This window comes from Mesorhizobium temperatum (genome assembly GCF_002284575.1).
GTDB lineage: Bacteria > Pseudomonadota > Alphaproteobacteria > Rhizobiales > Rhizobiaceae > Mesorhizobium > Mesorhizobium temperatum.
Genome location: NZ_NPKJ01000077.1, coordinates 1 through 98,313, shown reverse-complemented (window position 1 = coordinate 98,313; position 98,313 = coordinate 1). Strand labels below are relative to the sequence as shown.

General features: G+C 61.7%; 101 protein-coding genes, 1 tRNA gene and 3 pseudogenes. 46 read left to right on the top strand and 59 right to left on the bottom strand.

The genetic code is table 11. From position 1 onward, the window contains the following. Positions 1-138 precede the first annotated feature (138 nt). The 6 genes from CIT26_RS35475 to CIT26_RS35450 form a co-directional block, all read right to left on the bottom strand. Entirely contained in the window at positions 139-1,983 is a 1,845-nt protein-coding gene (locus tag CIT26_RS35475) for a coiled-coil domain-containing protein (RefSeq protein ID WP_095496904.1), read from the bottom strand. Continuing rightward, complete coding sequence (locus tag CIT26_RS35470; protein ID WP_206072851.1) at positions 1,984-2,505, bottom strand: ABC-three component system middle component 2; 522 nt, start codon at positions 2,503-2,505, stop codon at positions 1,984-1,986. Next, positions 2,490-3,272, bottom strand: a complete 783-nt coding sequence (locus CIT26_RS35465) for an ABC-three component system protein (RefSeq protein WP_245319678.1) — start codon at positions 3,270-3,272, stop codon at positions 2,490-2,492. Before CIT26_RS35465 ends, CIT26_RS35470 begins: the two co-directional genes overlap by 16 nt. A 640-nt stretch (positions 3,273-3,912) precedes the next feature. Beyond that, on the bottom strand, positions 3,913-4,671 hold the full coding sequence (locus CIT26_RS35460) for an apurinic/apyrimidinic endonuclease family protein (RefSeq protein ID WP_095496903.1): 759 nt from the start codon (positions 4,669-4,671) through the stop codon (positions 3,913-3,915). Beyond that, positions 4,671-5,075, bottom strand: a complete 405-nt coding sequence (locus CIT26_RS35455; RefSeq protein ID WP_095496902.1) for a hypothetical protein — start codon at positions 5,073-5,075, stop codon at positions 4,671-4,673. Before CIT26_RS35455 ends, CIT26_RS35460 begins: the two co-directional genes overlap by 1 nt. A 31-nt stretch (positions 5,076-5,106) precedes the next feature. Beyond that, a complete protein-coding gene (locus CIT26_RS35450; protein ID WP_095496901.1) occupies positions 5,107-5,727 on the bottom strand; it encodes a DUF294 nucleotidyltransferase-like domain-containing protein in 621 nt (206 codons plus the stop codon). Positions 5,728-6,123: 396 nt separating this feature from the next. Here CIT26_RS35450 and CIT26_RS35445 point away from each other — a divergent pair. Next, a pseudogene (locus CIT26_RS35445) lies at positions 6,124-6,757 on the top strand (tyrosine-type recombinase/integrase). 218 nt (positions 6,758-6,975) lie between these two features. Here the strand turns inward: CIT26_RS35445 and CIT26_RS35440 are convergent. Both CIT26_RS35440 and CIT26_RS35435 read right to left on the bottom strand, forming a co-directional pair. Beyond that, positions 6,976-8,718, bottom strand: a complete 1,743-nt coding sequence (locus CIT26_RS35440) for a hypothetical protein (RefSeq protein ID WP_143747982.1) — start codon at positions 8,716-8,718, stop codon at positions 6,976-6,978. Positions 8,719-9,080: 362 nt separating this feature from the next. Next, positions 9,081-10,130, bottom strand: a complete 1,050-nt coding sequence (locus tag CIT26_RS35435; protein WP_095496898.1) for a LacI family transcriptional regulator — start codon at positions 10,128-10,130, stop codon at positions 9,081-9,083. 419 nt (positions 10,131-10,549) lie between these two features. Here CIT26_RS35435 and CIT26_RS35430 point away from each other — a divergent pair, with 419 nt between their 5' ends. From CIT26_RS35430 to CIT26_RS35395, 8 genes are all read left to right on the top strand, one after another. Continuing rightward, positions 10,550-11,788, top strand: a complete 1,239-nt coding sequence (locus CIT26_RS35430; protein WP_095496897.1) for an ABC transporter substrate-binding protein — start codon at positions 10,550-10,552, stop codon at positions 11,786-11,788. A gap of 102 nt (positions 11,789-11,890) precedes the next feature. Then, on the top strand, positions 11,891-12,784 hold the full coding sequence (locus CIT26_RS35425) for a carbohydrate ABC transporter permease (RefSeq protein WP_095496896.1): 894 nt from the start codon (positions 11,891-11,893) through the stop codon (positions 12,782-12,784). Continuing rightward, positions 12,777-13,712, top strand: coding sequence for a carbohydrate ABC transporter permease (locus CIT26_RS35420; protein ID WP_095496895.1), 936 nt, complete (start codon positions 12,777-12,779; stop codon positions 13,710-13,712). Before CIT26_RS35425 ends, CIT26_RS35420 begins: the two co-directional genes overlap by 8 nt. Positions 13,713-13,714: 2 nt before the next feature. Beyond that, a complete protein-coding gene (locus CIT26_RS35415; RefSeq protein ID WP_095496912.1) occupies positions 13,715-14,812 on the top strand; it encodes an ABC transporter ATP-binding protein in 1,098 nt (365 codons plus the stop codon). Positions 14,813-14,865: 53 nt separating this feature from the next. After that, entirely contained in the window at positions 14,866-15,612 is a 747-nt protein-coding gene (locus CIT26_RS35410; RefSeq protein ID WP_095496894.1) for a sugar phosphate isomerase/epimerase family protein, read from the top strand. Positions 15,613-15,624: 12 nt separating this feature from the next. Continuing rightward, the gene (locus CIT26_RS35405) at positions 15,625-16,782 is read left to right on the top strand and encodes a Gfo/Idh/MocA family protein (protein WP_095496893.1); all 1,158 of its coding nucleotides are present in this window, start codon (positions 15,625-15,627) and stop codon (positions 16,780-16,782) included. Between the two features lie 148 nt (positions 16,783-16,930). Beyond that, a complete protein-coding gene (gene mgrA / locus CIT26_RS35400) occupies positions 16,931-17,977 on the top strand; it encodes an L-glyceraldehyde 3-phosphate reductase (RefSeq protein ID WP_095496892.1) in 1,047 nt (348 codons plus the stop codon). A 249-nt stretch (positions 17,978-18,226) separates the two neighbouring features. Then, a complete protein-coding gene (locus CIT26_RS35395; protein ID WP_023675234.1) occupies positions 18,227-18,631 on the top strand; it encodes a Fur family transcriptional regulator in 405 nt (134 codons plus the stop codon). Positions 18,632-18,785: 154 nt separating this feature from the next. Here CIT26_RS35395 and polA read toward each other — a convergent pair whose 3' ends face one another. Next, a complete protein-coding gene (gene polA / locus CIT26_RS35390) occupies positions 18,786-21,752 on the bottom strand; it encodes a DNA polymerase I (protein ID WP_095496891.1) in 2,967 nt (988 codons plus the stop codon). A gap of 404 nt (positions 21,753-22,156) precedes the next feature. Between polA and CIT26_RS35385 the strand changes: the two genes are divergently transcribed. From CIT26_RS35385 to CIT26_RS35360, 6 genes are all read left to right on the top strand, one after another. Continuing rightward, a complete protein-coding gene (locus CIT26_RS35385) occupies positions 22,157-23,542 on the top strand; it encodes a M20/M25/M40 family metallo-hydrolase (RefSeq protein ID WP_095496890.1) in 1,386 nt (461 codons plus the stop codon). Positions 23,543-23,635: 93 nt separating this feature from the next. Further along, positions 23,636-24,256 carry a ribonuclease D gene (locus CIT26_RS35380; RefSeq protein WP_095496889.1) on the top strand — a complete coding sequence of 207 codons (621 nt, stop codon included), beginning with the start codon at positions 23,636-23,638 and terminating at the stop codon, positions 24,254-24,256. A gap of 50 nt (positions 24,257-24,306) precedes the next feature. Continuing rightward, positions 24,307-24,555 carry a hypothetical protein gene (locus CIT26_RS35375; protein WP_095496888.1) on the top strand — a complete coding sequence of 83 codons (249 nt, stop codon included), beginning with the start codon at positions 24,307-24,309 and terminating at the stop codon, positions 24,553-24,555. A 106-nt stretch (positions 24,556-24,661) separates the two neighbouring features. Next, entirely contained in the window at positions 24,662-24,916 is a 255-nt protein-coding gene (locus CIT26_RS35370; protein ID WP_095496887.1) for a GlsB/YeaQ/YmgE family stress response membrane protein, read from the top strand. Positions 24,917-24,941: 25 nt separating this feature from the next. Then, complete coding sequence (locus CIT26_RS35365; protein ID WP_029348215.1) at positions 24,942-25,088, top strand: hypothetical protein; 147 nt, start codon at positions 24,942-24,944, stop codon at positions 25,086-25,088. Positions 25,089-25,293: 205 nt separating this feature from the next. Continuing rightward, positions 25,294-25,683, top strand: coding sequence for a hypothetical protein (locus CIT26_RS35360; protein ID WP_095496886.1), 390 nt, complete (start codon positions 25,294-25,296; stop codon positions 25,681-25,683). A gap of 469 nt (positions 25,684-26,152) precedes the next feature. Here the strand turns inward: CIT26_RS35360 and CIT26_RS35355 are convergent, their stop codons facing one another. Together CIT26_RS35355 and CIT26_RS35350 are read right to left on the bottom strand one after the other, a co-directional pair. Then, positions 26,153-26,656 (bottom strand): hypothetical protein, encoded by a 504-nt coding sequence (locus CIT26_RS35355; RefSeq protein ID WP_095496885.1) that lies wholly within the window; start codon positions 26,654-26,656, stop codon positions 26,153-26,155. Between the two features lie 384 nt (positions 26,657-27,040). Beyond that, positions 27,041-27,424, bottom strand: coding sequence for a hypothetical protein (locus tag CIT26_RS35350; protein WP_095496884.1), 384 nt, complete (start codon positions 27,422-27,424; stop codon positions 27,041-27,043). Between the two features lie 106 nt (positions 27,425-27,530). On the opposite strand from CIT26_RS35350, the gene CIT26_RS36305 reads away from it, so the two are divergent. After that, on the top strand, positions 27,531-27,734 hold the full coding sequence (locus tag CIT26_RS36305; RefSeq protein ID WP_143747981.1) for a hypothetical protein: 204 nt from the start codon (positions 27,531-27,533) through the stop codon (positions 27,732-27,734). 230 nt (positions 27,735-27,964) lie between these two features. Here the strand turns inward: CIT26_RS36305 and CIT26_RS36955 are convergent, their stop codons facing one another. Beyond that, complete coding sequence (locus CIT26_RS36955) at positions 27,965-28,324, bottom strand: hypothetical protein (RefSeq protein WP_167391650.1); 360 nt, start codon at positions 28,322-28,324, stop codon at positions 27,965-27,967. 450 nt (positions 28,325-28,774) lie between these two features. On the opposite strand from CIT26_RS36955, the gene CIT26_RS35335 reads away from it, so the two are divergent. Together CIT26_RS35335 and CIT26_RS35325 are read left to right on the top strand one after the other, a co-directional pair. Beyond that, positions 28,775-28,945, top strand: coding sequence for a hypothetical protein (locus tag CIT26_RS35335; protein WP_245319677.1), 171 nt, complete (start codon positions 28,775-28,777; stop codon positions 28,943-28,945). Positions 28,946-29,137: 192 nt separating this feature from the next. Next, positions 29,138-29,371, top strand: a complete 234-nt coding sequence (locus tag CIT26_RS35325; protein ID WP_095496880.1) for a hypothetical protein — start codon at positions 29,138-29,140, stop codon at positions 29,369-29,371. Between the two features lie 450 nt (positions 29,372-29,821). Here the strand turns inward: CIT26_RS35325 and CIT26_RS35315 are convergent, their stop codons facing one another. After that, positions 29,822-30,028: a hypothetical protein gene (locus tag CIT26_RS35315; protein WP_095496879.1), complete on the bottom strand. Its 207-nt coding sequence runs from the start codon at positions 30,026-30,028 to the stop codon at positions 29,822-29,824. A 101-nt stretch (positions 30,029-30,129) separates the two neighbouring features. Here CIT26_RS35315 and CIT26_RS35310 point away from each other — a divergent pair, with 101 nt between their 5' ends. The 3 genes from CIT26_RS35310 to CIT26_RS35300 all read left to right on the top strand — a co-directional run bounded on the left by CIT26_RS35310 (position 30,130) and on the right by CIT26_RS35300 (position 34,695). Then, a complete protein-coding gene (locus CIT26_RS35310; RefSeq protein WP_095496878.1) occupies positions 30,130-31,365 on the top strand; it encodes a site-specific integrase in 1,236 nt (411 codons plus the stop codon). Positions 31,366-31,583: 218 nt separating this feature from the next. Further along, complete coding sequence (locus CIT26_RS35305; RefSeq protein ID WP_095496877.1) at positions 31,584-33,839, top strand: transglycosylase domain-containing protein; 2,256 nt, start codon at positions 31,584-31,586, stop codon at positions 33,837-33,839. A 103-nt stretch (positions 33,840-33,942) separates the two neighbouring features. Beyond that, positions 33,943-34,695, top strand: coding sequence for an SDR family NAD(P)-dependent oxidoreductase (locus tag CIT26_RS35300; protein ID WP_095496876.1), 753 nt, complete (start codon positions 33,943-33,945; stop codon positions 34,693-34,695). Between the two features lie 25 nt (positions 34,696-34,720). Here the strand turns inward: CIT26_RS35300 and ybaL are convergent, their stop codons facing one another. Then, complete coding sequence (ybaL, locus tag CIT26_RS35295; protein ID WP_095496875.1) at positions 34,721-36,520, bottom strand: YbaL family putative K(+) efflux transporter; 1,800 nt, start codon at positions 36,518-36,520, stop codon at positions 34,721-34,723. A 204-nt stretch (positions 36,521-36,724) separates the two neighbouring features. Then, positions 36,725-37,174 carry a baeRF12 domain-containing protein gene (locus CIT26_RS35285; protein WP_095488474.1) on the bottom strand — a complete coding sequence of 150 codons (450 nt, stop codon included), beginning with the start codon at positions 37,172-37,174 and terminating at the stop codon, positions 36,725-36,727. Positions 37,175-37,557: 383 nt separating this feature from the next. Between CIT26_RS35285 and cysG the strand changes: the two genes are divergently transcribed. From cysG to CIT26_RS35255, 6 genes are all read left to right on the top strand, one after another. Beyond that, positions 37,558-39,009: a siroheme synthase CysG gene (cysG, locus tag CIT26_RS35280; protein ID WP_095496910.1), complete on the top strand. Its 1,452-nt coding sequence runs from the start codon at positions 37,558-37,560 to the stop codon at positions 39,007-39,009. After that, complete coding sequence (locus tag CIT26_RS35275; RefSeq protein WP_095496873.1) at positions 39,006-39,311, top strand: DUF2849 domain-containing protein; 306 nt, start codon at positions 39,006-39,008, stop codon at positions 39,309-39,311. The genes cysG and CIT26_RS35275 overlap by 4 nt, the downstream gene beginning before the upstream one ends. A 46-nt stretch (positions 39,312-39,357) precedes the next feature. Next, on the top strand, positions 39,358-41,028 hold the full coding sequence (locus tag CIT26_RS35270) for a nitrite/sulfite reductase (protein ID WP_095496872.1): 1,671 nt from the start codon (positions 39,358-39,360) through the stop codon (positions 41,026-41,028). Beyond that, the gene (locus tag CIT26_RS35265; protein WP_095496871.1) at positions 41,003-41,767 is read left to right on the top strand and encodes a phosphoadenylyl-sulfate reductase; all 765 of its coding nucleotides are present in this window, start codon (positions 41,003-41,005) and stop codon (positions 41,765-41,767) included. Before CIT26_RS35270 ends, CIT26_RS35265 begins: the two co-directional genes overlap by 26 nt. 28 nt (positions 41,768-41,795) lie before the next feature. Further along, positions 41,796-42,332 carry a DUF934 domain-containing protein gene (locus CIT26_RS35260; RefSeq protein ID WP_095496870.1) on the top strand — a complete coding sequence of 179 codons (537 nt, stop codon included), beginning with the start codon at positions 41,796-41,798 and terminating at the stop codon, positions 42,330-42,332. A gap of 136 nt (positions 42,333-42,468) precedes the next feature. After that, the gene (locus CIT26_RS35255; protein WP_095496869.1) at positions 42,469-43,089 is read left to right on the top strand and encodes a DJ-1/PfpI family protein; all 621 of its coding nucleotides are present in this window, start codon (positions 42,469-42,471) and stop codon (positions 43,087-43,089) included. A 76-nt stretch (positions 43,090-43,165) separates the two neighbouring features. On the opposite strand, the gene CIT26_RS35250 is transcribed toward CIT26_RS35255, so the two are convergent. Continuing rightward, on the bottom strand, positions 43,166-44,188 hold the full coding sequence (locus tag CIT26_RS35250; protein WP_095496909.1) for a fatty acid desaturase: 1,023 nt from the start codon (positions 44,186-44,188) through the stop codon (positions 43,166-43,168). A gap of 134 nt (positions 44,189-44,322) precedes the next feature. After that, the gene (locus tag CIT26_RS35245) at positions 44,323-44,553 is read right to left on the bottom strand and encodes a hypothetical protein (RefSeq protein ID WP_095496868.1); all 231 of its coding nucleotides are present in this window, start codon (positions 44,551-44,553) and stop codon (positions 44,323-44,325) included. Between the two features lie 237 nt (positions 44,554-44,790). Here CIT26_RS35245 and grpE point away from each other — a divergent pair, with 237 nt between their 5' ends. Next, positions 44,791-45,426: a nucleotide exchange factor GrpE gene (gene grpE, locus CIT26_RS35240; RefSeq protein ID WP_095496867.1), complete on the top strand. Its 636-nt coding sequence runs from the start codon at positions 44,791-44,793 to the stop codon at positions 45,424-45,426. Positions 45,427-45,577: 151 nt separating this feature from the next. On the opposite strand, the gene olsB is transcribed toward grpE, so the two are convergent. The 11 genes from olsB to sppA all read right to left on the bottom strand — a co-directional run bounded on the left by olsB (position 45,578) and on the right by sppA (position 56,077). Next, positions 45,578-46,453: a l-ornithine N(alpha)-acyltransferase gene (gene olsB, locus CIT26_RS35235; protein WP_167391653.1), complete on the bottom strand. Its 876-nt coding sequence runs from the start codon at positions 46,451-46,453 to the stop codon at positions 45,578-45,580. Positions 46,454-46,629: 176 nt separating this feature from the next. Next, entirely contained in the window at positions 46,630-48,918 is a 2,289-nt protein-coding gene (locus tag CIT26_RS35230; protein WP_095496865.1) for a hybrid sensor histidine kinase/response regulator, read from the bottom strand. Positions 48,919-49,029: 111 nt separating this feature from the next. Continuing rightward, positions 49,030-50,019, bottom strand: coding sequence for an acrylyl-CoA reductase (NADPH) (acuI, locus tag CIT26_RS35225; protein WP_095496864.1), 990 nt, complete (start codon positions 50,017-50,019; stop codon positions 49,030-49,032). A 52-nt stretch (positions 50,020-50,071) separates the two neighbouring features. Next, the gene (gene lspA, locus CIT26_RS35220) at positions 50,072-50,572 is read right to left on the bottom strand and encodes a signal peptidase II (protein WP_095496863.1); all 501 of its coding nucleotides are present in this window, start codon (positions 50,570-50,572) and stop codon (positions 50,072-50,074) included. Between the two features lie 8 nt (positions 50,573-50,580). Further along, entirely contained in the window at positions 50,581-51,438 is an 858-nt protein-coding gene (locus CIT26_RS35215; protein ID WP_095496862.1) for a TrmH family RNA methyltransferase, read from the bottom strand. Next, entirely contained in the window at positions 51,439-52,485 is a 1,047-nt protein-coding gene (locus tag CIT26_RS35210; protein WP_095496908.1) for an RsmD family RNA methyltransferase, read from the bottom strand. Between the two features lie 89 nt (positions 52,486-52,574). Further along, the gene (locus CIT26_RS35205; protein WP_095496861.1) at positions 52,575-53,060 is read right to left on the bottom strand and encodes a hypothetical protein; all 486 of its coding nucleotides are present in this window, start codon (positions 53,058-53,060) and stop codon (positions 52,575-52,577) included. 177 nt (positions 53,061-53,237) lie between these two features. After that, entirely contained in the window at positions 53,238-54,218 is a 981-nt protein-coding gene (lhpI, locus tag CIT26_RS35200) for a bifunctional Delta(1)-pyrroline-2-carboxylate/Delta(1)-piperideine-2-carboxylate reductase (RefSeq protein WP_095496860.1), read from the bottom strand. Positions 54,219-54,353: 135 nt separating this feature from the next. Then, entirely contained in the window at positions 54,354-54,686 is a 333-nt protein-coding gene (locus tag CIT26_RS35195; protein WP_095496859.1) for a LapA family protein, read from the bottom strand. 82 nt (positions 54,687-54,768) lie between these two features. Beyond that, complete coding sequence (locus tag CIT26_RS35190) at positions 54,769-55,053, bottom strand: integration host factor subunit beta (RefSeq protein ID WP_006200394.1); 285 nt, start codon at positions 55,051-55,053, stop codon at positions 54,769-54,771. 70 nt (positions 55,054-55,123) lie between these two features. Beyond that, positions 55,124-56,077 carry a signal peptide peptidase SppA gene (sppA, locus tag CIT26_RS35185; RefSeq protein WP_095496858.1) on the bottom strand — a complete coding sequence of 318 codons (954 nt, stop codon included), beginning with the start codon at positions 56,075-56,077 and terminating at the stop codon, positions 55,124-55,126. A 320-nt stretch (positions 56,078-56,397) separates the two neighbouring features. Here sppA and lptC point away from each other — a divergent pair, with 320 nt between their 5' ends. The 6 genes from lptC (at position 56,398) to ptsN (ending at position 61,656) form a co-directional block, all read left to right on the top strand. Continuing rightward, positions 56,398-57,111, top strand: a complete 714-nt coding sequence (gene lptC, locus CIT26_RS35180) for an LPS export ABC transporter periplasmic protein LptC (protein WP_095496857.1) — start codon at positions 56,398-56,400, stop codon at positions 57,109-57,111. Continuing rightward, the gene (locus tag CIT26_RS35175) at positions 57,098-57,721 is read left to right on the top strand and encodes an LptA/OstA family protein (RefSeq protein ID WP_095496856.1); all 624 of its coding nucleotides are present in this window, start codon (positions 57,098-57,100) and stop codon (positions 57,719-57,721) included. The genes lptC and CIT26_RS35175 overlap by 14 nt, the downstream gene beginning before the upstream one ends. Further along, positions 57,721-58,539, top strand: a complete 819-nt coding sequence (gene lptB, locus CIT26_RS35170; RefSeq protein WP_095496855.1) for an LPS export ABC transporter ATP-binding protein — start codon at positions 57,721-57,723, stop codon at positions 58,537-58,539. The genes CIT26_RS35175 and lptB overlap by 1 nt, the downstream gene beginning before the upstream one ends. A gap of 190 nt (positions 58,540-58,729) precedes the next feature. After that, entirely contained in the window at positions 58,730-60,256 is a 1,527-nt protein-coding gene (rpoN, locus tag CIT26_RS35165; RefSeq protein ID WP_095496854.1) for an RNA polymerase factor sigma-54, read from the top strand. A 267-nt stretch (positions 60,257-60,523) separates the two neighbouring features. Then, positions 60,524-61,108 carry a ribosome hibernation-promoting factor, HPF/YfiA family gene (hpf, locus tag CIT26_RS35160; RefSeq protein WP_095496853.1) on the top strand — a complete coding sequence of 195 codons (585 nt, stop codon included), beginning with the start codon at positions 60,524-60,526 and terminating at the stop codon, positions 61,106-61,108. Positions 61,109-61,191: 83 nt separating this feature from the next. Next, a complete protein-coding gene (gene ptsN / locus CIT26_RS35155) occupies positions 61,192-61,656 on the top strand; it encodes a PTS IIA-like nitrogen regulatory protein PtsN (RefSeq protein ID WP_095488401.1) in 465 nt (154 codons plus the stop codon). A gap of 76 nt (positions 61,657-61,732) precedes the next feature. On the opposite strand, the gene CIT26_RS35150 is transcribed toward ptsN, so the two are convergent. Continuing rightward, positions 61,733-61,990 carry a BQ00720 family protein gene (locus tag CIT26_RS35150; RefSeq protein ID WP_095496852.1) on the bottom strand — a complete coding sequence of 86 codons (258 nt, stop codon included), beginning with the start codon at positions 61,988-61,990 and terminating at the stop codon, positions 61,733-61,735. Positions 61,991-62,053: 63 nt separating this feature from the next. Next, the gene (locus CIT26_RS35145; RefSeq protein WP_095496851.1) at positions 62,054-62,479 is read right to left on the bottom strand and encodes an Hsp20 family protein; all 426 of its coding nucleotides are present in this window, start codon (positions 62,477-62,479) and stop codon (positions 62,054-62,056) included. Positions 62,480-62,622: 143 nt separating this feature from the next. Here CIT26_RS35145 and CIT26_RS35140 point away from each other — a divergent pair, with 143 nt between their 5' ends. Then, complete coding sequence (locus tag CIT26_RS35140) at positions 62,623-63,564, top strand: nucleoside hydrolase (protein ID WP_095496850.1); 942 nt, start codon at positions 62,623-62,625, stop codon at positions 63,562-63,564. A gap of 180 nt (positions 63,565-63,744) precedes the next feature. Here the strand turns inward: CIT26_RS35140 and CIT26_RS35135 are convergent, their stop codons facing one another. The 5 genes from CIT26_RS35135 to CIT26_RS35110 all read right to left on the bottom strand — a co-directional run bounded on the left by CIT26_RS35135 (position 63,745) and on the right by CIT26_RS35110 (position 68,674). Beyond that, positions 63,745-64,359 carry a LysE family translocator gene (locus CIT26_RS35135; RefSeq protein ID WP_095496849.1) on the bottom strand — a complete coding sequence of 205 codons (615 nt, stop codon included), beginning with the start codon at positions 64,357-64,359 and terminating at the stop codon, positions 63,745-63,747. A gap of 110 nt (positions 64,360-64,469) precedes the next feature. Further along, positions 64,470-65,921 carry an amidase gene (locus CIT26_RS35130; RefSeq protein ID WP_095496848.1) on the bottom strand — a complete coding sequence of 484 codons (1,452 nt, stop codon included), beginning with the start codon at positions 65,919-65,921 and terminating at the stop codon, positions 64,470-64,472. A gap of 5 nt (positions 65,922-65,926) precedes the next feature. Further along, complete coding sequence (locus CIT26_RS35125) at positions 65,927-66,838, bottom strand: ribokinase (RefSeq protein WP_095496847.1); 912 nt, start codon at positions 66,836-66,838, stop codon at positions 65,927-65,929. A 213-nt stretch (positions 66,839-67,051) separates the two neighbouring features. After that, positions 67,052-67,930, bottom strand: coding sequence for a methylated-DNA--[protein]-cysteine S-methyltransferase (locus tag CIT26_RS35120; protein WP_095496846.1), 879 nt, complete (start codon positions 67,928-67,930; stop codon positions 67,052-67,054). Between the two features lie 249 nt (positions 67,931-68,179). Then, positions 68,180-68,674 (bottom strand): DUF2244 domain-containing protein, encoded by a 495-nt coding sequence (locus CIT26_RS35110; protein ID WP_095496845.1) that lies wholly within the window; start codon positions 68,672-68,674, stop codon positions 68,180-68,182. A 22-nt stretch (positions 68,675-68,696) separates the two neighbouring features. Here CIT26_RS35110 and nth point away from each other — a divergent pair, with 22 nt between their 5' ends. Continuing rightward, the gene (gene nth, locus CIT26_RS35105) at positions 68,697-69,500 is read left to right on the top strand and encodes an endonuclease III (protein WP_095496844.1); all 804 of its coding nucleotides are present in this window, start codon (positions 68,697-68,699) and stop codon (positions 69,498-69,500) included. On the opposite strand, the gene CIT26_RS35100 is transcribed toward nth, so the two are convergent. Then, entirely contained in the window at positions 69,494-69,949 is a 456-nt protein-coding gene (locus CIT26_RS35100; RefSeq protein ID WP_095496843.1) for a DUF2214 family protein, read from the bottom strand. The genes nth and CIT26_RS35100 overlap by 7 nt on opposite strands. Before the next feature lie 152 nt (positions 69,950-70,101). Between CIT26_RS35100 and CIT26_RS35095 the strand changes: the two genes are divergently transcribed. Together CIT26_RS35095 and CIT26_RS35090 are read left to right on the top strand one after the other, a co-directional pair. Further along, positions 70,102-70,332, top strand: a complete 231-nt coding sequence (locus CIT26_RS35095; protein ID WP_095496842.1) for a YdeI/OmpD-associated family protein — start codon at positions 70,102-70,104, stop codon at positions 70,330-70,332. A gap of 202 nt (positions 70,333-70,534) precedes the next feature. Beyond that, the gene (locus CIT26_RS35090) at positions 70,535-71,074 is read left to right on the top strand and encodes a GNAT family N-acetyltransferase (protein ID WP_095496907.1); all 540 of its coding nucleotides are present in this window, start codon (positions 70,535-70,537) and stop codon (positions 71,072-71,074) included. 50 nt (positions 71,075-71,124) lie between these two features. Here CIT26_RS35090 and CIT26_RS35085 read toward each other — a convergent pair whose 3' ends face one another. After that, positions 71,125-71,898: an IclR family transcriptional regulator gene (locus CIT26_RS35085; RefSeq protein WP_095496906.1), complete on the bottom strand. Its 774-nt coding sequence runs from the start codon at positions 71,896-71,898 to the stop codon at positions 71,125-71,127. A gap of 204 nt (positions 71,899-72,102) precedes the next feature. Here CIT26_RS35085 and CIT26_RS35080 point away from each other — a divergent pair, with 204 nt between their 5' ends. The 5 genes from CIT26_RS35080 (at position 72,103) to CIT26_RS35060 (ending at position 77,340) form a co-directional block, all read left to right on the top strand. After that, positions 72,103-73,080, top strand: a complete 978-nt coding sequence (locus CIT26_RS35080; protein WP_095496841.1) for a Bug family tripartite tricarboxylate transporter substrate binding protein — start codon at positions 72,103-72,105, stop codon at positions 73,078-73,080. Between the two features lie 130 nt (positions 73,081-73,210). Then, a complete protein-coding gene (locus CIT26_RS35075; RefSeq protein WP_095496840.1) occupies positions 73,211-73,747 on the top strand; it encodes a tripartite tricarboxylate transporter TctB family protein in 537 nt (178 codons plus the stop codon). 4 nt (positions 73,748-73,751) lie between these two features. After that, positions 73,752-75,275 (top strand): tripartite tricarboxylate transporter permease, encoded by a 1,524-nt coding sequence (locus CIT26_RS35070; protein ID WP_095496839.1) that lies wholly within the window; start codon positions 73,752-73,754, stop codon positions 75,273-75,275. 15 nt (positions 75,276-75,290) lie between these two features. Beyond that, on the top strand, positions 75,291-76,475 hold the full coding sequence (locus CIT26_RS35065; RefSeq protein WP_095496838.1) for a CaiB/BaiF CoA transferase family protein: 1,185 nt from the start codon (positions 75,291-75,293) through the stop codon (positions 76,473-76,475). A 13-nt stretch (positions 76,476-76,488) separates the two neighbouring features. Beyond that, positions 76,489-77,340 (top strand): citryl-CoA lyase, encoded by an 852-nt coding sequence (locus tag CIT26_RS35060; RefSeq protein WP_095496837.1) that lies wholly within the window; start codon positions 76,489-76,491, stop codon positions 77,338-77,340. Here CIT26_RS35060 and CIT26_RS35055 read toward each other — a convergent pair. The 20 genes and pseudogenes from CIT26_RS35055 to CIT26_RS34960 form a co-directional block, all read right to left on the bottom strand. After that, positions 77,316-77,825 carry an NUDIX hydrolase gene (locus tag CIT26_RS35055; RefSeq protein WP_095496836.1) on the bottom strand — a complete coding sequence of 170 codons (510 nt, stop codon included), beginning with the start codon at positions 77,823-77,825 and terminating at the stop codon, positions 77,316-77,318. The genes CIT26_RS35060 and CIT26_RS35055 overlap by 25 nt on opposite strands. 129 nt (positions 77,826-77,954) lie before the next feature. Further along, entirely contained in the window at positions 77,955-78,251 is a 297-nt protein-coding gene (locus CIT26_RS35050) for a hypothetical protein (RefSeq protein WP_095496835.1), read from the bottom strand. After that, positions 78,252-78,578 (bottom strand): hypothetical protein, encoded by a 327-nt coding sequence (locus tag CIT26_RS38140; RefSeq protein WP_245319681.1) that lies wholly within the window; start codon positions 78,576-78,578, stop codon positions 78,252-78,254. It lies immediately after the preceding gene. Positions 78,579-78,646: 68 nt separating this feature from the next. Continuing rightward, positions 78,647-79,339 (bottom strand): response regulator transcription factor, encoded by a 693-nt coding sequence (locus CIT26_RS35040; RefSeq protein ID WP_095496834.1) that lies wholly within the window; start codon positions 79,337-79,339, stop codon positions 78,647-78,649. Positions 79,340-79,345: 6 nt separating this feature from the next. Beyond that, positions 79,346-82,048 (bottom strand): sensor histidine kinase, encoded by a 2,703-nt coding sequence (locus CIT26_RS35035; protein WP_095496833.1) that lies wholly within the window; start codon positions 82,046-82,048, stop codon positions 79,346-79,348. A gap of 52 nt (positions 82,049-82,100) precedes the next feature. Beyond that, positions 82,101-82,670: a potassium-transporting ATPase subunit KdpC gene (gene kdpC / locus CIT26_RS35030; protein ID WP_095496832.1), complete on the bottom strand. Its 570-nt coding sequence runs from the start codon at positions 82,668-82,670 to the stop codon at positions 82,101-82,103. 12 nt (positions 82,671-82,682) lie between these two features. Continuing rightward, complete coding sequence (gene kdpB, locus CIT26_RS35025) at positions 82,683-84,776, bottom strand: potassium-transporting ATPase subunit KdpB (protein ID WP_095496831.1); 2,094 nt, start codon at positions 84,774-84,776, stop codon at positions 82,683-82,685. Beyond that, entirely contained in the window at positions 84,773-84,985 is a 213-nt protein-coding gene (locus CIT26_RS35020) for a hypothetical protein (protein ID WP_095496830.1), read from the bottom strand. The genes kdpB and CIT26_RS35020 overlap by 4 nt, the downstream gene beginning before the upstream one ends. Before the next feature lie 25 nt (positions 84,986-85,010). After that, on the bottom strand, positions 85,011-86,714 hold the full coding sequence (kdpA, locus tag CIT26_RS35015) for a potassium-transporting ATPase subunit KdpA (protein WP_095496829.1): 1,704 nt from the start codon (positions 86,712-86,714) through the stop codon (positions 85,011-85,013). A gap of 32 nt (positions 86,715-86,746) precedes the next feature. Beyond that, complete coding sequence (locus tag CIT26_RS35010; RefSeq protein ID WP_036266998.1) at positions 86,747-86,836, bottom strand: K(+)-transporting ATPase subunit F; 90 nt, start codon at positions 86,834-86,836, stop codon at positions 86,747-86,749. A 326-nt stretch (positions 86,837-87,162) separates the two neighbouring features. Continuing rightward, positions 87,163-88,662, bottom strand: a complete 1,500-nt coding sequence (locus CIT26_RS35005) for a hypothetical protein (RefSeq protein WP_095496828.1) — start codon at positions 88,660-88,662, stop codon at positions 87,163-87,165. 77 nt (positions 88,663-88,739) lie between these two features. Further along, positions 88,740-89,441 carry a class I SAM-dependent methyltransferase gene (locus CIT26_RS35000; RefSeq protein ID WP_095496827.1) on the bottom strand — a complete coding sequence of 234 codons (702 nt, stop codon included), beginning with the start codon at positions 89,439-89,441 and terminating at the stop codon, positions 88,740-88,742. Continuing rightward, positions 89,422-90,471, bottom strand: coding sequence for a glycosyltransferase family 2 protein (locus tag CIT26_RS34995; RefSeq protein WP_167391652.1), 1,050 nt, complete (start codon positions 90,469-90,471; stop codon positions 89,422-89,424). Before CIT26_RS34995 ends, CIT26_RS35000 begins: the two co-directional genes overlap by 20 nt. 173 nt (positions 90,472-90,644) lie before the next feature. Then, positions 90,645-90,827, bottom strand: a complete 183-nt coding sequence (locus CIT26_RS34990) for a hypothetical protein (RefSeq protein WP_167391651.1) — start codon at positions 90,825-90,827, stop codon at positions 90,645-90,647. After that, entirely contained in the window at positions 90,827-91,015 is a 189-nt protein-coding gene (locus tag CIT26_RS34985; RefSeq protein WP_095496825.1) for a DUF3606 domain-containing protein, read from the bottom strand. The genes CIT26_RS34990 and CIT26_RS34985 overlap by 1 nt, the downstream gene beginning before the upstream one ends. Before the next feature lie 213 nt (positions 91,016-91,228). Then, positions 91,229-91,489, bottom strand: coding sequence for a DUF982 domain-containing protein (locus CIT26_RS34980; protein ID WP_165848838.1), 261 nt, complete (start codon positions 91,487-91,489; stop codon positions 91,229-91,231). A 166-nt stretch (positions 91,490-91,655) separates the two neighbouring features. Further along, entirely contained in the window at positions 91,656-91,886 is a 231-nt protein-coding gene (locus tag CIT26_RS34975; RefSeq protein ID WP_095496823.1) for a hypothetical protein, read from the bottom strand. 124 nt (positions 91,887-92,010) lie between these two features. Then, positions 92,011-92,765: pseudogene (locus CIT26_RS34970) on the bottom strand (NYN domain-containing protein). Positions 92,766-92,834: 69 nt separating this feature from the next. Further along, positions 92,835-93,107 (bottom strand): Atu4866 domain-containing protein, encoded by a 273-nt coding sequence (locus CIT26_RS34965; protein ID WP_245319679.1) that lies wholly within the window; start codon positions 93,105-93,107, stop codon positions 92,835-92,837. Positions 93,108-93,346: 239 nt separating this feature from the next. Continuing rightward, positions 93,347-94,072, bottom strand: a complete 726-nt coding sequence (locus CIT26_RS34960; protein ID WP_095496821.1) for an SDR family oxidoreductase — start codon at positions 94,070-94,072, stop codon at positions 93,347-93,349. Between the two features lie 121 nt (positions 94,073-94,193). Between CIT26_RS34960 and CIT26_RS34955 the strand changes: the two genes are divergently transcribed. Next, complete coding sequence (locus CIT26_RS34955) at positions 94,194-95,084, top strand: LysR family transcriptional regulator (RefSeq protein WP_095496820.1); 891 nt, start codon at positions 94,194-94,196, stop codon at positions 95,082-95,084. 139 nt (positions 95,085-95,223) lie between these two features. Beyond that, a pseudogene (locus CIT26_RS34950) lies at positions 95,224-95,624 on the top strand (hypothetical protein). Positions 95,625-95,701: 77 nt separating this feature from the next. Here CIT26_RS34950 and CIT26_RS34945 read toward each other — a convergent pair. Continuing rightward, positions 95,702-95,890, bottom strand: a complete 189-nt coding sequence (locus CIT26_RS34945; protein WP_095496819.1) for a DUF3606 domain-containing protein — start codon at positions 95,888-95,890, stop codon at positions 95,702-95,704. Between the two features lie 137 nt (positions 95,891-96,027). Between CIT26_RS34945 and CIT26_RS34940 the strand changes: the two genes are divergently transcribed. Beyond that, positions 96,028-96,858 carry an ATP-dependent DNA ligase gene (locus CIT26_RS34940; RefSeq protein WP_245319676.1) on the top strand — a complete coding sequence of 277 codons (831 nt, stop codon included), beginning with the start codon at positions 96,028-96,030 and terminating at the stop codon, positions 96,856-96,858. A gap of 1,083 nt (positions 96,859-97,941) precedes the next feature. Here CIT26_RS34940 and CIT26_RS34935 read toward each other — a convergent pair. Then, positions 97,942-98,031, bottom strand: a tRNA-Ser gene (locus CIT26_RS34935). Positions 98,032-98,313: the final 282 nt, after the last annotated feature.

The window sequence follows — 98,313 nt, the reverse complement described above, 5'->3', positions numbered from 1 at the left end:
GCAAATCCTGCAATTCCAAAGCCGACCTCCGCCCTAATCAGGATGCCAGATCAACGGTTTGCGGATAGTTCACGGCCGACTGCGTCCCCTAGGCACCGAACGCCGTGGATGTCCGGCTGTCCGCTCCTGCCAAGGAGGCTATTGCGGTATGAAACCCACCCGCTCTCCGGGCTCAGCCTCTTTTCCAGCGAACCGTTCGTAATGCACCGCATGCGCCACGTCCGGTGGTGGCTCCTTGTTCTCAATTACGATGATTTGGATGCCGCTTTTCACGTTGCGCAGGGATTCCCAGAATGCGGCTTCGATACCTGCATTGATGCGCTCATCCTCACTGACCGCCTTGCCCTTTTTCTTATAGCTCGTCAGGGGTGAATCAATGATCACAGTGCCTAGGTGTGGGCGGCCGTTGTCTTGGCAATAGCGCAGCAGAGCTATCACAAATGCGGCGTAAAGGATCGCCCGAACCCCTTTGCCGTGGGACTGCCGGGCCTGTCCGTCAACCTTGATGTCGAATGCAGCTTCATCGAACTCAACGCGACCCTCGCCTTCCCAATTCCACTCCTTGAGAACCGCTTCCACCTCTCGGCTAAATTTCAGGAGGGCAGCGGAAGGAAGAGCTTCCCACTTTTGCGTAGAAGCGCCCGCTTCGCCGCCAGTGGCAGTTTCGATCTGCTCTCTCAATTGCCGCAGATAAGTGGCCTGAGTATCGTCGTTCTGCATGGCCTCAAGCTGCACGCGGCGAGCAACCAAGCGGTCCAATCGCGAGCTGCCATCCTGGACAGTGGGTGCCAGGATCGTTCCAATCCTCGTGTCGGCTCTTCTTATCTCGTTCTGGGCGTCCGTCTGCTCTCCAACCCGCGTTTCGCGGAGCTGCGTGACAGTTTCGATCGTCTCTTTTAAATCTTGGCGGTGGGCGAGAATTTTTGCAGCTTCGGCGCGTGCTGCTAAGTAAATAGCGGTGCTTTGCTCGGATGCTTTGTGAACGTGACCAGGTGACATCAGTTGGTCACACAACGGACAGCGGACCTCTTGCAGACCGTCGAAAAAATAAGCGCCTTCCGCAATAAAGTCTAAGCGCTCCAGATCGGTCCTGTAGCGCTCATCCAAGAGCCCATACTGTTTTATCAGTTCGTCAATCGCGACCACTTGCGATTCCGCTCGCTGAGCAGACGTGAATGCGGTACGGCGTTGCTCCTCAAGCTCTTTTCTCTCGGTCGAATGTTCGGAAAGAGACCTAGACAACGACGAGATAGCTTCATCAACCTTCTCTATCCCCTCATCAGCTTCATCGGACGGCCTCTTTTGAATCCGTTGTTCGATGGGCTTCAGCAAGTCCGAGATGAGCGATAGCTGAGCCGTGAGCTTCGCGTTCACGATTTCCTTCTTCTCTCTTGCTATGATCCCTTCATCATCCTTGCCTGTAAGCAGATAGGCGAAAGCGCGTTTTCGGGGAGTCGTATCGAATCCACCGCGGCCGAGCACTGGCGATCGCTCGTCGATCATAGAGACCTCATCGACGAGAAAGAGAGGCAGCAAAGTTCTTATCGTCAGTCGGTTTGTGTTTCCGGCTTCGTTGCGACGGAGCCGCGCCTCGGCAATCCCAGCGAAGTTGAATAGAACCTCGGTTACGTCCTTCGCCTTGCTCGTTCCCGACCGCTTAGGTGCAATAATCTCACCTTTATCTTCCTCTCTATCGGCAAACTTGCCGGAGTGAAGCATGAGGTTGCCGCCAGAAAGGTGTCGCTCTAGGGTAATGAATTTGCCTTCCGTGTTTTCGAACTCGACGAAGAGTTGCGCGTACGGCTCGGCTTCATCAATGCGTTTGTTAAGCTCATCGGCTCCAAACACATAGTCAAGCAAATGCACGAGGTAGCTCTTGCCGGTGTCTGAATCGCCCGCGAGTATGTTTGCCTTGTCGTGGAATTCGACAACCGCGTCACCGACTCCTTTTCCCGTCAATCTGATGGATCGAACCCGCAGCATCTAAAGCTCCAAGTCTTTGATTGCGGCCAAGCGCTCAAATTCAGCACCCCACCGGCCGACATTGGAAGACATAAAAGAATCCAGCTCGGCATCCGGCATGCCGCCGAACTTATCGATCACCCAAGTCGATCGTTGGCGCAGGTCATTCGCGTAGCGCGTTTTCAGCAGCGCAATGAAAGCAGACGTCAGCTCAGTTGCAACATAGAGGATGCCCGAAATATCGAATGTCTTCGCAATGAGCTCCCGCGCAAACATCTGATTGAGTCCCGCGCTCAGCACCTCGCGCTTAACGAGCAGCTCGGAGCCTCTGTACGGGACAGACGGGTGTAGGCTCTCCGGGCCGCCTGCGACATCGCCGGAATGCACCAGCAGGTAGTCGTAGGAAATGAGGCGTTGCAAATCAGCTGGCCTCCCGCTGCTTGCCTCCAGGACAAACAGCATACGAAGGCCGCATTCCATCGGCGAATTGAACGGGCGGCTGGGCCTAGAGCCTTCAACATGAGGATTCACGACTGAGACCATGTCACCCGCCTCTCATTTGCAAGCTGATGACACATCCCCTCTCGGTCATTGGCGACGACATGAGGCGCAAGCACATGTCCACCAAGCTGCAGTTGTTGAGCAGCCTTAACGGTCGCCGAGAGCCGCTGAAGTCCCGTCAGTCCAGCGGCATTGTAATCGTGATAGAGACCGTTTGAAAACTCATCCAGAAGTGTTTCAAAAAATGCGACGTCCGCCATCTGGTCACGTGCCAATTCCTTGAGATTCTCCGCGCAATAAAATGTCACTCTGGAGCGGTCAAACAGCTTCGCGTGAACGGACAGATGCGCAAATTCCGACCTGTCGGCAACCTCTTTTCCCACCGCCTCACCGATCGCAAGAAAAAGCTGCTGCACGTATTCCGCTTCCCCGGCTGCAACAGCCGAGGGAGGCTTTGGAGGCGGCGGCCTCTCAATTAGAGGCGCTCCAAAAACGGTCAGATGATAGCGCGTTTTCTCGTGCTCGTTGAGCAAATCAAGAGGCTGCTTCGCCCTGAAGGTTGAGAAATCAAACGTCCCGATATGGGCCTTCATCGCAGCATCGAGCGGCACTGTTCCCTTGATGATTTTCGTAGCGCACCGTTGATCCCATTCGGCGAGTATGTAGGCGCGCAAGGCTTCTGGGTTATCCAAGAGGTCCTGGAAGTCTGAGGTAACACCGGCGTGGGTGACAAACCAATATTCCTCTGGAGCAGAATAGTCGCCCTTTATGGTGTAGTGGAGAACCTTCCCGATTTCCGCAGCGGCCACACCCTCTCCAAGACGGGCACCGTAGTGCTTGCATTGATACAGTCTCCACCGGCGAGGTTTTGCGGATGGCGAGTCGAACCAAACGATTACGTCCCGGCCCTTATCTCCCGAGCCCCCTCGCTGTTGAACCTCGTATACCCCGACCAGTTTGTTCGCGATGTAGTCAGACGCCCATTCCAGGGTAAATCGTTCGAAATCCGATGGGCTGAACTGAGCTAGGCGGTCCAAGGGATGCACTGGTAGACCGACACCCAAACCCAGAAGCCGCGCGTTAGCATTCGGCCAAGGCGTTGGCACGCTCAAAGGTTCAAAGCTGGTGGTACCACTGTTGTGCACGTCTCCCCCGCGGCTGAGTTCTAGCGAATATGGATCATTGAGGGAAGAAGGGCTTTGAATCAGCCAAGGGTTGTACGTTTCTTAAAGTGAAGAATCTTCATAAAGGAGAGGCGCGCTTTTTTTCCGCGCTATCAGTTTGGCCAAGTCTGCAAAGCGCGCGAATGTTGACCCGGTTCCTTTCGACTCCGGCAGACCCTAAGAGCTTCAGGCATCCGTCCTGCAAAGGAGCCGTATAGGCGCACAAGCTATGGCAAAGTGGGCTCATGCCACTAAAGGCTAAAACGCGCAGATAGCTAACCCCAATCTATTCTGGGCGATGAACGGAGCCGACCATGCGCCCCGCCGTTATGGAGCCATGCACAGTTAGACGACGCTCGAAGTTCAACACCTTCTCCGTTTCAGAAATTTCGTGCACAATCTCTTCCCGCTCGACCATTGACTCAATGATCACTGGTACCCGCGACAGCCGAGCGGCAAGGGGTTCGTAAGCGCGCTTGGCGGCGAACGACATCGCAAAGTGACGTCCCTTGCTGTTGACCTCACTGATATGCACCTGAGCCAAGCGGTCGTCGAAGCGTTGCAGAATACGGACCGCCTCCGTCATGGAGGAGTCGACCTGTCGAGCATGTGCGACGTCGAAGCACAATCTCGCTTCTGGAAGTTGGTCGAAGTAGTGCTGAAGTTCGTCGGCCGTGCGGCCCGTTGGTTTGCGCGAGTCCATGTTTTCGATACAAAGGCGCGCGCCAAGCGACCTCCAAGCAGAGGTGTCGTGGATCGTATCGGGATGCACGACGATGTTCAGCCCCATGTCCGCAATGATCTTCAGCTGATCGACCAGGTCGTTTTCTTGATTGAAGTTCGTTGGTGCATGAAAACTAATGTACTCGTAGCGGTGTCGCAGCTCCACGAGGCGAACTGGAAGCGCCGCCAAGAGCGCCGGTAGTTCGGCTGCGCGCAATGCCGACAATTCCACTGCCTTAGCCCGCGTAGGAGCGAGCAGCTGCAAAGCGGTCGCGAAATCATCCAACGCGATCGCGCCGGTCGAAAACCCGATTACAGCCATCAGAACACTCCGTACTTTTTAACCAACTGCGTAACGCTATCATCGGAATCGAACATGAGCTCGGTCAGAGCCGCATCGAATTTGACGGCCACGTTTCGCGCTTCAAGGAATACAGCATCTTCATAGGCCTCGTCCGGCGACAATTTTTCGAGCCCCTTTCGCTTCTCATCGTTGTTGAGCAGGGCGAGAAAGGTGTCGTAGTTGTTGAATATGTCGGGAGCGAGAGACGGCGCATATCGAGAGACCACCGTCGCCAAAGACTCAAGTGGCGTCGTTTCCGTCCAATCCTTCAAGTGATCAACTAGGTTCTGCGTGACGAAGGATTCATCCTCACCACCTTGCTCCCTGAGTGCCCAAGAGATGCACATGAAGAAACCGGACACGAACAGAAGCTTGCGCGACATGCGGAGCTTGATGTTCCGGAGGGCCCATTTATCACCGGCCCTGGCACGATATTTTGTTGGCGTAATCGACTGCCATAGTGCGCCAGAAACGCACAACATCGTTTAGTAGGAAACGAGGTATCCTGTCGGCACGCGTATTAGACCCGATGAAGCTGGCATCTTCCTGGACGTAGCGGCTCAAGATGGCGTTTACGATCCGGCTGCGCACTTCGCGGCTACCCGGGGCGTCCACTGCGGCCGACTCCAGCAGGAGGAGGAGCCGTCGTGTCATGTTCTTGTTTGTATCCTCATCCCCGCCGACCGCGTGAACCAGATCGTGGCTGAAGATTAGGCCCCCAAATACTTCTGTGGGGCCCGGCACTTTGAACTTAGCCTCTTCCAGCCTTTTCCGCAGTTGGTGAACCAACTGAAGGTGCAGAGAGTCTGCGCGCCCATCGATAAGGATTGTCCAGTCGAGATCGCTGTCGAGTGTGAACTCCCGTCGGGCCATCGACCCGAACACGACGAAACTGCCTTCGTCGGTCGGAAGCAAATCTCCGATCATGTTGGCCAACTCTTGCAGCTTCTCAGCGGAGCGCAATTCGGCGGCGGCGATGTTGGTCCAGCGAGTGGCATCGCCATTTCTGAGTTTGCCTAGCGCTGAGTCCCGCATTGCGATCTGCCTTACCTTAATGAATCGTTGTCAAGGTCAACTGTAACCCGTCACACGAAGTTTGTCTTTGAAATGGTCGCTTTCGACACACCTGAAAGCGTACGTCTCATCGATAACAGAAGACGCATCGATCGATCACCCTAGGGTCGCGTCAGCAAAAGGCCGCCTACCAGATAAAGGCGAGGGTTATGTTGTTCTGGATGGACGGGGCAACTGACCGTCGGCCAGCATGAGTGCCATTCCTGGCCAGCGCTTAGGCGCCTACTCAAGTGGCGGCGAACCGAATGGTCTCCTTTCAGCAATCTGCTGCTGCAAAGCAGACCGGCAGTTCCCGGCCCCCCTTCTGCCTTGATCTCTCGTTTCTCGAGTGGCCAATCAAGGCCGAGGAGAAACACGATGGGTTACTCTCGATTTGATCCCGCCACACACGGTCGCGCACCATGGAATATAGGAAAGACGGTAGGGACGAAGCGGCCACTCACCCAGAAACAGATATGGGCGATTCGCTTCTTTCTAGATCGCGAAGGACGGCTTCGCGACCGAGCGCTGTTCGACTTGGCGATCGACGGCAAGCTGCGCGGATGCGATCTGGTGAAGATCAAGATTGGTGACCTGGTCGCTGGCCCGGAAATCCGCACGCGTGCGATCGTCGTGCAGCAAAAGACAGGCCGACCGGTGCAGTTCGAACCTTACAAGTGACGTACGCGCGAGCTTGCTCGCTTGGCTCGAACGCCGCGGCGGCACGATCAACGACCATGCGTTCCCGAGCCGGGTTGTTCAGGCAAACCACATGAGTACAAGACAGTATGCTCGCCTTGTCGATGAATGGGTCAGCGCGATTGGACTGCGGCGCCAGGAATATGGAACGCATTCGCTGCGACGCACGAAGGCGTCGATGATTTACAAAGCCACCGGCAACCTGCGCGCTGTGCAGATCCTGCTTGGACACACCAAGATCGAGAACACTGTCCGTTATCTTGGCGTCGATATCGAGGACGCGCTTGTGCTTGCCGAGCGGACTGAGATCTGACGTTGGGGGCGGTCGTTCGGCAGTGCTGAATGACCGCTTCCAGCCGGAGCAGTTCTCTACCCTCGATCCGACTTTGGTGGAAAGCGGAATGGCAGCTATTGATCGACACTGAAAACGATCCGGACATTCAGACCGCGCGACACCAACGGGCCAGCCCATCATCCATCCTGTCGCCGGACGTAGCTCTTTCCCCGAAGATTCTTCTTCCGTTTCGGCGATCAATCCCGGCGCGGATCGTAAGGCCTGGCGGCCCGTTGAGCGACGCGCTCGCGGTACCTCGCGTCGGTTCCACGTCGGTTTTCCGGCTTGGTAAGCGTTTCGACAGGCTTCCCGAGGACGACCAGCAGCGTGTCCCATTCTTCCTGGCCGAGCGTCTTGTAGCGGTACTCCAGACCCGGCGAAGCCAGGAGCTGCTCGATCTCAGGCCGCGCGAAAGAGGCCGCAGGGCCAATGCGGCGAAAGCCGCTTCGCACGGCATCGGTAGCCGCGGTCAGGTCGCTGAAGCCATACTTGCCCGGATCGTAGACGGAGTACTCGCGCAGCAGCCGCAACAGGTCGGGCACGGCATCGACGCCGCGGTCGCCCTGGCGCTTGATCAGGCCGGTTGCAAAGCGGCTGACCGCCGGATCTGCGAGAATCGCGCGCTCTTCCGGCAGAGGATCGGCGTATGCACCTACAGGGAGGCCGGCCAGGGCATTGATCCAGTGGCGCGCCTCCTTCTTGTCGGTGGCCGCGAGGTAGCGGCGGGCGGCGAGCCGCCGCAGATCGGCGGAGTCGCCATCGACCTGTTTGATGATCGCCCACAGCCCGTCTGAGGATCGCACCCGCGGGTCCTCCAAGATGCGAACCAGCAGACGCCGGTCGCTCTCGCCGAGCGGCTGGTCGTTCGCGCGGAACGAGTCCATCCACTGATTGGCGAGCGCGAACACGGGATCGTTCACCGGCTTACGCGGATCGTCGAGCGCTCTGGCAAGTTCCTCGCGCGTTCTCGTTTTCGCCACTTCCATATTCACGCCGCGCGAAACGCTGGTGTGGTCGAGTAGCAGCCGGTTGACCGGAACCTCGGCGTACATCCTTCCGTCACCGAGCCGCCGACGCGCCCAGCCGAACCGGAAGTTCTCGATCCCGCCCGAAGTCCCGATCAGCAACGGCGCCGCCGGGGCAAAGATCGACAGGATCGACTGCCGCAGCAGCACCTGTTCACCGGCGTCGGTGATGGTGAGCGCCTTGCGGTGGGGTGCGGAGGGTTCGAGCGACCAATCCACCCGTCCCGATCGGGGCTTGGAATCGGGCACGGCAGGGCCGTCCTCGATCGCGATGGTGAAGCCGGGTTCGGGGGCGTCGTCGCTTTGCAGCAGCGCCTTTCCCTCTGACATCATCAGGTTCCATTCGGCTTCCAGCGCGCGCTGAGGGGCGAGCGGATCGGAGGCATCGTAGCGCCGCTCTTCCAGCAGACCATGCCCGATGACGGTGCTTCGTTTGCCGAGCGTCGAGTCCGGCACGACGCGATAGGTATTGGAATGACCGCGAAGGGTCTGGACGCGGACCGAAGTGATGCCCGGGGTCTTGAGCAAGGCCGCGCACAATGCATCGCAACGGCCCTCGAACGGGCGGGCAAGGAGAATGTCGCCCTTGAGCGCAATCGGTGCGCTCGACTGAATGTCCGGCTCCTTCAGGCTGGCTAGCATGCCCCTCGCCCAGGTGAGGCCTGGCTGGGGGATGGTCCAGAACAGTGCCAGCGTCGCGGCGCCCGACATGACGTTCAGAGGAACCCCTGAAAGGAAACGTCCGAGCAGCAAGCGGAACAGGGCGAAGGCGACGCCATACATGAAGGCCGTTGGCATCGACGCGAGGATGAGCCCCGGGATGATCAGGAAACTGCCGATGATGACCAGCCATGGCATTGTCAGCGCCGCGAACGCGCCGACGCCGGTGATGATCAAGTAAGTCTTCAACCACATGCGCGGAACCTTACCGCGCAGGATTCAAAAAATGATAAAGCTACTGTTCTCGGGTCGGTGCCGTCTTTCGGGATCCGCCCGTTGACGAATCTCGTTACGCTCACCTCAAAAAGCTGTCGATCGTCCCCCTTTGGGGGCTCTGGGGCCTCCATCAGATGACCGACTAGGTGAAGGTTATTCAACGCGGGCCGATGTCGATCCAGCCCCAATCCTCGTGCGGCGGCCCGCATCGAAAAACCCTCACCAAGGCTGCCAGTCAGCAGCGCGCATTTGCAGCCAAGTGGAATCACTTGGCGTCGCAGAAATGCGGCTAAGACAAATAGATGGAGCGGGATGCCCAGTTCAATTTGAACGTATCCGCTCTAGTCGGGAGGGCGATAGGCCAGAACCCCGGTCGGCTTGCTCAGGCTCTGCAAGGAGCCAGGTGTTGCACCGCCGATCCAGCCCAACACTGAGCGGGCGAGCTCCGCGCCGGCCAGCCGGAAGTTCTCGTTGACCACCAGCAATTCCCTGCGGAACAGGTGCAGCAGGTCGGACGACTGCTTGGACACCACGTCGACGTCCCGGCCGAGCTTGAGGCCGGCGTCCTCGATGCCGGCGACGATGGCGAGTGTCGCGGCAGCGGCACTGCTGACGAAACCGTCCGGCCTGACGTCGCGGCGCATCAGCTGCGCGGTCCTCATCCTGATCTGCTCGATCGAATGGTCGACCGAAACGGTGTTGAACGGGATCTCGCTGGCGCCGACCTCGCTCAGCGCATCGGTGAAGCCGTTCAGCGTATGACTGTGGTAGGTCAGCTCGACTGGAGGCGCCAGCAGAGCCAGCCTGCGGCGGCCGATGCCGGCCAGGTGGCGCACAGCCTCGGTCGCGAACGCATAATTGTCGAAGTCATGATAGGGGTGGATCAGCCCCATATCGGTGCGGCCATGCGTGGCAAAGGGGATACCACGCTCCAGCATGTAACGGGCCCTGGGATCATTCGGCTGGGTGCGCGAAATGATGACGCCGTCGGCGGAGCCGGTTTCCACCAGATAGCGTATCGGGTCCAGGGGATCCTGCGAACGTGAGTAGGGCGTCACGATCAAATGATAGGGGGTATCAGCGATGACTTCCGAGACGCCGTAGATGATGTCCGAGACAAAGCTCATAATCTCGCGCTCGGTGTTGAGCACGAGGCTGATGACGTTGGTCTTGCCGGTCCGCAGGCGCACACCGGCACGGTTTGGCCGGTAGCCAATCTGTTTGGCGACGAGCTGGACGCGTCGCCTGGTCTCGGCGCCGATTTCAGGCGCGTCCTTCAACGCCCGCGACACGGTGGTGACGCCCAGCCCGGTCATGAAGGCAAGCGTCTTCAGCGTCGGCCGGCCCTGTCCCGACGCCTCGTCGTCCTTTTCCGTCTGATCTCTGTCCATTCATCCCGCCCGTCAGGCGCATAGCAGTTGCCGTGCAGGCCGGCAATCGGCGGATTGCGGCTCGCCTGCGACTCTCCGCCTGATGAACACCCTATATACTGAAACGTTACAGATTGTCACTTGCCATCGCATAGCGGTTGGTGACAGGTATCCTGCACGAGCGACGCTCCATTCGACGCAAAGTCGTTGGGACGTCGGCAAGGGATTGCCTGCGGAGCAGGATTTTGCCGGGTTTCGTTAATTGCAACCGTCATTTTTGCGGCGCAACCTACCTCGCTGCGGTGCGATGGAAGGTAGTTGCACGGGCAGATTTGTCCGCAGCTCGAAATAATGTTGAACCGCTGCTATTCGGGGTTGCGCGCCTCACGCAATTGCCTTATCGAAAATCTGTAACGTTTCAGATTCTGGGAGGAGCCGAAATGCGATACCAATTCATGACCGCTGCGTTGGCGGTGACAACCGCGCTGTCATTCGCCGGCCCGGCGGCAGCGACGGATCTGGAAGTCACCCATTGGTGGACTTCGGGCGGCGAGGCGGCGGCGGTCGCCGAATTCGCCAAGGCGTTCGACGCGACAGGTAATCATTGGGTCGACGGCGCTATCGCCGGCTCCGGCGGCACGGCGCGGCCGATCATGATCAGCCGCATCACTGGCGGCGACCCGATGGGCGCCACCCAGTTCAACCACGGCCGGCAAGCGGAAGAATTGGTGCAGGCCGGTCTGATGCGCGATTTGACCGATCTCGCCACCAGGGACAGGTGGGCGGAAATCGTACAGCCGAAGAGCCTGCTCGACGGCTGTACCCTAGACGGCAAGATCTATTGCGTGCCGGTCAACATTCACTCCTGGCAGTGGCTGTGGCTGTCGAACGCGGCCTTCGAAAAGGCCGGTGTGCCGGTGCCGAAGAATTGGAATGAATATGTCGCAGCCGCCCCTGCGCTGGAGAAGGCAGGCATCATACCGCTGGCGCTCGGCGGGCAGCCCTGGCAATCCTCGGGCGCCTTCGACGTACTGCTCACGGCGGTCGGCGGCACCGACGCTTTCTTGAAGGTCTATCGCGACAAGGATGCCGATTTCGCCGCCGGGCCCGAGGTCGCGAAGGTGTTCAAGGCCGCCGACGATGCCCGTAAGATGGCGAAGAACACCAATGTGCAGGACTGGAACCAGGCCACCAATCTCGTCATCTCCGGCAACGCCGGCGGCCAGATCATGGGCGACTGGGCGCAGGGCGAGTTCCAGGTTGCCGGGCAGACCGCCGGCAAGGACTATACGTGCCTTCCCGGCCTTGGCCTGAACGAGGTCATCGCCACCGGCGGCGACGCCTTCTACTTCCCGCTGCTGCAGGACGCTGAAAAGTCCAAGGCGCAGGAAGCGCTGGCCGAAACGCTGCTCGATCCCAACACGCAGGTCGCCTTCAACCTCAAGAAGGGCTCGCTGCCGGTGCGCGGCGATATCGACCTCAAGGCGGCGAACGACTGCATGAAGAAGGGGCTCGACATCCTGGCCAAAGGCAGCGTCATGCCCTGGACGGACCAGCTGCTGTCGCAGGACACTCAAAAGCAGAAGGAGGACCTTTTCTCCGAGTTCTTCGCCAAGCCGGACATGACCGTGGAAGAGGCGCAAAAGCGCTTCGCCGACATCGTCGCCTCAGCGGACTGACGATCGACGAACCGCTCGCTCCCGGCCCGCGACCGCGGGGCCGGGAGCTCCGGGTCAAGTCTTGACCCTCCCGCCCTTACCCGATCCAGCCCGGCTGCGCAGATGAGCAAGAGCGAACGCCCCAACCAACTCTTCCGCAACCTCAACGCCAAGGTCGCCTCTATTCCGATGGTCCTCACCGCACTGGTGATCTTCGTCGGCGGCAGCGCCTGGACGGTGCTCTATTCCTTCACCAATTCGAAGCTCCTGCCGCGGCTGAACTTCGTCGGGCTCGACCAGTATTATCGACTGTGGTCGACGCCGCGTTGGCTGGTCTCGATCGAGAACCTGCTGGTCTACGGCGTGCTGTCGCTGGTGTTCTCTCTCGTCATCGGCTTCATACTGGCGGCGCTGCTCGACCAGAAGATCCGCTTCGAGGACACGTTCCGCACCATCTTCCTCTACCCCTTCGCGCTTTCTTTCATCGTCACCGGTCTTGTCTGGCAATGGCTGCTCAACCCGGAGTTCGGAATCCAGGGGGTGGTGCGCGGCCTCGGCTGGGAAAGCTTCAGCTTCGATCCGCTCTACAATTCCGAGATCGTCATCTACGGCATCTTGATCGCCGCGCTCTGGCAAGGCACCGGGCTGATCATGTGCCTGATGCTGGCGGGCCTGCGCGGCATCGACGAGGATATCTGGAAGGCCGCGCGGGTGGACGGGATACCCACCCTAAAGACCTATCTCTTCATCATCATCCCGATGATGCGCCCGGTCTTCATCACCGCGCTTGTCATCATCGCTGCCGGTATCGTCAAGGTCTATGACCTGGTTGTCGCCCAGACCAGCGGCGGTCCCGGCATCGCCTCCGAAGTGCCGGCCAAATATGTCTATGACTACATGTTCTTCGCCCAGAACCTCGGCCAGGGCTTCGCCGCCTCGACCATGATGCTGCTGTCGGTGGTGGTCGTCATCGTGCCGTGGGCTTACCTCGAATTCGGAGGCAAGAAGCATGTCTGACCTTGCCGTTTCCCTGCCTGCCGGTACGGATTCTATCGGGTTTGAGGCATCCGGGCCGCGAGGGCCGAAGCCGCGGCATGTATTCTCGCGCCGCAACATCTTCCTCTATGGCACGCTCATCGTGGTGGCGCTCTATTATCTGCTGCCGCTCTATGTGATGGTGGTGACGTCGCTCAAGGGCATGCCGGAGATACGCCTCGGCAACATCTTTTCACCGCCGCTGGAGATCACCTTTGAGCCTTGGGTGAAGGCCTGGTCCAGCGCCTGCACCGGCCTCAACTGCGACGGGCTCTCGCGCGGCTTCTGGAATTCGGTGCGCATCACCGTTCCGTCGGTCATCCTGTCGATCGCGATCGCTTCGGTGAACGGCTACGCGCTTGCCAACTGGCGCTTTAAGGGCGCCGACACTTTCTTCGTCATCCTGATCGTCGGCGCCTTCATCCCCTATCAGGTGATGATCTATCCGATCGTCATCATCCTGCGCGAAATCGGCCTCTACGGCAGCTTAAGCGGTCTGGTGATCGTCCATTCCATCTTCGGCATGCCGATCCTGACTCTGTTGTTCCGCAACTATTTTTCTTCCATGCCTGATGAACTGTTCCGGGCGGCGCGCGTCGACGGCGCCGGCTTCTGGGGCATCTATTTCCGTATCATGCTGCCGATGTCGCTGCCGATCTTCGTCGTCGCAATCATCCTGCAGGTGACCGGCATTTGGAACGACTTCCTGTTCGGCGTCGTCTACACCCGCCCCGACACCTATCCGATGACAGTGCAGCTCAACAACATCGTCAACTCGGTGCAAGGCGTGAAGGAATACAACGTCAACATGGCCGCCACCATCCTGACCGGCCTCGTACCGCTCGTCGTCTATTTCGTTTCCGGCAAGCTTTTCGTGCGTGGCATCGCCGCCGGCGCGGTGAAAGGATGATGATGACAAGACTCGAAAATGCCAGTGTCTCAATCCAGGACCTGTCGCTGAATTTCGGCGCAATTTCGGTGCTGGAGACGCTCAACATCGATGTCGCCGAAGGCGAGTTCATCGTGCTGCTCGGGCCGTCCGGCTGCGGCAAGTCGACCTTGCTCAACTGCATCGCCGGACTGCTCGACGTTTCGGACGGCCGCATCTTCATCAAGGGCAAGAACGTCACCTGGGAGGAACCCAAGAACCGTGGCATCGGCATGGTGTTCCAGTCCTATGCGCTCTACCCGCAGATGACGGTGGAGAAGAACCTGTCTTTCGGGCTGCGCGTTGCCGGCATCGCCAAGGATGAGATCGCCAAGCGCATCGCGCGGGCCGCCGAAATCCTGCAGATCGAGCCACTGCTGCAGCGCAAGCCGTCGGCGCTTTCGGGCGGCCAGCGCCAGCGTGTCGCGATCGGGCGGGCGTTGGTGCGCGACGTCGACGTCTTCCTGTTCGATGAGCCGCTTTCCAATCTCGACGCCAAGCTTCGCGCGGAGCTGCGTGTCGAAATCAAACTGCTGCACAGCAAGCTGCAGAACACGATGATCTATGTCACCCACGACCAGATCGAGGCTATGACGCTGGCCGACCGCATCGCGGTGATGAAGGGCGGCGTCATCCAGCAGCTCGACGCACCGCAGACCATCTACAACCGCCCGGTCAACCGTTTCGTCGCTGGCTTCCTCGGCTCGCCGGCGATGAATTTCCTCGACGGCCGGCTGGAGAAAAATGATGGCAACTGGCACTTCGTCGCCGAGGATGTGCGGATCCCGCTCGCCACTTACGCTTTCGAAAAGGAGCCCGTGCCGGGAGCGGCCGTGTTCGGTATCCGGCCCGAGCATGTCGCGTTCAACAGCGGCTCCGGATGGCCGTTCACAGCCACGGCAAATGTCGTCGTCGTCGAACCCATGGGGTCCGACACGCTGGTCTGGCTGAAGCTCGGAAATCAGAATTTCACGGTTAGGGTGACATCCGAGCGCACACCAAACAATGCCGACACGGTGAGCATCGGTTTTGACCCGATGCGCGCTTCGCTGTTCGACGCCGCAACCGGCGCCCGCCTGTAACTCCCAAGAATTTCACCTCAAGCCCATCCATCCCCAGAGAACGGACAGAGACGATGAACTGGTCATTCCAACTTTACAGCGCTCGCAATTTCCAACCTTGGGAAGCGGTGCTCAAGATGCTGGGCGAGCTCGGCTACGCGCAAGTCGAAGGGTTCGGCGGCGTCTATGACGACCCCAAGGCGTTTCGCGCCGAACTCGACAAGAACGGGCTCGCCATGCCGACCGGCCATTTCTCGATCGACGCGCTCGAGAAGGATTTCGATGGCGTGCGCAAAATCGCCGACACGCTCGGCATCACGTTGCTCATCTGCCCCTATCTGGTCGCCGAGAGCAGGCCGACCGACGCGGCCGGCTGGCGCGGCTTCGGCGCACGCCTGGCCAAGGTCGGCGAGACGGCTGAGAAAGCCGGCTACGGCTTTGCCTGGCACAATCATGACTTCGAGTTCAAGAAGCTTGCCGACGGCTCGGTGCCGCAAGACCACATCCTGGCGGCAGCGCCCGACATTGGCTGGGAGATGGACGTCGCTTGGGTGGTGCGCGGCGGCGACGATCCGCTGCCCTGGATCGAGAAGTATGGCAAACGCATTGCCGCCGTCCATGTCAAGGACATTGCCAAGCCCGGCGAGGGTCTCGACGAGGACGGCTGGTCGGATGTCGGCCACGGCACGATCGACTGGGCCGGACTGATCCAGGCGCTGCGCGCCAAGGGCGCCGCCAAATACTACGTCATGGAACAGGACAACCCCAACGATATCGAGCGCTTCGCCCGCCGCTCGATCGCAGCCGCCAAGACCTATTAGGAGCAAATCAGCATGGCAAGAAAACTTGGGATCGGCGTCATCGGCTGCGGCAACATTTCGAAGGCGTATTTCTCGTTTACGCCGCTGTTTCGCGGCATCCAGATGCGCGCCTGTGCGGATATCAACATGGATGCAGCCAAGGCGCGGGCGAAGGAGTTCAAGCTGCGCGCCGAGACAGTCGAAGGGCTGCTCAAGGCTGACGATATCGACATCATCGTCAACCTCACCGTTCCGGCGGTGCACTATGAGGTGTCGAAACAGATCCTCGATGCCGGCAAGCACGTCTATTCGGAAAAGCCATTCGTGCTATCGGTCAAGGAAGGGCTCGACCTGAAGAAACTGGCGGAGAGAGAGGGACTGCGCATCGGCTCGGCGCCCGATACTTTCCTCGGTGGCGCGCACCAGCTTGTCCGCAACCTGATCGACAGTGGCAAGCTCGGCAAGATCACCAGCGGCACATGCCACGTAATGAACCATGGGATGGAGCATTGGCACCCCAATCCGGACTTCTTCTTCCAGCCTGGCGCTGGGCCGGTGCTCGACATCGGACCCTACTATATCACCAACCTGATCCAGCTGATCGGGCCGGTGAAGCAGGTGGCAGCCTTCGCTTCGATCCCGACGACGGAACGTACGATCTCGTCCAAGCCTCGCGCGGGCGAAAAAGTCCTGGTCGCCACGCCGACGACGATCCACGGCGTGATGGAGTTCGAGAATGGCGCCGTGGTGACGCTCAATACCAGCTGGGACGTGTGGAGCCATGGCCATGCGCCGATGGAACTCTACGGCGAGTTGGGCACGGTGTTTTTGCCGGATCCGAATTTCTTCGGCGGTGACGTTCGCATCACCGATGCCGCCAAGCCGGTCAAGAAGCTGCCGAAGTGGAAGCATCCGTTCGGCTTGGCCAACCAGATGCATTCGCACGGCATGATGGCCAACTACCGCACCGCCGGTCTCGCCGACATGGCGCTGGCTATCGCGGAAGGCCGGCCGCATCGCTGTTCGATGGAACTGGCGCTGCATGCCGTCGATGTGATGACCGGCATGTTGCGGTCAGGCGCGAGCGGAAAGTTCGTTGCCATGCAGACCACCTGCGAACGGCCTGCGGCACTGGGCGTCAAGGATGCGGAAGGGCTGTTGGCGAAGAAGCTCTTGGCAAAGAAGAAATAGGGTAAGCGCTTCAGTGATTGCGACACGTGCTGTTTTCCGTCGACCCCTCTCCCCATGAAAATGGGGAGAGGCTAAGGGTGAGGACAGAGCCGACTCACCCTTTTCGCGGTAGCAGCTGCCGGGCTCGCTTTTGCTTTGAGGATCTCCCATGCCCTATGTGCCCGCCGAAAACCGCTACGAGAAAATGGTCTATAATCGCTGCGGGCGATCCGGCCTGAAATTGCCGGCGATCTCGCTCGGGCTCTGGCACAATTTCGGTGACGACACGCCGCACCGGACCAAGCAGGCGATCGCGCGCAAGGCCTTCGATCTCGGCATCACGCATTTTGACCTCGCCAACAATTACGGCCCGCCGCCCGGCTCGGCGGAGACGGCTTTTGGCGAAATCCTGCGGACGGATTTCTCCTCCTATCGTGACGAGCTGATCATCTCGACCAAGGCCGGTTATGAGATGTGGGCCGGGCCCTATGGCGAGTGGGGCGGGCGTAAATATGTGCTGGCCAGTCTCGACCAGAGCCTGAAGCGGATGGGGCTCGACTATGTCGACATCTTCTATTCGCACCGCTTCGATCCTGATACTCCGCTGGAAGAAACGATGGGCGCGCTCGATCACGCGGTGCGCTCGGGTAAGGCGCTTTATGCCGGCATCTCCTCCTACAATTCGCAGCGCACGCGCGAGGCCGCCGACATTTTGAAGCAGCTCGGCACGCCTTGCATCATCCATCAGCCGAGCTATTCGATGCTCAACCGCTGGGTCGAGGACGATGGTCTGCTCGACACGCTGGAGGGGCTCGGCGTCGGCTCGATCGTGTTCACGCCGCTGGCGCAAGGCATGCTGACCGACAAATATCTCGGCGGCATCCCTGAGGGCAGCCGCGCCAGCCAAGGCAAGTCGCTGAGGCCGGCCTTCATCAACGACAAGACCATCGTCAACATCAAGGCGCTGAACGCGATTGCCGGCCGACGCGGGCAGACGCTGGCGCAGATGGCGCTGGCCTGGGTGCTGCGCAAGGGCCGGGTGACCTCGGCGCTGATCGGCGCCAGCCGGCCCGAACAGGTCGAAGATTGCGTCGGCGCGCTGAAGGCGCTCGACTTCAGCGATGCCGAGCTCGCCGAAATCGACACCTACGCGCGCGAAGCCGACATCAATCTGTGGGCCGCCTCAGCCGAACGCAAAGGTCCGCCGCGGAAGTGATCCACCACGGAAGTGATTGGCAACGCATAGCCGAACAGGTACGGCGGGAACTGCTCCGCCGTTTTTATTTACACGGCCCGCCAATGTCTGCTTCGAAATTTGAGCCTGCCCGGAGTTGGCCGGCTTCTGGGCCATGCCGGCACAGAAACAGTAGCAAAAAGGCCCGTTCGTCGCTATCTGGATGGGATCGAAGCCGCTTGCATGCGGAAATGACGTGCAACCGGCGCAATACGGGTTGGAAACAGGATCATGGCGGCAAGGGATGTGCTGACGAAAAATCAGTTGTGCGTGCTCGAGAAACTCGAGGCCGCCAGCGGTCCGCTCAGCGCCTATACATTGCTCGACCAGCTTCGCGAGCGGGGTTTTCGAGCACCGCTGCAAGTCTATCGCGCGCTCGACACGCTGGTGAAGTCCGGCTTCGTGCACAGGCTCGAAAGCCTCAATTCCTTTGTCGCCTGCGCCGAGCCGCACGACCACAGTCATTCGATGACCGCCTTTGCCATCTGCGACACATGCGGGCAGGTGACCGAATTTTCCGACCATGATGTCGGACACCGGCTCGACGAATGGGTGCGCTCGACCGGCTTCGCCGCCAAGAAGGCGGTGATCGAGTTCCGCGGGACCTGTGCCAAATGCCTGGCCGAGGCGGCTTAAGGTGTATTGATATTCAGGTGATGCCGGCCTGCAAATGGTGGCTTCCTGCGCTTCCGGTGCTCACGTACCCAAAAGTACGTTCCGCTCCGGTTCTCGGAACCCACCATTTTCGACTCGGCCTGACCTGAATCTCAACACACCTGGCTTGGGCGCATCAATGAGCCTCTTCCCAATTGTCGGCGGCGCGGGCGTCGACATGCAGTGGCACCGACATCGATACCGCCGGCATCGCGGCGTTCTCCATCACATGGCGCACGACGGGGATCGTCGCCTCGACCTCCGCTTCGGCCGTCTCGAAGACCAACTCGTCATGCACTTGCAGCAGCATGCGGGCGGAAAGCTTCGCTTTTTCCAGCGCATCGTCCATGCGTATCATAGCGCGGCGGATGATGTCGGCCGCGGTGCCCTGCAGCCGGGCATTGATCGAGGCGCGCTCGTTGAAGGCACGGACTGAAGGATTCGACGACCGTATCTCCGGATAGTGGATGCGGCGGCCGAAGACCGTTTCGACATAGCCGTATTCGCGGGCATAGGCCTTGGTCGCGTCGATATAGTCGCGGATGCCCGGGAAGCGTTCGAAATATTTCTTGATGTAGGCGCCGGCCTCTTCGCGCGGGATCGACAGCTGGTTGGCCAGGCCAAAGGCGGAAATGCCGTAGATGATGCCAAAATTGATCGCCTTGGCGCGGCGGCGTATCTCCGCGGGCATGCCCTCGACCGGCACGTTGAACATCTCCGATGCGGTGATGGCGTGGATGTCGGCGCCGTCGGCAAACGCCTGCTTGAGCTGCGGGATCTCGGCGACATGGGCGAGCACGCGTAGCTCGATCTGGCTGTAGTCGGCGGAAACCAGCTTGTTGCCCTTGTCGGCGATGAAGGCCGTCCTGATCTTCCGCCCCTCGATGGTGCGTACCGGAATGTTCTGCAGATTGGGATCGGAGGACGACAGCCGTCCCGTCGTCGTCGCGGCAAGCGCGTATGAGGTGTGGACGCGCTTCGTATCGGGATGGACGAAACCGGGCAGCGCATCGGTATAGGTCGATTTCAATTTGGTCAGCTGGCGCCAGTCGACGATCTTGCGCGGCAGTTCGTGGCCCTCGGCGGCGAGGTCTTCCAGAAGCTGCGCCGAGGTCGACCATTGGCCGGTCTTGGTCTTGGAGCCCCCGGGCAGGCCCATCCTGCCGAACAAGATGTCGCCGAGCTGTTTTGGCGAGCCGATATTGATGCGCTCGCCAACAAGCTGATAGATTTCATCCTCCAGCCGCGCGGCGCCCTGTGCCAGTTCGCCGGAGAGCCGTGACAGGATCTGCCGGTCGACGGAGATGCCGCGCTGCTCCATCCTTGCCAGAACCGGCACCAGCGGCCGTTCCAGCCGCTCGTAGACTGAGACGAGGCCCTTGGCGGCAAGCCGTGGCTTCAGCACCCGCCAGAGCCTGAGCGTCACATCGGCGTGCTCCGCGGCATAGGCTGTGGCCTTGTCGATATCGACCTGGTCGAAGCCGACGAAGCTTCTTCCAGAGCCGGCCAGCTCCTTGAGGGCAATGGTCGAGTGGCCGAGCCACTTTTCCGACAGAGCCGCCATACTGTGGCCGCCGGACGTGCCTGCGTCGAGCACGTAGGAAATCAGCATCGTGTCGTCGAAGGGGGCGACTTCGATGCCGTGGCGGCTCATGACGACGAGGTCGTATTTCAGCTCCTGAACGATTTTGAGAACCGACTTGTCCTCCAGCAACGGCTTCAGAATGCCAAGCGCCTCACGGATCGGGATCTGGTTTTCGACCACTCCGCCGCCGAGCAGGTCGCCGTTGCCGCTTTTGTGGGCGAACGGCACATAGGCGGCGCGACCGGGCGCGGTGGCCATGGACAGGCCGATCAGCTCGGCCTGCATCGGATCGGCTGACGTGGTCTCCGTGTCGAAGGCGACGATGCCGGTCTCCATCGCCTCGGCCACCCATGCCTTCAGCACGGCTGTGTCGCGGATGGAGACGTAGGCGCTGGTGTCGATCTTGCTGGCAGTGGCGTCCTCAAAGCGGAGCGCCGAGAGAAGCGAAGGGGTGTCGCCTTCCTTGGGTTCCACCTTGACGGTGGCCGGCACTGCTTCTCCGGCTTCGTCTGTCACTGTGCCTGCCGCTCTTTCGGCGGCTGCCGGCACTCCAAACCCGACATCGGGACCATGCGCGGTGTCGGCACGCTCGATAATGACGGGAACGGCCTTGACATCAGCCGCTTCCGTTCCGGTCGCTTCCGCCACGCGGCGGGTCAGCGAGGAGAATTCCATCGTCTTGAGAAAGCCGATCAGCTTTGGTCCGTCGGGCGGGTGCAATACGAAATCGTCGAGTCCGCTGATCCCCGGCACGTCGTTCTTCAGCGTCACCAGTTCACGCGAAATGCGCGCCTTGTCGGCGTTGGCAATGATCGATTCGCGCCGTTTGTCCTGCTTGATCTCGGCGGCGCGGGCGAGCAGCGTATCGAGATCGCCGAACTGTTCCAGCAATTGCGCCGCGGTCTTCGGCCCGATGCCGGGCACGCCCGGCACATTGTCGACCGAATCGCCGGTCAGCGCCTGCAGGTCGATCATTTTTTCCGGCGGCACGCCCCATTTCTCGATCACCTCGGGAACGCCGATCTGGCGGTCCTTCATCGGGTCGTACATGGCGACCGAAGGGCCGACCAGTTGCATCAGATCCTTGTCGGAGGAAATGATGGTGGTGTCGCCACCGGCTTCGCAGGCAAGCCGGCAATAGGTGGCGATCAGGTCGTCGGCCTCATAGCCTTCTGTCTCGAGGCAGGGCAGGTTGAAGGCCCTGGTCGCCTGGCGGATCAGGCCGAACTGCGGGATCAGATCTTCCGGCGGTGCCGAGCGGTTGGCCTTGTATTCGGGGTAGAGGTCGTTGCGGAAGGTTTTCGACGAATAGTCGAAGATGACGGCGAAATGCGTCGGCACGATGCCGACATCGGTGTTGCGGGCGTCCTGCGTCAGCTTCCACACCATATTGCAGAAGCCGAGCACGGCACTGGTCGGCAGCCCGTCGGATTTGCGGGTCAGCGGCGGTAGCGCGTGATAGGCACGGAAGATGTAGCCGGAGCCGTCGACAAGGAAGAGATGATCGCCTTTTTTCATGGGACGAAGGGATAGCGCGGCGCGGCGTCGTGGTCCATGCCAAAGGCGGCCTCAACCACCGGTTCCGGCAACATCCCTGACAAGTCGATCCGATCACGGGTATGTTACGAAAGTGTAATCTTCGTGCCCTTGAATCGCCACGTTCGGAGACACAGATAAACGCCATCGGCATTTTTCGCCGAGGTCCGGAGCAAGGCCCGTCCCCCGCCTATCCCGGACACTTGCGGCAGCCTATCCCCCCTCTCCGGGCTGCCGCATCGTTTCGAGTAAAGGCCGCCGTGGTTCCCCCTCCACCACGGCGGCATTTTTTTGCTCTTTGAAGCCCGTGGTCCAACGACCGCCGGCTTTTCGTTTCTGCCTCGCAGCTTTAGGGTTGCCGCTCAGAATCGAAAGGCCTGATAAAAATGTCCAGAATTTCTCCCGTCCTCGACCGCCTCGATAACAACCTCGACGAGAGCCTTGAGCGCCTGTTCGGCCTGCTCAGGATCAAGTCGATCTCGACCGACCCGACCTATGCCGCAGACTGCCGCAAGGCGGCGGAATGGCTGGTGGCGGAGCTCAAACTGATCGGCTTCGACGCCAGCGTGCGCGACACGCCAGGCCATCCGATGGTGGTGGCGCACCATGACGGGCCGGCGGGCGCACCGCATGTCCTGTTCTATGGCCATTACGACGTGCAGCCGGTCGACCCGATCGAGCTTTGGGAAAGCGATCCGTTCGCGCCTTCGGTGAAGGAGATCGAGCCCGGCCATCAGGTGATCACGGGACGTGGTTCGGCCGACGACAAGGGGCAGCTGATGACCTTCGTCGAGGCATGCCGCGCCTGGAAGCAAGTGCATGGCGGGCTGCCGTGCCGCATCACAATCCTGTTCGAAGGCGAGGAGGAGTCCGGCTCGCCATCGCTGAAGCCGTTCCTCGAGGCAAATGCGGCCGAACTCAAGGCCGACTTTGCGCTTGTCTGCGACACCGGCATGTGGGACAGCGATACGCCGTCAATCTGCGTCGCGCTGCGCGGGCTGGTCGGCGAGGAGATCACGGTGAAGGCCGCCGACCGCGACTTGCATTCCGGTCTCTATGGCGGTGCTGCCGCCAATCCAATCCGCATCCTGGCCAGGATACTGGCCGACATCCACGACCAGAACGGCCATGTCACCATTCCGGGGTTCTATGACGGCGTCGAGGAGACGCCTTCGCAGATCCTGAAGTCATGGGAGGCGCTCGGCGAGACCGCCGAGACGTTCCTTGGACCTGTCGGCCTGTCGATCCCGTCCGGCGAAAGGGACCGCTCGGTGCTCGAACTCACCTGGGCGCGGCCGACGGCCGAGTTCAACGGCATTACCGGCGGCTATACCGGCAAGGGGTTCAAGACGGTGATCGCGGCGAAAGCCTCGGCAAAAGTGTCCTTCCGCCTCGTCCACAAGCAGAATCCCCAGAAGATCCGAGCCGCTTTCCAGGCCTTCGTCAGGGAGCGCATCCCGGCCGACTGCTCAGTCGATTTCCACCCGCATGGCGGCTCGCCGGCGATCCAGCTTTCCTACGACTCGCCGTTTCTCGCCAAGGCTAAGGACGCGCTGTCCGACGAATGGCCGAAGCCGGCGGTGACGACGGGAAGCGGCGGCTCGATCCCGGTGGTCGGCGATTTCCAGACCTATCTCGGCATCGAATCCTTGCTGGTCGGTTTCGGGCTCGACGATGACCGCATCCATTCGCCGAACGAGAAATACGAGATGAGTTCCTTCCACAAGGGACAACGCTCCTGGGCGCGCATTCTCGATGCGCTGACACGCTGACAGGGCAAGAATTCAACTTTCTGTTGATTTTTCATCGGATCGCGGCAAGGACGGGCTAGAGCGACGTGCGTCCAGTCGCGACCGGAGAAGACGATGAGCGATATCCGCTTCCATAAGAACGACCTACCGGGGCTCTTGCACTACGATGTCGGGGCGGTCGCCATCGACACGGAGACGCTGGGACTCAATCCGCATCGCGACCGGCTTTGCGTGGTGCAGATCTCGCCGGGCGACGGTTCCGCCGACGTCATCCAGATCGCGCCCGGCCAGAAGAAGGCGCCGAACCTTGTCAGCCTGCTCAAGAACCGCAGCATAACCAAGCTGTTCCATTTCGGCCGTTTCGATCTCGCCGTGCTCTACAACGCCTTCGGCGTCATGCCGGAGCCGGTGTTCTGCACCAAGATCGCCTCGCGGCTTACCCGAACCTATACCGACCGGCACGGGCTGAAGGACATCTGCTTTGAGCTTCTCGGCGTCAGCCTGTCGAAGGCGCAGCAATCGTCGGACTGGGCGGCGGAGACGCTGTCGCCCGAACAACTCGAATACGCCGCCTCCGACGTGCTCTATCTGCACCAGCTGCGCGATGTTCTGACAGCGCGGCTGGCGCGCGACAACCGGAGCAAGGAGGCCGAGGCCTGCTTCCGCTTCCTGCCCACGCGTGCGAAACTCGACCTGATGGGCTGGGATGAGGCAGACATCTTCGCCCACAGCTAAGGTGAACCAGGTGTTCGCCGCGACGTTCTGTCGGTCCATGGAGGGATGAAATGGCTGCCAGAAAACCAATCGAAACAGCGCCCAAGGATGGCTCCAAGGTCACCGTCTACTGGAAGGACAGCGACGGCGTGATGAACGAATCCATCGCGCAGTACCGGTCGCTCGACCGCCTGAAGGCGGCCGGCGGCGACTGGGACGAGAACGACACCGGCTGGTGGGCGTATACGGACGGCCATACGCAAAGGAAGATCGAACCGATCAGCTGGCGGCCTGCATCCGGGGATGACGACGACGAATGACGCCGCTGGCGGCGCCGGCTCCTTTCCAATAGTTTGGCCCCTGTTGCAATCGGAGGTCGATTCGGAGCTTGCTGCTCCGCGGCCATTCGCTCAGGAGAGATCTGCAATGGGTACTGAGAGCCTGCTTGTCTTCATCATCATCGGCGCCATCGCCGGTTGGCTCGCCGGCCTGATGGTCAAGGGTTTCGGCCTCGGCCTTGTCGGCAATATCGCCGTCGGCATTGTCGGTGCCTTCATCGCCGGTTGGCTCTTCCCAAGGCTGGGGTTCGCCATAGGCGGTGGCATATTTGCCTCCATCATCCACGCCACGATCGGCGCGGTCATCCTGCTCGTGCTGATCAAGCTGGTGAAGCAGGCCTGATCCTCGAAGCACATCAAGGGCGCCCATGAAACAGAACATGCTCTATCTCATCATCGGCGCGCTCGTCGTGGTGGTCATCGCGCTCGGCGTCTATGTCTATCGCGAGCAAACCAGGCCGAAGGGCGTGGAACTCAAGATTGACGACAAAGGCATTTCGATCCAGCAGAACTGAGCGCGCCGGGTTGGCGCGGCAAAGGTGCCGACGACCTACCCCATCAGGCCGAAAATTGACGATAAGGCAGGGGCCGCTCCATCCTTCGATGCACCCGGAGAGAAGCCAAGCTGGATATGGAATGAGAGTGACGTATCGACACATTCGCGGTATGATCTTGGTACAGGGAGTTTGGGGCCAACCCACCTACTATTAGGAGGTTGCCATGAGGCACCAAACACTGGACCAACTGCATACGGTGGCAAAGGTACACAGAGACCCAACACCTCCTGCAATGGACCGAACCCAGCGTCTCGAACGTTGGTCAAAACTTCTTGAACGGCAGCCCAACCGACTCCTCACCGCACTTATCGGGACCGAATATCGTTCGTCACCCGAGCGCGAAATTATGCGTGGCGAAGGCTCGCCAATATCGGTTGCCTTCGAGGATTCGATCCTGCGCGATGAGGGGCTGAAAGACGATACTTATGGCGAAGCAAAGCGTTTCTTCGAATTGACCGACAATGAGCTCCACGAAATTGTCTGCTACTGCCATGTGGGCGAGACGATGCAATCATCCTGGGCAGCGCTTTCCGTTCGTGCTGCGATTGGCTAACGCATGATCCCCAGTGCGCGTAACTTTGGTGACAAGGTCATGCGTAGATTCAATGGTTTAGAGCGCGATCGAACGCACTTTACCGATCGCGCTCTAATGACGAGCATAGATTGCGGCTACCTTGCTATGGGCGGTCCGCGCCGAACGACTGCGGCTGGGCAGTTGATGCCGAAATGCGAGAACGCTCCGCCGTCTCGCGATAGACGCCATTGTTGCCGACCGCCAGGAGCAAGGAACGGAGCGGTGACGTGCCGTAACGCATTGAATTAACTTTGAACCATTTAACGCCCTTAAAAGTAAGTGCTTGATTTCGTTGGTACCCGTTACCGCGAGAGCCGGTTAAGGCCGCAAAAATCGACATCAGAGAGGGCCGAGCGCGACCGACCAGTCCGACGAGGCCTTTTGACCGCGCGCGAAAGAAGGTGGCGAAGTCACCGCCACCGAGGAAAGAGAAGCCGGTAACTGGCCCTTATTGGGGGGGCGTTTCCTGGGCGCCAGATACAACGCCGCCGGCGTTTATCGACATGATCTTGAAGCCATGCAGCGCGTTGTTTACTTGCACACGCTCCAAGCCTGACGCCGTGAGCCGTTTCGCCATTGCTTCAGTTGCCGGGAAAGCCCAAAGCGCATCGTTATAAATGATCGCTCCAAATACGTCACCCGGTTCTGCCAAGCCTAGGTTCGTGATCATCACGCTTGGATCGGCAGCGTTCCTATCCATCGTGGTTTTCAATAGGGACAGGCTGCTATCCACCTTGATGAACCCTTCACCAATGGTTCTCTGGAGGCCAACGACATCGGTCGATGTCTTAACCACGCCGGTCTCTATCGTTGCAAGGCGAGCACCATGGGCGCCAAGTTTTTCGGCTTGACCAAGCATCTCCACAAATATGGCGCCTGCCAGAAGCGAAGTAACACCAATGCCTACGCCGACAAACAATTGGTAGCCGGTCAGTTTGGATGCGGCAGACATGATGTTTTTTACTTTCTAGGCCCGGTGAAAAAGCGAGCCTGTCGTTTAGGCTGAGCCACCAATATGGCCCTTTCGCGATCCGAGGTCAAACTTACCTGTCAGCATGATGAACGCGTCCGCGACCGTTCAGTTGCAACCTCTGGACCTCCGGCGTGACAGGCTAGCGCGGAAAAGACTAGGTGTTTCGACTCCCAAGCGGATTCAGGACGGGAGAGGGGGATCGAAATCTTTCCGGAAATTCGGACAAAGCCTCATCAATTTCGCTCCCCAGTTGGTCGACCAAGTTCAACGCTAGCGCAATAAGTCCTAGGGTGGCCTTGCAGTCTGAGACGCCGTACGGAATCGATTGCGGAAACACTGAACGCTTAATTTTGTCACCGCGCGTTAGGTTCTTTGGCCAAGTCCCGCGCGTAAGGCGAAGGTATAGGTCGTCGGTTCCAGGTTCTCAAGCCACAGACCATGGGCAAGAACATCACGGCCCGACGTTGCTTTTGTAAGCACCTCACTTAGAGCGCGAGTATCGGTCTTTATTTGAATGTCTTTAATGGCGAAAAGATCAAGCGCCATCTCCAGTCGCTCATTTGCACGAGGCTCACGCAAGACGATTCTCGCTTCAGGTTTACTGAGTTGCAAGAGGACCCCAGTCAGCATCGTCAGCTTGTGTTCGAGCTTTTCGTAGGCGACCATAATGCGGCCAATCAGCGCTGCGAGTTCGTCAGGAAGTTCGTGAATGACCTCAGCTTCTCGTGGTGTCGTGACGTTGCGCATGGGAAAACCCTCAAAATCTGCGCAACCTATGCCGACTGTCAGCTTGGGAAGCTAGCCCTTTCGACCGGATTCCAAGGACTTGCCTGTAAAACAGGCGAAAAGTCGCTTGTATGATATCAATGGGTTGCGTTTCGATTGTAAAACCGATGCCGGATTAGCGCCGGTATTTTTCCGTCTCGGCAATGAAGCGCGTGAACTCGCGCTCGAGCTCAAACACCGCCTGCTCTTTCGTGTCAGCGGTTCCTCGCTGCCCGCCATGAAGCCGGAAACGCGGATCGGCGGTCGAGATCGACCAGGACCAAGTTCCTGAGAGGGAGCCCCACTGGTTCTTCAAAATGCGGCCGACGGAAGATTGCAGGAAGCTCGCGGTATAATCATACTGCCCAGATTGGCCAGCGATGACGGTTCTGCCCCAGTCCAGCCAGACGCGGGCGCCGCGATAGCGGATACGAATTTGAATGCCTCGACATGGTTCTCGAAGGCAGCAAGCATAATGCTGCCGTCGACGCTGGTAGGCGAGGCGGACCTTTAGGCGCTCGATCATCCCCGGAACCGCTCGGTGGTCCAATGGATCTTGCCATCGATCTTCATCGGTTTGTGGATCATCAGGCGCATGTTGTGCCGGGTCGCCTTACCCAGCGTGTCGATCGGATCGTGCGCCATGAGAACAGAAAAGGAACATTTTTCTTGATCGTCAAGATCGGCTGTGGAATCTTTCCACCAATCTGAGGTGAGAACATGCCGATGAGCGACGAGATTATCCGCCTTCCCGGTGCGATGGACCCCGTCACGCGGCCCGGGATTCAGCACCACAGGTGCGAGCATCCCGGCTGCGGCAAGAATGCCGGATGGGGCTTTGCCAAGCCGCGGCAGCCATCGCACTGGTTCTGTTTCGAGCACCGTGCTGATGGCGAAGCATATCTCTAGGTGGGTATATGTTTGACAGACCCGACTAGCGTTTTCGGGTTAGAAAGCGGGCTTCTCGGATGAGCGACGCCCAGTCGTATCCCAAGAGAGCGATTAGCTCGCGAGCCTGCTCCTCGGTAATATTGGCCTCTTTGACCAAGCGCTGGACAAGGGAGAGACGATCCGGTGGCAGCTTGTCGGGTCCGTCCGCCATTGTAAGCAACCCTTTTGGTGGTCGTAACGTCGCGCCATCGTGCTTGTTCCGTGAAATAGGAATGACTCGTAATGTTTGTGCGAAAGAGTACAGTCCAGGCGTCAGCGATCACATAAAGGGCTTCGCTGATTGAGAGACGCCTATCGCACTCTCGCCCCTACGGAGGCGTTGAGATGCTAGATCGATTCAGCCAATTTCTTGGACCCGAAGAATTGGCCTTGTGCCAGCGAGTGTTCGACCAGATATGCGCCGACGCCAGTTTGGACAGCAAGTCGATTGAGGCGGAAGACCTGGCGGCGGCGGTGCTGACTGCTTTCCATTGCTCCCCGAACAGGACCGAAGCTGATTTACTGGCCGCCATCCGCTCGCGGCGCAATGATTTCGAGAAGCAGACCGGCTGACCAGCCATAGGGAGTGGCGGCGCCGACAACATGACGCAAAAGGAAAACGCCAAGGTCGAGGCGCAGCTTGCGATCGCCCGCGCAATGATCCGCGCCGGCCGAACTCTCTAGATCTTCGCGAAGCTCACTCTAGTCGTGGACAGGCAATTATTTCGGTGCTTTGCTGCCCGCTTGGAAAAGGGGAGATGCAAAATGACTGCGGAGAAACAGCTCAACAATGAACGCATCAAACTGTCAGCCGAGTACTACAATAACCTGGCAGTTGTCGCAGCCTCAACCGGCTTCATCATCCCGACCGTATCTTTGGCTTATGCAGGGCAGCCGATCGAGCTAAAGACGTTCCTGCCGATACTCGTTGGTTTGGCCTTGGGCTTGAGTCTCAAGTGGTATGCCGCTTGGGAACTGCGTTTCCTCAAACTCGACTAATCGTCCCACCCACCCTCCAGCGAGGCGTGGCACAGCTTCGGCTCGCCGAGCTAGTCGGGATACTTCAAAGGCTTGTGGCCTGGCGTCGCGTGGTGAAGCGCCTCGCCAAGATCGCGCATGTCCATTTCTTGCCCGCAAACGGGGCAAATCTGGAAATGCTCGCGTTCGTCCTTCACCTGGCCGTCGTGGCGTTTCCCCTTGAAGCCAGTCGCCTCGTTGTTCGTCGGCGGCCGTTTGCGAATGGCCTTCACCGTGTCGGTGAGCGTCGGCCGCCGCGATCTCGCGCGGTGAAAAGGGCTTCTGGACCTTCATTGGCAAGAATTATGGCGTCACCGTCCAATCGGCCGACGAGGCCGCTGCCTGGCTGAAGGCGAAGTGCGACATCCGCAGCCGCGTTGACCTCGATTACGAAGACGGTCCTGCCAACCACTTCCGCGAGATCGACAAGTCCTACCGGCTCTGGCTGGAGGGATATGACTGATGGCGCGATGCGCGGTCCAGCCGCCACCATTGCGGATCGAGGATCTGCCGATGTTTGCTAGCGATCTTGCGATCGCAGAGGCCATAGTAGGGCGAGATAACGCCGAAAGATGGATGCGCGAGCGCCTTCCAACTCTTGCCAGCAAGCCAGGTTTCCCCGCCATTGACGATTTCCATGGCGGACGGCCAGTTGCCTTGGTGGCCCGTTTCTACGAAAGTTATCTCGGGACCGCCTCGTCGACGACGACCGCGCTGCCCGGCAAGGCGGACGCAAGCCAATGGAAGACGAAGAGCAGGTCAAAGCACCCGGGCTGAAGTGGATGAAGCGCGCCGACGGCAAGGTCCCGGTGTGGGTCGCCGATGAGGACGACGTAAAGGCCGGTTACATCCCGAAAACGGTCAATCTTCAGTATCTCGTCGACCAGCCCGAAATGCTCAAGGCGAAATGCGACTCCCTGCAGGCCGACATGCTGCTCTGGCGCACTGGCCACCGCGGCGACCCTCTGCATTTCGACGGCACCGTCAAATCGCTGCTGTCGATCTATGAAACCCACAAGCGCAGCCCTTACCACAAGCTGAAGCCGGGTTCGCTGGTGCCCTACAATCACTACCTGAAGAATCTTCGCGGCCACATCGGGCCGGTCCGCATCGATGACATCAGCGGCGTCGATCTGATGGAATGGCACGACGTATGGTCGGGAAACGGGCGCTATCTTGCAGCATCAGCAATGGCGCGGGCCGTGCTCTTTGCGGCGACAAATTTCGGCATCATGCTGCGGCTTCCTGGATGCGCCGAGCTTCAGGTGGTTCTCTCGGTCTCCGGCAAGACGCTGCCACAGCCGAAGCGCCGGAAGCAAGCTGCAACCGCCGCTCAGATCACGGCGGCTCGCGCTGCCGCCCACGCAGCAGGTCGTCCGTCTTCTGCGCTCACCTATGCGCTGTGCTTCGAAACAACGGTTCGTCTGTGGGACGTCATCGGACAATGGTGGCCGATGGACATGGGCGGCATTTCCGAGGTGCTGGACGCTGAACGGGAAACTAAATGGTTCGGCTTGCGATGGGAAGACATCGATGACGACCTCGTGCTTCGCTACACGCCGTCGAAGACTGTCGACAGCTCTGGCGCCGAGACCACCTATTCGCTGAAGAAGGCGCCAATGGTGATGGAGGAGCTGAAGCACTGGCCGGTCGAGCATCGGCACGGTCCGGTGATCGTTTCGGAAGAGACCGGGCTCCCATATCGGGCCCAGATATTCGGGCAGCGCTGGAGTGTGGATCGAAAAGCAGCCGGCCTTCCGGTCGCGCTGTGGGCACGCGACTTGCGAGCCTCTGGCATCACCGAGGGAAGGGCTTCGAACGCCTCGCTGGATGATGCCCGCCAGGTTGCCGGTCACTCAGATATCAGCACGACGGAAATATATGACCGCGCCATTTTGGAGGCTGCGGACCGTTTTGCCGACGCCAGAATCAAGCGGCGTGAACAGAGCGGTAACGGCAGCGGTAACGGGCGGTAACGGATTTAGAAATTCGTAAGGAATTTCAAAGGCCTGCTGAACGAGCATCTTAACCCGCCCTTAAATCGCCGCATCTACTCTTCACCCCGAACGCCATGGAGCGACGTGCGTCCGTTCGGACGCACAGAGTGCGCTCTACGACTTTGAAGCTTCGCATCGGCCCGAAAATTGCGAGTTTCGGGCCGATGCGATAGGCATCGGGACAGACAGCACAGCGCATGGCGAACCGCAGAGACAGCCGCATCGAACCGAGCTTCGAGGGACCGCCACGGGCGAAATCCTCGGCCGGTTTTTCGGTGAGCGAGGAGGATCGCGTCGTGCCGAGCAACCCCAAGACCTCTGCAAAGCGCCAATCGGCCAAGACAAAATCGTCGCGTCGAGGACGCGGCAAAAGCCGGCGCGGCCTGTTCGGAGTGCTCGGCCGGTTGGCCTACTGGTGCTTCGTTCTGGCAATCTGGGGCGGCATCGCCACCGCCGGCATCGTTGTCTATTACGGTGCGAAAATGCCGGCGGCCACCACCTGGGCCATTCCCGACCGCGCACCCAATATCAGGATCGTCTCCGTCGACGGAAAGCTGCTTGCCAATCGCGGCATGAGCGGCGGCGAAGCCGTCGGCCTGCATGAAATGTCGGCCTATATTCCCGAGGCCGTCATCGCCATCGAAGATCGCCGCTTCTATTCGCATTTGGGCATCGACCCAATCGGTCTGTCCAGAGCCATGGTGGCCAACGTTCTCGGCGGGCGTTTTTCGCAGGGCGGCTCGACGCTGACGCAGCAATTGGCGAAAAACCTGTTCCTGACGCCCGATCGCACGCTGGAACGCAAGGTGCAGGAAGTGCTTCTGGCGCTGTGGCTTGAGCACAAGCACACCAAGGACCAGATCCTCGAAATGTACCTCAACCGGGTCTATTTCGGCTCCGGCGCCTATGGTGTCGAAGCGGCCTCGCGCCGCTATTTCGGCAAGAGCGCGCGCGATGTCACGCTGCCCGAGGCTGCACTCCTCGCTGGCCTGTTGAAGGCGCCCTCGCGACTGTCTCCGGCGCGTGACCCGAAGGCGGCCGAGCAGCGCGCGCAGCTCGTTCTCGCCGCCATGCGCGACGAAGGCAAGATCAGCGCCAAGGAACTGACCACGGCGATGATCGCGCCGGCGTCGCGGGTGGCATCCTACTGGACGGGCTCGGAAAACTATGTCGCCGACACCATAGTGGAAGAACTGCCCGACCTGATCGGCGACGTGCGCGGCGACATCATCGTCGACACCACCGTCGACCTCACGCTGCAGAAGCTCGCCGAACAATCGATCCGCCGGCTGATCGACGGGAGCGGCAAAAAGCTCAATGCCAGCCAGGGCGTGCTGGTGTCGATAGACAATTCCGGCGCGGTACGTGCCATGGTCGGCGGCTATGATTATTCGACCAGCCAGTTCGACCGCGCCTCGGAGGCGCGCCGCCAGCCGGGCTCGGCGTTTAAGCCCTTTGTTTACATGGCGGCGCTGGAGGCCGGCCGTACGCCCGACAGCGTGCGCAATGACGCGCCGATCAGAATAGGCAAATGGACGCCAACCAATTACGGCGGCAAGTATTTCGGCAAGGTGACGCTGGCGACGGCGCTGGCGAAATCGCTGAACTCGGTGGCCGCTCAGCTGACGATGGAAGTCGGACCTGAGGCCGTCGTCGAGGCGGCGCATCGCATGGGCATCCAGTCCGACCTCACGGCCAACACCTCGATCGCGCTCGGCACCTCTGAAGTGACGCCGCTTGAATTGACGTCGGCCTATGTCCCCTTCGCCAATGGCGGCCACCGGCCGGACGTCCATTTTATCCGCCGCGTGACGACAGCCGGCGGCAAGGTGCTCTACGACAACAATGGCGGCGGCGCCCCGCGCGTCGTCAAGCCCGAGATCGTCGGTATGATGAACTCGATGATGACCGGCACTGTCGAAATCGGCACTGCCAGGAAGGCGGCCTTTGCCTGGCCGGCCGCCGGCAAGACCGGCACCAGCCAGAATTCGCGCGACGCCTGGTTCATCGGCTATACCGCCAATCTCACCACCGGCGTCTGGTTCGGCAATGACGATGGCAGTCCGATGAAGAAGGTCACCGGCGGCGCGCTGCCGGCGCAGGCCTGGCATGAATTCATGGTCGCCGCGCATGAAGGCGTGCCGGTGCGGCCGCTGCCTGGAACATGGAGGTCGACGCCTGCGGATACGATCGTGCAGGACGAAATACCACCGCACACGGCGCAACCGGCACCGGTGCCGTCCGCTTCGGTTGGCCAATCCGCGCCGTCCGCTCAAAAAGCGTCGCCGCCTCGCGCCGTGCGTCCTGCCGAAACGGTCGATGCCGGCGGCTTCGGCATGCCGGGCGGTGGTGGCACCACCGCATCGATCAAGCGCCCGGTGCCGCCTGGCGATGTCGGCGGCCCGGTCAAGAAGCGGCAGACCTCGATCCTCGACATCCTCACCGGCGGCTGACCCCTCGTCATCGCTGCCGTGTTCCGCTACATCTCCGGGTTAAAAGTGCTAGAGCATACTTTGTGCGTCCAAAGGGACGCACGTCGCCCTAGAGAGATCGCGAATGGCCGAAACCGACCCTAGAAAGACCATCGTGCTGACCGGCGCCAGCCGCGGCATCGGCCATGCCACGGTCAAGCGCTTTTCGCGCGAAGGCTGGCGCGTCATCACCTGCTCGCGCCAGGCCTTTGCCGAGGACTGCCCGTGGCCGGCCGGTCCGGAAGACCACATCAAGGTCGATCTGGCCGACCAGGAGGATGTCGGCATCGCGATCTCGGAAATCCGCCATCGGCTGGAAGCGCATGGCGGCCAGCTTCATGCGCTGGTCAACAATGCCGGCATCTCGCCGAAGCTCAAGGACGGCAACAGCCGCATGAATTCGATCGACACGCCGATGCACGTCTGGCGCGACGTGTTCCAGGTCAATTTCTTCGCACCGATCATGCTGGCGCGGGGATTGTTTAGGGAATTGGCGTCGGCCAAAGGCTCGATCGTCAACGTCACCTCGATCGCCGGCACCCGCGTGCATCCCTTCGCCGGCACCGCCTATGCGACGTCGAAGGCCGCGCTCGGCTCGCTGACGCGGGAAATGGCGCATGATTTCGGCCCGCACGGCATCCGTGTCAACGCCATCGCACCCGGCGAGATCGACACGGCGATCCTGTCGCCCGGCACGGAAAAGATCGTCGAGACGATTCCGCTGCGGCGGCTGGGAACCACGGCCGAAGTCGCCGACATCATCTTCTTCTTGTGCTCTCAGCAGGCGTCCTATGTGACGGGTTCGGAAATCCACATCAATGGCGGCCAGCACGTGTGAATGGTGTTTCGCTCCACTGAAGGAGCTACGCCGTCGGCTTCTCGGCAGCCTTTAACGGCAACGCAGGTGCCGCAGCATGTCCGATCACCATTTCGACGATGCCGCGCGCGATCTCGCGCTCGCCCATGATGACGGTGTCGGCTCCGAGCCCCTTGAGATGCTCGACCTCGGCATCGGAATGGGCGCGGGCAATGACGTTGATCTTCGGGTTGGCGGCGCGGGCGCGCAGCACGATCTGTCCCGCCTCGAAGGCGTTCGGGATGGCAAGGATCAGCCGCTTCGCGCCCTCGGGATTGGCTGCGGCGAACACCTCGCTATTCGCCGCATTGCCGGATACGGTTTCGATGCCGTCGTCCTTGAGCTTCGCCAGCGTCTTGTCGGCATCCTCGATGACGAGGAAGGGCAGGGTGGCCTCCTTCAATGACGCGCCGACGAGGCTGCCGACACGGCCATAGCCGACCAGGATGGAGTGGCCGGTAAGCGCTGTGCTGGGCGGCGGGCCATCCTCTTTCACCGGCGCCGCAACCGAAGCCAGTTGGCCTGGCTCCGTCGCGGGGCCGATCGGCTTTGCCTCATCGAGCGGCGCCGTCTTGCCGGCGCGCCTTTCCAGCCACGGTTTCATCCAGTCGACGGCAAGGAACATCAGCGGGTTGAGGACGATCGACAGGATAGCACCCGCGAGGATCAGGTCGCGGCCCTGTTCAGGCAGTAGCTTCAGCCCAACGCCGAGCTCGGCCAGAATGAACGAGAATTCGCCGATTTGGGCAAGACTTGCCGAAATCATCAGCGCGGTCGCGATCGGATAGCGAAAGGCGACGACGATGACGAAGGCCGCCAGCGATTTGCCGATTACGATGATGGCCAGTGTCTCCAGGATCGGCCAGCCATTGCTGATCAGGCTGAACGGGTCGAACAGCATGCCGACCGAAACGAAGAACAGCACGGAAAAGGCGTCGCGCAGCGGCAGCGATTCCTCGGCCGCCCGATGGCTGAGTTCGGATTCGCTCATGATCATGCCGGCGAAGAAAGCGCCCAGCGCCAGCGAGACGCCGAATAGCTTGGCCGCGCCGAAGGCGACCCCGAGCGCGATGGCCAGCACCGCCAGCCGGAACAATTCACGCGACCCGGTATGGGCGACGTAGTGCAGGATCCAGGGGATGACACGGCGGCCGACCACCAGCATGACGACGACAAAGGCGGCGACCTTGGCCAGCGTCATGCCGACGACACCCCAAACGCCGTAGCTCGCCGACAGCGACAGCAGGCCGCTGCTGTGGACCTCCACCTGCTCCTGACCGCCCAGCACACCGGCGAGCGCCGGCAAAAGCACCAGTGCCAGCACCATGGCCAGATCCTCGACGATCAGCCAGCCGACGGCGATGCGGCCGCGCTCGGTCTCGATCAGCCGCCGCTCCTGCAAGGCACGCAGCAGCACCACGGTCGAGGCGACGGAAAGCGCCAGCCCGAACACCAGCCCCGCGCCCATCGACCAGCCGAGCATCCAGGCAAGAGCGGCGCCGAGCGCTGTCGCGAAGCCGATCTGCACGATGGCGCCGGGCACGGCGATGGCGCGGACCGACAACAAGTCCTTCAGCGAGAAGTGCAGGCCGACGCCGAACATCAACAGGATCACGCCGATTTCGGCCAGTTCATTGGCGAGGCCGGCATCGGCGACGAAGCCCGGCGTGTTTGGCCCGACCAGCACGCCAGCGATGAGGTAACCGACCAGCGGCGGGATGCGGAAGCGATTGGCAATTGCGCCGAAGACGAAAGCCAGCCCCAAACCGGCGACGATGGTGGCGATAAGGGGCGTGTCATGCGGCATGGTCTATGGAGCGCCTTTCAAAAATCACGATGTCGGATATGCACCGCCCGAAGCAGCCGCCTTTGCAATATGGCGGCTCGGATGGCCGCGAGGCAACCCGCAAATGCCATGAATCGACGACAAGGGTGGCAGAAGGCGAGCCGCCTCGGGGCTGGCAATGGTTGCTGCAAAAAAGAAACGGCTAGCGGCGCTTGATGCCAGCGATCAGGCCGCCTGCAGCAGGTTCTCGATGTCGACGATGGTGTGGTTGGTCAACGTCTTCGGAATTTCCACTGTGATTTTCTCGGCGACTTCCTTGTGCAGTTTTCGGCGCATGTCGCCCAGCACCTGCGGCGGTGCGATCAGCACCATCTCCTTGAAGGCGCCGCGATGCGCGAGCTTGTACAGCCGCTCGGCAATTTCGTCGGCAAAACGCTCCTTACCGAGACGGTGCCAGTCAGTGTCCTCGACTGCGCTGCGGTGGACGGAAGGGCCGTCGCTGTAGCGGCCGGGGCGGTCCGAACCTTGCTCTCGCGTCGCCGGATTTGCCTGTTCCATCTCCTGCACGACCTGAAGGTCGGGATATTGGGTGTCGCCACGGTTCTCGAGGAACAGCGCCTTCTCGCCGTCGGCCACCACGATCCACAGTCCGCGTTTCAGCTTGAGGTTGTTCACGGAGCGCTCCTTTTTCCTGTTTTTCATGGTTTTTAGGCCCGTCTCTGGAGCCATTGCGGCAGCTGAACAGCCAGGCTCGGATTCGCAGGGGCAAACGCGCGCCGAGGCAGGAATGTTCCGCATCGCAGCTTTAGTCTACTAGATTGGTAGAATTTAGAAAAAAGTGTTTTGCAATATACCTCGCTTGTCGCTAGAACGGCCGCAGATCAAGGCTAGCAACAGCGGCTTGGATCCGCTCCACTCGTGGGTGTGGAATTTTTTTCTCCTGCCTTTGGTGCTTGCGGAAAAGCGATTGCTTCGCACGAAGCGATGCGCGAGTGCGTTCCTTCTGCTTTTTCGCGCCCGCGCGTAAAACCGACAGCGTATTCAGGATTCCACTCGCCATGCCGCAGGCCATCCCCAAGCTTAACGCCTTTCCCGTCTTCATGCGGGTCGAGGGCGAAGCCGTGGCCATCGTCGGCGGCGGCGAGGAGGCTCTAGCAAAGGCGCGGCTGATCGGCCAGTCGAGCGCCGCGCTGCGCATCGTCAGCGATGCCGCCGAGGCCGAGTTGCTGGCCTTCATCGCCGCGAATGGCGCAACCCACATCGCCGCCGCCTACGAGACTGCGCATCTCGAAGGCGCGGTGATGGTGTTTGCCGCCAGCGGCAATGAGGCGCTCGACCGGCGCGTTGCCGAAGATGCGCGCCGGCTGGGCATTCCGGTCAATGCCGTCGATCGGCCGGAGCTGTGCGATTTCTTCACCCCGGCGCTGGTCAACCGCGCGCCGGTTGCCATTGCCATCGGCACGGAAGGGGCGGGCCCGGTGCTTGCCCAGATGCTGCGCAGCCGCATCGACCGCATGCTGTCGCCGTCGCTCGGGCCGCTTGCTTCGCTTGCTGCCTCGTTGCGCGGCACCGCTGAGAGATTGCTGCCGAAAGGCAATGCCCGCCGGCGCTTCTGGAGCGACTTTTTCGGCGGCGCACCGGCTCGCGCCATGGACGCCGGCCAGCTTTCGCAGGCGCATGACGCCGCCGTCGACCTGTTGCTTTCGAACGCGCCGGCATCGGGTCACATTGCCTTGGTTGGCGCGGGTCCCGGCGCTGAAGACCTGCTGACGCTGCGCGCCCACCGCCTGCTGATGGAAGCCGATGTCATCGTCCATGATGCGCTGGTGCCGGAGGCGATCGTCGCCATGGGCCGTCGCGACGCCGAGCGTCTGCCGGTGGGCAAACGCAAGGGCTGCCATACCAAGAGCCAGGGCGAAATCAACGCGCTGTTGATCGAACTCGGCCGCGACGGCAAGCGCGTCGTGCGGCTGAAATCCGGTGATCCGCTGGTGTTCGGGCGGGCGGGCGAGGAAATGGCAGCGTTGCGCGATGCCGGCATCGCCTATGAGGTGGTTCCGGGCGTCACCGCGGCCTTCGCCGCCGCCGCCGATTTCGAGCTGCCGCTGACGCTGCGCGGCGTGTCGTCGTCGATGGTGTTCACCACCGGCCACGACCTCAAGGGAAATTCGCTGCCCGACTGGGCCAAGCTCGCCATTTCCGGCGCCACGGTCGCCGTCTATATGGGCCGCTCGGTCGCGGCCGAAGTTGCAGGCCGGCTGATCGAGGCCGGCCTGTCGCCGGATACGGCGGTCGCCGTGGTCGAGAATGCCAGCCTTGCCAACCGCCGCCGGTTCCACGGCACGCTCGCCGACCTGCCGTCGCTGGAGGTCCGCGCCGACCTTACCGGCCCGGTCATGACGATCATCGGCGATGCGGTTGCCGGCGCCAACTTTGAACGTTCCGAGCCGCTCGCGGCACACAGGCATGAAGGCGCCGCCCAAACAGCCGCCGAAGGAGCTGAACGATGAAAGTTCTGACCGCAAACCGCCTGACCGATGGCGAAGCCGTCTGGTACGCCAATGGCGGTTGGGCCGAGATCATCGACAATGCCGACGTCGCCCATGACAAGGCGGCTGAAGACCGGCTGGAGGCGATCGGCGCCACGGCCTATGCCAACAATGAAGTGGTCGACGTCAATCTGATCGACGTGACCGTCGCCAATGGTGTGGTCGAGCCGGTGCGGCTGCGTGAAAAGATCCGCGCCGCCGGGCCGACCAACCGCAACGATCTGGGCAAGCAGGCCCGCCCGGAAGCCGCCCGGGCGGCGTAAACGACCACATTGATGAAACGGGCGGACGCGCCCGGAAAGACCAGACATGTACCGTTACGATGAGTTCGATCACGATTTCGTCCAGGCCCGCGTCGCCGAGTTCAGCGATCAGGTCACGCGGCGGCTTGCCGGCGAGATCACCGAGGATCAGTTCCGGCCGCTGAGGCTGATGAACGGCGTCTACCTGCAGTTGCACGCCTACATGCTGCGCATCGCGGTGCCTTACGGCACGCTGAACAGCAAGCAGCTGCGCATGCTCGGCCACATCGCACGCAAATACGACAAGGGCTACGGCCACTTCACGACGCGCCAGAACATCCAGTTCAACTGGCCGGCGCTGTCGGACATTCCGGCGATCCTGGCCGATCTGGCGAGTGTGGAAATGCACGCCATCCAGACCAGCGGCAACTGCATCCGCAACGTCACCGCCGACCACTTTGCCGGTGCCGCGGCCGACGAAGTTGCCGATCCGCGCCCCTATGCGGAAATCCTGCGCCAATGGTCGTCGGTGCATCCGGAGTTCTCGTTCCTGCCGAGAAAATTCAAGATCGCAGTGACCGGCGCCGAGCGCGACCGCGCCGCCATCCAGACGCATGACATCGGCCTGCATTTGAAGAAGAACGCTGCCGGCGAACTCGGTTTCGCCGTCTATGTCGGCGGCGGTCAGGGCCGTACGCCGATGATCGCCAAGAAGATCCGCGACTTCCTGCCCGAGGCGGACCTTCTGTCCTACTGCACGGCGATCCTGCGCGTTTACAACCTCTACGGCCGCCGCGACAACAAATACAAGGCGCGCATCAAGATCCTCGTCCACGAGACCGGCGTAGAGGAGATCACCCGTCAGGTCGAGGCCGAATGGCAGGAGCTGAAGGATGCGGATCTAAAGCTGCCGGAAGCCGATATCCGCGCCATCGATGCTTATTTCGCGCCGCCGGCTTTGACCGACCGGCCGGAAGGCGACGAGGCGGTCAAGCTTGCCCGCCTCGATTCGAAGAGCTTTTCGGAATGGCTCGACCAGAACGTGGTGACCCACCGCCATCCCGATTATGCCGCCGTGACGATCTCGCTCAAGGGCATCGGCGAAGCGCCGGGCGACGCCTCCGACAGCCAGATGGAAGCGGTCGCCGACGCTGCCGAAAAATATGCCTTCGACGAGTTGCGCGTCAGCCATGAGCAGAACCTGATCCTGCCGCATGTCGCGCGCGCCGACCTCAAGGCGGTCTATGACGCACTGGTCGACATCGGACTGGCAACGGCCAACTCCAACCTGATATCAGACATCATCTCGTGCCCTGGCCTCGATTATTGCGCGCTGGCCACGGCGCGTTCCATTCCGGTGGCGCAGGAAATCTCGCTTCGTTTCGCTTCGCTCGAGCGGCAGCGCGAGATCGGCGAATTGAAGCTGAAGATTTCCGGCTGCATCAACGCCTGCGGCCATCACCATGTCGGCCATATCGGCATCCTCGGCGTCGAAAAGAAGGGTGCCGAACTCTATCAGGTCACGCTCGGCGGCTCGGCCGACGAGAACACCTCGGTCGGCGAGATCATCGGCCGCGGCTTCAGCTCGGCAGAGATCACCGACGCCATCGAACAGATCGTCGAGACCTATCTCGGGCTTCGGCTGGACAGAAACGAAAAATTCATCGACGCCTACCGCCGTGTCGGTCCCGCGCCGTTCAAGGAGGCGCTCTATGCTGGCGAAGCCAAGGCCGCTTGATCGTATCGTCGACGTCGAGGCCGGTATCGCCGCCGAAGCGGCGGGGCTCGATGCGCTCTATGGTCATCTGAAGCCGCTGGAGATCATCGAGCGGTCGGCCCAGGAATTCTTTCACGGTGAGATCGCCGCGGTTTCGTCGTTCGGCGCGGATTCGGCAGTGCTGCTGCACATGATCGCCAAGATCGATCGGACGCTGCCGGTGATCTTCCTCGACACCGGCAAGCACTTCGAGGAGACGCTCGGCTATCGCGACGCGCTCGTTGCCGATTTCGGGCTGACCGACATAAGGGTGATCACGCCCGAAGAAGCGGCACTCGAACGGATCGATCCGACCGGCAATCTGAACGAGACCGACACCGACGCCTGCTGTGGTGTTCGCAAGGTCGAGCCATTGGCGCGCGGCGTCGAGCCGTTCCGCGCCTGGTTCACCGGCCGCAAGCGTTTTCAGGCGACGACGCGGGCGTCCCTTCCGGTGTTCGAGGCGGTCGGCTCGCGCATCCGCATCAATCCGCTGGCGCATTGGACGACCGCCGACCAGGCCAACTATATGCGCGCGCATGCGCTGCGTGAGAATCCGCTGGTCGCCTATGGCTATCTGTCGATAGGTTGCTTCCCGTGCACGCAGCCGGTGCAGCCGGGCGATGACGCGCGCAGCGGCCGCTGGGCAGGGCACGCCAAGACCGAGTGCGGCATCCATTTGTCGGGGCTGGAGAAGTCGCTGACCGACGCATCGCTTTAGGATCTTTTTTGAGCTTTAGGAATTTTCGATGACCGAACTGACGCCAGAGACTGTTACCCGCCTCTGGACCCCGACGGGTTTTAGCGAGGACGAGTGGAGCCATGCCGAGAGTGCCGACGCACTGTCCGGCAATGGCCGCTTCATCCTGCCGCTGCAGGCGTTTCTCGACCTCGATCCGGCGGTGCGCCGGTCGGCGAAGGAGCGCCTCGGCGTGCTGCTTCAGCCCGGCGATCAGCTCGAAAAGATCGCGGACCTGCTCGACCAGATATCGCTGGTGGCGCTGGCCTTCCCGGCTTTCAGTGACGGCCGGTCCTTCTCCAAGGGCGAACTGCTGCGCAGCCGCTACCGTTTCGAGGGCGCGGTCCGCGCCACGGGACAGGTTCTGGTCGACCAGCTTCCGCATATGCTGCGCCTCGGCTTCGACGAGTTCGAAGTATCAAATCCAGTGTTGCTGAAACGGCTCGAGGAAGGCCGCACCGGCGGTCTGCCGCTCTCCTACCAGCCGACCGTGAAGCCGGAGGCCAAAGGCCCCAAATATTCCTGGCGGCGGGTGCGCGCCGGCTGATCTTCCCCACGGAGCAGGTCGCATCTGGTCGGACCACTTTGCAGATTCAATCTTTTATTTCGGCGTCTGCACCTTAAGATAGGGCCTATTATTTCGCGATCCGAAATAAATATCGCCACCAAGGGAGGAACCGAGAATGGCTGGTAAGAAGATATTGATGCTCGTTGGCGAGTTCAGCGAGGAATACGAGATTTTCGTCTTTGAACAGGCCATGCATGCGGTCGGCCACACGGTCCATGTCGTGTGTCCCGACAAGAAGGCGGGCGATATCCTGAAGACGTCGCTTCACGACTTCGAGGGTCACCAGACCTATACGGAAAAGCTCGGCCACGACTACATCCTCAACAAGACCTTTGCCGAGGTGAATCCGGCCGAATACGACGCCGTCTATGCGGCAGGCGGGCGCGGCCCGGAATATATCCGCATCGACACGCGCGTGCAGGCGCTGGTGCGGCATTTCCACGAGACCGGCAAGCCGATCTTCACCATCTGCCATGGCGCGCAGATCCTGATGGCGGTCGACGGCGTGCTGCGCGGCAGGGAGGTCGCGGCGCTGCAGTATTGCGAGCCGGAAGTCACGCTCGCCGGCGGCACCTACATCGATGTCGCGCCGAGCGGCGCCCATGTCGACGGCAATCTGGTCTCGGCCAAAGGCTGGCCGGGCCTCGCCGCCTTCATGCGCGAATGCCTGAAAGTGCTCGGCACCGAGATCCGCCACGGCGAGATCCTGATGCGCGACGAACGCAAGGCGGCTTGAGCTAGATCTTGGAAAGCCGCCGCATCTGTGGTGCGGCGGCTTTACAGCGCCGCGCGTCCTTTTTGGGGGACGCGCTTTACGCGGCCATCCGCGCTTCGCGAAACGACACCAGCTTGCTGCGGCTCTCATCCCACAGCGCCAGCTTGACGCAGCGCAGGCTGTCGAGAAGCGTGACGCGGCCGATTTCGCGCAGTTCCGGATAGTCCCTCAGGACCTCCTGCAGGCGATAGCACGGCACCTTGGCGGAGAGGTGGTGCACGTGATGGACGCCGATATTGCCGGTGAACCAGTTCAGTACCGGCGGCAGGTCATAATAGGACGAGCCGTGCAGGGCCGCATGCTGGAACTCCCATTCAGAGTCCTTTGCCCACTCGGTCTCTTCGAACTGGTGCTGGACATAGAACAGCCAGATGCCGGCGGAACCGGCCAGAACGACGATGGGCAAATGGACAACCAGGAACGCTTCGAGGCCGACGAACCAGACGAGGGCGGCGGCGGCGACCGCGATGGCCACATTGGTGGCCATTGACGACACCCAGGGCGTGACGCCGCCTCGCATCATGCCGACCGGCAGTCTCTGCTCAAAGATGAAAAGCCAAATGGGGCCGAGGCCGAACATGACGAGCGGATGGCGATAGAGACGATAGGCAAGGCGGCCCCGCCAGGACATTTGCCGATATTCGGCGACAGTCAGCGTCCTGATGTCGCCCGTGCCGCGCTCATCGAGGTTGCCGGCGCTGGCGTGATGGGTAGCGTGGGCACGCCGCCAGCAATCGTAGGGGGTCAAGGTCAGGATGCCCAGCCCGCGGCCGATCCAGTCGTCGGCGGTGCGGTTGGCGAAGAAGGAACCGTGGCCGCAATCGTGCTGGATCATGAAGATCCGCACCAGAAAGCCGGCGGCCGGAAGGATGAGGATCAGACCCCACCAATGACCATGGGCATAGGCAGCCGAGGACAGTGCCCACAGCGTGGCAAAGGGGATGAGGGTGATGGCAAGTTCGACGGCGCTGCGCCGCCTGTCAGGTTTCTTGTAACGCGCCAGGATTTTCAACCAGGCACGTTTGCTGTTCGCTACAGCTTCGGGGGAAATCATGTTCATCAGGAAGCATAGACGGCCCATCCCGTTGCCGCAAGGCAGGGATCACGCCAAGTTACTGCGCGTAATTGTCGCGCGACGCGCAAGGTGCGGCAAAAGGCATGCCAATGGCACGCAGCGACAGGCGAGTGTGTTGTCTATCGCCGGCTGCCACCGGCGGCAACGCTGCTTTCGATGCCGTCCAGGCGGTCAAGCAATTCCTTGAAACGATCGGGAATGTCGTTCTCCGTCCGGAACGCCGGCAACGCGCGCAGAAAGTGCATCGTTGCCTCGGTGCCGAACTGGCGCCTGATGCCGGCCGCGAGCCTTTCACGTCTTTCGTCATTGTTGCGGGCGCCATTACGGTCGCCGTCGTTGCGGGTCGCCATCTCAAAATCCTGTGTCGGCTTCGAAACTCTTCCAGCAGACGAATGGTTCCCCCATCGCAGCATCTTGGCAAGCAAAGCCGGCGGTTACAGTAAAATTTGAATTAATAACGAAAGGTCTTCATGATGCGTCGTTGAAGCGCGGGCGGCCGCTCCAGTATCGCTTGCCCCTTGATTTTTGGCCGCCAAACCTCGATATCGGGCACAAATCCACACCATTCGAAATGACGGGAAACGGCGATGAGCGACCAGGCAAAAGACGAACGCGCGCCCGATGAAGCCGAGACGGCCGGGGCTGCCACCGAACATACGGAAGGCAGCGTCGACGGCGACTACGAGGCGCTTGTGCGGCTGCTGAAGGAAAACGACGAGTTGAAGGACCGCGCGCTCCGCGTCGCGGCTGAGATGGAGAACCTGCGCCGCCGTACCGCACGCGATGTGCACGACGCACGTGCCTATGCCGTTGCCAATTTCGCCCGTGACATGCTGTCGGTGTCGGACAATCTGCGCCGCGCGCTGGATGCGATTCCGGCTGAGGCCAAGGCGTCGGGCGATGCCGGCTTCAAGGCGCTGATCGAGGGCGTCGAACTCACCGAGCGCGCCATGCTATCGGCGCTGGAGCGGCACGGGGTGAAGAAGCTCGAGCCGGAAGGCGAGAAATTCGACCCGAATTTCCACCAGGCGATGTTCGAGGTGCCCAATCCGGAGGTGCCGGCCAACACCGTGGTCCAGGTCGTGCAGCCAGGCTATTCGATCGGCGAGCGGGTGTTGCGGCCGGCCATGGTCGGCGTTGCCAAGGGCGGTCCCAAGCATGTAGCTGGTGAAGCGCCGGTCGAGCCAGGGCCGGTGAATGAGCAAGCCGAGAAGGATGCGTAAGTTAGGGGAGTAGGGGAATAGGGCAGTACGGAAGTAGGGCAGTACGGGAGTAGGGAATAACGCTACCTACGATAAAGTAGAGCAATTGCCTACTCCGGCCGTTGCTTCTCTCCCCCTACTCCCCTACTGCCTTATTCCCCTACTGCCCTACTCAGGCGGCGAAACGCTGGGCTTCCCCGCCATAATAATTGACGTAGCGGGCGCCGATCTCCTGGACCGGCATCACCACGAACACGTCGACCGTCGAGAATTCGCGGTCGATGACGCAGCCGTCGCCGATGCGCGCGCCGACGCGCAGATAGCCCTTGACCAGCGGCGGCATCGCCGCGATCGCGGCCTTGGCATTGACCGCCTCGATCGGCATCAAATCCATGGAACAGTAGCGCCCGGCGACCGCACGCACGTCCCAGGCCGAATTCGTCCGGCAGTGATGGGCGAGATAGGTCAGCGCTTCGGCGTGCGCCGCCGGCACGGTGCCGTGGAACGAAGCGCAACCGGTCATCACGCCGATCCCGTAATGGTTGATATAGGCCCAAATACCTTGCCAGAGCGCCTCGATGGTGCGCTTCGAGCGGTATTCCGGCAAGACGCAGGAGCGGCCGAGCTCGAGGAAACGCTGGCCGGGGTGGCGGGCGATAAGATTGGTCAGTTCGAATTCGCCCTCGGAATAGAAGCCGCCGGCCGCTGCCGCGATTTCCTGCCGCAGCAGGCGGTAGGTACCGACAATGCGGCGATGCTCGGGACCGGACAGCGAGGTGTCGAAGACGAGCAAATGATCACAAAGCGGATCGAAATGGTCGGCGTCGCGGCGGTCCTGCACCTGGAACAGGTCCTTCCTGGCACCAAGCTCGTCATAGAACACCCGGTAGCGCACTTCCTGCGCGGCGGCGATCTCGGCCTCGTTGCGGGCGAGCCGCACTTCGAGGTTGCCGATTCGGCCGAGCGCTTCGCCTTTTATGACGGCATCGACGTTCCGCCCGGTGAGCAAAGCACCACTGGCGTTCGGCCGAGCGTCACGTTCCGGCATAACTGTATGCACGAGTGATTCTCCTTCGAGCCATCCCTCTTGGCACGGGGATACGGTGTAGGTGCAACAGGATTGTGACAGTACCGTGATACGGTGCTACGGGCAATACTTCGTCGGCTGGGTAATCCTTCAACCGGCTATGTTACGCACGGAAGCCAGGAAGGACAGCCGGCGGATCAGGCGGCCACCTGACCCTCGATCGCATGGACAAGCGCGTCGGGGTCGAGCGGCTTGGTGACGAAGCCGCTGGCGCCATGGGCAAGCACGGCGTGGCGCGTCGTTTCCTGGCTGTCCGCCGAAAGCACCATGATTGGAACCGGCGGCACGGCGGTTTCCTCCTCGTGCCGCCGGATGGCGGCGATGGCGTCCAGCCCGTCCATGACAGGCATGTGCAGGTCCATCAGCACCACGTCGAAGCGGTGCTTGTGACCGGTCCCAGTGACGGCCTCGACGGCGGCCTTGCCGTTGCCGACCACTTTCACGCGATGCCCGGCCTTCAGGAGAGTGGCACGGGCAAGCATGGCGTTGATGTCGTTATCCTCGGCGATCAGCACGGACAGCCCCTGCCTGCGGCCGCCAATGGCACGGACGGATGGTGCGCCGGGCTTTTCCGGCTGTGGCTGGGTGAGGGCGGGCACGCTGCTGGTCAAAAGCACGCGCAGCAACGTCTCGCCGCGCACCGGCCGTGCCAGAAAGGTGGCGTAGCCGCTGGCGCGGAACTCGCTCAGCATGCCGCGGTCGGTAGGCGCGATCAGCGTGATCGCCTCGCAATCGGCAAAGCCGCTCTGGCGAAGGCGTTTGAGCAACCTGCCGTCGCCCTCCTCCATGGCCGCATCGACCAGAAGCACGTCGCAGCCTTCTGCGAAGGACGCTGCCTGGGCGGCGGTCGCGGCCAGACCGACCATGCCGCCATTGGCACGGATGGTGCGGGCGATGGCGTCGGCCTCGATGGCGTTCCTCGATAGGATCACCGCGCGCCGTCCTGACAGCGCATTCAGGCGGGTCTGCGGCGGCTCGGTGGCCGATATTGCAGGGACTTCGAAGACGAACTCGGAGCCTTGGCTGAGCCGGCTCGATACCGAAATCGTGCCGCCCATGGCGATCACCAGGCGCCTGGAGATGGCAAGACCGAGCCCGGCGCCGCCATGCGCGCGGGTCGACGTGCCATCAGCCTGTTCGAATTCCTCGAAGATGCGCTCCATGTCGTCCTCGTGCAGGCCGGGACCGGTGTCGGCGACGGTGAAGCATATGCGGTCGGTGGTTTCGGTGCGGGTACGAGCGATGCTCACCAAAACGCCGCCGCTGTCGGTGAACTTGATCGCGTTGCCGATCAGGTTGAGCAGCACCTGCCTGACCCTTCCCGGATCGGCTGATATCATCTGCGGCACGTCGGGTTCGACATGGCAGCCAAGGCCGATATTCTTGGCGAAGGCGCGCGCAGCCAAGAGTTCGACGACGTTGTCGGCGATCTCGCGCACCGACATTGGCTGCGGTTCGGGATCGAAGCGGCCGGCCTCGATCTTGGAATAGTCGAGCAGATCCTCGATCAGCGCCAGCAGTGCGCTGGCCGAGGTCGAGACGGCGCCGACATAGGTCCGTTGTTCGGGCGAGAGATTGGTGTCCGCCAGCAGCCTGGCCATGCCCATGATGCCGTTCATCGGCGTGCGGATCTCGTGGCTGACGGTGGCGAGGAAGCGCGATTTGGCCTGGCTTGCATATTCGGCTCGCTCACGGGCGGTGATCAGCGACGATTCGGCGTGCTTGCGGGCGGTGATGTCGCGGGCGATGGCGCGATGCGAGGCGCCGCCGTTCTCCTTGTCGCGCACGGACAGTTCGATCCATGAGAACCAGCGCGGGCCAGCCGGCGTGCGAATGGCGACGTCGGTGGAGCTCAGGCATTCGTGGTCGGAAAAAGCGGCATCGGGAACGATGCCGACGTCGATGCCGAGTTCGGCAAGGGTCCTGCCGGCAAGGTCGCGCTGATCGGCTCCGACAAGATCGGCGAAAACCTTGTTGGCATAGACGATGTGGCCGTCACGGTCGCGGTGGACGACGAGATCGCCAAGCGCGTCGATCAGCCCGCGAAAGCGTTCCTCGCTCTCCTGCATCTCCCACATGCGGTCGGCCAGGGTCTCGACCTCGGCGCGGTTGCGAGCTGCGGTCTCGCCAAGGAGGGCAACCGTACGACGCTCCTTGCGCCTGGCACGCAGATGCACGGCGAGACCGGCCATGCCAGTCGCCAAAAGGCCGAAAGTGATGAAGATCGGCGCTCCGGTCAGATGCGACAGACCTGCCAGCACGACTATGGCGACGAGCGTCAGGAACGGCAGGCCTTCGCGATTGGCGGCGGGCAGTTCGGGCGCCAGTGGCGGCGCTGCGATATGCCGCCGTCTTGGCGCCTCCGGGCCGATCTCGTCGACGCTTTCGGCGCTCTCCGTTTCTCTGATACCGGATTCCGTGACCATGCGGAAACCCTTGCCAGACAGAGATTATGGAAAATTGCGGCCGATCGTTCGAATTTTATCGGTCGCGCGGTTTTTTGCCTTCCTTTCGCGCAAAACGGCAGACGACAGAACTCACATATCCACCACCACGCGGCCACGGATCTTGCCCTCGACGATGTCGTGCGCGGCGTCGATGATGCCGTCAAAGCCAATGGTCGTGGATAGGCTGGCGAGCTTCTGGAGATCGAGGTCCGTGCCGATGCGGCGCCACGCCTCCAGGCGGACCACTTTTGGCGCCATCACCGAATCGATGCCGAGCAGACAAACGCCGCGCAGGATGAACGGGGCGACGCTCGCCGGCAGATCCATGCCGCCTGCTAGGCCGCAGGCGGCGACGGCGCCGCCATAGGAGGTCATCGAAAGGACATTGGCCAGCGTGTGACTGCCGACCGCATCGACGCCGCCGGCCCAGCGTTCCTTGGCGAGCGGCTTTGCCGGCTGGGCAAGCTCGTCGCGCGAAATCACTTCCGCAGCACCCAGGTCGATCAGATAGGGGCTTTCAGCGCTGCGGCCGGTCGAGGCGATGACATGATAGCCGAGGCTGGACAGGATCGAGACCGCGACCGAGCCGACGCCGCCAGCCGCGCCCGTCACCACCACCGGGCCGCGATCGGGCACGATGCCGTGCCGTTCCAGCGCGATGACGCAAAGCATGGCGGTGTAGCCGGCGGTGCCGATCGCCATGGCATCATGCGGGCTCATGCCCTGAGGCAGCGGCACCAGCCAGTCGCCGTTGACACGGGCACGCTCGGCATAGGCGCCAAAATGCGTCTCGCCGACGCCCCAGCCGTTCAATATGACCTTGTCCCCCTTGCGCCAGTCGGCATGGGAAGACGAGACGACGGTGCCGGCGAAGTCAATGCCCGGCACCAATGGCCAGCGGCGGATCACCGGCGCCTTGCCTGATATGGCGAGGCCGTCCTTGTAGTTCACCGTCGTCGCCTCGACGGCGACGGTGACATCGCCTTCCATCAGGTCGGCCTCGGTGAGGTCGGTCACCGCGACCGACTGCTTCTTCTCGGCATCGCGCGAAACGAGGATGGCTTTGAAGGTTTCGGACATGTCTTCTCCTCGGGCTTTTCGAATGGCCACTGTATGGCGGCAGAGGGCCAGGTCAATCGCTTGAGGGTTTGGCCTCGCGCCGCCAACCGATGAGTTCGTCGAAGACGACCACCACCGCGCCGACCGCGATGAAGGCGTCGGCGAGGTTGAAGATGGCAAAGGACCATACCGGGGTGTGGAACAGGATGTAGTCGATCACGTGACCATAGGTAACGCGGTCGAACAGATTGCCGAGCGCGCCGCCGACGATCAGGGCAAAGCCGATGCGGGTAAGCACGTGGCCGGGCGGGGTGCGGGCCGCGAGATAGAGCACGAAAGCGACGACGAAAGCGGCGATGACCACCAGGCCGGTGTCGCCGAAGGACGAAAACATCGAGAAGGCGATGCCGGTGTTGTAGGTGCGATACAGCGCCAGGAACGGTACAAGATCGACCTTTTCCTGGAAGGCAAGGCCGGTCTCGACCAGGTATTTCACCCACTGGTCGAGCGCTATCGCGGCTGCGACCAGCAGGGCGTAGGGGAACCATGATTTTGCCGTTGGGGATTTGACCATTTGGGATGTCACGGTTTGGCGTCCTCTGGGGCAAGTTTCAGCGCGCCGCGCCGGATCTCGAACAGCATGATGCCGGTGGCCACCGCGAGATTGAGCGAATCGGCCCGGCCGGCCTGCGGAATCCGCAGCAATCTGTCACAGCTTTCGGCCATGCTTTCGGGCAGGCCCTGCTGTTCGTTGCCCATCATCAGCAGCACCGGGCCTTTGGAAAAGTCGACCGAGCGGTAGTCGACCGCACCCTTCAGATGTGTGCCGGCAACGAGGCCAGGAAAGCCTTTTCGCCACGCAAGGAAGGTTTCCGGCGTCGCCTTGGCGACCGGCACCGCGAAGATCGAGCCCATCGTGGCGCGCACGGTCTCGACGGAAAAAGGATCGGTGGTCTCGCCGACCAGGATGATGCCCTTGGCGCCAACGGCATCGACGGTGCGGATGACGGTGCCGAGATTGCCGGGGTCGCGCACGCGGTCGAGCGCCACCCAGACGTCGCCGTCTTGAGCGCGGATGTCCTTCAGCGGCAGGAATTTCTGCGAAAAGACGCCGACCACCATTTGCGGGTTATCACGGCGGGTGATGGCGACGAGCACTTTTTCCGAAACTTCGAGCACGGTGCCGCCGCCGGCAACCGTGCGCGCCGCGACCTTTTCGACTGCAGCGTTGCCGCGTCCGGCCTTGGCGAAGACCAGCGTCCGGATCGACCAGCCGAGGTCGAGCGCGTCGATGACCAGCTTCAGTCCCTCGGCCATGAAGGCGTTCTGCTGGTCGCGGAATTTCTTCAGGGAGAGCGCCTTGATGTCCTTGATCAACGGATTGGCGAGGCTGGTCACTTCCTTCACCTGCCCCGGCGCGCCGGCGTGCCGCTCGCTCATTCAGGCCACCCAGCGTGAGAACAGCGACGTAGACAGCGCCCGGCCGGCGGATTTTTCGCGGATGATCAGTTCGCCGGATTCGACCGTGCCGCCCATGCCGGCAAATGTGTCGCGCATCAAGGCATGGATGGCGAAGAAGGAGGCGCGGATCGAATAGGCGGTCAGCACGACAGCAAGCGGCTTCGGCGTCAGGATCGAGCTGCAGAGGTCGGTCAGATCAGGCAGGTCCTCGAACAATTGCCAGACCTCGCCCTTGGGGCCACGGCCATAGGCGGGCGGATCGAACAGGATGATGTCGTAGCGGCTGCCGCGGCGCTCCTCGCGCTCGGCGAATTTCATGGCGTCGTCGATGATCCAGCGGATCGGCTTTTGCGACAGGCCCGCCATCTCCTGGTTCTCTCTGGCCCAGCCGATCGCCTTCTTGGACGCATCGACATGGGTGACCTCGGCGCCGGCGCGCGCCGCCACCAGCGAGGCAAGGCCGGTATAGCCGAACAGATTCAGCACCTTGACCGGTCGCTTCGCCGCCGCGATCAGCCCGGCCATGTGGTCCCAGTGCGAGGCCTGCTCGGGGAAGACGCCGACATGGCGAAACGAGGTGAAGCGGCCGAGATAGTCGATTCCGTCATGCTTCATCGGCCAGGTCTCGCCGAGCGGCGTCTTGGGGAAGCGCCAGCGGCCGATGCCTTCCTCGTCGGTGTCGCCGGTGAAAATGGCGTCGGCGCGGTCCCAGTCTTTGGCCGGCAACGCTTTTTGCCAGATCGCCTGGCCTTCGGGCCGGACGATGCGATAGGGCCCGTACTGCTCGAGCTTTTGACCGGCGCCGCTGTCGAGCAACGCATAATCGGCGTTGGGCGCCACTTCGAGGATCAGCGGCAGGTGTTCGGCGGGCAGGGCGCCGTCGCGGCGGGAAAGGACGCGCGGCGCGGTTTTCGGCTCGGTGCGGTTGCCCGGTGCTGTGCCGGTCCCGCGCTGCGCCTGTTCCGCCCCGCCCTTTGCGAGCTGATGCGAGCGGCTGTCGCGGCGTTTGTCGCGAAAAGGTTTCAAGAAGAGCATCTCCGGGGCGACTTGGCCCGCTTCTGCCACAGCACATTCACCGGTGCAACAAACGCGGTCGCTGGACATTTCCGAAACGGTCAGCCGCGCCTGATCCAAAGCAGGGCGGCAACCAGCGATACGAAACCGACTGCCTTGAAGCCGGCGACGATCATATGGCCGGTTTCCCAGCGCAGTCGGATCGCTTCGAAATTTTCCGGAATCGGTCCAGGCACCCAGGTGGCCAGAATATCGTTCGTCGGCTTGACGAGAGCAAACCACATCGCAAGAGACACCGCATAGAGCACGGCAGCGGCCAACGCGTACCAGAACGCCGGACGGTCATTGCGCAGCATCCATGCGAGAAGTCCCGGGCAGCCGATCGCGGCCACGTCGAGTGGCGCGCCAATGACGGCAAACAGCTGGAACTGGGCGTTGAAGACAGTCGTCTCGCGCCAGAGCGAAGGCGACCACTTCGTCAGCCGAGGAGCCGATTCCAGAACATGGGCGAAGGACGGTCCAAGGCTGAGCGCCGCGACGACGGCGGCCAAGATGGACCAGAACAACAGGAACCCGCGTATCTCCATAACGCCCGAACAACGGCGTGACGCCGGACACGTTCCCGTCCGAACGGGAACAGAGAAGCAAGGGAGTAAGGGAGTAAGGGAGTAAGGGAGTAAGGGAGTAAGGGAGTAAGGGAGTAAGGGAGTAAGTGAATAGGGGAATTATGACTAGCACGAAGCCGCACGATTGGTACGGCTCCCCTACTCCCCTACTCCCCTACTCCCCAGCGCCTTGTACACCGCAATGCCGGCGGCGAGGTCTTCGAGGGCTGCGCCGACCGATTTGAACAGCGTGATCTCACCGGGGCTCTGCCGGCCCTTCTTCTGGCCGCGTGCCAATTCATGCAGGTCGGCGACGATGGCTTGCGCCTTCAGCACGCCCGAGGCCAGCGGCTGGACGATGTCGCCCGCTTCCTTGGTGGCGCCGGTCCGGGTGTCGACATAGACGCGGGCACGCGCAATCGCATCGTCGTCGCTTTCGCGCATATCAGGCGTGAAACCGCCGACCAGATCGACATGGGTTCCCGGCTTCAACAGCGCGCCCTTGATCAGCGGCGTGGTCGTGATGGTCGCCGACGAAACGATGTCGGCCTGGCCGAGTTCGGCGTCGAGATCGCTCGCGGCGGTGGCCGCAAAGCCCTCGGCGCGCAATTCCGCTGCAACCTTTTCGGCATTGGCCGGTGTGCGGTTCCAGATGCGGATGGCGGTGATCGGCCGCACCGCTGAATGTGCCCTGGCGAGGAACGGCGACAGCGCGCCGGCGCCCACCACCAGCAGCCGCTCAGCGTCCTCGCGGGCCAGATAGGAGGCGGCCAGCGCCGAGGCGCAGGCCGTGCGCCACTGCGTCAACCGCTGGCCGTCGATCATGGCTTCAGGCTCGCCGGTCGCGCCGTCGAGCAGGAGGTAAAGCCCCATCACCGCGGGTTTGCCTACGGTGTTGTTGTCGGGCGACACCGTGACGATCTTGACGCCGATATGGCCGCCTGCCGACGTGCCGGCCGCATTGAAGTCGGTCCAGGCCGGCATCAGGAGCAGCGTCGAGGCCGCGCCGTCGGGCCGTTCGAGCGTATGGTGATGCCTGACCGGTTGTATCGCGCCATCGCGAAAGGCCGCGCGCAGCGTCTCGACCAGGCCGGGAAAGGTCAGCGCATGATCGACCTCGGCCGCCGAAATGGTCAGCATGGGAAACTCCGTGAAGAGAAATACGCCTAACGCATAACCGCGGAAATCGGAACCGATTTTCGGAAAAGATCATGCGTAATCAAAATGGTACGGCGTCCTTTGTGCGTCCCAAAGGACGTGCGGCGCTGTGTTGGCTCAGTTCGTCGGCTTCGGTAAGGCCGGGCCTTGTGGCGCAGGCGGCGCACGGCTGACCGCCTGGCGCAGGTTCTCGGCCTCGACGCCGCGCTGGCGCGCCAGCCTGCGATAGCGGCCCTGCTTGATCCAGGTCGCCAGGCTGCCGACGACCATGCCGATGGCGAGAGCCAGGAACAGGAAGATGAAAAGCGGCAGCGTCACCGTCAGCGCCGGATTGCCGGGGTTGAACGGATCCAGGGTGAAGGCAACCGGATCGCGGTTGGCGACCGCCAGCGCAATCAGGATGACGGCCAGCGGCACGAAGACCACGACGAGCATGAAACGATTGAACATGGAATTTCCTGTCGAAGGCGGGCTCTACCGCGGGCCGGGCCCTACTGAAAAGGCCGGCATGCTGCACGAGCTCGCGCGGCGCCTATTTGCCGCCGTTCAGCCTTTCACGCAATTCCTTGCCGGTCTTGAAGAACGGCACCCATTTCTCCTCGACCTCGACGGATTCGCCGGTGCGCGGGTTGCGGCCGGTGCGGGCGGGGCGGTTTTTCACCGAGAAAGCACCGAAACCGCGCAGCTCGACCCGGTTGCCTTCGGCAAGCGCGTCGGTGATCTCGTCGAAAATCGCGCCGACGATGTTTTCGACGTCGCGCAGAAAAAGGTGCGGGTTGCGTGTGGCGATGATCTGCACAAGTTCGGATTTGATCATGAGAAGGCTCCCCGTGAAAACACTGCGGTCAAAATTATGAGGATGATTTTATTTGCTTTTTTCACTCGTCTCAAGGGTGCCAGACGGAAACGAGACCGTCAAGAAACAAGCGGTCGGCACCAAGTTCGTGAATGATCTCGCCGCCATAGTCGGGCAGGCCGAGCGCACTGCCGATGGTTCGCGCCATCGCTTTCGAGAACAGGAAGCCGCCGCTTTCCGCGTCCTTCCACTCCACCACCTTGAGCTTGGCGTCGACGCCCTTGGTCGCGAGCCAGTCGATCGCTTCGGTCTCGCCGCCGACCGCGTCGACCAATTTGTTGGCAACAGCCTGCCGGCCGGTGAAGATCGAACCGTCGGCCAGGGCCAGCGCCTCCGGCTTGGTCATGTTGCGTCGTTCGGCGACGACGCCGACGAACCAGTCGTAGCTGTCCAGGATCAGCTTGCGGACCATGGTGCGCTCGTCGTCATTGGTCGGCTTGAAAGGCGACGGCGAGGCTTTCAACGGCGAGGATTTCACTTCCTCGAGCTTGATGCCGACCTTGTCCATAAGGCCGCTGACGTCCGGATACTGGATCAGCACGCCTATCGAGCCGACGATCGACGATTTGCGCGCGACGATATGATCGGCCGCGGTGGCGATCATGTAGCCCGCCGATGCGGCCAGCGTGCCGACCTCGGCCACCACCGGCTTCTCGGTGGCCAGCTTGCGCACTGCCTCGTAGATCGATTCGCCCCCGACGGTGGTGCCGCCCGGTGAATCGATCGACAGGATCACAGCTTTCACCCTCGAGGATTGACGGATGGTATCCAGTTGTTTGATCAGGTCTTCGTCTTCGGTAATGGTGCCCTCGATCTTGACCTTGGCGATATGGTCGACCGCCGTGCCAGTGAAGTCGTCACCGTAAATCCAGCTCGAAAAGGCAATCAGCCCGACTGCCGCGACAACAAGCGCTGCAACGCGCCAGAATGTCAGCTTGCGGCGCAAGCGGCGGCGGTCGATCAGGTCGTCGGCTCTCAGTGCCATGGTCAGCCTCATAGTCGGTGGAAGCAGATGCTTTTAAAGCAACCATCCGCGCCCGGCTACCGATTCCTGACGAGCTTGCGCCAGAGACAGGGTTTCGACGTTCGCGGGCCGGCGTTTCAAGAGACATCAAGACCAATCCACAGGCCCCTAACGCTGTCCGCCTGTATCTGGTATGACATGCAAGTTGTGCCGGTTTCATTTTCGTTTGAGCAACAGCAACCGTCACACTTTTGCGGTTTTCCTCCGCTTGTGCTTGCTTGAGGGCGCCGGCATCCCACCTATAGGGGTGCTTGGCGGCAGGGGTTTAAAAGAAAGCAGTTATGTTAGCGCGACCGATCGAACCGACCAACACCGAGACGGAGTTGGCTCCCCCGGACGTAGGCCCGGCGCGGGTCGACGCCTTCGGCATTGCCCAGCGCCATTCGCGTCGCGTGCGTATCTTGAAGCTTGCAGTGCCGCTGGCCGCTGCCGCAATCGCGGTCGCCTTCCCGGTCTACTCCTATCTCGCGGCGCCTGGCTCAATCCAGGTCCAGGTCGACGGCAGCGCCTTCGCCAATGGCAAGCTGGTGATGGCCAACCCCAAGCTCAACGGGTTCACCAAGCAGAAACTGCCCTATTCTATGACGGCTTTGCGCGCCATACAGGACGTGACCAAGCAAGGCATCATCAATTTGGAGGGCATCGACGCCAAGCTGCCGATATCGACCGACAATGTGGCGGCCATCAATGCCTCGCACGGCACCTATAATCGTGACGGCAACACGATGAGCCTGACCAGCGATGTCACCATAACCACCACCGATGGCTTGGCGGCAAAGTTCAAATCGGTCTTTCTCGATATGGGCAAAGGCACTATGAAGACGAACGACCCGGTCGACGTCAGCCGCGGCGGGTCGCGGATCACCGCAGATTCGATGTCGATCCAGGACAACGGCAAGATCGTGGTTTTCGAGAACAGAGTGCGTGTCAACATCGATCCCGCCAGCTTGAAGGCGGCAGAGGCAATGAGCGGAGAATCCAATGCGGTTCAGTAGTTCGACACGGCTCGTGGCCGCAGCTTCGGCGTTGCCGGCCCGTGGGCTGGCTTTGGGGCTGGCTTTGGGGCTGGGCTTGGGGATGGCGCCGGCTCTGGCGCAGTCCAAGGCCACCAGCCAACTGTCGGGCCTCAAACTGTCTGGCGACAAGCCCATCCAGATCGAAAGCGATAAGCTCGAGGTTCGCCAGGCGGATAGCGTCGCCGTGTTCACAGGCAATGTAAGCGTCGTCCAGGGTCCGACCTTGCTCAAGGCCGGCAAGATGACGGTCTATTACGTCAAGGACGCCGACGCTGACGCCAAGGATGCGCAGGCCGCAGGTGCCGCGATGACCGGCTCGGCCAACATCGACCGCCTGGAGGTCGCCAACAAGGTCTATATCAAATCGGACGACCAGGTCGCCACCGGCGACAGCGGCACCTTCGACATGAAGACGGAAGTGCTGGTGCTTTCAGGCAGCAAGGTCGTGCTTTCGCAAGGTGACAATGTACTGGTCGGCTGTAAGCTCACCGTGCAGATGAAGAGCGGCCTGGCCCAGGTCGACGCCTGCGGGGGCCGCGTGATGATGTCGATCACGCCGCCGGCGAAGTCGGGAGCGGCGAACCCCTGATGGTCGACGTAGCATCGCTGATGGCGCGTGTTTCAGGACGCGCCGCCAGCAAACTTGCGGCACCGGCCACGGTCAGCGTCGACCAGGTAAAGTTCAAGGGAACCTTGATCGCCAAGGGCCTGACCAAGAGCTACAAGGGCCGCAAAGTCGTCAGCGGCGTGACGATCGGCGTGCGCGCCGGTGAGGCGGTCGGACTGCTCGGTCCCAACGGCGCCGGCAAGACGACCTGCTTCTACATGGTCACCGGCCTTGTGCCGGTCGACGAAGGCACAATCGAAATCGATGGCTTCGATGTCACCTCGATGCCGATGTACCGCCGCGCCCGCCTTGGCATCGGCTACCTTCCGCAGGAAGCGTCGATCTTTCGCGGCTTGAGCGTCGAGCAAAACATCCGTGCCGTGCTCGAAGTCGTCGAAAAGAACCGCAAAAAGCGCGAACACAGTCTCGACGAACTGCTCGATGAGTTTCACATCAGCCATCTGCGCAAAGCCCCGTCGCTGTCGCTTTCCGGCGGCGAGCGGCGGCGCCTTGAAATCGCGCGCGCACTGGCGACCCGCCCCGCATACATGCTGCTCGACGAACCTTTCGCCGGCATCGATCCGATCGCCGTCGCCGATATCCAGCAACTTGTGCGCCATCTGACGGCGCGGGGCATCGGCGTGCTCATCACCGATCACAATGTCCGCGAGACGCTCGGCCTGATCGACCGCGCCTACATCATCCATGCCGGCCAGGTGCTAACCCATGGCCGGGCCGACGAAGTGGTCGCAAATCCGGATGTGCGGCGGCTTTATCTCGGTGAGGGATTTACACTCTAAGCGGGAAAATTCCTCTCCAAGCGCGATTTTTGGTGCGAGATGGGCTTTCTTTTCCGATTTCTCGTCCGAATAACGCACCGACAGGCGAGTTTTGATCGCCGTCGCCTTGACAAGCAAAAGCCGGGCCAGTTTCTATGCCCAACTCCTTCCGGCAGTCCGGATGCGTAGACAGGGCGTTTGAAACCGAACCATGGCGTTGGCGGCAAAACTACAGCTACGACAGTCCCAGTCGCTGGTGATGACGCCGCAACTCATGCAGTCGATCCGGCTGCTGCAGTTCACCCACATCGAGCTGGAACGCTTCATCGACGACGAGATCGAGCGCAATCCACTGCTCGAGCGTGCCGAGCCGCAGGACGATGCCGTCAGCGACCAGACGCAGAAGATCGATGCTGCGCCGGAAACGGCCACCGACGGCGACTGGTTCGAGAAGGAAACGGCGTGGAGCGCCGAGGCGATCTCGGAAAAGCTCGATACTTCGCTGGAAAACCTGTTTCCCGACGACCCCGGCACCAGCGAGCGGCTCGGTCCCGACCTGACGGCCCAATGGAAATCGGCGTCCGGCAACGGTTCCGCGTCTTCGTCCGACGGCTTCGACGTCGGCGACATGGCGGCCGCCGCCATCACGCTGCGCGAGCATGTCGCCGAACAGGTCGCGCTTGCCTTCGCCGACCCGGCAGCACGCCTGATCGCCGGCGAACTGGCCGATGGCCTCGATGAGGCCGGCTACATGCGCGCCGACATGGCCGAGATCGCCGCTCGTCTCGGCACCGACAGATCGGCGGTGACGAATGCACTCGCGGTCTGCCAGACATTCGAGCCCGCCGGCATCTTTGCCCGTGACCTCGCCGAATGCCTGTCGCTGCAGCTTGCCGTCCGCGACCGGCTCGATCCGGCGATGAAGGCTTTGATCGCCAATCTCGAACTCCTGGCGCGGCGCGATTTCCAGACCCTGAAACGGATTTGTGGGGTCGACGAGGAGGATCTGCTCGACATGCTGGCCGAGATACGTGCGCTCGATCCGCGCCCGGGGATGGCGTTTTCGGGCGGTGCCAGCGACGCGATCATCGCTGATGTCGAAGTGCGGGCAGCTAATGACGGAAGCTGGGTGATCGAACTCAACCCCGAAACGCTGCCGCGCGTGCTGGTCGACCTTATCTATTTCGCCCAGGTATCACCGCATGCGAAAAACCAGACGGAAAAGGATTTCCTGGCGGAATGCCTGCAAAACGCCAATTGGCTAACGCGCAGCCTCGACCAGCGGGCGAAGACCATCCTTAAGGTTGCCTCAGAAATCGTGCGCCAGCAGGACGCCTTCCTCGTCCATGGCGTGCGTCACCTGAAGCCGCTCAACCTGCGCACGGTGGCCGACGCCATCGGCATGCACGAATCGACCGTCAGCCGGGTCACCGCCAACAAATACATGCTGACGCCGCGTGGCGTGTTCGAACTGCGCTATTTCTTCACCGCCTCGATCGCTTCGTCGGGTGGCGGCGACGCGCATTCGTCTGAAGCGGTGCGCGACCGCATCAAGCAGTTGATCGACGAGGAGAAGCCTGCCGACGTGCTTTCCGACGACGCGATTGTAGATATGTTGCGAGAAAGTGGCGTCGATATCGCCAGGCGCACGGTCGCCAAGTATCGGGAGGGCATGAATATTCCCTCGTCGGTGCAGCGGCGGCGTGAAAAACGCGCTTTGGCCAGCGCCGGACGTTGATCTCGACGGAATTTCCACAGCTTTCGCACTTCATTGACAAGCCGCAATGAAGTGGCTAGAAGCCCGCCCGCATGGGACGGGCTAGTGCCCGCATGCGGATGGTCCGTCACGACGTTGGCCACGGGACGGTCAAAGAAGGCGGCTTGTGATCAACCGGAAAGTTCGGATTTAAAATCGGCGCAAGTGACGCCGCAAAGCTTGTGCGCACAGACCACGGGTATAAACTCGGGACAGTTTGAAGCCTGAGCAAGGAAGGTCAGTTTTCAGATGACACTGCGCATATCAGGAAAACACATGGATATCGGCGATGCGTTCCGTACGCGCATCAACGACCGAGTCGGGGAAGTGATCGGGAAATATTTCGATCGGGGCTTTTCAGGGCAAATTGTAGTCGTCAAATCGGGGTCGCGCTACACGGCCGATTGCATGATCCGGCTGGATTCCGGCGCTTCGCTGCAGGCGACCGGCGAAGCCCAGGACCCGACACTCGCTTTCGAGGCCGCGGCGGATCGCCTCGAAACCCGCCTTCGGCGCTACAAGCGTCGGCTGAAGTCACATAATTCAGGCAATGCCAATGGCGAACTCACCGACATCGCCTATACGGTGATGGCGCCGCTTGCTGATGACGATGAGGAAATACCGGAGAATTTCGCGCCGGCCATCGTTGCCGAATCAACCATGACGCTGCGGACCATGTCGGTGGCGTCAGCCGTGATCGAGCTCGACGCCAAGGACAGCCCGGTCCTCGTTTTCCGCAACGCCGGAAACGAGCATCTCAATATCGTCTATCGCCGGCCGGACGGAAATATCGGCTGGATCGACCCATCTACGACCAAGGTCGCGCAGGGATGACGGCCAAGGCCGCACTGGGATAAGGAACCAGCCGCACGCGAGAGTGAGGGCTGGCGACGGCAGGCGAACAAGGGATTTCAAGTATGGATCTGAGCGATCTTATCAACGTTCCGGCGATCTTGCCGGCGTTGAAGGCGAACTCCAAGAAGCAACTGCTGCAAATGCTGTCCGAAAGGGCGGCGGCGATTTCCGGCATTCCGGAACGGGAGGTGTTCGACACCATCCTGCAGCGTGAACGGCTGGGCTCGACTGGTGTCGGCAACGGCATTGCCATTCCGCACGGCAAGCTGGCCGGGGTGAAGCGGATCGCCGGGGTTTTCGCCCGGCTGGAGACGCCGGTCGATTTCGAGGCGCTGGATGACCAGCCGGTCGATCTGGTGTTCTTGCTTTTGGCGCCTGAAGGCGCCGGCGCCGACCACCTCAAGGCGCTGTCGCGCATCGCGCGGGTGCTGCGCGATGCCGACACAGTGGCCAAGATCAGGGGCACCCGCGACGCCGCAGCGATCCACGCGCTCTTGTCGGACACGCAGGCCTCGCACGCGGCCTGAGTTTTTTGATCGGATCCGTTGAAGGGCCGCTGCGAGCGGCCCTGTCCGTTTCCAACCGGATCGCTGCGCCGTATTGTTAGTGGATGGCGACGGGGATCAGGTCGTTTTCCAGGGCGCCAGCCAGCGCCCGGTCGCGAGCGTCCGAAAGCAGGATCGGCTGGCCATTGGCGGCAAACAGGGCCCACAGTTCCAGCCCAGGCGCGATTTCGCCGAGGCCCGGGAAACGGCCGCGCAGATCGTCGCTCGACACCTTCCTGAGATAGGCGACCGAGCCTTCGCCGAGATGGGCGAATTCGCCGCTGGTCATGATAAGATTTTCGTCAGTTCTGGTCATTTAAGCCTCCTTGGCACGAGGACGCCGCTCAAGGCCGCCTCGCATGAGAGCCATCGGTAAAGATCAGTCTTTCACCGATATGTTTATTTTCCGTACCAGCCGTTCGGACTCGGGCCGGTCGAGATCGATCGACAAAAGGCCGTTCTTCAGCTCCGCGGTGATCACCCGCATGCCGTCGGCCAGCACGAAACAGCGCTGGAACTGGCGCGCGGCAATGCCGCGATGAAGAAATTCGCGCTCGGTATCGTCGTTCTGACGGCCGCGCACGACCAACTGGTTCTCCTCCGTGGTCACGTCGAGATCGTTCTCGGCGAAACCGGCGACAGCGAGCGTAATACGCAGCCTTTCGGCCTTGCCGTCGGCACCGCTGAGGCGCTCGATATTATAGGGAGGGTAGCTGTCACCCGACTTCGCCAGACGCTCCAGGGTCTTTTCCATGGCGTCGAAACCCAGGAGAAGCGGGCTGGAAAAAGGCGTCATTCGGCTCATGTTACATTGTCCTCTCAAGAGCGACATAAAGTGGAAAAACCCAGATGGCATTTTTCCCGATGGTCTTGATATGGTCCGCCCCGCGGTCAAGTTCAAGCCGTCAAAAGCCCCGCCCAAAAAGACTCCCCAAACAAGGAATTGAAATGCCCCTATCCCGCAAGATCATCATCGACACGGATCCCGGCCAGGATGATGCCGTCGCCATATTGCTGGCGCTCGGCAGCGCCGAGCTGGAGATCGTCGGCATGACCGCCGTCGCCGGCAACGTGCCGCTGAGGCTCACCGAAAAGAATGCACGCAAGATCTGCGAACTGGCCGGCAGGTCTGACATCAAGGTCTATGCCGGCGCCATCCGGCCGCTGGCGCGCGAACTGGTTACCGCCGAGGAGGTGCATGGCGAGACCGGTCTCAACGGACCGCAATTGCCCGAACCGACAATGAAACTGCAGGACCAGTATGCGGTGGATTTCCTCGTCGAGACACTGATGAAGGAAGAGAGCGGCACGATCACGCTCTGCGCGCTCGGACCGCTCACCAACGTTGCGCTGGCGCTTATCCGCGAGCCGAAGATCGCGCCGCGCATCAAGGAAATCGTGCTGATGGGCGGCGGCTTCTTCGAAGGCGGCAACGTCACGCCGACCGCCGAATTCAACATCTATGTCGACCCGCATGCCGCCGACGTCGTGTTCAAATCCGGCATCCCGATCGTCATGATGCCGCTCGACGTCACCCACAAGGCGCTGACCACCGCCAAGCGGACCCAGGCCTTTCGCAAGCTCGGCACCAGGGTCGGCACGGCTACGACGGAGATGCTGGAATTCTTCGAGCGCTTCGACGAGGAGAAATACGGCACCGATGGCGGTCCGCTGCACGACCCTTGCGTCATCGCCTATCTGTTGAAGCCGGAGCTGTTCAGGGGCCGCAACTGCAACGTCACCGTGGAAACCGCCTCGGAGCTCACCATGGGCATGACCGTGATCGACTGGTGGGGCGTGACCAAGCGACCGAACAACGCCATGGTGATGCGCGACATCGACCATGATGCGTTTTTCGCACTGCTGCTGGAAAGGCTGGGGCGGCTTTAGGGCTTCTTCCTTCTCCCCTTGTGGGTCCCCTTGTGGGAGAAGGTGGCCGAGCGAAGCTCGGCCGGTTGAGGGGTGCTGGACGGATCGCGGCGCTGGTGTTTCTTCCAACACCCCTCATCCGGCTCGGCGCTGCGCACCGATCCACCTTCCCCCCACAAGGGGGGGAAGGAAAGGTGCCGCTCACTTCGCCTTTGAAAACGCCAGCCACAGGCCGCCGCCGATCAGGAAACTGCCGCTGATTCTGGACATGAGCTTGATGCGGCCGGCCGAGAGCCGGCGTCCGGCGCGGCCGGCGGCCAGCGCGAAGGTCGAATCCGACACGGCGGCGAAGATCAGAGCGGTGATACCCATGACGACGATCTGCAACGCGTAGTTGCCTTCAGGGGCGATGAACTGCGGAAAGAAGGCGCCGAAAAACACCAGCGTCTTGGGATTGCTGATCGCCACCAGCAGGCCTTGCAGGAAGAAGCCGCCGCGCGGTGTCTTCGCCGATCCGTCGGCGTTCAGCTTACCCTTGGAGCGGAACATCTGCACACCCATCCAGATCAGATAGGCAGCGCCGATCAGCCTGACCCATTCGAACCAATGGCCCATTCCCGCGATCAGCGAGGTCAATCCGATGCCGACAATGGCGATCATGATGGCCAGCCCCGCCTGCGTGCCGGCGACATTGGCGAGGCCGGCGCGGGAGCCATGGCGGATGCTGTTGGCGATGATCAGCGTGACGGTCGGTCCAGGCACCAGGACAATGACGATACAGGCAACGACATAGGTAGCGTAGAGTTCCAGCGACATGGTTTTTCCTCGACAATATGCGGCTTGCGACGCGGCCGACCGCGATCAATGCATGACAGCAACGCTGGTGCAAGCCGGCAGCATATGTCGCTGGCGGCCTTGACCTGGATTTAGGCTCCGGCCTGCCACGGCAGCGTCGTCTCGTAGGCTGCCGCTGCTCTCAACACGGCCATGTCGCCGCGCGGCCGCCCGATCAGTTGCATGCCCATCGGCCTGCCTCTGGCATCGAAGCCCGCCGGTACGTTGACCGCCGGGCAGCCGCCCAGCGTGGCGAGCGCTGAAACCTGCATCCAGCGGTGATAGCTGTCCATGGCACGCCCGGCCACTTGCGTCGGCCAGTGAGTGGAAACCTCGAAGGGGAAGACCTGTGCGGTCGGCAGTGCGACGAGGTCGAAGCGGTCGAAGAGCGACAGCAGGGTTTTGTGCCAAGACGAGCGCCTCACCGTGGCGGCGTGGATCTGCGGCGCCGTGAGCTGCAGCGCATGTTCCACCTCCCACACGGCCTCCGGCTTCAGAAGACTGCGTTTCAAGGGATCGTCGTAATGCGCCTTGAGCGCGCAACCGCTGCTCGCCTGGCGCAGCGTCACAAAGGCCTGCCACAGCGCCTCGAAGTCGAAATCCGGCACCAGCGCTTCGGTCTGAAAGGATACATCGGCGAATCGGCCGAGAGCGGCCTCGCAAAGATCAAGGATGCCGGGTTCGAGCGGCAGATGGCCGCCGAGATCGCCGAACCAGGCGATGCGGCCGCCGTCCGCCGCCGTTTGCAGTCCCTGTAGGAAGCAGCCCTGCTTGTGATGCGAGAGCGGCGCGCGAGGGTCGTAGCCGGCCTGCTCGTCGAGCAGCAGCGCCATGTCGCGCACGCTGCGACCCATCGGCCCTTCGACGCCCATCTGCGCGTGAAAGACGTCAAGCTCGGGGCCGGCCGGGACAAGTCCCTGCGATGGACGGAAGCCATAGACGTTGTTGTAGGCGGCCGGGTTGCGCAGCGAGCCGCCAAAGTCGCTGCCGTCGGCGACTGGCAGCATGTCGAGCGCCAGTGCGACCGCCGCGCCGCCGCTCGAACCGCCGGCGGTCGAGGCCGGGTCGAAAGCGTTGAGCGTCGGGCCGAACACCGTGTTGTAGGTGTTTGAGCCAAGGCCGAATTCGGGAACGTTGGTCTTGCCGATGATGATGGCGCCGGCGTTGCGGATGCGCTCGACGAAAAAATCGTCTTCCTGCGGCACGAAATCGGCGAAGATCGGCGAGCCGAAGCTGGTCCTGAGGCCCTTGGTCTGCACGAGATCCTTGATGGCGATCGGCAGGCCGAACAGCGGTCCGGCATGCCCTGCATGCGCCAGATGCGCGTCTGCCTTGTCGGCATCGTGCAGGATGTCGGCACGGTCGCGCAGCGAGACGATGGCATTGACCAGCGGGTTCACCGCTTCGATCCGGTCGAGGAATGCCGTCACCACCTCGCGCACGGACAACTGCCGGCGGCGCCTGATCGCGTCGGCAAGATCCACGGCGGACAGGCGGCAGATATCGCCGGCAGGCGGCACGGCGTGTTTCGTGGCCGGGCGCATGGCTCTCACCTAGCTGGCGGATTTTGGAGCGCCGCGTCGACGTCCTTCGCCAGCGGGATCGCAGGCTGGGCGCCGGGCTTCAGGCAAGCGAGCGAACCTGCGGCTGCAGCACGGGCGAGCGCCTGATCGAGCGGCAGGCCGGATGACAGCCCGGCGGCGAAATAGCCGCAAAACGTGTCGCCGGCGCCGACCGTATCGACCGGCGTGATCTTCAGCGCCGGAAGCATCAGAAGATCGGCTGGTGTGGCAGCCAGAACGCCGTCGCCGCCGAGCGTGACGACAGTTGTGCGGCCGGTCTTCCCGGCGTAATCGCGCATCCGCGCCGGGCGATCGCGGCCGCTCAGCGACAGCGCCTCGCCATAGAGGTCGAATTCGGTTTCGTTGGCGACGACATAGTCGGCCTTGCCGAGGAAGGCGGCCGCCTCGCCGCGGAACGGTGCCGTGTTGAGCACGGTAACCGCGCCCGCCGCTCGGGCGGCGTCCAGTGCTGCATCAACAGTCTGCAGCGGGATCTCCTGCTGCAGGAGCACGACATCGCCCTTTTTCATGAAGGCTTTGGAAAGGTCGCCTGTCACGACCGAATCATTGGCGCCCGGCACCACGGCAATGACGTTCTCGCCGTCGTCGGCGACCATGATCAATGCCGTGCCGGTCGAGGCGAAGGTTTCGCCGACACCGGACAGGTCGACCTTGCCGTCCCGCAGCAGCGCCAGCGCTTCAGTGGCGAAATTGTCCTTGCCGACCGCGCCGACCATGCGCACCTTGGCACCGGCGCGCGCGGCGGCCAGGGCCTGGTTGGCGCCCTTGCCGCCGGGTGCGGTGGTAAAGCCGGAGCCCCGAACCGTCTCGCCCGGTGCGGGCAAGCGATCGACATTGGCGATAAGGTCAAGGTTGATCGAGCCGATAACGATGATCAAGTGGTGCCTCCCTGCTGACGCATCGTGCTTTCCGAAAATCGGAATCGATTTTCGGAAAGCACGATGCGTAGAATTAAAGTGTTAGAGCGTACTTTGTGCGTCCAAATGGACGCACGTCGCTCCATTGCGCGGGAAGCTACTCCGTAAGGCCGCCGCTTGCCAGACCGCGCGAGATGAACCCGCGCGGTCTGGCCCGAATCTATGGGAGTTTCATCAAGATCCGACTTGTCCCGCTTCCCAGCCAAGGATGGCGCGTTTGCGGGTCAGGCCCCAGTGGTAACCGGTGAGCGCGCCGGACTTGCCGAGAGCCCGGTGACACGGCACTACGAAGGACATCGGATTGGCGCCGACCGCGGCCCCCACCGCCCGGCTGGCGCTCGGCGCGCCGATGCCGGCGGCGATCGAGGAATAGGTGCAGGCCTTGCCCATCGGGATGCGCAGCAGGGCCTCCCAGACGCGGACCTGGAAGTCGGTGCCGATCATGACGACGCGCAGCGGCTGGTCGGCGCGCCACAGCGCCGGATCGAAGATGCGCGCAGCATAGGGCGCCGTCGCGGCCATGTCCTCGACATAGTTTGCGTTCGGCCAGCGGCCGGACATGTCGGCGAAGGCCGCACGCTCGCCGCCGGCATCGCTGAAGGCGAGACCGGCAAGGCCGCGGTCAGTAACCATGATCAGGGCGATGCCGAAGGGCGAAATATGATAGCCGTAGCGGATCGTCAGCCCGGCGCCGCGCGTCTTGTAGTCACCCGGCGACATCGCCTCATGGGTGACGAAAAGGTCGTGCAGTCGGCCGGGGCCTGACATGCCGACCTCGAAAGAAGCCTCGAGCAGCGGCATGCCGGAATCGAGCAGTTTGCGCGCATGGTCGAGCGTGACCGCCTGGAGGAAGGCCTTGGGCGACAGGCCGGCCCAGCGTGTGAAGAGCTTCTGCAGGCCGGTCGGCGTCTCGCCGACTTCCTCGGCCAGTATTTCGAGCGACGGCTGGTCACGGTAGTCAAGGCTGATCTTCTCGATCGCGCGCCGAACAACTTCGTAGTCACCGCCTTCGGGCGTGATGTCTTTCTTCAGAATAGCTGTCTGTGCGTTCATCGGACTATCTCCTTGACCGTGAATATCGTCCTTCGCGGCTGCGATCACCACCCGAAACTTGCCTTCTCGCGGCACATACCCAGATAGAATTGGCCTCGAGGAAGGGGCCGATGATGGGCTGGCGAAAAGGTGCATCTCACCAAGGAGAGGGAGACGCTGCTGATTACCATTTATGGCAAGGCACTGGAGAGCCGGTTGCCTCAATCGCTGCTGAAAGATCATTTTGCGGACGAGGCGGTTCGCTCACATCTAGCGCGTCTTGGCGGTCGCCAGGGCGCGTGAAAAGGCTGACGCAAAGCTCTCTCGGTCGTCGGGATTGAGGAAGCCGCCGATCGGCACATTCTGGCCTTGTGCTTCCACGGCCATCCTGGTGATGCCGATCTCGGCGTGACGGGCGACCGAAAAACGCGCCCAGAACGGATTGAAGCGATGTGCTTCCGATTTGCCTGATGGCGCGGTCTTGCGGATGTCGAGTCTGGTGCGCGAGACCGACACTTCCTCGCGGGCGCGGGCGGCACGATAATTGGCGCGAAAGGCGATGTAGACGGCAATCACGTCGAGACCGAGGAAGCCGAACACCGGCCAGGCGCCGCGCGACAGGAAAAACGCTCCGGTCACCAACGAGCCGAGCAGCAGAGCGCCCATCAGGATGGCAAAGCCGGTTTTGCCCAGCGACCGATGCGGTATCAGCAACGCCTGGAAGAATGGCTCGTCGGCCTGAAATGAGGCGTTTGTGTCGCTCATGACGGGATATTATAGGAAGGGGATGACAAGCCCCAAGCCCAAAAATTCCTCTACACCCGAAAATGAGCCCTCCCCCGGCCGACGCGACGGCTCGAACGCCAAGCCGCGTGCCCGGCCGGTGCGGTCCCATTCGCGCTACAGCCCGGCCGAGGTGCACGAGATTTTCCGACGCTTTTCCGTTCAGCGGCCCGAGCCGAAGGGCGAGCTCGAACACATCAACGCCTTCACGCTGCTGGTGGCGGTGGTGCTTTCGGCACAGGCGACCGATGTCGGCGTCAACAAGGCAACGCGGGCGCTGTTTAAAGTCGCCGATACCCCGCAAAAAATGCTGGCGCTCGGCGAGGCAAAGGTCGGCGACTATATCCGCACCGTCGGGCTTTGGCGCAACAAGGCCAAGAACGTCATTGCGCTGTCGGAAGCGCTGATCCGCGACCATGGCGGCGAGGTGCCTGACGACCGCGATCAATTGGTCAAGCTGCCGGGCGTCGGGCGCAAGACCGCCAATGTCGTGCTTAATATGGCCTTCGGCCAGCACACGATGGCGGTCGACACGCACATCTTCCGCATCGGCAACCGGCTGGGACTGGCGCCCGGCAAGACGCCGGAACAGGTCGAACAGGGGCTGTTGAGGATCATTCCAGACGAATATATGCGCCACGCGCATCATTGGCTGATCCTGCATGGCCGCTACGTCTGCAAGGCGCGCAAACCGGATTGTCCGGTCTGTGTCATCGCCGACATCTGCAAGGCCGAGGAGAAGACGAATGATGTTCCGGCGCCGCTGGTCGAAATTGCGCCGCTCGAACCCGTAGGCAAAATTCAGTAGCCGTAGCCGCGCGCCATCGCCGCGGCGAAGACCGGAATCAGCAGGAAGATGAAGGCTTCGGCGCGGACATAAGTTCGAACGGATGCAAGTTGCGCCGCCGGCACTTGAAAGCCGGGGCTGGCCGAGGCCTGCCTGTTCCAGGAAACAAAGCGGACTGTCGGGATGATCGATAACAGGCCGACAATGACGAAGGCCGCCATCTTTGCCCAGAACACCCAGTTGTAGACGTAGAATTCCCAACCCTTCAGGCCGTAGATGACGCGGCCGATGCCGACGACGATGATCAGCATGGCGATGATGCCGTAATGGCGATCGATGCCGACAAGCCGCCGAAGCGTCGCGGCGGGCAGATCGCCGCGGATCAGGACAAATTCGGCGCCGATGATGCCCGCCAGTGAAAACACCAGCAGATGATGGAAGATGGCAAGCAGAAGATCGGTGGTATCCATGCCCTTTTCCCTCCGTTGGACGGCACAGCGGACGCTGAATCAGCTCCATGCGAAGGGTAGCATCGTTCGGCAAGATTCCCATGCCGGAGCTGGAGTTCGCGACTAAGTCGCTGCGTTGTTGACGCCAAATCCTGACAGCCTAAATCTTGACCATGACCAGACTGAAACGCGCCTTGAACCCGATGCCGGACGACATCCGAACCGCTTTGACAAAGCAGGGATTGATGGCGGCTTATGATGACAGGCCGGATTATCAGAAGAACGACTATCTCGGCTGGATCGCTCGTGCCAAACGCGCCGAGACAAGACATAAGCGGTTCGACCAGATGCTGGACGAGTTGAAGCGCGGCGGCGTCTACATGAACATGCCCTGGCGCGGCTGAAATCGCGCTTATCGTGTCACAATTTCCCTCGCTCGAAGCGCCTCGACCTCGTTTCTCGCGCTGGAGGATGATCTGCGCTGTCTTGGCTCTTGTTTGACATTTGGGCGACATGCATGAGGCACCGGCAAACAACCACTTTGAATTTGCGCATGATCCTTTCGGAAGCGGTTTTTCCGCAGTCATGCGTCGCGGGACAGAGTTTATGGGAAATCCAAGAGCAGCCAGCGCGCCGGTCATCGAGACGAAGCGAACCATCTTGCGGCCACACCAGCTCGATGATTTCGATGCCTATGTCGCCATGTGGGCCGATCCGGCCGTCACCCGCTTCATCGGCGGCAAGCCGCGCACGCGGGAGGAAAGCTGGATGCGCTTCCTGCGTCATGCCGGCCTGTGGTCGCTGCTGGGCTACGGCTTTTGGGCGATCGAGGACAAGGCGACCGGCCGCTTCATCGGCGAAGCCGGCTTTCACGATTTGAAGCGCAACATCGTGCCGTCGATCGAAGGCGTTCCGGAAGCCGGTTGGGCGCTGGTCCCGAGCGCCCATGGCCAAGGCTTCGCCAGCGAAGTCGTCGGACGGGTTCTCGCCTGGGGCGACGAGGCATTCGGGCGCGCAAGGACTGTCTGCATCATCGATCCGGAAAACACCGCTTCGCTGAGCGTCGCGGCCAAATGCGGCTACAGCGAAGTGTTGCGGACCACCTATCACGACGACGCGACGATCCTGCTGGAACGGCAGCCTTGAGGGTTGCGGCCTGTCATCCTGTGGCTCTGATCGGGCCGAATCGAGGCTTTCTAGGCCTGCCGCTTCAGCACCGGGCCTTCCGCTTTGGCCTTTAGGGCCGCCTGTTCGAGCATCGAGGCGTCTTCGCCGAAAGCGCGGGTGGCGCGCGCGGCCGCCTCGATCAGCGGATTTTTCATGCGCTGGAGAAAGGCCGCGTCGACGCGCGTGCTCGGGCCTGACAGCGTCAACGCACCGAGCAAGGTGTGCCCCGGCCCGAACACTGGTGCCGAAACGCCCGCCGTCTCGGGGTCGCGATCGCCGACCGACAAACAATGGTAGGTTTTGCGGATCGTCTCGTAAGGCTCGCCCTGCTGACCGGAAAACGCCGCAAGCACGCGGCCGCCCGTACCGGCCAGCAGGGGCAGCACGTCGCCTTCCCGTATGGTGTAGCGGATGGGATGCTTGGACTCGACACGATAGAGGCAGGTGCGGACGTCGCCCGAGCGGACATAGAAAGCGACGCTTTCCCAGCTTCGCTCGGCCAGATCGCGCATGATCGGCAGCAGGATGTCGATCGCCACGACCGAACGCTGGTATAGGGCACCCAGCCGGAAGGTGGCAGGGCCGACACGGTAGCGGCCGTCGTCGAGACGCTCCAGCAGCTGCCCGCGCAATAATGAGTTCGCCAGCCTCAGGATCGTGCTCTTGTAGAGGCCGGTCCGCGCCGCGATTTCGGCCAGGCTGAGCGACCGGTCGGCGGTAGCGAAAGCATCGAGGATGGCGATCGCACGGTCGAGGGCGGCAACACCGTTGGTCGACGCAGGCTTGGATTGTGTTACGGTCATCTGCTTGACCACGTCGTTCCGTTCCCAGTTGGACAGAAGGGCCGATCGGAACAACTATGCCGCGTGGAGACCGTTCTGTCCAGTAGAATGCTGTTCCTGTTGACAGAACAAGACAAAGGCTGCATGAATTTTTGTCGAGCGGGTCTGAATTCAGGCTACGTTGCTGGCAGGCACCAGAGGAGGTGTCGTGATTGGAGGAATCCCATGCTGAACAGACGCAGATTTTTAATGAGCACCGCCGCTGCCGGCGCCGCCGGTTTCGCAGCGTTGCATCTCTCGCCCGCTTTTGCGCAGGATGCGCCGCAGATCCAGATCTTCGTGCCGGCAGCGCCCGGCGGCGGCTGGGATCAGACGGCGCGCACGATGGACCAGGTGCTGCGCAGTGAGAAGCTGATCTCCGGTTCGCAGATCACCAATGTCGGCGGCGCCGGCGGCACAGTCGGCCTGCCGCAATTCATCAGCCAGTGGAACGGCAAGGGCAATTCGCTGATGGTTGCCGGCATGGTCATGGTTGGCGCCATTATCGCCAACAAATCGGCCAACAATCTCACCGAGGTCACGCCGATCGCCCGCCTCACCGGCGAATTCGAGGCGCTTGTCGTGCCGGCGGCCTCGCCGTTCAAGACCGCAGCGGATTTCGTCGCCGCCCTCAAGGCCGATCCGACCAAGGTTCCGGTGGCTGGCGGTTCGGCCGGCGGCTCGGACCACATATTGTTCGGCCTTATCGCCAAGACGGCCGGTGTTCCGGCAGCCAACCTCTCCTACGTGCCGTTCGCCGGCGGCGGCGAGGCACTGTCGGCGCTTCTCGGCAACCAGGTCGCGGCCGGTATCTCCGGCTATGGCGAGTTCTCCGAACAGGTCAAGGCAGGCGCGCTTCGGCTGCTCGCCATTTCCGCGGACAAGCGTCAGGAAGGCATCGATGCACCGACGCTGAAGGAAGCCGGTATCGATGTCGAATTGTTCAACTGGCGCGGCGTCTTCGCACCGCCGGGCGTTTCCGACGCCGACAAGGCGGCGATGATCACGCTGGTCGAGACCATGGCTAAAAGTGATGCCTGGGCCACCGAATGCAAAAACCGCAACTGGACGCAAATCCTGCTCACCGGCGACGACTATGCCAAATTTCTCGCCGAAGACACGACCCGGATCGCAGCCATCCTCAAGGACCTCGGCCTTGCCTGATGTCCTCGGAGAGGGGCGGTCTGCACTGCCCCTTTCCGATGTTCGCCAGCCGCATGGACATACGATCCAGCGCGAGTGAAACTGCGGTGGGGTCGGCTGTGGGAGACCGGCCTATCCAGGGAGGACGATCATGAGCACCAGCGACCAGCAGGCGGCGCGGCCGCGCCTTGCCGTGCCCGAATTGCTGATCGGCATCGGGCTTCTCGCCTGCGCCGGCGCAGTAGCCTGGCAGACGCTGTCGATTCCGGTGTCGCCGCTCTACTCCAAGGTCGGCCCGACCGTCTTCCCCTACATCACCATGTTCGGCATGACGATCCTATCCCTCCTGTTGATCGTCGCCGCCCTGCGGGGCGGCTGGCAACCGGAAGAGGAAAAGGAAACGCCGACCGACTGGAAGGCGATGGGCATCGTCGCCGTCGGACTGGTCGCGAACCTTGTTCTGATCCAGCCGCTTGGCTTCACCGCAGCCTCGGTGATCATGTTCGTTCTCATCTGCCACGGGTTTGGCAGCAGACATCCGTTGCGTGACGTGCTGCTCGGCCTGATCCTGGCGCTTGCCGCCTATTTCGGCTTCGCCAGGGCGCTCGGCGTCAATATCGGCGCCGGCTTCATTGAGAACCAGCTGAACACGGGTCTCGATTCGATTATCCGTATGTTGAGAGGCTGAAGCCATGGAAACGCTCAGCCATCTCGCGCACGGATTTTCAGTCGCTTTTACGCCGGTCAACCTCATGTGGTGCCTGCTCGGCACGACGCTGGGGACAGCGATCGGCGTGCTGCCCGGCCTCGGACCGGCGCTGACCATCGCGCTGCTTTTGCCGATCACCTATCAGGTGGCGCCGGAAGCATCCTTCATCCTGTTTGCCGGTATCTATTACGGCGCCATGTATGGCGGTTCGACGACATCGATCCTGCTCAACACGCCGGGCGAAAGTGCTACCATCGTCACTGCGCTGGAAGGCAACAGGATGGCCCGTTCCGGCCGCGGCGGCGCGGCACTTGCCACTTCGGCGATCGGCTCCTTCGTCGCCGGCACACTTGGCACGCTGGGCGTCGCTTTCCTGGCCCCGGTCGTGGTCAAATTCGCTCTGTCTTTCGGCCCGGCCGAATATTTTTCGCTGATGGTGCTGGCCTTCATCACGGTTTCAGCGGTGCTCGGCTCGTCGTCGGTGCGCGGCCTGACCAGCCTGTTCGTCGGCTTCGTCATCGGCATGATCGGCGTCGACCTGCAGACCGGGCAGCCGCGCTTCACCTTCGGCATGAGCCAATTGCTCGACGGCGTCGACGTGATCGTCGTCGCCGTCGGCCTCTTTGCAGTCGGCGAGACGTTTTACATGGCCTCGCGCCGCTATGCCGGCAAGGACGAGATCGTGCCGCTGAAGGGCTCGCTCTACATGACGGCGAACGAATGGGCACGCTCGTGGAAGGCTTGGCTGCGCGGCGCCCTGCTCGGCTTCCCGATCGGCGCCCTGCCGGCCGGCGGCGCCGAAATCCCGACCTTCCTGTCCTATGCGATCGAGAAGAAGCTATCCAAACACAAGGAGGAGTTCGGGACGGTCGGCGCCATTGAAGGCGTTGCCGGACCGGAAGCCGCCAACAACGCATCGGCTGCCGGCGTGCTGGTGCCGATGCTGACGCTCGGCCTGCCGACCTCGGCGACGGCCGCGATCATGCTGTCGGCCTTCCAGAGCTATGGCATCAATCCCGGGCCGATGCTGTTCATGACGCAGGCCAATCTGGTCTGGGGGCTGATCGCCAGCCTGTTCATCGCCAACATCATCCTCGTCATCCTCAACCTGCCGCTGATCGGGTTGTGGGTGCGGCTGCTGAAAATCCCGGCGCCGCAGCTCTATGCCGGTATCCTGGTGTTCGCCACGGTCGGCACCTACGGTATTTCGCAGTCGCCGACCGACCTCGTCATCCTCTATCTGCTCGGCGGGGCCGGATTCCTGATGCGGCGCTTCGATTTCCCGACGGCGCCGGTCATCATCGGCATGATCCTCTGGCCGCTCGCCGAAACGCAGTTCCGCCGCGCGATGACCATCTCGAACGGCGACTGGTCGGTGTTCTACAAGCACCCGCTGTCGCTGACGCTGCTGACGCTGGCGTTCATCGGGCTGATTGGGCCGCATATCTACGCTTACGTCGAACGCAGGCGCCTGCGCGGACCGGAGCATGTGCCGGGCGATGCCTGACCTGTCTGTAACATCATGACCGATCTGCTGACCGGTATCCGAGTCCTCGACCTGACCAATGTTCTGGCTGGCCCTTACTGTGCTTATCAGCTGGCGCTGCTCGGGGCCGATGTGATCAAAGTCGAGGCGCCGCAAGGCGGCGACCTGGCGCGCCAGCTCGGCGGCTCGCCGGAACTCAACAGCGCTGGCATGGGCGCTTCGTTCCTGGCGCAGAACGCCGGCAAACGATCGGTGGTGCTCGATCTCAAGAAAGAGGCCGATCGCGAACGCTTTCTCGATCTGGTCGCCTCCGCCGACGCGCTGGTCGAGAATTTCCGCCCCGGCGTGATGGACCGGCTGGGACTCGGCTATGCCAGGCTGAAAGAGGTCCGCCCCAGCCTTGTCTATTGCGCGATTTCGGGCTTCGGCCAGACCGGGCCGATGCGCGACAATCCCGCCTACGACCAGATCATCCAGGGCCTTTCAGGCATCATGAGCATCACCGGCACGCCGGAGACCGCGCCGCTGCGGGTCGGTTATCCGGTCGCCGACACGCTGGGCGGACTGGTCGGAGCGTTCGCGATCGCCGCGGCACTTGTGAAGCAGAAGACGACAGGCGAGGGCGCCTTCCTCGACGTGTCGATGCTCGAATGCACGCTCTCCGCGCTGGGCTGGCCGGTCTCCAACTATCTGACGGCTGACGTCGAGCCGCAGCCGATGGGCAACGAGAACATGACGGCGGCACCTTCCGGAACGTTTCGCACCGGCGACGGCTTGCTCAACATCGCCGCCAACAAGCAGGAGCAGTTCGTCACGCTCTGCCGGCTGGTCGGGCTGCCGGAGCTGGCCTCGGACCCGCGCTTTGCCGAGCGCGAGACGCGCAAGCGCAATCGCATCGCCTTGAAGGCACTGATCGAGGATGCCCTGGCGAACAGCTCGGCCGCGGCCTGGGAGGAGACGCTCAATCGCGCAGGCGTGCCGGCGGGCAGGGTGCTGACGATCCCGCAGGTGCTGGCCGAGCAGCAAGTGATCGAGCGCGACATGACCACCCGTTTCGATAGCATGCCGAACATCGACCGACCGCTGACCGTCGTGCGCGGCGGGTTCATGGTCGATGGTGCAGCACCGTTGCCGACCAAGCCGCCGCCGGCACTGGGCGAGCATATGGACGAGGTGTTTGCCAGTCTGCCGCCGCGCGTCAAGAAAAGGGCGCAGGCATGAGCGACGCGAGAACATGAGCAACGTTGGGAAAAAAACCGGCCGTGAACGCGGCGAGGAATGGTGGCAGACCGATATCATCGAAATGCGCCCTGGCGTGATCCGGCTGCGCGGCTATGAGATCCAGGACCTGATCGGCCGCGTCAGCTTTCCGGCGATGATCTGGCTGATGCTGCGCGGCGAACTGCCTGGTGAGGAGCAGGCGGCGCTGCTCGGCATCGCGCTGGGGGCCGCCGTCGACCACGGGCCGCAGGCGCCGTCGATCGCCATTGCCCGCATGGCGGCCACCTGCGGCGTCGGCATCAACAGTGCCATGGCCTCAGCCATCAATGTGCTTGGCGACGTGCATGGCGGCGCCGGTGAACAGGCGCTTGCCTTCTACGGCGACATCGCCGCGGCACTGGATGGAGGCGTGACGCTTGCCGATGCTGTCGCGTCGCGCCTCGATCGCTTCTTCGCCGAGGAGAAATCCTATGTGCCGGGGCTCGGCCATCGCTTCCACCCGGTCGATCCGCGGGCGCCGCGCCTCATCGAGCTGACCCGCGATTTTGCCGCGCGCGGCGTCGTCAGCGGACGTTTCGCCGACATCGCCGAGGCTGTTGAGGCCGAGGTCGCGCGGCGCAAGGGCAAGAAGATCTCGCTCAACATCGACGGCGCCACCGCCGTCATCTATGGCGAGCTCGGGTTTCCGCCGCCGCTGACACGCGGCCTTTTCGTGCTCTCGCGCTCGGTCGGCATATTGGCGCATGCGTGGGAACAGTCGCAACAGAGCGACCGCAACAAGGGACCACTGCCGCGCGAATGGTTGTGGGCCTATACCGGCACGCCGGTGCGGCCGTTCCCTCAGGGAGATGGTGACTCCAAATGAGGCCTTGGTTCAAGTTCGCCAGCGGGCGCCGGTTGGGGAATTTTTAGGTTCTTCAGAAGCGTTGAAAGATCGGGCTCGTCGATAAGCACGGCTGCGTCTTCCGGCGCCAGCCATGCCCGCTGCCGCCTTTTGGCCTCCTGCCAGTTGGCCAGTTCCTCCGTCACCGCCAGCAGGTAGACGGTGACGTCGACGCGGACGAAGCGGTTCGTCAGCCGCTTCCAGTAGGAATAGGTGCCTGCCGGCTGCTTCAGCGTCTTGCCGAGGGCGCCGGCTTCCTCCTGCGCTTCGATGGTGGCTGCCTTGCGCCCACTCTTGCCCTTCATCGGCCAGCCCTTGGGCACGATAAAGCGCCTTGTCGATATCGAGGTGACCAGCATCACCTCGACGTCACCACGCTCGCCCAGCCGAAAGGGAATCGCCGCGACCTGACGGATCCGCTCGCCCTTCCTCGCCTTGCGTACGACCTTCTTCTTGGTGGCTGCCATTCCCGACGATCCAATCAGGGCAGTGCCCAAGCGCAAAGGCACGTTGCGAAAATCAAAACCGCCTTTGATGCTACTTTAAGTAGAGCGGCGTTCAAGCATATCGGCTAAATAAATGAAAACGCCGGCTCATCAGCGGCAGATGCTGATGAAGCGGCTGCCCGACCGCCGCAACTGGCAAGTAGGCTTCATCTGCGGCACATCTGGCCGTTGCGGCGCGACCTCGCGATCCTGGGCACGGAACTGCTGTTGCTGCTGCTGATATTGCTGCCGCCGCAGCCTGTTCTCCAGCATCTGCAATTCGCCCTGCAGGACCAGCGCGTTGCGGTTGGCGGGAGTGACGTTCTGCGCGGAGACAGCAGCGCCCGACAGCATCGCTGTTGCCAGGGTTGCCGACATAAAGATCGTCGATAGGCGAAGCGGCGACATCTATCCATTCCCACGCGAAACTGAGCCTCCAATCATATAGGGCGTTTGTCTGGTGATGCCATGGTTAAAGCCTCGCCGAAGCGGAATTGGCGGGTTGAGCTGCCGGACTCGATGCCGATCGACCCCATGCGCGCCGGGCAAGGGGATAAATCTCGAGATCGACGACAGGAAATTGGAGGGAATCCTGCAGTTCAGCATTTGGTAGATCGTCGGTTGCCTGGTGCCTGTGGCATTCAACGCGAAAATCACGCCGCTGCTCAAGGCCGCCACCATTTTGAAAATCAATGCGGTTGCGGTCGACACAGGCCAGCCGATCAGCTTTCCCATCTCATTGACCGGGTTCAGCGGCGCGCCGCGGAGCTCTCGGCCGATTGAGCGTCGCCCCGCCCCTCGCTTCAATCCACTTCGCGCAGACGATATCCGACGCCGGTTTCGGTGGTGATGTAACGCGGCTGGTCGGGCGTTTTCTCGATCTTTTGCCTGAGCTGCCGCACATAGACCCTGAGATACTGCACGTCGGTCGAATCGCCCCAGACCTGCTTCAAAAGAAACTGGTGGGTGAGAACCTTGCCCGCGTGCTGCACGAGGATGCGCAGGATGTCGTACTCCTTCGGCGAGAGCTTAATCTCCCTGCCCTCGATCGTGACGATGCGCTTTACCAAATCGACCGTGAGATCGCCGGTGTGGAAGACCGGCTTCTCGCCTTGCTGCTGGAACTTGTGGCGGAGCGCCACGCGGATGCGCGCGACAAGCTCGTTCATGCCGAACGGCTTGGTGACATAGTCGTCGGCGCCGAGCTCAAGCGCCGAGACGATGCCGGCCTCGTCGGTGCGGCTGGAAAGGATGACCACGGGAACATCCAGGCCGTCGTCCCGCCATTTACGCAGCAATTCGTGGCCGCCCATGCCGGGCAGGCCGAGATCGAGCAGGATCAGGTCCGGCTTTTCCGTCTCCATCAATTCGATCGCCATCTTGGCGTTGGGCGCCTCGCTGATCGCATAGCCCTGGCTGCCAAGGCCGACGCGGAGCAGCTTGCGGATCGGCGGTTCGTCATCGACGACCAATATCCTGACGTCCAGGTTCGTCATGGCAAGTCATCCATGTCGGGTGTCCGCACGTTGGTCTGCCGGCACCGGCATCCTGATGGTGAAAACCGCACCCGAGCGGTCGGTCCTGTTGGCCGCCGAAATCGTCCCGCCCATCGCCTCGATGAAGCCGCGGCAGATCGAGAGCCCGAGCCCGGTGCCGGCACGGACCTGGTCGCCCTTGCGCACTCGATGGAACGTGTCGAAAACGCGCTCCAGATCGGCTGGCGGAATGCCCGGCCCCTCGTCCATGATCTGCAGGATGACGGAACCATTGTCGGCCCAGCCCTGCAGGCGGATCGTCGAACCTGGCGGCGCGTATTTGGCGGCATTGTCGAGGAGGTTGAACAGCGCTTGCTCGAACAGGACGGGGTCGATCCTCAACATCGGCAGATCCGTGGGAATGTCCATTTCGGTCTTGTGTTCGCCGATGATTTTCCTGGCCCGGTGCAGCGCGGTGCCGACAATGTCGCCGACATAGTGGAATGCGTAGTTCGGCTCCATCGCACCGGATTCGATCTTGGTCATGTCGAGCAGATTGGCGATGAAGCGGTTCAGCCGTTCCGATTCGTCGAGCACGGTCGACAGCAGGTCCGCCCGGTCTGCTTCGGGAAGCGCTGGCGCAAATTCCTGCAAAGTGCCGGCGGCGCCCATGATGGCGGCAAGCGGTGTTTTCAGATCATGGGAAATCGAGGTGAGCAGCGCCGAGCGCAGGCGGTCCGCCTCAGCCTCGAGCTTGGCCCGGTCGACGTCGGCGACAAGCTGGATACGCTCGATGGCCACCGCCGCCTGATCGGTGAGGGCATCAAGCAGGCGCTGCTGCTCGGGCGTCAGCAGCGGACCTTGCTTGTCGTTGTCGAGGCCGACGACGCCGACAGCAGTACGCCCCGTCCGCAACGGAACATAGAGGCGTTTTGCCCCGGGCAGCGTGTCCGCGCCGCGCCCTGCGGCGCGGTTGTGCTCCCAAGCCCAGAGTGCTGCAGCGATGTCTGCCTCAGCCAGCGTGTCGTCCGGAGGATAGCCGGCCTTGACCGTGATCGTGCCGTTTTCGGGCAGCAGCAGCACCACGCGCAGCTTCAGCATCGAGGCTATCTGGAAGGCAGTCGCCCAAAGCACGTCGTCGAGCGTGCCAGTTCCCGCCAGCTTCTTCGAAAACAGATAAAGGTCTTCGGTTGTGCGGGCGCGGGACTGTGCCGCCACGGCCTGGCGCTGCACCCGCGCCGTCAGATTGCTGGCGATGATCGCCACGCAGAAGAGGAAGCCGAGCGCGACGACACTTTCCGTGTCGCTGATGTTGAAGGTGTAGAGCGGGTCGAGAAAGAAGAAATTGAAGGCCAAGGCGCTGAGAACAGAAGCGAATATCGCAGGCCACAGACCCGCGGTGACCGCAGACACCAGCACCGCCATTAGGAAGACTAGGGCGATGTTTCGCACGTCGAGCACGCGCGACAACAGCAGCCCGAAAAGTAGCCCCGCGACGACGTAGCCTGTGACGATCAAATAGGGCTTGATGTCGAAACGCGCCGGTTGGGCCGGGGTGATACCCCGCGACGGCTGGGCTTGCGCCTGGACGTCGCCGGAGACGACATGGACACTGATCTTTCCCGCGTCGCGTATCAAATCATAGGTGACGGCGCCGTCAAACAATTGCCGCCAGCGCGGCTTGCGCGGCTTGCCAGTGATGATGTGGGTGACGTTGTTCGCCGCCGCGTAGCGCAGGATGTCAGCGGCGACGTCCTGGCCGGGTATGGTGACGGCAGCGCCGCCCAATTGTTCGGCAAGGCGAAGCGTCGATGCGAGCCTGTCGCGATCCTGCTCGGATAGGCCGGTCGAGCGCGGCGTCTCGACATAGAGCGCCAGCCATGATGCACGCAGCCGCTCGGCCTGGCGGCGGGCATAGCGCACAAGCGACGCGCTGCGCGGATCCTCGTCGACCCAGACCAGGACACGTTCGCTGGCCGCCCAGGGCCCGGGTATGGCGTGGGCCTGCATGTGGATCAGCAGTTGCTCGTCGACGCGCTGGGCGGTGCGGCGGAGCGCCAGTTCCCTGAGCGCCGTCAGATTGCCCGGCGAGAAATAGTTCTCGATCGCGCGCTGGGCGGTACTGGGGATGTAGACCTTGCCTTCCTCGAGCCGCTTGATCAGGTCGTCGGGAGTGAGATCGATGATCTCGATGTCGTCGGCCTGATCGATGATGGAGTCTGGAACCGTCTCGCGCACCCTGACGCGCGTGATCTGCGCCACGACATCGTTCAGGCTTTCGACATGCTGGATGTTGAGCGTCGTGTAGACGTCGATACCGTGCGTCAGGATTTCCTGAACGTCGAGATAGCGCTTGGGATGGCGGCTGCCCGGCGCGTTGGTGTGGGCAAGCTCGTCGACGAGGACCAGCGCCGGACGCCGGGAAAGGATGGCATCGAGGTCCATTTCCTCGAGGATGCGCCCCTTGTAGTCGACCTGGCGACGGGGGATCACCTCATAGCCGTCGACCAGCACCTGGGTTTCCTTGCGGCCGTGCGTTTCGACGACGCCGATCACCACGTCTACCCCGTCGGCCAATCTTGCACGGCCCGACATCAGCATTTCATAGGTCTTGCCGACACCGGGTGCTGCGCCCAGGAATATCCGCAGACGGCCGCGCGCCTCCCGCTCCGCATGATCAAGCAGTGCGTCGGGTGAGGGTCTGGTTTCGTTGCGGCTGTCGTCCGGCATCAGAATCGATCATGAATGGCGCCGAGGATGGTGTCGATCCCCGGCCCACTATTCATTGCTTGGTGGCCTCGTCCAGCGCCAGGTTGAGCGCCAGCACATTTACCACCGGCTCTCCCATGAAACCGAGCTCGCGGTCCTCGACATGGCTGTCGACAAGAGATTTGATCCTGGCTTCATCGACGCCCCTGGCCCTGGCCACCCTGGCGACCTGGAAATAGGCGGCTTCGGGGCTGATATGCGGATCGAGGCCGCTGCCTGAAGTCGTTACCAGATCCATCGGCACCGGCTGGTTCGGATTTTCCGCCTTCAGTCTGTTGGCATCGCCCTTGATGCGGTCGATCAGCTTGGGGTTGGTCGGACCGAGATTCGAACCGCTCGATGAGGCGGCATTGTAACCATCGCCGGCAGCCGACGGACGGCCATGGAAATAGCGGTCGCTGGCAAAAGCCTGGCCGATCAGTTCGGAACCGATGACCTTGCCGTCTTTCTCGATCAGACTGCCATTGGCCTGGCGCGGGAACACAGCTTGAGCAATGCCGGTCATGCCGATCGGATAGATCAGGCCGGTTAGCACGGTGAAGAAAACGATCATGATGATCGCGGGTCTGATTTGCTTGAGCATGGACTTAATTCCTTATGCGAGGCCAAGCGCGGTGATGGCCATGTCGATCGCCTTGATGCCGACGAAGGGGACAATGATGCCGCCGAGGCCGTAGACAAGAAGGTTGCGGCTGAGCAGCGCGCCCGCGCCGATCGCGCGATATCTGACGCCTCTCAGCGACAGCGGGATCAGCGCGATGATGATCAGTGCGTTGAAGATGATGGCCGAGAGAATGGCGCTCTGCGGCGTTGCCAGATGCATGATGTTGAGCGCCTGCAGCGGACCTGATGTCTGCCCCGGCGCGATGTAGAAGACGGCGAATATGGCCGGGATGATGGCAAAATACTTGGCCACGTCGTTGGCGATGGAGAAGGTCGTCAGCGAGCCGCGCGTCATCAGCAGCGCCTTGCCGATTTCCACGATCTCGATCAGCTTGGTCGGATCGCTGTCGAGGTCGACCATATTGCCGGCTTCACGTGCGGCGACCGTGCCGGTGTTCATCGCAACGCCGACATCGGCCTGCGCAAGGGCGGGCGCATCATTGGTGCCGTCGCCGCACATGGCGACGAGCTTGCCCTTGGCCTGTTCGTCGCGGATGAGCTTCAGCTTGTCCTCGGGCGTCGCCTGGGCAAGGAAATCGTCGACGCCGGCCTCCGCCGCGATCGCCGCCGCCGTCATCGGATTGTCGCCGGTGATCATCACCGTGCGGATTCCCATCTTGCGCAGTTCGGCGAAGCGTTCCCTGATGCCGCCCTTGACGATGTCCTTGAGATGGACGACGCCGAGCAGGCGTCCGTCGCGCTCGACCGCCAGCGGCGTGCCGCCGGATTTGGCGATGTCGTCGGCGATCGCCTGCAGGTCGCGGACGATGTCGCTGCTGGGGCGCGTACCATGCGTGGCGACGGTCGAACGATTGACGTGGGCGAGCACCGAATCGACCGCGCCCTTGCGCACCGACGAGCCATCGAGGTCGACGCCGCTCATGCGGGTTTGCGCGGTGAAGGGCACGAAAGTGGCATGCAGTGTTGCCATGTCGCGGGCGCGGATGGCGTATTTCTCCTTCGCCAGCACGACGATCGAGCGGCCTTCCGGCGTTTCATCGGCAAGCGAGGCAAGCTGCGCCGCGTCGGCCAGCTCCTGCTCGGTGACACCCTTGACCGGACGGAATGCCGTCGCCTGGCGATTGCCGAGCGTGATCGTGCCGGTCTTGTCGAGCAGCAGCGTGTCGACGTCGCCAGCCGCCTCGACGGCGCGGCCCGACATGGCCAGCACGTTGAACCGCACCAGGCGATCCATGCCGGCGATGCCGATGGCCGAAAGCAGCGCCCCGATCGTCGTCGGGATCAAGGTGACGAACAGGGCGACCAGGACGGTCACCGAGATGTAGCCGCCCGAATAGGCGGCGAAACTCGGGATCGTCGCCGTCGCCAGCACGAAGATCAGCGTCATGCCGACGAGCAGGATGTTGAGCGCGATCTCGTTGGGCGTCTTCTGGCGCGCAGCGCCTTCGACCAGCGAGATCATGCGGTCGAGGAACGTATGGCCGGAGGCCGCGGTGATGCGCACGCGGATCCAGTCGGACAATACCTGCGTGCCGCCGGTCACCGCCGAACGGTCGCCGCCGGATTCACGGATCACCGGAGCAGATTCGCCGGTGATCGCCGCCTCGTTGACCGAAGCGACGCCTTCGATCACCTCGCCGTCCGATGGAATGATGTCGCCAGCCTCGACGAGCACCACGTCGCCGACCTTCAGGCTGGTGCCGGGCACCAGCTTGAACTTGGTGCGGTCGTCGCCGCTCAACAGCTTGGCCTGGGTCTCGGTGCGCGCCTTGCGCAGCGAGTCGGCCTGCGCCTTGCCTCGGCCTTCGGCGACCGCTTCGGCGAAGTTGGCGAAAAGCACGGTGAACCACAGCCAGATGATGATCTGCAGCGAGAAGCCGAGATCGCCGCCACCAATGACAAGATCCTTGACGAACAGGACTGACGTGAGCGCCGAGACGACAGCGACGACGAACATCACCGGATTGCGCATCAAGGTGCGCGGGTTCAGTTTCCTGAAGGCCCCGTCGATGGCGGGCAGCAGGATGCGGGCATCCATGATAACAGCGGATTTGGACTGGCTCATTTAGTGGCTCCAGTATCGATGTTGTTGGATGGCGCCGATCGATCGTATGCCGAAAGAAGATGCGGAAGCCCGGAGGCCAGCAGCCAGATTACGATCATGACGGCCGCAATGCCGAAGAACGTGGACATGGTCGGGAAAGGAGGCGGGGTTGCCCCCTTCTGATAGGCTCGATGTCGAATCTTGCGGCGTATGGTTTCGAACCAGGACATGACATTGATCCAAGGTGGGGCGGTTTCAGAATGTCTGCCCGTGGATGCCAGCCAGGTGCTCGACGATCGGTCCGACCGCCAGCGCCGGGAAGAAGGTGAGGCCACCGACGATCAGAATGACGCCGACCAGCAGCCCGACGAACAGCGGCCCGTCGGTCGGGAAGGTGCCGGCGGAGGCGGGCACCGTCTTCTTGGCGACCAGCGAACCGGCGATCGCCAGAGCCGGGATGATGACCAGGAAGCGGCCCATCAGCATGCCGATGCCGAGCGTGATGTTGTACCAGGGGGTGTTGCCGGTCAGGCCGCCAAAGGCCGAGCCGTTGTTGGCGGCAGCCGAGGTGTAGGCATAGAGAACCTCGGAGAAGCCGTGCGGGCCGGCATTGGCCATCGAAGCGACGCCTGTCGGCAGCACCACCGCGATGGCGGTGAAGATCAGCATCGCCAGCGGCAGGCAGAGAATGGCGAGCATCGCCATCTTGATCTCCTTGGCTTCGATCTTCTTGCCGAGATATTCGGGCGTGCGTCCGACCATCAGTCCGGCGACGAAGACGGCGATCACGATGTACATCAGGATGCCGTAGAGACCGGCGCCGACACCGCCGACAATGACCTCGCCGAGCTGCATGTTGATGATCGGAATCATGCCGCCAAGCGCGGTGAAGCTGTCATGCATGGCGTTGACGGCGCCGCAGGACGCGGCTGTGGTGATGACCGCAAACAGCGCCGACAAAGCGATGCCGAAGCGCGTTTCCTTGCCTTCCATGTTGCCGCCGTCGATGCCCAGCGCATGAACCAGCGGATTGCCTGATGCTTCCGCCCAGTAGCAGACGGCGACGCCGGCGATGAACAGGACGGCCATCGCGGTCAAGATTGCCCAACCCTGGCGCTGGTTGCCGTTCATGCGGCCGAAGACGTTGGTCAGCGCCGCACCGATGGCGAAGATCGAAGCCATCTGGATCAGGTTCGAGATCGCGTCGGGATTTTCAAAAGGATGCGCGGCATTGGCGTTGAAGAAGCCGCCGCCATTGGTGCCGAGCATCTTGATGGCGATCTGCGAGGCTGCTGGCCCGACCGCGATCGTCTGCCGCGCGCCCTCCAGCGTTGTGGCGTCGAGATAGGCGCTGAGCGTCTGCGGTATGCCGAGATAGACATAGACCAGCGTCAGCACGATGCAGAGCGGCAACAGCAGGTAAAGCGTGCACCGGGTCATATCGACCCAGAAATTGCCGATCGATTTGCCGGAGGCCTTGGTGAAGCCGCGGATCAGCGCGATTGCGATGGCGATGCCGGTCGCCGCGGACAGGAAGTTCTGCACGGTGAGGCCGGCCATCTCCACGAGATAGGACATCGTGCTTTCGCCGCCGTAGTTCTGCCAGTTGGTGTTGGTCATGAAGCTGGCGGCGGTGTTGAAGGCGAGACCGGGTTCGACGGCGCTCATACCGGCCGGATTGTAAGGCAGGCTGCCTTGCAGCCGCTGCAGGAAGTAAAGCACCAGGAAACCGGCGAGGTTGAAGAACAGCAAGGCTGCCGCATAGGTGGTCCAGTGCTGCTCCTCGCGCTCGCTGGTTCCCGAGATGCGATAAAGGCTCCGCTCGACAGGACCCAAAATCGGCGAGAGGAATGTGCGGTCGCCGCCGAAAACGCGGTGCATGTAGCCGCCGAGCGGCTTCACGAGCAAAACGACGATCCCGCAATAGACGAGGATCTGTATCCATCCGTTGAAGGTCATTGAAATAGCTTTCCTGCCTTCGCCAGTTGCCGTTAGAAACGTTCTGGGCGAACGAGGGCGTATGTCAGGTAGGCGAGAAGGAACAAGGTCACAGCGCCACCGAGGATATAGTCGACAAGCATGTTGCGATCCTTCCGCTTAAAGACTGTCGCAAGCTTTGATGAAGGCGAAGAACAGGGCGAAAAATAAAAACCCTATTCCGAGAACGATGATGTCCATCGGACTTGCTCCTTATTTTCGTTTTGCACTGCCTTGCCTGCAGCCGGCAGGGTTGAAGTCATGTGAAGACACTCGGTCGCGACGGTAATGGCGACCAAGATAAGTCCTTCCCGACGGAATATGGATCAAAACCCCATAAAGGTTCGAGCCGGGGCAAAGAGGAAAGAAATAAAAATCCTATAGGGATTTTGCACGGCATTTAAGACAATCGGCGCGAAGCTGCCGAAAATCAACGATCGCGCGTATAGATCACGGCGTAGTCGTCCGCATACGCCCGCTTCCAGCCCAATTCATCGAAGAATGGAATGCGGCTGTCGTCCGGCGTCAGCAAGGCCCAGTCTATCGCATGCTTCTCAAGCTGGGCTACGAGGACAGGCTTTCCGCCGCTGCGTCCTGTCTCGGCATCTGTCTTCATAAAGCCGTTGAGAAAGAGCTGATCTGTCCGGCCGTCGATGAATGTCTTGATTCCATGGAAAATCAAGCTGCCGCCGAAGTTGTAGGAATTCAGGACGTTGCCTGACAGATGATGGCTTTCGACGAATGCGAGCGCATCCTTGGCCGAAGTCTTCTGGCTCGGCGCGACCGGATAGGCGCTCGTGAGCATTGCGGTTGTAATCACCAGCAAAACGCCTGCCACGCCGCAAATCCGGTAAAATCGCTCTGCGAAAAACCGTTCCAGCCCGTCGCGCCTGTCGGACACCCATCTCGCCAGGGAAAGCGCGGGATATTGCTCCGCAATCTCGGCCGCAAGCACGATCGGGACCAGCAGAAAGAACAGGTACATGAAGCGCAGATGGGTGAGATAGATATGCAAGGCAAAGACGATGAACAGCGCCTTCGCACAGCCGATGCGAAGTTTCGACACAAGCAGCGCGAAAACGAACAGTAGGATACCCAGTTCCTGGAACCGTTGATCCGAGGCGTCGAACGGTTTCCACTCGATAATCAAGGGAACCGCTTCATTGCCATAGGCTACGGTGAAAGTGGCGAGGATGGCCTTGATGCCATAGGGATTGATTAAGCTGACCACCGGGCAAAGCAGTCCGAAGGCAACCCATTTGCCAAGGAGTACGGGGTTGGACAGGCGGCTTCGCACAAGAACATCGAGGCCGGCGAAAGCCGCGATGACGAAGCCGATGGTAAAGGTCGCGTGGAGATTGGCCCACAGGACAAGCAGGGCAAGCAGCCATAGAGGCGGTCCCTGCTCATTGCGCGCTGCGCGAAAAAGCATTGCGGTCCAGATCACGATGATGGGCAAGGTGAAGATGTGCGGACGCGCGGTGTAGATCGGGGAGATCAAGGCCGCCGCGAACAAGGCCAGTCCCACTGCCGCCGTCGGTCTCAACCATGTGCTGAGATACCATGACAGCAGCGCGCCCGTCAGGGCGATGATTGAGATGATCAGCACCGCCACGCCGTTCCAGCCACTTGCCGTGTAGGCGAGCGCAAGGAGAACCTGTCCAAGCCATTCCTTGGCGATCCACGGGTGTCCGGCGAAGGTATGAGAATAGCTGTCGACAACCGGGAACGTACGATTTGCCAGCAGATCGAGCCCAACCTTGACCTGCCACCAACAGTCGGGGTCCTGCAGGATGGCTTGGGTGTGGGCGGAAAGCGCGAAGGCCACGAGAGGCGCGACGAGCAGGCAGAACATCACCCTGGCCCGCTGCGCGTCGTTGACCGACGACGCGGTCGCAACGGTCGCTACGGTCGCCTGAATCCCGTTCATATCATAGCTCCAGGCCGCTCTGCGGCAGATCGATTGGCGGTTTCAGCTTGTCGCTCATCCGAGGGGAGGGCGTCCGCTCAAACGGCAGGCTTGACCGCATGCACGAAATATTGGGCTCCCATAGGCATCCTGGTCAGGAAGCGCTCCAAGGGTCGCAATCTTGCGAGCACGCGTGGGAAAAAGATCCGGTAGACGACATCGGATTTGGAGAAGCCGGCCGCAGCCATTCGCTTGCGCACATCGCGGCTGTTGATCAGAACTGCGTTCTCGTCGAAAGCACAGTTTCGCACCGCGTTCGTCGTCAGCGGATTCCAGGGATTGTGCTCGAACAAAAAGAAGCTGCCACCGCCGGTCAGCACTCTCTCGATCTCCTTGATCAGGGCGACATGGAGGTTTTCGGGGATGTGATGGAACACGCAGGCGGCGAAGGCGAGATCGAAACTCGCGTCGTCGTAAGGGATCGTTTCGCCGTCGAAGTGCCTGAAATCGGCCTGGCCGGGAAAGCGCTTGCGGGCGATGTCGAGCGACTGCGACGAGGGGTCGAGCAAGGTGATTTCGCTGTCGGGAAATGCGGCGCGCAGAGGTCCCAGCGAATTGCCGACACCCGCGCCGAAGTCGAGTATCCGCCGCGGCTTCACGCCTGAGTGGGCGAGCCTTGCCGCGACATCGTCGATCTTGTACTGCGCGAAGAAATCCGGGGTTTCGCCGCTCAGCCGGATACTTGCGGCATGCTGCTGCTGATACTCCAGCGCGAACTGGTCAAACTCGGCCTGAAGCACGCGCGGCTCCCTTCGTCAGTTCATGGGCCATTTCCTGAAGGCGATGGACGGGCAGCTTCCCGGCGGCAGGATCGTGGGCAGCGATCTCGTTTATGAGGTAGAGCGGCCGCCGCTTGGTCTCCATATACATGCGCCCGAGATATTCCCCGAAAATCCCAAGGACCAGAAGCTGGACGCTGCCGAGGATCAGGACGATTGCCGCCAGGCTGGTCCAGCCGGGCAACACGCTGCCGGCAAACCATGAGAAGAGCGTGTAGCCGAGCGCAGCAAGCCCGAGAAAGCCGAAGATCAAGCCGAGATGCGAGGCGAACCGCAGGGGCACGATGGAGAAGCTCGTCATCGCATCCATTGCCAGAAGCACCATCTTCTTCAATGGGTAATGCGTGGTGCCTGCGAAGCGCTGGTGCCGCTCATAGGCAAAAGCCACCTGCTTCAGGCCGATCCAGCTCACCATGCCGCGAATGAAGCGGTAACGCTCGGGCATCGCATTGAGATGATCGAGCGCGCGGCGGCTCATCAGGCGAAAATCCCCGGAATCGAGCGCCATGTCGACGTCGACCATCTTGCGCAGCAGACGGTAGAACAATGCGGCGGTTGCGCGCTTGAACCAGCCTTCGCCCTGGCGCTTCAGCCGCTGGCCATAGACGACGTCGAACCCCTCATCCATCTTTGCCATCATGGCTTTGAGCAATTCCGGCGGGTCCTGGAGGTCGGCATCGAGAATGAGAATGCGCTGGCCGCGGCAAAACTCCAGGCCGGCGCTGAGCGCAATCTGGTGGCCGTAATTTCGGGCGAGGTCTATGCCGATGACGTGGCTGTCCTGTTTGGCGAGTTCGAAAATGGCCTCGCGGGTGCCGTCGGTGGCTCCGTCGATGACTAGCACGATCTCGTAGGAATGCCCCGCTTGTTCACGGCAAACGGCTGTGACGCGCCGGTAAAGTTCGGCGACCCCGCCGATTTCATTGTAGCACGGCACGACAACCGACAGCGCGACGGCGCGTCGCGCAGCGATTTTCTCTGTTTGCGCCAAAAGCCCAGCTCCCATGGTTAGAACGGGAATAGGCCGAATTTGTTAGAAAATTGATAAGCCGCTCAGGATTGCCGGCCCGCGACGCCAGATAAGCGAAGCGTGCGGATGGCCGGGCGCGTGCGACGGTGATGCGGGGGATACGGCGAGGGCGGACACTCCGCCAAGTCGGCGGCTCAGCCTTCCGCCTTGAAGTTCTTCGCTTCCTTCTCGACCTTGGCGCGGTCCTTGCCGTGCTTGCGCATCAGATCCTTCGCCTGGTTGGGCGAAACGTCGGTGGTCTCGGCCAGGCGCAGGGCCTCCTTGTCGTCCGGTTCGCGTTTCTTCCGATCCGCCATTGTGGTCCGCTTGTCAGCCATCACGACGCCTTTATGCTCTCGGCTATTTTGTGCAGCACCTTGCGATCGGTGCCGTGGCGCTTGATCAAGGTGCGTGCCTGTTCGGGAGTAATGCCGGCTTCCTCGGCGAGATGCCTCACCTCATAGTCTTCGTCGCCGGCAACTTGTGAGCGATCGCGGTTGTCGGTCTTGGTCTTGTCGTCGGGCATGGCAGTTCTCCTCGTTTCGACCTAGAGCATAACGACGGAGATTTCGTGAAGTTCCTTAATGCATGTCGCCCAAGTGCGCAGCGGCTTGGGACAACGACACGCATAAAACAACAGCAATGCATGTCGCCCAAAGTGCCAGCGGCTTGGGACAACGACAGGCATAAAACAAGAACTTAAAGAGCGTCGCATCGATCTCTTCGGACGTGACGCGCTTCAATGCCGGCCTTCGCGAACAAACACATGGGCTTCCTTGGCGGCGGCCGTGAATGCCCGCCGCGCACTGCCAACCGCCCGCCGCTGCTCCATCGCGTCCATCATGGCTTTCAAGGCCGCGCGATATTTCGGCCCGCGCTTTTCGTCTGGCCATTTGTCGACCAGAAGTGAGGCCGCCTGGACCGTCCTCGTCACAGAGAGGAGGCGGCCGATCCGTTCGCTCTCGATCGTCACCGGAACGTCGAATTGTTCATCACGCATTACCGCCACTCCTTGACTCCAAGGACAGGAACGGCGCAGCGGGATTATTCGTTCCGATGACGAATGGCGTGATCCATCCCGATCACAATTCATGGTTACTGAGTGGCTTACGTCGCCGCTCTAGTTCCGACAGTGCGCAAGCTAATTGGGCGCAGGGCGACATGCATTAGCGGGACCGATGGTCGAACACGACCCCCATGGTCCTACCAATTGCGGTCATCACGACAAGCTCGACCAGATGGTCATCGCTGTCCTCAAAACCCGGGGCTGCCCGGCGGATGGCGTCAATTGCGGCTCTGGTCGATATGGTGTCGCCGGCGCGAAATTTTGAAAGCGCAGATGAAACAAGTTCCTGGGCCGTCAAGTCAGCGACAGGCACTCTCGAAACGATGTTCATTGGCCTCCTCCGCCATGAACCCTCCCCCAAAAGAATGATACGCCGAATGGCGGTTTCCGCCAGCGAAATAGTGGTCCGACCAGAGGCCAAAATCGGACCGCGGACAGTTACCTTTTTGCAAGGCTCAGCGCGACGCTGCCGACTTCGATTTCTCTCGGCTCCTCGCAGCTGGCTTGACCCTTATACGCATCGCTCCGCCCTCGGGATGATCGATCTCAAAGGCATTGGTCTTCCGTACGAGATCGCTCAGCTTGCGAAAGCCGAAGGTTCTCGGATCGAAGTCCGATGCCAGATTGGCGAGCTGATTGCCTACGATGCCGAGCGGCACCCAGCCGTCCTCGGTTCCCATCTGTGAAATGACCTTGGTGATGATCGGCGTCGCGGCGCTTGCAAAGATTTCGTCGGCGCCGCATCGTGAGCGTTGGCTGGTGCGGTCGCAAGCAGGTTCTCGGTGTATACGAACCGGCGGCATGCCTGCCGGAAACTCTCCGGCGTCTTCTGCTCGCCAAACCCATAAACGTCGATCCCGTGTTCCCTGATGCGAGCGGCAAGGCGGCTGAAATCGCTGTCGGACGACACCAGGCAGAAGCCTTCGAACCGCCCGCTGTGGAGAAGGTCCATCGCGTCGATGACGAGCGTGATATCGGATGCGTTCTTGCCGGTGGTGTAGGCGAATTGCTGCTGCGGGATAATCGCATGCTTCGACAGCACATCGGCCCAAGCCTTCGAACGGGTGCTGGAAAAATCGCCATAGATGCGACGAACGCTCGCCTCGCCGATCTTGGCGATTTCCTCGAACAACCCGTCGGCAATCTTGGCCGAGGCATTGTCTGCGTCGATCAGGACTGCAAGCCGTGGAGAACGTGGTTCAGTCGCCAAGATGAGCTCCTTTTTGGCGTCGCACCAAATGACATATCGTACAGCGGCACCATGCGAAACCTTTTGCCACTACTTCTCCCGATACAAGATCATACCGGCGTGATGCAGCACGCCGTCAATGAACGTTCCGTCAGCAGTAAAGCCGGTGTCGTCCCAGTAGTCGATGTGATTTCCTCGGATCTCATAGCGCCCCTGGTACGCGCTCTCACGGTTTCCGCGCGCTTCGTCATAACGACCGTTTGGGAGCAAGTTGTGGCGGATATAGCCATCGGCCGTGACCCACATCCCGACATAAGGATGGCTTGCCGAAGGTTGGGTAACCGTATTTTGCTCGGCATTCATCTGGGCGAGACCTTTCTGTGCGGGTAAAACGGCGCCGGCAAGAAACACGGCAGCGGCAAGCATCGAAATCTGTTCATGGACAGCTCCTCAGGGTTGTTTGCCGGGAGCGGCGCGACGCTCAGTGAACAGCTCGGAGAGCGCTTGCGATGTTGCGATCGCGCGGGGGAACCGCGCCGAGCAGCAACGCGACGGCAATCGCGATGTACGAGCTGTGAAAACGAAAACCCATTGTTGCCTCCCTACTTGCTGGCGGTCGGCCGGATGACGATCTCGTTCACGTCGACATCGTCGGGCTGTTCGATGGCAAAGCGCACGGCACGGCCGATCGCGTCGGGCTGCAGCGCAATGGCGCGATAGGTCTTCATCGCTTCCGCCGCGACCGGATCGGTGATCGTGTCGGCGAGCTCGCTCTCGACCACGCCGGGATGGATGCACGTGACGCGGATGTTGTCGTGCTCCTGCCGCAAGCCATCAGAGATGGCGCGGACCGCGTATTTGGTTGCGCAATAGACCGCGGCTGTCGGCGACACCGAAAGCGCGCCGATGGAGGCGATGTTGACGACATGGCCGGAGCCTCGGGCCGTCATCTCCGGCAGCACCGCGGCGATGCCGTAGAGCACGCCTTTGATGTTGACGTCGACCATCCGGTCCCATTCCTCGACCTTCATCGACGCCATCAGCGACAACGGCATGACGCCGGCATTATTGACGATCGCGTCGACGCGTCCCCAGGCCTGGCGCGCCGTCTCGGCAAAGGCGGCGACATCGGCGCGGTCGGTCACGTCCAGGCGGCGTGTCATGGCCTCCCCGCCCTTTGCCCTGATCTCTTCTGCGAGTGTGTCCAGCCGATCGGTGCGGCGCGCACCGAGTATGACCTTTGCTCCGGCAGCACCGAGCTCCCGGCCGATGGCGGCGCCAATGCCGCTCGAAGCCCCGGTGATCAGCACAACTTTATTGAGGAACATGTTTCGTCTCCGTCTGGTTGATCTTGCGAACCGCGATGCAGCGGTTGCCAGGAAGATGGATCTGTTTCACTGTTGCGATAAGACGACCATTCCTTTCCAATGTGGAAAGCACAGCTAACCAATGCAGCCGGATCTCAATGCGCTCGCCGTCTTCGCCCTCGTCGCCGAGGAGCGGAGCTTTCGCGCGGCTGCGGACCGCATGGGCGTCACCCGCTCGGCGGTGAGCCAGACGATGAAGCGGCTGGAGGAGACGCTCGGTATTGCGCTTGTCCAGCGCACGACGCGAAGCGTCAGCCTGACCGAGGCTGGCGAACGCCTCTACGCCGAAATAGCGCCCGCCATTGCCGACATGCGCGCCGCGATGGAGACCACCGGGGACCTGCGCGGGCGTCCGCGCGGGCAGTTGCGGCTCGCCGTCTCGTCGATCGCCGAGCGCTTTCTTTCAGGGCCGTTCCTGGCGACCTTTGCCGAAGCCAATCCGGATGTTCAGATCGACATCACGGTGACGGACGAGGAATTCGATATCGTCGCCGAGGGATACGATGCCGGCGTCAGGCTCGGCGAGGTGATCGAGCAGGACATGATCGCGGTGCCTGTCGCCGGTGACGAGCGGCAGCTGGCCGTCTGCGCGCCGGCCTATCGCGATCGGTTCGGGGCGCCTTCGCATCCGAGGGAAATCGCCGGCCATCGCTGCATTGGCTGGCGCCGCGCACCGAAGGTCGCGCCCTATCGCTGGGAATTCGCCGAGAACGGCAAGGAGTTCATCGTCGCGGTTGCGCCGGAGATCACGACCAACGACATGGCGTTGATGATAAAGCTCGCCGTCGCCGGCGCCGGCATCACCTTCGGCATGGAGGAGAGCTTTCGCCCGTGGATCGATCGGGGCAAACTGGTGCCAGTTCTCGAGGACTATTGCCCGCGCTTTGCCGGCTTCTACGTCTATTATCCGAGCCGTCGCAACGTCGCGCCGAAGCTGCGCGCCCTTGTCGATCACCTACGGCGTCATGGCTAGCGTCTTTCGCCAGTATGGCGACCATGTCGATGTTGCAATTACATTAGCGTGAGTGCATGTTTTCGTCAGCCGGCGCAAGCCGGTTAGGCCCGGTGGCTGGCCGGTCACCCCCATAGGCTGCCGGGCCGCCAGCAACGGCTTGGGAGGACAAGACAAGCCGAAAATCTCGGAACTCTTTTTCAAGACAGCGATCGTCTTTCTTGTTTTGGGAATCGCAGCCGGCCTGCAGATGGCAATTTCAGGCAATCACGGTGCTTATCCGGCTCACGCACACATCAATCTTCTGGGATGGGTCACAAGTGCAATATTCGGGGGTACTACGCCCTGAACCCGGCAAAAGCCGCCCGCAGGATCGCGATGGTCCATTAAGGCGTCTACAATCTTGGCCAGGTCGTGATGTTACTGGCTCTCTACCTGATGCAGCATGGAAATCCGGCCCTTGAGCCGATCGTCGCTACCGGCTCAATGATCGTCGCTGTCAGCGTACTACTCTTTGCCTTCGTGGTCTTCTCCGCCGAAACGGCGCGCTCGGTCTCATGAATACCTGCGGTCTCCACGCTAAACGGCGTCGGGATATTGCTGAGCCGCCAAAGGCTCGCGCCTCTGAGAGTTGGTCATCATTGTGCCGGCAATGCCTTCGCGGCGTCGGTCAGGGTTGCCCGATCGTTGCCGTGCTTGCGGATCAGCTCGCGCACCTGCTCCGGCGTGATGTTGTTCTGCAGAGCGAAATAGTTCACCTCATACTCATCGTCCGCCGATATCTTGCTACGGTCACGGAAGTCGCGTTTGGTTTTGTCGTCTGCCATATCGCACGTCCTTTTTGAATTTCGTTATGTTAACTCTGGCTAATATACGCCGGTGACCTAGACTAGGTTCCATGCGTAGGCGGGCAGGTGCCGGCACCGGTCGGCTCGAGTTTATCCCCCCGATGGAGCCCCAACTGGTGGCCAAGCCGCCTGAAGGCGACGACTGGATTCACGAAATTAAGCTGGATGGCTACCGCGCCCAGATCATTATCAACGGCCCCGAGGATATTCGCGTCTTCACCAAAACCGGCAAGGACTGGACGCGTAAATATCTGGGCATTGTGGAAGCCGCGGGGGACCTCGAGGTCGAGAACGCCATCATCGACGGCGAAGCGGTCGTCACCGACAAGGCCGGAATGCCCGACTTCAACGCGCTCCAGAACGCCGTCCACAACAATCCCTATGGCATGTATCTCGTCGCATTCGACATCATGCATCTGAACGGCCATGATCTGCGCGACATCGGCTGCAAGGCGCGCCGCGAAATTCTCTACGGCATCATCAAGCCGAACAGCCGGATCCAGTTCAGCGAGGCCATGCCTGGTGACGCGAAGTCTGTCTTCTATCTCGTCGAGCAGGTCGAGCTTGAGGGAATTGTCTCGAAGCGCCCCGACAGCAAATATCGCAGCGGCCCGACCTCGAACTGGCTGAAGACCAAGAGCTTCACGGTCGATGAATTCGAACTGCTGGGCGTCGAGCGCGAGCCTGGCAAGGCGGCCTTCGCCTTTTTGGCACAGCCCGGCACCGGGAAATATGTCGGTTCCGCCTTCATCAGCCTGGGCCGCGACATGAAGGAGCGGCTGTTGAAGCGGGTTCGGGAGCACACCGGGCCGCCGCCAGAGGCCATGAAGAAACGGCCTGCGACACAATGGGTCAGGCCCGGGGTGAAGCTGCGCATCAAGCATCTTCGCGGCGACCACAGCCACATACGCAACGCATCGCTGCTGGGTTTCGGTGACGAGGAGTAGCGGTGAAAGTCTGACATTGGTACCCCACGCGTGGAGCAGCTTAGGCTGAAAGAGGACGTTGCACGACAAATAAACCGCCTATCAGGCAAACCACGGACCAGATGGACGGTTAGCCCCGCAACGATGTGGTGCCCGAACGTACGTGGGAGAGCATCACATCGAGCCCTTAAGACCGGTTCGAGGTGCAGCCGCCCGGTATCTACTCACGCGGCGCGTCGTTGAGCGAGGTGGAAACCCGAACGGGCTCGACGGGGCTCGACGGCGGTCACGATGCTGTGGTGGTGATCGCAGTACACGCGGTCAGGCGAAGTTGGCCCAGCACAAAAGCGGTGACCGCCGGGTACTGACCGATCTTCGCGAACCGGGAAGCGGCATTGATAGGGGCCTAGCTTAATGAGGGGGACGTCACTCGTAGTTAGTCCGGTATTTTCAGGCATGATGTCTTTCTGGTTCCTAAAGGTTGGCCGTACGTCATCGCCATGATCCAATAGTCTGATTTCCACTGTGGAGGGCAGCGACTGCGTCGGGCGAGTTTATCTCGCTTGGCTGGCTATGGAACACCATGTGGTGTCGGGAACTGCTTCAAACAATTGCTTGCGGCTAGAAGCCACACCGCTGTTGATGGGTGAGCGAAGCAGGCACCTTGTCCGTGCCGGCCCGGGGCGGTTTGTCCGAAGGCGGGGTGGGTGCGGATTGTGGGGCCACCCACGCTGCGTTTTTTCGGTTTTTTTGGGGAACCGGCCAGCAACGCGGAGACGGATACATTTTGTCATCAGACGATGTAGTCGCGTCCTAGAGCGCCTCTCCGAAGTGTTGCGCCGGTGCTATGGTGTACCTGCCTGTCAGATAGCAAGGATATGATGCATGCCCGAAGTTCACCCGCCGTACACTACTTGCGTTCACCGCCGTGGCGACCGTCGTTGAACGGACGTTTGCTGAAGGGAAAGCTGCCTCACGGAAATTGCAGGCGGAAGCGTCGTTCCGGATGGTTCGAGAATGCGGGCCCGCGCAAAGCGCCAACCGCTCACCGAAGGTGCAAGGAAAGGTATTTCTCAGCTAAAACAACCTGTTAGTATGGAAATCTGGCGGAGAGAGCGGGATTCGAACCCGCGTTACGGTTTCCCGTAAACACACTTTCCAGGCGTGCGCCTTCAACCACTCGGCCACCTCTCCGTCTTAGCATTTTCGCCGCGGCCGGTTTCACCGCGCGGGTTGGGGAGATGCGTCTCCCTTGGGGATTGCGGTCCGGAACTCCGCACCGTGGGCGCCGTCAACCAGCGGACACCCTTTCCCCGCACCTGAGCCGTCAAAGCAACAGGCGCGGGGCTCATCTAGTCGATCCGGTGCCGAATGCCAAGACATAACGGCACTCTATGTCGTAAGCAGATGAGTTGTCCGGATTAGGTAGCACGTGAGTTGTCCGGTTTTATCGCCAGCGCATCGAGGCTGGGGATG

Bases quoted from the DNA above. Each gene is read 5' to 3' on its own strand.
- CIT26_RS35355 (WP_095496885.1), bottom strand. From the start codon at position 26,656: ATGTCTGCCGCATCCAAACTGACCGGCTACCAATTGTTTGTCGGCGTA.
- CIT26_RS35005 (WP_095496828.1), bottom strand. From the start codon at position 88,662: ATGAACGGGATTCAGGCGACCGTAGCGACCGTTGCGACCGCGTCGTCG.
- ptsN (WP_095488401.1), top strand. From the start codon at position 61,192: ATGGATCTGAGCGATCTTATCAACGTTCCGGCGATCTTGCCGGCGTTG.
- CIT26_RS35095 (WP_095496842.1), top strand. From the start codon at position 70,102: ATGACCAGACTGAAACGCGCCTTGAACCCGATGCCGGACGACATCCGA.
- CIT26_RS35435 (WP_095496898.1), bottom strand. From the start codon at position 10,130: ATGGACAGAGATCAGACGGAAAAGGACGACGAGGCGTCGGGACAGGGC.
- CIT26_RS35385 (WP_095496890.1), top strand. From the start codon at position 22,157: ATGTCCAGAATTTCTCCCGTCCTCGACCGCCTCGATAACAACCTCGAC.
- CIT26_RS35420 (WP_095496895.1), top strand. From the start codon at position 12,777: ATGTCTGACCTTGCCGTTTCCCTGCCTGCCGGTACGGATTCTATCGGG.
- hpf (WP_095496853.1), top strand. From the start codon at position 60,524: ATGACACTGCGCATATCAGGAAAACACATGGATATCGGCGATGCGTTC.
- CIT26_RS35410 (WP_095496894.1), top strand. From the start codon at position 14,866: ATGAACTGGTCATTCCAACTTTACAGCGCTCGCAATTTCCAACCTTGG.
- kdpB (WP_095496831.1), bottom strand. From the start codon at position 84,776: ATGAGCCAGTCCAAATCCGCTGTTATCATGGATGCCCGCATCCTGCTG.
- CIT26_RS35350 (WP_095496884.1), bottom strand. From the start codon at position 27,424: ATGCGCAACGTCACGACACCACGAGAAGCTGAGGTCATTCACGAACTT.
- CIT26_RS34955 (WP_095496820.1), top strand. From the start codon at position 94,194: ATGCAGCCGGATCTCAATGCGCTCGCCGTCTTCGCCCTCGTCGCCGAG.
- CIT26_RS35255 (WP_095496869.1), top strand. From the start codon at position 42,469: ATGGCTGGTAAGAAGATATTGATGCTCGTTGGCGAGTTCAGCGAGGAA.
- CIT26_RS35145 (WP_095496851.1), bottom strand. From the start codon at position 62,479: ATGAGCCGAATGACGCCTTTTTCCAGCCCGCTTCTCCTGGGTTTCGAC.
- CIT26_RS35380 (WP_095496889.1), top strand. From the start codon at position 23,636: ATGAGCGATATCCGCTTCCATAAGAACGACCTACCGGGGCTCTTGCAC.
- CIT26_RS35425 (WP_095496896.1), top strand. From the start codon at position 11,891: ATGAGCAAGAGCGAACGCCCCAACCAACTCTTCCGCAACCTCAACGCC.
- CIT26_RS35190 (WP_006200394.1), bottom strand. From the start codon at position 55,053: ATGATCAAATCCGAACTTGTGCAGATCATCGCCACACGCAACCCGCAC.
- CIT26_RS35360 (WP_095496886.1), top strand. From the start codon at position 25,294: ATGAGGCACCAAACACTGGACCAACTGCATACGGTGGCAAAGGTACAC.
- CIT26_RS35455 (WP_095496902.1), bottom strand. From the start codon at position 5,075: ATGTCGCGCAAGCTTCTGTTCGTGTCCGGTTTCTTCATGTGCATCTCT.
- CIT26_RS35230 (WP_095496865.1), bottom strand. From the start codon at position 48,918: ATGGTCACGGAATCCGGTATCAGAGAAACGGAGAGCGCCGAAAGCGTC.
- CIT26_RS35460 (WP_095496903.1), bottom strand. From the start codon at position 4,671: ATGGCTGTAATCGGGTTTTCGACCGGCGCGATCGCGTTGGATGATTTC.
- CIT26_RS34945 (WP_095496819.1), bottom strand. From the start codon at position 95,890: ATGGCAGACGACAAAACCAAACGCGACTTCCGTGACCGTAGCAAGATA.
- rpoN (WP_095496854.1), top strand. From the start codon at position 58,730: ATGGCGTTGGCGGCAAAACTACAGCTACGACAGTCCCAGTCGCTGGTG.
- CIT26_RS35375 (WP_095496888.1), top strand. From the start codon at position 24,307: ATGGCTGCCAGAAAACCAATCGAAACAGCGCCCAAGGATGGCTCCAAG.
- CIT26_RS35120 (WP_095496846.1), bottom strand. From the start codon at position 67,930: ATGAACGCACAGACAGCTATTCTGAAGAAAGACATCACGCCCGAAGGC.
- CIT26_RS35075 (WP_095496840.1), top strand. From the start codon at position 73,211: ATGAGCACCAGCGACCAGCAGGCGGCGCGGCCGCGCCTTGCCGTGCCC.
- CIT26_RS34965 (WP_245319679.1), bottom strand. From the start codon at position 93,107: ATGAATGCCGAGCAAAATACGGTTACCCAACCTTCGGCAAGCCATCCT.
- CIT26_RS35010 (WP_036266998.1), bottom strand. From the start codon at position 86,836: ATGCTTGTCGACTATATCCTCGGTGGCGCTGTGACCTTGTTCCTTCTC.
- CIT26_RS35085 (WP_095496906.1), bottom strand. From the start codon at position 71,898: ATGACCGTAACACAATCCAAGCCTGCGTCGACCAACGGTGTTGCCGCC.
- CIT26_RS35215 (WP_095496862.1), bottom strand. From the start codon at position 51,438: ATGAGCGAGCGGCACGCCGGCGCGCCGGGGCAGGTGAAGGAAGTGACC.
- CIT26_RS35395 (WP_023675234.1), top strand. From the start codon at position 18,227: ATGGCGGCAAGGGATGTGCTGACGAAAAATCAGTTGTGCGTGCTCGAG.
- CIT26_RS35450 (WP_095496901.1), bottom strand. From the start codon at position 5,727: ATGCGGGACTCAGCGCTAGGCAAACTCAGAAATGGCGATGCCACTCGC.
- CIT26_RS35205 (WP_095496861.1), bottom strand. From the start codon at position 53,060: ATGGAGATACGCGGGTTCCTGTTGTTCTGGTCCATCTTGGCCGCCGTC.
- CIT26_RS35130 (WP_095496848.1), bottom strand. From the start codon at position 65,921: ATGCGCCCGGCCACGAAACACGCCGTGCCGCCTGCCGGCGATATCTGC.
- kdpC (WP_095496832.1), bottom strand. From the start codon at position 82,670: ATGCTCAAGCAAATCAGACCCGCGATCATCATGATCGTTTTCTTCACC.
- lptB (WP_095496855.1), top strand. From the start codon at position 57,721: ATGGTCGACGTAGCATCGCTGATGGCGCGTGTTTCAGGACGCGCCGCC.
- CIT26_RS35065 (WP_095496838.1), top strand. From the start codon at position 75,291: ATGACCGATCTGCTGACCGGTATCCGAGTCCTCGACCTGACCAATGTT.
- CIT26_RS35250 (WP_095496909.1), bottom strand. From the start codon at position 44,188: ATGAACATGATTTCCCCCGAAGCTGTAGCGAACAGCAAACGTGCCTGG.
- CIT26_RS35315 (WP_095496879.1), bottom strand. From the start codon at position 30,028: ATGGAAATCGTCAATGGCGGGGAAACCTGGCTTGCTGGCAAGAGTTGG.
- CIT26_RS35265 (WP_095496871.1), top strand. From the start codon at position 41,003: ATGCTGGCGAAGCCAAGGCCGCTTGATCGTATCGTCGACGTCGAGGCC.
- mgrA (WP_095496892.1), top strand. From the start codon at position 16,931: ATGCCCTATGTGCCCGCCGAAAACCGCTACGAGAAAATGGTCTATAAT.
- CIT26_RS35270 (WP_095496872.1), top strand. From the start codon at position 39,358: ATGTACCGTTACGATGAGTTCGATCACGATTTCGTCCAGGCCCGCGTC.
- CIT26_RS35055 (WP_095496836.1), bottom strand. From the start codon at position 77,825: ATGGCAGCCACCAAGAAGAAGGTCGTACGCAAGGCGAGGAAGGGCGAG.
- CIT26_RS35430 (WP_095496897.1), top strand. From the start codon at position 10,550: ATGCGATACCAATTCATGACCGCTGCGTTGGCGGTGACAACCGCGCTG.
- CIT26_RS35365 (WP_029348215.1), top strand. From the start codon at position 24,942: ATGAAACAGAACATGCTCTATCTCATCATCGGCGCGCTCGTCGTGGTG.
- CIT26_RS34980 (WP_165848838.1), bottom strand. From the start codon at position 91,489: ATGCGTGATGAACAATTCGACGTTCCGGTGACGATCGAGAGCGAACGG.
- CIT26_RS35150 (WP_095496852.1), bottom strand. From the start codon at position 61,990: ATGACCAGAACTGACGAAAATCTTATCATGACCAGCGGCGAATTCGCC.
- CIT26_RS35405 (WP_095496893.1), top strand. From the start codon at position 15,625: ATGGCAAGAAAACTTGGGATCGGCGTCATCGGCTGCGGCAACATTTCG.
- CIT26_RS34975 (WP_095496823.1), bottom strand. From the start codon at position 91,886: ATGAACATCGTTTCGAGAGTGCCTGTCGCTGACTTGACGGCCCAGGAA.
- CIT26_RS35475 (WP_095496904.1), bottom strand. From the start codon at position 1,983: ATGCTGCGGGTTCGATCCATCAGATTGACGGGAAAAGGAGTCGGTGAC.
- CIT26_RS38140 (WP_245319681.1), bottom strand. From the start codon at position 78,578: ATGGGAAAGCTGATCGGCTGGCCTGTGTCGACCGCAACCGCATTGATT.
- CIT26_RS35370 (WP_095496887.1), top strand. From the start codon at position 24,662: ATGGGTACTGAGAGCCTGCTTGTCTTCATCATCATCGGCGCCATCGCC.
- ybaL (WP_095496875.1), bottom strand. From the start codon at position 36,520: ATGCCGCATGACACGCCCCTTATCGCCACCATCGTCGCCGGTTTGGGG.
- cysG (WP_095496910.1), top strand. From the start codon at position 37,558: ATGCCGCAGGCCATCCCCAAGCTTAACGCCTTTCCCGTCTTCATGCGG.
- CIT26_RS35195 (WP_095496859.1), bottom strand. From the start codon at position 54,686: ATGTTCAATCGTTTCATGCTCGTCGTGGTCTTCGTGCCGCTGGCCGTC.
- CIT26_RS35070 (WP_095496839.1), top strand. From the start codon at position 73,752: ATGGAAACGCTCAGCCATCTCGCGCACGGATTTTCAGTCGCTTTTACG.
- CIT26_RS35300 (WP_095496876.1), top strand. From the start codon at position 33,943: ATGGCCGAAACCGACCCTAGAAAGACCATCGTGCTGACCGGCGCCAGC.
- CIT26_RS35305 (WP_095496877.1), top strand. From the start codon at position 31,584: ATGGCGAACCGCAGAGACAGCCGCATCGAACCGAGCTTCGAGGGACCG.
- CIT26_RS34960 (WP_095496821.1), bottom strand. From the start codon at position 94,072: ATGTTCCTCAATAAAGTTGTGCTGATCACCGGGGCTTCGAGCGGCATT.
- grpE (WP_095496867.1), top strand. From the start codon at position 44,791: ATGAGCGACCAGGCAAAAGACGAACGCGCGCCCGATGAAGCCGAGACG.
- CIT26_RS35140 (WP_095496850.1), top strand. From the start codon at position 62,623: ATGCCCCTATCCCGCAAGATCATCATCGACACGGATCCCGGCCAGGAT.
- CIT26_RS35260 (WP_095496870.1), top strand. From the start codon at position 41,796: ATGACCGAACTGACGCCAGAGACTGTTACCCGCCTCTGGACCCCGACG.
- CIT26_RS35470 (WP_206072851.1), bottom strand. From the start codon at position 2,505: ATGGTCTCAGTCGTGAATCCTCATGTTGAAGGCTCTAGGCCCAGCCGC.
- CIT26_RS35415 (WP_095496912.1), top strand. From the start codon at position 13,715: ATGACAAGACTCGAAAATGCCAGTGTCTCAATCCAGGACCTGTCGCTG.
- nth (WP_095496844.1), top strand. From the start codon at position 68,697: ATGACAAGCCCCAAGCCCAAAAATTCCTCTACACCCGAAAATGAGCCC.
- CIT26_RS35050 (WP_095496835.1), bottom strand. From the start codon at position 78,251: ATGTCGCCGCTTCGCCTATCGACGATCTTTATGTCGGCAACCCTGGCA.
- CIT26_RS35020 (WP_095496830.1), bottom strand. From the start codon at position 84,985: ATGTCCTGGTTCGAAACCATACGCCGCAAGATTCGACATCGAGCCTAT.
- lspA (WP_095496863.1), bottom strand. From the start codon at position 50,572: ATGGTCAAATCCCCAACGGCAAAATCATGGTTCCCCTACGCCCTGCTG.
- kdpA (WP_095496829.1), bottom strand. From the start codon at position 86,714: ATGACCTTCAACGGATGGATACAGATCCTCGTCTATTGCGGGATCGTC.
- CIT26_RS35100 (WP_095496843.1), bottom strand. From the start codon at position 69,949: ATGGATACCACCGATCTTCTGCTTGCCATCTTCCATCATCTGCTGGTG.
- CIT26_RS35275 (WP_095496873.1), top strand. From the start codon at position 39,006: ATGAAAGTTCTGACCGCAAACCGCCTGACCGATGGCGAAGCCGTCTGG.
- CIT26_RS35090 (WP_095496907.1), top strand. From the start codon at position 70,535: ATGGGAAATCCAAGAGCAGCCAGCGCGCCGGTCATCGAGACGAAGCGA.
- sppA (WP_095496858.1), bottom strand. From the start codon at position 56,077: ATGGCACTGAGAGCCGACGACCTGATCGACCGCCGCCGCTTGCGCCGC.
- CIT26_RS34985 (WP_095496825.1), bottom strand. From the start codon at position 91,015: ATGCCCGACGACAAGACCAAGACCGACAACCGCGATCGCTCACAAGTT.
- CIT26_RS35040 (WP_095496834.1), bottom strand. From the start codon at position 79,339: ATGACGAACCTGGACGTCAGGATATTGGTCGTCGATGACGAACCGCCG.
- CIT26_RS35440 (WP_143747982.1), bottom strand. From the start codon at position 8,718: ATGTGGTTGAAGACTTACTTGATCATCACCGGCGTCGGCGCGTTCGCG.
- lhpI (WP_095496860.1), bottom strand. From the start codon at position 54,218: ATGCTGACCATTTCGGCGGCCGAGGTCGATCATGCGCTGACCTTTCCC.
- CIT26_RS35310 (WP_095496878.1), top strand. From the start codon at position 30,130: ATGGAAGACGAAGAGCAGGTCAAAGCACCCGGGCTGAAGTGGATGAAG.
- CIT26_RS35035 (WP_095496833.1), bottom strand. From the start codon at position 82,048: ATGCCGGACGACAGCCGCAACGAAACCAGACCCTCACCCGACGCACTG.
- olsB (WP_167391653.1), bottom strand. From the start codon at position 46,453: ATGCCGGAACGTGACGCTCGGCCGAACGCCAGTGGTGCTTTGCTCACC.
- CIT26_RS35325 (WP_095496880.1), top strand. From the start codon at position 29,138: ATGACTGCGGAGAAACAGCTCAACAATGAACGCATCAAACTGTCAGCC.
- CIT26_RS35060 (WP_095496837.1), top strand. From the start codon at position 76,489: ATGAGCAACGTTGGGAAAAAAACCGGCCGTGAACGCGGCGAGGAATGG.
- CIT26_RS35080 (WP_095496841.1), top strand. From the start codon at position 72,103: ATGCTGAACAGACGCAGATTTTTAATGAGCACCGCCGCTGCCGGCGCC.
- polA (WP_095496891.1), bottom strand. From the start codon at position 21,752: ATGAAAAAAGGCGATCATCTCTTCCTTGTCGACGGCTCCGGCTACATC.
- CIT26_RS35245 (WP_095496868.1), bottom strand. From the start codon at position 44,553: ATGGCGACCCGCAACGACGGCGACCGTAATGGCGCCCGCAACAATGAC.
- lptC (WP_095496857.1), top strand. From the start codon at position 56,398: ATGTTAGCGCGACCGATCGAACCGACCAACACCGAGACGGAGTTGGCT.
- CIT26_RS35175 (WP_095496856.1), top strand. From the start codon at position 57,098: ATGCGGTTCAGTAGTTCGACACGGCTCGTGGCCGCAGCTTCGGCGTTG.
- acuI (WP_095496864.1), bottom strand. From the start codon at position 50,019: ATGTCCGAAACCTTCAAAGCCATCCTCGTTTCGCGCGATGCCGAGAAG.
- CIT26_RS34990 (WP_167391651.1), bottom strand. From the start codon at position 90,827: ATGGCTGACAAGCGGACCACAATGGCGGATCGGAAGAAACGCGAACCG.
- CIT26_RS35135 (WP_095496849.1), bottom strand. From the start codon at position 64,359: ATGTCGCTGGAACTCTACGCTACCTATGTCGTTGCCTGTATCGTCATT.
- CIT26_RS35110 (WP_095496845.1), bottom strand. From the start codon at position 68,674: ATGAGCGACACAAACGCCTCATTTCAGGCCGACGAGCCATTCTTCCAG.